The following is an 87718-nucleotide window of genomic DNA, read 5'->3' as shown; positions in this document are numbered from 1 at the left end:
CTAGGAGCCTGAGCAATTAGTCGGGCCGCCACACTGCAGCGGCATTTGCCCCCCAACGGAATGGCCGCCCCCGCGGGGGGCGGCCAGGATCGTCGCCTTCGGCGCCGATCTGAGAAAGGGCTGCTCACCGATTGGGTTCGCACGCCATTTCTCCGTCGGGGACGCGTTTGTCCGTCGACGAGGAATTCCGTAGGCTTTGTTCATGTTCCGACCCTACGACCAGAAGCAAGCGTTCCTGCTGCCGCCTTCGTTGAGCGAGTTCCTGGACCAAGATCATCCGGCGCACGTGATCAACGACATCGTTGATCGGCTGGATTTGTCACGCCTTGAGAACCGCTACGGCAACCTGGGACAGCCCGCGTACCACCCGCGGATGATGGTGAAGGTGATCCTCTATGGATTCACGGCGGGCGTCTTCAGTTCTCGAAAACTGCAGCGCGCCAGCCAGGAGAACCTGGCGTTCAAGTTCCTGGCCGGGATGGAGACGCCCGCGTTCAAGACGTTCATCGAGTTCCGACGGCGGCACCGTTCGGACATGAAGAGCGTGTTCGTACAGACAGTCAAGCTTGCGAAGGAACTGGGACTGGCACGCTTGGGGGCGGTGGCGCTGGACGGCTGCAAGATCGACGCGGATACCTCGAAGCACAAGGCGATGAGTTATGGGCGGATGATCGAGGAGGAACGCAAGCTCAAGGCCGAGATCGAGGGGCTGATCAAGCGGGCGGAGGCGACGGACGCGAGCGAAGACAAGACGCACGGCTCGGACGACGACGGTTACCGTCTGTCGAAGGAGCTGTCGCGGCGGGAGGATCGTCTGGCCAGGATCGAAGAGGCGAAAGCGGCGCTTGAGGAGCGCGAAGGCCGCGATCACCCCGGTGAGGAGATCGACCCGAAGAAGCAGATATCATTCGCGGATCACGACGCGCGCTGCCACGCCAAGCCCGGCGAGGGCGCGCGCTACATCTACAACGCCCAGGCCGCCGTCGACATGGACAGCCAGATCATCGTCGAGAACCACCTTGAGGATTCGGTGCAGGACGCGAGCGCGGTCAAGCCCGCGCTGGAGAATATGGAGCGGGATTTGGGCGCGGCTCCCGAGAAGTTGGTCGCCGACGCGGGCTACGCCAACAAGGGCACGCTTGATAGCTGCCGCGACCACGAAGTCGTGCCCGTATGCGCGACGGGGCGGGAAGGCAAGGAGTCATCGGCGAGCAAGATAAACACGATGACTTATGATAGCGAGCAGGACCGCTTCACCTGCCCGCACGGTCAGGTCTTCGAGTTCCGCCAAGAGAATCCCAAGGATGGACGGCGCAGCTATCACAGCAAGGCGGTGGTGACCTGCGCCTGTGGCCATGAAAAGCTCAAGGACGGCCGGGCGGCCCTAAGAGTTTATCCAAGCCAATTCGCTAAGCGCGAGTTGCAGCGGATCATGACGGAGCCGGGCAATCGAGACGTCTACCGTAGGCGCAAATGCACGGTCGAGCCGGTGTTCGGGCAGATTCAAGTCGGGATGGGATTTCGACGCTTCTTCTACCGGGGCCATGCGAACACCGGAAGCGAATGGAACTTGGTGTGTGCCGCCTTCAACGTCAAGAAGATAGCGGCGACGATGAGGCGCAGGGCGGGGCCCTGGGGACGCTTCTGGGCCCAAGCGGGCCGCTGCGTTCATTTATTGCGGCTTTGGATTGGACGAACGGCGCTTTACGATGCGCCGATGCTGCAGTACATTTAAGATCGGCGCCGAAGGCGACGATCCTGGCCGCCCCCCGCGGGGGCGGCCATTCCGTTGGGGGGCAATGCCGTTGAAGCCTTTAAATCCGACTACTTGCTCACGTTCCTAGGGGAGGCTCAGCGGCCGGCGCGGAGCGCGGCCATCGCCGGCGTGTCGCCGGGGAGCGGACCCGCTTCGGCCACGGTCTTGCGCAGCGAATCGAAGGCCGCAGGCTTCGTCGGACCGGCCAGCAAAGTCTTCGCCTTCCAGAGCGCGTACTCGACGATGAGCGACGGCGCCGTCGCGGGGCCGTACTTGCGCACGGCGTTGAGGAAGACGATCATCGTGCTGAGCACGCGCAGGCGCATGAACGGCTCCGGATGGAGGATCGGGATCAGGAAGAACTTCCGCATCCGGACCAGGCGGAGGATCGAGGGGTAGTCGTCGAGCCGGAACCGCGCGCGGTCCTTGTGCGCGTGCAAGGTGTCGGCCGTCGCGCTGCTCTCGAGGACGGCCTCCTTGTCGGTCTTGCCGCCGCCCTCGACGAGCCGGGCGGGCGCGGCGAAGTAGCCGGAGTCGCCGGGCTTGCCGTCCTGGCGGGGCTCCTCGAACAGGGCGGACTTGGCCAGGATGCGGCGGTAGGCGTCCGGGCCGAACTTCTTGATGAAGGCGAAGCGGCCGACGCTCTGCAGGTCGTAGTGCCAGCGCTCGAGCGTCAGGCGCGGGAAGCCGGTGAAGTTGATCGCCGTCTCGCCGTCGCGCGCGTCGCGATCGGAGATCTTGATCAGGTAGGCCTCCTCGTCGTCGAGCGAGCGGCCGATGAGGCCGCGGCTGCGCCCGGCCTCGTAGAGCGGGGTGCCCGGCAGCGCCTGCGCGAAGTTGACGCTGACGTTGTTCGGGTCCCAATCGGGGGAGAGCGTCGCGGAGTAGGCGAGGAAGTCGGCGGTCTCGGCGATGGTCTCGTGGCATTCGCCGGGCATGCCCACGATGAGCTGGATGGTGGTGCTGACGGACTTCTCGACCATCCACTTCATCGCGTTGCGGTTCTGCTCGGCGGTGGTCTTCTTCTCCATCACGTCGAGCATCTTCTGGCTGCCGCTCTCCATGCCGTAGAAGATCGTCACGCAGCCGGCGTCCTTCATGCGGTCGATCCACTCCGGGTCGATGCAGTTGACGCGCATGCCGCCGACGCGCCACAGGACCCCGCGCTTCTTGACCTCGGCGCAGAACTCCCCGAGCCAGCGCTTGTCGGTGCCGAAGTTCTCGTCGCCCATGCGCACGAAGCCCACGTTGTAGCGGGCGATCAGGTCGTCGAGGCGCTGCATCAGCACCGGCACCGGGATGTAGCGGATGCCCTTGTCCCAGCGGTGGCAGAAGGTGCAGCGCGCGACGCAGCCCTTGCAGGTGTTGAGCATCACCGTGCGCTTGCCCAGGCGCTTGATCTCCATGATGCGCGGGTCCTCGCGGTCGGTGACGGCGAGCTTGCCGGACTTCGCGGCGGGCGTGATGAAGTAGTCGAGCTGGTCGAGCTTCTCCATGATCGTCCAGTCGATCTCGTAGAGCTCCTCGGCCTTGAGGGCCTCGGCGTAGGGCGTGACGACGATCGCACCCTTGGAGTCGAGGTAGGAGAGGCCTTTGACGTAGCCGTACTCGTCCCGGGACGGGTCCTGGACCCAGGCGCGGACGAAGTCGACGGCCGTGCGCTCGCCCTCGCCGGTGCAGATGAAGTCGACGCCGGTGCGGTTGAGGAGGATCTCGGCGGAGGTGCCCATGTTGCCGCCGAGCAGGATGGTGACGCCCGGCAGGCGGCTCTTGACGGCCAAGGTGAGCTTCTTCGTGTACTCGTAGGCCGTGGAGACGACCGCGCTGACGGCGAGGATGTCGGGGCGGCGCTCGACGATGTGCGCGACGGCCTCGTCGAAGGACGGCCGCGTCAGGTCGATGTTGTAGAACTCGACGCCCGTGAAGCCCGCCCTCTGGAGCGCGCTGATCACCGACAGGCTGCCCACGGGCGGGTAGTCGGTCGGGACCGGGCGGATGGGCGTCGTGCAGAAGACGATGCGGGGCTGGGCGGGGCGGGCCATCGTCTCATTATACCAAAATAGGCGGACCCTCCCCCGACGGGAAATACGTATAATCAGCCGTCGTGAAACGCGCCATCGCCGTCGTCACGGGCAGCCGGGCCGAGTACGGCATCCTGCGTCCCCTCCTGCGCCTGCTGGCGAGGGACCGGCGCGTGGAGCTGCGCCTGCTCGTCACCGGCGCCCACCTGCGCCCCGAGTTCGGCTCCACCGTCCGCGAGATCCGGCGCGACGGCTTCCGCCCGGCGGCGCTCGTGCCCATACTGGACGGCGGACGCCTCGACGCGCGCGCCGTGGCCCGCGCCACGGCACGGGCCGTCGACGGCTTCTCCCGCGTCTTCGCGCGCTCCGCGCCCGACCTGCTCGTGCTCATCGGCGACCGCTACGAGACCCTCGGCGCGGCGACGGCGGCGCTGGCCCACCGCGTCCCCGTGGCCCACATCTCCGGCGGCAAGACCACCGTGGGCGTCATCGACGAGTCCATCCGCCACGCGGTGACCAAGCTCAGCCACTACCACTTCACGCACAACGAGGAGTTCCGCCGCCGCCTGCTGCGCATGGGCGAGCTCCCGGCGCGCGTGTTCACCTACGGCTCGCCCCTCGTCGACGAGATCGTCTCGACGAAGGCGTCCTCCCGGGCGGCGACCTTGCGCGCCTGCGGCCTGACGGGGCTCGGCCGCTACCTCGTCGTCGCCGTGCACCCGGAGACGCTGTCCGCGGTCCCCGCGGGCCGCGCCGCCGCCGAGGTCCTGGGCGGCGCCGCGCGCTCCGGCCTCGACCTCGTCCTGACCTACCCCGGCGCCGAGGCCGGCAGCGGGGAGATCGCGGCCGTGCTCAAGTCCTTCGCCGCGAAGCGCGGCGCGCGCCTGCTGCGCTCCCTGCCGCGCGCGCTGTTCCTCGACCTGCTCCGGCATTCGGAGGCCCTCGTCGGGAACTCCTCCGCGGGGATCACCGACGCGCCCTCCCTCGGCCTTCCGGCCGTCAACGCGGGCGGGCGCCAGGACGGCATGCTCAAGGCGGCCAACGTGATCGACTGCGCGGCCACGGCTCCCGCCGTCGCCCGCGCCGTCGCGCGCGCGCTGACCCCGGCCTTCCGGGCCCGCGCGCGCAAGGCCCGCAACCCGTACGGAGACGGGCGCGCCGTGCCGCGCATCGCGCGCGCGCTGGCGACCCTCCCGCTCGGCCCCGGCGTCGTCCGCAAGCCTTTCTACGATCCCCGGGGGACGCGATGAAGATCGACGCCGCCGTCGGCGCCTCGCCGACCTTGGCCTGGGCCGCGAAGGTCGCGGAGCTGCGCCGAGCGGGACGCCCCATCGTCTCGCTCGGCCTCGGCGAGCCCGATTTCCCGACGCCTCCGCACGTCGTCGATGCCGCGGCCAAGGCGCTGCGGGACGGCTTCACCACCTACTCCGCCGGCGCCGGCCTGCCCGAGCTGCGCGAGGCCGTCGCGCGCAAGCTGTCCCGCGACAACGGCGTCGCCGCCGAGGCCGGCGAGGTCGTCATCGTGCCCGGCGCCAAGAACGCGCTCTTCCTCGCCGCCGCCGCCGTGCTCGAGCCCGGCGACGAGGCCGTGCACCTGACGCCCGGCTACGTCAGCAACCTGCCCATCCTCAAGCTCGCCGAGCCGTCCTGCCGCGCCGTCGAGGTCGCCCTGCGCGGTCCCGCCTTCGACCTCGACCTGGAGCGGCTCGAGGCGGCGGTCGGGGAGAAGACGCGCCTGCTCCTGCTCAACTACCCGAACAACCCCACCGGCCGCCGGCCCTCGGCCGCGGAGGCCGCGGGCCTGCTGTCGCTCATCCGGCGCCGGCCCAAGCTCATCGTCGTCTCCGACGAGATCTACGAGCGGCTCCCGCTCGGCGGCGGGACCCCGTTCTCCCCCGCCGCCGCCGCGGACATCCGCGAGCGCGTCGTCACCGTCAACGGCTTCAGCAAGTCGTACGCGATGACCGGCTGGCGGATCGGCTACGCCCACGCCGCCGCGCCGCTGGCGAAGAAGATCTCCCTGATCCATCAGCAGATCAACACGCACACCGCGACCTTCATCCAGAAGGCGGCCGTCGCCGCGCTCGAGGGGCCCCACGACCATCTCGACGCCTTCGTCTCGCGCCTGAAGACGAACAAGGCGCGCTACGAGCGCTTCCTCCGCGAGACGCCGGCCTGCCGCGGCTCCTCGCCCGAGGGAGGCTTCTTCGCCTTCGTCGACGTCTCCGCCGCGCGGCTGGCCTCCGACGCCTTCGCGGCGGCCCTGCTCGAGGAGACCGGCGTCGCGGTCCTGCCCGGCCTGTCCTTCGGCGCGGGCTTCGACGCCTACTGCCGCCTGTCGCTCGCCGTGCCCGAGGACGCGTTCTCGGCGGCCCTCGACCGGCTCGCGGAGTTCGTCGCCCGCAAGGCGGCCGCGTGAGCCGCCCCCTGCGCGTCGTCGCGCTCAAGCCCTTCTTCCCCGCCGACCTCGCCTTCCTGCGCGAGGGCCTCGGCGCGAGCGCCGAGCTCGTCGTCCCGGCCGCCTTCGACCCCGCGACCCTGCGCGGCGCCGTGCGCGGCGCCGACGTGCTGCTCGGCGGCGCCGTGTCCGAGGATATACTCGACGCGGCGAAAGGCTTCCGCCTGCTCCAGGTCCCGTGGACGGGCGTGGACGGCCTCGACCTCCCCCTGCTCGCGCGCCGGGGCGTCGTCGTCTGCAACTCCCACAGCTCCGCGCCCGTCGTCGCCGAGTTCGCCGTCGCCCTGCTGCTCGCCGCGCTGAAGGGCCTCCCGCTGCACGACCGCCGCCTGCGCGAGGGCGACTGGATGCGTCCCGGCCCCGGCGGAGACTTCCGCCCTCCGCGGACCTTGGCCGGCGGCGTCGTCGCCTGCCTCGGCGCCGGCGCGATCGCGCGCGCGACGGCGTCCCTGCTGTCGGGCTTCGGCGCGCGGCTGGTCGCCGTCGCCTCGCGCCGCCGCGCCGAGCCCGCGCCCTGGGCCGAGGTGCGGGGCCCCGAGGGCCTCGACGCCGCGCTCGCCGAGTGCGACGCGCTGATCGTCGCCGCCCCTCTGACGAAGGCGACCGCCGGCCTGCTCGACGCCCGGCGGCTGGCGCTCCTGAAGCCGGCGGCCGTCCTCGTCAACGTCGCCCGCGCCGAGATCATCGAGGAGGGAGCGCTCTTCGAGGCTCTGAAGTCCGGACGGCTCGGCGCCGCGGCGCTGGACCCGTGGCGCGAGCAGCCCAAGGCCGGCGCGAAGGCGTTCCCTTCGCCGCGCTTCCCCTTCCACGAGCTGCCGAACGCCGTGCTCTCGCCGCACCGGGCCGGCTTCGACGCCGGCCGCCTGCCGCACCTCGCCGACGCCGTGGCGAACATCCGCGCCCTCGCCGAGGGGTGCCCGCCGGCCAACCGCGTCGACCCCGAGGCCGGCTACTAGGAGCCCATGACCGCCCCCTTCAACGTCCTGCTCACCTGCGCCGGCCGCCGCAACTACCTCGTCGACTGGTTCCAGGCCGCGCTCGCCGGCGCGGGCGAGGTCCTCGTCGCCGACGCCTCGGAGCACGCGCCGTCGATGATCGAGGCGCGCGGGAAGGGCTCCCTCCTGCCGCCCGTCTCGGAGCCCGGCTACTTCGACCGCCTGCTCGGGCTCTGCCGCGAGCGGGACGCGCGCATGCTCGTCTCGCTCAACGACTTCGAGCTCCCGGGGCTGGCGCGGGAGGCCGCGCGTTTCCGCGACGCGGGCGTGACCCCGGTCGTCTCCGACCCGGAGACCGTCGACCTCTGCTTCGACAAATGGCGCACCTTCGAGCGCCTGCGCGCGCTCGGCGTGCCCGTCCCGGAGACCCGCCTGGGCCTCGCGGCGGCCCGCGAGGCCCTGCGGGCCGGGCTCCTGCGCTTCCCGCTCGTCGTCAAGCCGCGCTGGGGCACCGCCTCCGTCGGCGTCGAGCTCGTCGCCGACGAGGCGGACCTCGAGGCGGCCTACGCCTGGACGGCGCGCAAGATCGGGAGCCTCGGCGTCGGGCGCGTCGGCGGCGCGGGCCCCGACGAGAAGATCGTCGTCCAGCAGGCGCTCCAAGGCCAGGAGTACGGGCTCGACATCGTCAACGACCTCGCCGGCGAGCACCGCACCGTGATCGTCAAGCGCAAGCTGTCGATGCGCGCCGGCGAGACCGACCGGGCCGTCGTCGAGCCGCACGCGGGGCTCTCCGCGCTCGCCGCGACCGTCGCGCGCGCGCTGCGGCCGCGCGGGCTCATGGACGCCGACGCCTTCGTCACCCCCAGCGGCCCCGTGATCCTCGAGCTCAACCCGCGCTTCGGCGGCGGCTACCCCTTCTCCCACGCGGCGGGCGCCGACGTCCCCGCGGCGCTGCTGGCCTGGGCGCGAGGCCTGGAGGCGCGCCCCGAATGGCTGACCGCCCGGGCGGGGACGATCTCCGCCAAGTGCGACCGCCTGGTCACGGCCGAGGCCGCCTCAAATGGTAAAATCCGCTGACATGGGTTCGAGAAAAAAAGGCTCGTCGCTGTCCGAGATCCGCCGCGTCGTCGCCCTGGAGGCGAAGGCGCTGACGCAGGTGCTGGCCTCGCTCGACGCGCGCTGGGACCGGGCCGTGGAGCGCCTGGCGTCCTGCCGCGGCAAGGTGATCCTGACCGGCGTCGGCAAGTCGGGGCTCGTCGCGCAGAAGGTCGCGGCGACCTTCTCCTCCACCGGCACGCCCGCGATCTTCCTCGACCCGGGCGAGGCCATGCACGGCGGCCTCGGCGTCGCGCAGAAGGGAGACCTCGTGCTCGCCATCGCCAAGTCCGGCGAGTCCGACGAGCTCAACGCCCTGCTGCCCGTCCTGCGCGCCCGCAGGATCCCCCTCATCGCCCTGACCGCCAACCCGCGCTCGACCCTGGCCCGCGCCGCGGACATCATCCTCTATTCTCCGGTCGAGGCCGAGGCCTGCCCTCTCGACCTCGCGCCGACGACGAGCACGACGGTCGCGCTGGTGCTGGGCGACGCGCTCGCCGTCGCGCTGATGAAGCGGCGCGGCTTCACCGCGGAGCGCTTCGCCGCCAACCACCCCGCCGGGCGGCTGGGCAAGCGGCTGACCTTGCGGGTGCGCGACGTGATGCGCTCCGGCGCCGACAACCCGGTCGTGCGGCTGACGACGACGCCCGCCGAGCTGCTTTCCACCATCACGCGCCTGCAGGCCGGGGCGGCCTCGGTCGTCGACGGCAAGGGCCGCTTCCTCGGGCTGGTCACCGACTTCGACATCCGCCGCTCCATCGCCGCGGGCGGGGACTTCTTCAAGAAGCCCCTGGCCTCCGTGATGAACCCCCGGCCGACGACGATCGCCCCCGACGCGCTCGCCGCCGAGGCCGTCGAGGTCATGGAGGACCGGCGCACCCCCTTCAACGTCCTGCCCGTCGTCGACCGCAAGGGCCGCTCCGTGGGGCTCATCCAGATCCACGACCTGCGGGCCCGGGGGTTGTAGTGGGCGCGGCGACGAGCCTCCTGCGCCGCGCCGTCGACTCGGGCCGCGAGGTGTGGCGGCTCGACAACGGCCTCGTGCGCGCCGATATCCTGCCCGGCTTCGGCGGCCGCGTCTGGACCTTGACCGACGTGGCCCGCGGGGTCGACTGGGTCTGGAAGAGCCCGAAGGTCGCCCTGGCCGTGCCCGCGCCCGGCGCGTCCTACGACGATTCCTGGGCCGGCGGCTGGGAGGAGCTGTTCCCCAACGACGCCCCCGGCGATTTCGACGGCCGGACCTTGCCCGACCACGGCGAGTGGTGGAGCCGCGCCTGGACGGCCGACGTCCTCGAGGACACCGCGCACCGCGCCGAGGTCCGCCTGCGCCTGGAGACCAGGTCGGCGAAGGCGTCCTGCGAGAAGATCGTCGGCCTCGACGCCGGCGCCAGGAGCCTGCGCGTGCGCTACCGGATCGAGAACCGGGAGAAGACGCCCCTGCGCTTCATGCTCAAGCAGCACCTCGCCGCGGCCGTGCGCCCCGGCGACCGGCTGGAGCTCCCCGGCGGGACGGTGCACCGCGTCGACCCCTCGTTCTCCACCCTCGTCAAGGCCTCCCCCGCGCCCTGGCCCGCGGAGTTCGTCCTGCCGCCCGCCGGCAAGGACAAGGAGTTCGTCTATGTCGCCGACCTGCCCGAGGGCTGGGCGGGGATCCGGCGCCCGGACGGCGCGGCCCTGCGCATGAGCTTCGACCTGAAGGCCTTCCCGCATTGCTGGTTCTTCATGGACCTCGGCGGCTGGCGCGGCCACTACACCGTCGTCGTCGAGCCGTGCACGAACTGGCCAAAGGACCTGGCCGAGGCCGCCGCCGCCGGACGCTGCGCGGTCCTGCCTCCGGGCGGCGTGTTCGAGACCGCGGTGGAGGCCGCGCTGTCATGAAGGCCGTCGCCATCCTCCCCGCCCGCATGGGCTCCTCCCGCTTCCCGGGCAAGCCGCTGGCCCGTCTGCTGGGCAAGCCGATGATCCAGCACGTCTACGAGCGCGTCGCGAGGGCGAAGGGCCTCGCCGAGGTGCTCGTCGCGACCTGCGACGCCGAGATCGCCGGCGTCTGCCGCTCCTTCGGCGCCCGCGCGATCATGACCTCCGACAAGCACGAGCGCGCCTCCGACCGCATCGCCGAGGCCGCGGAGTCCGTGAAGGCGGACGTCTACGTCATGGTGCAGGGCGACGAGCCGATGACCGTCCCCGAGATGATCGACGAGGCGCTGGCGCCTTTCTCCGACCCGTCCGTCGCCTGCGTCAACCTCGCGGGGCGCATCGAGACCGAGGCCGAGTTCGACGACCGCAACTGCATCAAGGTCGTCATGGACCTCCGCGGCGACGCGCTGTGCTTCTCGCGCGAGCCGATCCCGACCCGCCGCATCGGCCCGTGGGGCTCGTTCCCCGCGTGGAAGCAGGTCTGCGTGATCCCCTTCCGCGCCGACGCGCTCGCGCGGTTCGCGGCGCTGGCCCCGACCCCTCTCGAGAAGGCCGAATCGGTGGATATGATGCGGTTCCTCGAGCATGGAGTGAAGGTCCGCATGGTCCCGACCCGGCACGCGTCCCACGCCGTCGACACGCCGGCCGACCTGGCGCGCGTCGAGGCGCTGATGAGGGCGGGCGCGTGAGCAAGCCCAAGGTCCTCGTCTCCGCGCCGTATGCGATGCCCGTGATCGGCCGCTTCAAGGCCGAGCTCGAGGCCGCGGGCTGCGAGGTGGTCGTCGCGACGGTCAAGGAGCGCCTCGAGGAGGATGCCCTGCTCGCCGTCATCGGCGACGTCGACGGCCTGATCTGCGGCGACGACCGCGTGACCGCGAAGGTCCTCGCCGCCGCGCCGAGGCTCAAGGTGATCTCGAAGTGGGGCACCGGCGTCGACTCGATCGACCGGGCCGCCTGCGCCGCGCGCGGCGTCGCGGTGCGCAACACGCCCAACGCTTTCACCGAGCCCGTCGCCGACACCGTGCTCGGCTGGATGCTGTGGTTCGCGCGCCGGCCCGCCGAGCAGACCGCGGACATCCGCGCCGGGCGCTGGGTCAAGCCGCCGCTGTTCGCGCTGGGCGAGAAGACCCTCGGCGTCGTCGGCGTCGGCAACATCGGCCGCGCCGTCGCGCGCCGCGCCAAGGCCTTCGGCACGACCTTGCTCGGCTGCGACCCGGTCCGCCCTCCCGAGGACTTCCTGAAGGAGACCGGGCTCAGGCTCGTCTCGCTCGACGAGCTGCTGGCCTCCTCCGATTTCGTCTCGCTGAACTGCGACCTGAACCCGACCTCCGAAGGCCTGATGAACGCCGGGGCCTTCGCGAAGATGAAGCCGGGCGCGTACCTGCTCAACGCGGCCCGCGGCCCGATGGTCGTCGAGAAGGACCTCGCCGCCGCGCTCGAGGGAGGACGACTGGCCGGCGCCGGCCTCGACGTGTTCGAGCACGAGCCCCTGCCCGAGGCGAGCCCCCTGCGGCGCTTCTCCCAGGTGGTGCTGTCGCCGCACAACTCCAACGGCTCGCCGCGCGCCTACGAGCGCGTGCACGCGAACACGATCAAGAACCTGCTCGAGGGGCTGGGCCCGCGTGGCTGAGGTCTCCGTCGTCGTCCGCGCCAAGAACGAGGCCGCGCACCTGCCCGCGCTGTTCGACGGGATCTCCCGGCAGACCGCGCGCGGCGTCGAGGTCGTCCTCGTCGACTCCGGCTCGACCGACGCGACCGTCGCCATCGCCCGCGAGCGCGGGGCGCGCCTCGTCTCCATCGCTCCCGAGGAGTTCACCTTCGGCCGCTCGCTCAACATCGGCGTGAGGGCGGCCTCCGCCCCTTTCGTGGCGGTCGCCTCCGCGCACACCCGTCCGGCCGACGAGCGCTGGCTCGAGAACCTGATCAAGCCCCTGCGCGAGCGGCCCGAGGTCGCCATGGTCTACGGACGCCAGATCGGCTGGGAGGGCTCCAAGTTCGGCGAAGCCCTCGACTTCGACCGCTTCTTCGGGCCCGAGGCGCGCGAGGTCGACGAGCACTTCTTCGCCAACAACGCGAACTCCGCCCTGCGCAAGGAGCTGTGGGGACTGCACCCGTTCGACGAGGACCTGCCCGGCCTCGAGGACATCGAGTGGGCGCGCTGGTGGCGCGCGCGGGGAAAGCGCGTGGCCTACGCGCACGACGCCGCGATCCACCACATCCACGACGAGACCTGGGAGCAGGTCCGCCGCCGTTACTACCGCGAGGGCGTCGCCGCGCGCCGGATCGGCTGGCTCAAGCGCCGGGATCTGCCGGTCGAGGTCTGGGGCGAGATGAAGTGGCTCGCCGGCGACATCGCGGAGGCCGCGAAGCGGGGCATCCTCCCCTCCAAGCTGGGCGAGATCCTGAGCTTCCGTCTCAACAAGGTCGCGGGCACGATCGCGGGCGTCATGACCGAGGGAGCGAGGAGCGGGCGATGAGCGGGACCTACCGGGCGGTCGTCGTCGAGGGGCCGGGGAAGGCGAGGCTCGTCGAGCGGCCGATCCCCGTGCCCAAGACCGGCGAAGTCCTGGTCAGAACGGCATGGCAGGGGATCTGCGCGACGGACCTGGAGGTCCTCGAAGGGACGCTCGGATACTATAAGAACGGCATGGCGAAGTACCCGATAGTACCCGGCCATGAATTTTCGGGCACCATAACGGCGACGGGACACGGCACCGGCGGCTTCGCCGTCGGTGACCGCGTCGTGCTTGAATGCATCCAAGGCTGCGGCGCCTGCGCGGCGTGCCTTCGCGACGACGCCATCGCCTGCCCTGCCCGCCGCGAGATGGGCGTGATGAACCTCGACGGCGGCTACGCGGAGCTCGTGCTCGCGCCGGCGCGCGCCGTCCACCGCGTCCCGCCCGGCGTGTCCCTGCGCGCGGCGAGCCTGGCCGAGCCGCTCGCCGTCGTCTGCAAGGGCCTGCGGCGGCTGGCGCCCGCGTGGGGCCCTGAGCCGGAGCCGCGCCGCGTCGCCGTCGTCGGCGGCGGCGCGATCGGCACGCTCGCGGCCCTCGTGCTCGAGGCCCGCGGGCACCGGCCCGCGGTGTTCGACCGGGACGCGGGACGCCGCGCGCTTCTCGTCAAGGCCGGCCTCGAGGCGCGCGACGCGCTCACGGGCCTCGGCGAGTTCGACGCCTTCGTCGAGGCGACGGGCAACGCCGACGCCCTGCACGCCGCGCTCGAGGGCTCGCGCCCGGGCGCGGCCTTCCTGCTCCTCGGCTTCCCGTACGACCGGCGCCCGTTCGCCTTCGAGTCGCTCGTCGGCTTCGACCGGACCGTCGTCGGGTCGGTCGGCTCGGGATCGAAGGATTTCGAGGCGGCGCTGAGGCTCCTCGGCCGCCTCGACCTCTCGACCTTGGCCTGCGAGGCCTTCCCGCTCGAGGGCTACGAGAAGGCCTGGGCCGCGGCGCGAGCCAAAGGCTGCCTCAAGGCCGTCCTGCGCGTCGGCCCGGAGGCCGCGTGAGCCGCTATCTCGTCACCGGCGGCGCGGGCTTCATCGGCGCGGCCGTCGCCTCGTCCCTGCTCGCCGACGGCCACGAGGTCGTCGTGCTCGACAACCTCTCGACGGGCTTCCGCGAGGCCGTGCCGAAGGGCGCCGTCTTCTTCGAGGGCGCCTGCCAGGACGCGTCGGTCTACGACCGCCTGCCGGCGGGCCCCTACGAGGCGATCCACCACATCGCGGGCCAGAGCTCGGGCGAGATCAGCTTCGACGACCCGGTCTACGACCTGCAGACGAACACGCAGTCGACCTTGCTGCTCCTGAAGTTCGCGCGGAAGAACGGGTGCCGGCGGTTTCTGTACGCGGGCACGATGTCGGTGTACGGCGACCAGCCCGACGCGCCCGTGAGCGAGGACGCGCCGTGCGTCCCGAAATCGTTCTACGGCGTCGGCAAGCTCGCCAGCGAGCACTATCTGCGCATCCACGAGCAGTACGGCGTGCGCTCGACCGTCCTGCGCCTGTTCAACGTCTACGGCCCGGGCCAGAACCTGGCGAACCTGCGCCAGGGCATGGTCAGCATCTACCTCGCCCAAGCCCTGAAGTCGCGCTCCGTCCTCGTCAAGGGCGGCCCCGACCGCTTCCGCGATTTCGTCGAGATCGGCGACGTCGTCGCCGCCTTCCGCGCCGTCGAGGGCGCGGAGAAGACCCGCGGCGGCGTCTTCAACGTCTGCACGGGCCGGCGCACGACCGTGCGCGAGCTGCTCGACTTGCTGCTCCCGCCGCTTCCGTTCAAGACCGAGGTCCGCTTCGACGGCTCGACGCCCGGCGACATGCACGGCATCACCGGCGACCCGTCGCGCCTGGCCGCCGCCTGCGGCTGGAAGGCGAGGACCTCCCTCGAGGACGGCCTCAAGCGCATGACGGCCTGGGCGCTCGATGCGTCGCGTTGACCTCGCCCGGCTGACGCCGGAGGGGCGCAAGGCGTTCGACGCCGCGGTCCATTCCATGCGCGCGGAGTTCAACGCGCTCGTGTCGGGCCTGTACCCCGAGGACCGCGATCCCGCGCGACTGCTCGCCGGGCCGCTGAGCCGCAGCCCGTTCGTCAGCCGCCTGTTCCTCGACTGCTGCCGCCTCGCCTACGTCGACGCGCTGCTGAAGGAAGGCTCCGTCGACGAGATCGCGGTGGACTCCGCGCCGCTGGCCGCCGTGGTCGCGGAGCGCCTGCGCCGCGAGGGCTCGGCCGTGCGGGTCGTCGACGAGGAGACGGCCGCCGCCGCGCTCAAGCGGACGCTCCGTCCTCTCGCCCGCCTGCTCAAGGCCGCCGGGCGCTTCTTCCTGCGCCGCGCGGCGGGCGTCACGGCGCCGCGGCCCGCGGCGGCCGGGCCGGCGACCTTGCTCGATCTGTTCGTGCTCGAGGGCTCGATCCGGGACGGACGCTTCCACGACCGATACTACCCCGGCCTGCGCGGCGCGCTGACCCCCGAGGAGGACCGGGCGACCTTCTACCTGCCTGAGTTCCCCGACGGCTGCGATCCCGCCGCGCTGCTGCGCGCCGCCGCCGCGACGGGCGAGCGCTTCCTGTTCAAGGAGAGCTTCCTGACCACGGGCGACTACGTCGAGGCCCTGCTCTCGCCGCTGAAGGCGCGAGGAGCCCCCCCGGGCCCGAGACCGTTCCGCGGCTTCGACGCCGCCCCTCTCGTCCGCGCCGACGCCTGGGAGACCGCCTGGAACTCGATGTCGCTGTGCGGCTGGCTCAACTGCCGCTTCATGCGCCGGCTCGCCGAGGCGGGCGTCGAGGTGCGCCTGCTCGTCGACTGGTCGGAGAACCAACTCGTCGACCGCGGCCTCGTCCTCGGCCTGCGCGAGTCGCACCCCGGCGCCGCGTCGGTCGGCTACTGCGGCTACATCATCTCCCCCGACCGCCACGTCTACGCGCGCCCGACGGCGCGCGAGCGCGAGGCGGGGCTGGTCCCCGACCGGCTCGTCGCGCCCGGACCCGGCCTCGCCGCGGGCCTCGCCGAGTTCTGCCCGGGCCTGGACACCGGCGACGCCCCGGCCTACCGCTTCCCCGCCGCGCGGCGCGGGGAGGCGGCGAGCGCTCCGAAGGACCGCGTGCTCCTCGCGCTGCCCATCTCCGCCGACGGCGCGCTCGACGCGCTCGAGGCGGCCGCGGGCGCGGGCGGGCGCTTCGACCTCAAGGCCCATCCGGCTTTGCCCGAGGGCGCGCTGCGCGCGCTCTGGACGGGGCCGTGGCCGGAGGGCTTCTCGTTCGTCGACGGGGACTGGGCGGAGCTCGCCGCCGGCCGCCCCGCGGTCGCGGGCAACACGACGAGCGCCCTCGTCGAGGCGCTCGCGCTCGGCGCGCCCGTCGTCGTCGTCGCCGGAGGCCGGGGCTTCACCGACAACCCAGTCCCCGCCTTGGCCGCTCCCGGCTCCTGGCGGCTCGCCTACGGCGCCGCGGAGTTCGCGTCCGCGCTGGCGGAGCTGAAGAAGGCCGACCGGGCGGTCCTGCTCGAGCACGGGCGCGAGCTGCGCGAGCGCTGCTTCACCCCGGTCACCGCGGAAGGCACGCGGCGCCTGCTTCAGCTGCCGCGTTCGAAGACGTAGTTGTAGAGGCGGCGGAACTCGGAGCGGGCGATCATCTCGGAGTGCTTCTTGTGGCGCACGCTGAAGCCCGCCGCGCGGGCCCGCTCGACGATGGCGAGGTCCTCGGGCAGGTCCTCGTTGATCTCGACGAGCAAGGTCTTCAGGCGCGGGTCGCGCAGGGTCTTCTCCGCGCCTTCGACGATCTTGATCTCGGCGCCGTCGACGTCGATCTTGAGGTGGGCGGGGAACGCCTCCGGGAAGCGCGCGAGGAACGAGTCGAGCGAGAAGGCGACGACGCCTTGGGTGAAGGCGGGGCTGTAGCGCTCCCGCTTCCAATCGAGGCTCTCGCCGAAGTTGTTGAGCGCGGCGCCGGGCATGAAGCGCGGCAGGCTGATGCGCCCGAGGGAGTCCCTGTCGGAGAGGGCGATGTTGAGCGCGGTCACGCGGTCGGTCTGCCCGCTCAGGTAGACGTTCCGGTTGAGCAGGGCGTAGTTCTGGGATTCCGGCTCGAAGGCGTACACGCGCGCGCCGCGCGCCGCCGCGTAGAGGGAGTACAGCCCGACGTTGGCGCCGACGTCGAAGAGGGTCTCGCCGGGCGCGAACCCGTCGATCCATTCCAGGGTCTCCGGCTCCTTCTCGAAAAAGGTGCGCGCGCGGCTCAAGGTCAGCTCGTTGGGGCAATGCAGGCGGAGCACGGACTGGCCGACGCGGACCTCGTGGACCGGGTCGACGAGCTCGGCCAGCGCGCAGGACAGGCGATGGGCGCGCTTGAGACCGAGAAGGGACGACGCCGCCCCGGCGGCCGCGTCGAACAGCGCGCGCTTAAGCCCCATGAGGGATCTCCTTGAGGACGCGGGCGGGCACGCCTCCGGCGACGACGAAGTCGGGGACGTCCTTGGTGACGACGGCGTTGGCGGCGACGACCGCGCCGCGGCCGACCGTCACGCCCGGCAGGATCACCGCGCCCGCCCCGATCCAGCAGCCCGTCTTGAGCCGGACCGGGCCCTTGGAGACGACGCCCTGGTCGATGACCGGGAGCGGCGCCCGGCGGTACTCGTGGTCGATGTCGCTGATGTAGACGCGGTCGGCGATGAGCACGCGGTCCTCGATCGTCACGCCGTGCGCCGCGTTGATGTGGGCGAAGCGCCCGATGTAGCAGCCGTCCCCGATGGCCAGGACCGGCGCGCCGCCTTCCGCCCGGCCGCCGTTGAGCCAGGCGTGCTCGCGCACGACCGTGCCGGCGCCGATGCGGATGACCTTCGGGTTGTAGAGCGTCGCCGGCGCGTGGACGACGCTGCCCTTGCCCAGCGACGCGACGCGCGCGCGCACGAAGGCCGTGTGGGCCTTGAGGCGCGCGGCCGAGAGCTTGCCGAGGATCCGCTCCAACATGGCCGTATCTTACCGCTTCCGGGGGCCCGCGACAACGCCGGGCGTCCCGGGCGCGGACGGAAAAATCGTATAATTCCAGCGGAAAATGCCCGCACAAGACAGCGCGCAGCGCACCATCCTCGTCACCGGCGGCACCGGCCTCCTCGGCAAGGGCATGGAGGAGACCGCCCCCGGCTCCGTGCGGCTGGTCAGCGTCCACCAGCGCGACTACCGCATCGCGGGCTCCCGGGCGGAGCAGCTCGTCCTCGACCTGCGCGACAAGCGCGCGGTGGACGCCCTGTTCGCCGAGCGCCGCTTCGACGCGGTCGTCCACGCGGCCGGCATCGCCAGCGTCGATTTCGTCGAGAAGAACTACGCCGAGAGCCTCGAGTCCAACATCGTCTCGACCCTGAACGTCACCGCCGCCTGCCGCCGCGCCGACATCCACCTCGTCTACGTCTCGACGAACGCCGTCTTCGACGGCACGAAGGCCCCCTACCGCGAGACCGACCCGGTGAACCCGGTCAACAAGTACGGGCGCCTGAAGGTCGAGTGCGAGCGCCTCGTCCAGGAGACGCTGAAGCACTGGACCATCGTGCGGCCCATATTGATGTACGGCTGGAACCACGCCGAGACGCGCGCCAATCCCGCGACCTGGATCCGGGAGAAGCTCGCGAAGAAGGAGCCGGTGTCCCTCGTGACCGACGTGCACGAGAACCCGCTCTTCAACATCCAGTGCGGGCGCGCGCTGTGGGCCGTGCTCGAGAAGCGCCCCGAGGGCATCTTCCACCTCGCCGGCGCCGACCGCGTCGACCGCTTCCAGTTCGGCGTCGCGGTCGCCGAGGCCTTCGGCCTCGACGCCTCCTTGCTCGAGCCGGTGACCAGCGGCGCCTTCCCGGGCATCGCCCGCCGCCCGCCCGACACGACCTTCGTCGTCGAGCGCATGGCGCGCGAGCTCGGCGTGGCCCCGATGACCTTGCGCGAAGGCCTCGCCGCGATGGCCGCGAGGCCTTAATGGCCGCGCCGAGGGTCAGCGTCGTCATCCCGGCCTGGAACGCCGCTTCCTTCATCGAGAAGACGCTCTCCACCGTCGCGGCCCAGACGTTCCCCGACGCCGAGGTCATCGTCGTCGACGACGGCTCGACCGACGCGACCCAGGAGACCGTCGAGCGCTGCCTCGAGAAGCTCAAGCTGCGGGGACGCTGCATCCGGCAGGAGAACAAGAAGATCGCGGGCGCGCGCAACACGGGGATCCGCGCCGCCGAGGCCGACCTCATCTCCTTCCTCGACCACGACGACCTGTGGTTCCCGGAGAAGCTGTCGAGGTGCGTCGCGCAGTTCGAGCTCCATCCGGAGACGGACCTCGTCTGCCATCAGGAGAACGTGGTCAAGGACGGGAAGTTCCTGCATGTCACGCGCAACGGCCCGTGGGTCGAGGACATGTACGAGAGCCTCCTGTTCGACGGGAACGCGCTGTCGCCGTCGGCCGTCACGGTCAGGAAGGCGAAGCTGTTCGAGGCCGGGCTTTTCCGCGAGGACCCCGAGTTCAACACCGTCGAGGACTACGACCTGTGGATGCGCCTGGCCAAGGTCTGCCGCATGCGCTTCCTCGACGAGGTCCTGGGCGAGTACCAGCTCGTCGAGCGCGGCGCATCCAACAAGATCGTCTATCACAACACGAACCTCGAGCACCTCCTGCGCGACCACTTCAAGGGCGTCCCGGACGCCGAGGGCCGCAAGCGCCGGCGCCTCGGCGTCATGTGCCGCTCGGCCGCGCGCCTGCTGATGGCCCAGGGAGACCTCGCGACGGCGGGCGGCTACGCGCGCCGCGCCGTCGCCGAATCGCCCTGGGACTGGAAGAACCCCGCCACCTTGGCGCTGTGGGCGCTCAAGCGCCTGAGGGCCTGAGATGGACCTCGCCTCCACGGTGTACTGCCCGCCGCGCGCCAAGTCGCCCTGGCGCGTCGAGGACCTGTTCGCGCCGGCGGCCGTGCGCTTCTACGGCCACGGCCGCAACGCGCTCGTCGAGGCGCTGAGGCTCGCCGGAGCGGCGGGCGGGCGAGTGCTCCTGCCCTCGTTCGTCTGCCGCGACCTGCTCTCCGCCGTCGCCGCGGCCGGGGCCGAGCCCGCGTTCTACGGCGTGCGTCCCGACCTGTCGCCCGACGAGGACCAGGCGCGCTGGCCCGACGCGCGCGCGGTCCTGGCCGTGGACTTCTTCGGCTGGCCGCAGGACCTCGCGCCGTTTCAGGCCTACGCGCGGCGCTGCGGCGCGGTCCTGATCGAGGACGCCGCCCACGCCCTGTTCTCGCGCGACGCCGCGGGCCGCCTGCTCGGGACCCGCGCGCCGCTCGGCCTGCTCAGCCTGCGCAAGTCCCTGCCCCTGCCCAACGGCGGGGCGCTCGTCGCCTCCGACCCGGCTCTGGCCGCGCGCCTGCCCGCGCAGGTCCCCTTCGAGCCGCTCCCGGGACGCCGGCCCGCGCTCAAGGCCGCGGCGCGCCCGCTTCTCGCCCTCGCCGGCGCCTTGAGCGCGCACATGGGCCTGACCGCGATGAGGACCTTGCGCGGCGACGCCAGCGGACATGTCGCCTCCGACCCGGATTCGGAGCGGATACTGCCCGAGCCAGCGGCGCCCTGCCTCGAGCTGGGACGCCCGCTCGTCTGCGCCGACCCCGCCATCGAGGCGTCGCGCCGCCGCGCCCTCTGGTCCCTGTGCGACGGACTCGCGCGGCGCGCGGGCCTCGCCCCCGTCTTCCCTTCCCTGCCCGACGGCGTCGTGCCGTACGGCTACGCCTTCCGCGCGAATGATTTTCCGGCCGCGCGCGCCGTCTTCGCCGCCGAGGGCCTGACGACCTTGCCCTGGCCCGACCTGCCCGCCGCGGTGCTCGGCTCCGCGCCGGAGGCCGACCGCACCGTCGCCTTGGTCCATTTCCTATGGTGACCTGGCGCGTGTTCGCGGGCTCCGACGCGGAGTGGGACGCCGCCCTGGCGGCGCTGCCCGGAGCCAACGCCTTCCAGTCCTCGGCCTGGGCGCGTCACAAGGCCGACTCCGGCTGGCGGCCCGCTCGCGCTTTGGCCGACGGCGCCGCGGCGCAGGCGCTGTCCAAGGACCTTCCCGGCGGAGGGCGCCTCCTGTGGGCCCGCGGCGGCCCGGTCGGCGAGCCCGCGCTCTGGACGCCGGCCCTGCGCGAAACCTTGGCCGCGGCCGCCGGAGGCTCGTTCACCTACGGCCGCGTCTGCTCCTACCGCGAGGCGGACGACGCCTCGGACCGCGCCCTGCGCGCCGCGGGCTGGCAGCGCCCGGCGACGCCGCTCGACCGCAACATGACCTACCTGCTCGACCTGACGCCCGAGCCCGACGCTTTGCTCGCCGGCCTCTCGACCAACTGGCGCCACAACCTCAAGCGGGGCCAGGCGCGCGCCGAGGCTTCGCCCTGGTCCGAGCCCGATCCGGTCGAGATGGAGAAGGTCTACAAGGCCATGGAGGCCCTGAAGGGCCTGCCGCCCCAGCACCGCGCCGGCGAGCTGGGCTCGATGGCGCGCGCGCTCGGCGGCTCCTTCCTCCTGCGCCGCGCCGTCGTCGACGGGCGGACCGTCGCGCTGCGCGCGTGCGCGGTGTTCGGGACCTCGGCGGTCGACCTTCTCGCCGCCGCGACGGAGGAGGCGCGCAAGGTGTACGCCTCCTACGCCTGCCTCTGGTCGTTGGTGCTCGAGTCGCGCCGCCTCGGCGCGAAGACCTACGACCTCGGCGGCGCCGACCCCGCGGCCGCGCCCGGCGTCGCCGACTTCAAGAAAGGCCTCGGCGCGCGCCTCGTCACGACGCTCGGCGAGTGGGACTTCGCGTCGCCGCCCGTCCTGCGCCGCCCCGCGGGCGCGCTGATCGCCTTGAAGCTCGGGAAGAGCGCGTGAGCTGGACGCACTCGCTGTGGCGGACGGTCGCCCGCGCCGCGGGACGCCCCTCCGGCCGCGCCGGGCTGCGCGTCCTCGGCTATCACGCCGTCGGTACGGTCATCCCCGGTGATCCTTACGGACTGAGCGTCTCCCCGGAGTCGTTCGCGCGGCAGATGGAGGCGGTCGCCTCCGGACGGTTCGGCAAGCCCGTCTCGCTCGGCGGCGCGAGGCTCGACGGGAGCGCCGAGCTCGCCGTGACCTTCGACGACGGCTTCCGGGACGCGCTGACGGCCGCGGCGCCCGTCCTCGCGCGCCTGTCGCTTCCCTTCTCCGTCTGCGTCACGCCCGGCCTGCTCGACGCCGGCCGGCCGCATCTGTCCTGGCCCGAGCTCAAGGAGCTCGCGCTCGCTTCCGGCTGCGAGATCGGCGCCCACGGCCTCACGCACGCGCGCCTCGACGGGCTCGGAGACGCCGACCTCGCGGGCGAACTGTCCGGCTCGCGCCGCCGCCTCGAGGACGCCCTCGGCCGGCCCGTCTCGGTCATGACCTGGCCGCACGGCGCCGCCTCGCGCCGCGCCGCCGCGGCCGCGCGCGCCGCGGGCTTCACGCGCGCGGCCTGCTCGCTGTACGGCCTCAACGAGCCGGAGCGCGAGCCGCTGCTGCTGAAGCGCGTGGAGGTCACGGGCTTCGACGACGAACGCGACTTCGAAGGCAAGGCCTCCGGGGCCTGGGACTGGTTCGCCCTGCGCCAGGGCGACCCCGCGTCCCGATGAGCGAGCGTCCCTTCGACGTCGTCATCCTCTCCAGCGTGGAGTGGGACGCGACGCGGCAGCGCCACCACGCCTTCGCGGAGCAGTGGGCGAAGGCCGGGCACCGCGTCTTCTTCGTCGAGAACACGGGCTTTCGCGAGCCCGGCCTGCGCGACCTCGGACGAGTGACGGGGCGGCTGAGCCGCGCCTGGCACGGAGGCAGCGCGAGGCACGCGCGCGTCCCCAAGGGGATCTCCGTCGTCAGCCCGATGGTCCTTCCGCCCACGAGGAAGCTGTTCCGCGAGGCCAACGCCGCCCTGCTGGCCCCGCGCCTGGCCGACCTCCTCCACGACCGCGGGCTTCGCCGCGGCCCCGTGGTCTTCGCCTACCTGCCGACGGCCACGACCTTGGCCATCCTCGACCGGCTCGGTCCCTCGCTCGTCGTTTACGACTGCGTGGACAACTTCTACGGCCTGCCCTCGCCGCCGCCGAACCTCGCCGAGACCGAGGCCGCGCTGATGGCGCGCGCGGGGCTGGTGCTGACGACCTCGCGCACGCTGTACGAGGACAAGAAGCCGCTGCACCCCAACGTCGTCGAGCTGCACCACGGCGTGAGCCGCGCGTTCTTCCTGCCCCCGCCGCCGGACCGGCCGCGCCGGCGCCTGTGCTACTTCGGGACGGTGTGGCGGGCGCTGGACTACGCGCCGATCCGCGCGCTGGCCGAGGCCGGCTACGAGATCGAGATGATCGGCCCGGTCAAGGAGGCCCCGCCGCCCCTGCCCCCGTCGGTGGTCTTCCGCGGGATCTACCCGCATGAGGAGCTGCCGGCGATGCTGGCCGACCACGACGCCCTGCTCCTGCCCTACGTGAACGACGAGTACAACCGCGGCGTCATCCCGGCGAAGACCTTCGAGTGCCTCGCGACGGGCCGTCCCGTCCTCGCCAGCCCGCTGCCCGCCCTGAAGGGGCTGTCGAAGGTCCTCACGATCTGCCGGACGCCCGGCGACTGGGTCGCGGCGGCCCGCGCGCTCGACCGGGACGCCTCCCGGGACGAGCGGGTCGAGACGGCGCGCGCGCACGCGGAGGAGACCGTCTTCGCGCGCCTGAACGCCCTCGTCGCGGACGCCCGCAAGACCGCCCCCGCCGCGCCGGCCCCGTCCGCGCTCCCCCGCCACCGGGCGCTGCTGTCGGGCCTCGGCTGGATCGGCGTGCTGTACGGGACCGCGCGGGTCTCGACCTTCCTCATGCAGCTGCTGGCCGGACGCCTGCTCGGCCCCGTCGAGTACGGCCGCGCCAACCTCGTCATCGCCGCCGCGGCCTACCTGCAGATCATCCCGATGCTGGGCTTCCCGCTGGCGACGAGCAAGCTCATCGCCGACGAGCACGACGAGGGGCGGCGCGCGCGGCTGGTCAGCACCGCGCTCGCCTCGTTCCTCGCCTGGGCCGTGCTGAGCCTGCCGCTGATGGCCGGGGCGCACTACTGGCTCGAGCGCGCGATGGGCCTGCCCGCCGAGCTGTTCGCGCTGTCCGCCCTCCTGGCGACGGCCACCGCCCTGAGCCAGGTCCTGTCGAGCCCGCTGCTGGGCCTCAAGCGCTTCGCACACCGAGGGCTCGTCGAGACGGTCTACGGCATCGCCGCGCCGATACTCCTCATCGGCCTCGTGGTGTCTTTCGGAGCCGACCATCGCGCGATGGTCCTGGCCTTCATCGGCAGCCTGCTGGCCAGCTCCGTCTACGCGCTGTGGACCCTGCGGCACTATCTGCGCCTCGCTTTCGAATGGGATTTCGTGAAGGCCGTCGGCCGCTACGCCGCGACGGCAGCGCCGACCTTGCTCTCCACGGCGTGCGTGCTCGCTCCCGCGCGCCTGTTCCTGAACCATCACGCCAGCGCCCAGGAGGTCGGGCTGTTCAGCGCCTACTTCACGGCGACCGTGCAGGTCGCGCTCGCCTTCCTCTACATGCTGCAGGCGGTGCTCGTCCCCATGGCGAGCGGGGCCGAGGGCCAGCGCGACATCTGGGCCCTGTTCCGGCGCGCGGCGGCGCCCGGCCTGCTGGCGGCCTGGGCGTTCTTCGGCGCGACCGCGATCGGCGGCATCGCGCTGTTCGGCCGCCGCTACAACCTCGACCTCGGCTGGGCGGCGGCGTTCGCGGGCGCCGCGGCGCTCATCCTCCTGCACGGCGCGATCTCGGCGCTGTACGCCGCGCGCGACTACTCGGGGCTGCGCCTGTCCGTGGCCGGGGCTCTCGCCGCGGGGCTCGGGAACCTGGCCCTGACCTCCCGGCTCGTGCCTTCGTTCGGCGTGCTCGGCGCGGCGCTGGCGCTGATGCTCTCCTTCGCGGGCGGGCTCGTCCTCTACGGCGCCGTCGCCCTCTGGGAGAGGCGTCGCGCGTGAGACGCCTCTGCGCGGCGGCGGCGGCCGCCGCACTCGGGGCCACGGCTTGGCACGTCGCGCGGAACGCCGCGCCCCCGACGTTCGACGACGCATGGTACCTGGAGACGAGCTTCCGTCTCTGGGCCGCGCTCCGATCCGGCCCGCTCGAGTTCGCTCACGCCTACCTGGAAGCCTTCCGGATCAAGGCGCCGCTGATCTCGCTCGCGCCGCTGCCGCTGTACGCCGTCCTCGGTCCCGGCGAGCGCGTCGCGGTGTGGGTCAACCTGCCGCTCGCCGCGCTCGGGGCGTGGGCCTGGTCGCGCGCCGCGGCCGAGTGGTGGCGCGGCCATCCCCGCGCGCGCGACGCGGCCGCGCTCGGCGGAGCGCTGTGCGCGCTGACCCCGCTCGCCTACGGCCTCTCGCGCGTCTTCCTCGTCGAGACCTTGGTGACCGCCCTCCTCGGACTGTGGGCCTGGCGCTGCGCCGCCGCGAAGCCCGGCGACCGGCGCGAGGGCTGGCGGCTCGGCGCGCTCCTCGGGCTCGGGCTCCTGGCCAAGGTCACCTTCCCTCTCGTCGCGGCCGGCTTCGCCTGGCCCGCGCGCGAACGCCTCAAGCCGCACGCGAAGCTCGCTCTGCTCGTCGCCGTCCCGCTCGCGGCGACCTGGTACGCGGTCAACCTCCCGTACGTGCTCGGCTTCGCCTGGAGCGCGGGCTTCGGCCGCGTCGCGGGCGACTACGCCGGGGGCGGCGGCCTCGGCGCGCGGCTCGACTGGGCCGCCGCCATACTCCGCGACGCGCTGTCGTGGCCGCTCGCCGCGGCGATGGCCGCCGTCGGAGCCGCGGCCGCGCTCGCCGTCCGCGAGAGGGCGGGCGCGGGCCTTCGGGCCGCGCTGTGGGGCCTGGCGCCGCTGCTCGTCTACGCCGCCGGCGTCAACCGCGAGCCGCGGCTGATCGCACCTCTGCTGCCCGTCGTCGCCCTCCTCGCCGGCCGCGCCGCCGTCTCCTTCCGCGGCGCGGCGGCCCGCGGGGCCGCGGCCGCCCTGCTGCTGGGCGCCGGGCTCTGCGTCTGCGCGGCCCGGACCTTCCGGACCTCCCCGCCGAGCGCCGACCCGGGCTGGGACCGAGGAGCGCTGGTCGACGCCGTCGCCGCCGCGGGGGGCAGGGTCGCGGCCGTCGCTCTCGAGGATCCCCGGCTCAACGCGAACAACCTCGCCTCTCTCGCCGCGATGCGCGGACTCGAGCTGAAGTTCGTCAGCCTCGGCTACGCGCAGGCCTCGGCGGAGGGCGCACTCATCCGCCTCAAGGACAAGTCCTGCGACACGCTCGTCCTCGTCGACGGCGTGCCCGAGTCCGAACTGCCCGCCTTCCTGAATAAGGCGAACGCGGGAGTCCTCGCGATGACCGTCTCCGGGAAGCTCAAGACCAAGCCCGGGATGAACGTGGCGCTCGCCCCCGGCGTCACGGCGACCGTGCTCCGGCTCATCTGGTAGACTCTCCCTCATGCGTTCCCTGACGCCCGTCGCCGCAGCGGTCCTTCTCGTGGCTGCGGTTCTACCCGTCTCCATCGCGGCGACCAATGCGGCCCTCGCGCTTTTGACCCTCGCCCTGTTCGCTCGTTGGACCACCGGCGGCGCGGCGCCGGTGGTGAACGCCTGGAAGAAGACTCCCGCCGTCTGGGCCATCCTGTTCTATTGTCTCACCGGCCTGGCGGCGACGTGCTTCGGGACCGGGCCCGCCCAAAGCCTTCACGACAACGCCAAGGACTTCCACAAGCTGTGGGTCCTGCTCCTCCTCACCGCCGCGTTCTCCGAGGAAACGGTGCCGGCCGTCTGGGCGGCGCTGGCCGCTGGTTTCACGGTGATCCTGGCGGTCGGAGCCGGTCAAGCCGCGGTCGCGATCATGGAGCGCCAGCCCGGCTTTCCTCTTCCCCGCCCGCATGCCTTCGTCCATCCCGTCGCGTACGGCGAGCAGTTGACCTTCTGCCTCCTCGGCGGACTGTGCGCGTTCGTCCGCCCCAACGAGGTTTTTCGGAGACCGGCGGCCCGGCGACTCGCGGGCGCGCTCATGGCGGCGACCGTCGCGCTCCTCGTGTTCAATCAGACGCGCAGTTCCATCTTCGCCGCGGCGGCAGGCTTCGCCGCGGTCTGCGCCCTCGATCCCGCCTCGCGTCGAGTCGGCGCCTGGATCGCCGCGGTCCTCCTCGCGATCGCGACGGCCTGGGAGTTCCTCCCGACGGGAGATCGCCGCTCCCTGTTCCGCCTGGTCGTGGACTTCAACCCGCGCGACTCTCAAAACGCCCGCTACGTCCTCTGGTCGTCCGCGTGGCGGATGTTCCGCGACCATGTCTGGACCGGGGTCGGCCCCTCGCATTACCGGACCCTGTTCACGACCTACTTCCAGGGCTCCCTCGACAACGAAAACGTATGGGGCTCCGCCCACAATCTCTACCTCCACCAGCTCGCCGAGCGCGGGATCCTCGGCGCGGCGGCCCTGTCGGCGGCGCTCGGGACGCTCCTCACCGGCGCCTGGCGCGCCGCGCGCCTGGAGACCGGATCACGCGCGCTGTGGGCCCTCGCGGCCGTCGCCGCGTTCCTCGTGATGAACCTGACCGAGGTCGCCTTTCAGAACGAACAGGTGACGACTCTCGTGCTGTTCATCTGGGCCTGGGGCACGACGCCCCTTCGCGCGCGAGGCGAAAACCTATAATGTCCCCGGTGAAGAAAACGCTTTCCATCCTCATCCCCGTCTACAACGAGAAGGACACGGTCCTCGAGCTCCTGCGCCGCGTCGAGGCGGCGGAGATCCCCGCGGCGAAGCAGATCGTCATCGTCGACGACGGCTCGACCGACGGCACGCGCGAGCTCCTCAAGGACCTCGGCGGCCGGGCTAAGGTCGTCCTGCACGAGCGCAACCGCGGCAAGGGCGCGGCCCTGCGCACCGCCCTGGCGCACGCGACCGGAGAGCTCGTCATCGTCCAGGACGCCGACCTCGAATACGATCCCGCGGACTATCCCGCCCTGCTCGTCCCCCTGCTCGACGGCCGCGCCGACGCGGTGTACGGCTCGCGCTTCCTCGGCGGCCCGCACCGCGTGCTCTTCTTCTGGCACTACTTCGGGAACATGGTCTTCACCTTGATCACGAACGTGCTCTACAACATCAACCTGACCGACATGGGGACCTGCTACAAGGTCTTCCTGACGGAGAAGATCAAGGCCGTCCCCCTGCGCAGCGAGCGCTTCGGCATCGAGGCCGAGATCACGGCGAAGATCTGCAAGCGGCGCATGCGCATCTACGAGGTCCCCATCTCCTACTCCGGCCGCACCTACGAAGAGGGCAAGAAGATCACCTGGAAGGACGGCTTCTCCTACCTGCTCTGCCTCCTGCGCTACCGTGTCCTGGATTAGAACCCGGCCGCTGACGGCCCTGGCCGCGTTCGCTTTCGCCCTGCGCGTCGCCTGCGCGACCGCGACGGAGTTCCACCCCCTCTTCCCCGCCTACTACTACACGGACGCGTCCCTGGCCCACGAAAACGCCGTCGGCGCGCTCGAGGACATCCGGGCGGGCCGCGCGCCGCGCTTCAACGGCTCGCTGGCCGAACGCCTGCAGACCTCGGTCTCCCTCGGCGTCTACAGGACGTTCGGGGTCCGCCCTTTCCTGCTCAAGCTCCTGAACGCCCTCCTGGGCGCTCTCGCCGTCGCGGCGTTCGCCTGGACGCTGTCCGGGGCCTTCCCCGCGCTTCCGGCGGCGCTCGCCGGACTCGCCTTGGCCGCGTGGCCGTCCCACGTCTTCTTCACGTCGCAGAACCTGAAGGAAGCCCCCATCGCGCTGCTCGTCTATGCCGCCCTCGGCGCCGCCTTCGCCGCGGGGTTCGACGCGGGCGCCCCGAGAGCCCGGACGATTGCGCTCGCCCTGAGCTCCGGCGCCGCGCTGCTCTGCGCCGGCTTTTTGAGGACTTATCTCCCGATCGCCCTGGGAACGGCGCTGCTCCTCGCCCTCGGTCTGTCGGCGCGGCGCCCGCCCCGGACCAACGCGGCGCTGACCGCCGCCGTCCTCATGCTGGCCCTCGCGTTCTTTCCTTACGGCGCGCGGACCATCCTCGCCGCTTTCCATACCCAGGAGCTCGGCGCCGCCGACCAGGATCGGATCGCGCCGCGTTTGATCCCGGTCACGATCGACACGACCGACGCGTACGTGACCCACAGCCCGACCTCCCCGGAGGGGATCAGCCGCTTCCGGGACGTCCGTCAAGCGGCGGACCGGCAATGGGCGGCGACCGAGGCGGGAAGGACTATCGGCACGCAGATCTATCCCGGCGAGGTCTTCAAGACCTGGCTCGACGTCGCGCTCTACGTGCCGAAAGGCGCTCTGACCGTGCTCTTCATGCCCCTTCCCGGCCTTTATCCTTTGGAGGGGAAGCCCGGACGCTGGGCCGCGGCCGCGGAGAACGTCACGCTCCTCGTCCTGGCCTGCCTCGCCTTGGCGGGAGCCGTCCGCGGACGGAGATCCCCCCAGCGCCTCGCCTTGGCCGCGTTCTTCGCGACGATGACCGTCGGCGCCGCCCTGCTCGAATTCGACCTGGGCAGCGCCGGACGCCACAAGCTGCTCTACTGCCCGATGATGTTCCCGTTCGCCGCCGAGGAGGCGCTTCGCCTGCTCGGCCTGGAGCCCGCATGATCAAGGTGTTTCAAGTCGTCGAGTGCGGCGGACCCGGAGGGACGGGCGAGCAGGTCGCCGCGATCTGCAACGGCCTCGATCCCGCGCGTTTCGCGGTGTCCTTGGTCTACGCGGTCCGCGGAGGCTCTCCGGACGCCTACCGGGCCGAATGCGCGGGAGCCAGGGCCGCGTATTTCGTCCCCGAGATGACCCGGGAGATCTCGCCGGTCGACGACCTCGAGGCCCTGCGCAAGCTCCGGGCGCTCTTCGCCGAGCATCGTCCGGACGTGGTCCACGCGCACTCCTCGAAGGCGGGCGTGCTCGCCCGCGCCGCGGCCAGGGCCGCCGGCATCAAGACCGTTTTCTACACGCCTCACGGCTACGGGTTCCTCCAGCAGGACCGCTCCGCGGCCTCACGCCTGCTCTACAAGACCGTCGAGAAGGCCGCCGCCCGCTTCGGCGAGACGATCGCCTGCGCCCCCGGCGAGGCCGCCGCGGCGCGCGCGCTCGGCGGCGGCCCCGTGCACACGGTCTGCGACGCCTATCTCGGCGAGTTCCTCGAGCCGCTGCCTCACGACGGGATCGCCGTCGGCTCCTGCGGGCGCCTGACCTACGCGCGGAACCCCGACGCGTGGATCCTGCTCGCGCAGCGCCTGACCGACTCCCGCAACGGGCTCAAGTGCGTCTGGATCGGCGGAGGCGACGACGAGGCCCGGGCGCGGGTCCTGCTCGAGAACATGAACCTGGCGGGCCGCGCCGAGATCACGGGCTGGAAGCCGGCCGAGGAGGCGCGGGAGCGCCTGCGCGCGCTCGACCTCTTCGTCCACTACTCCCGCTGGGACGCCCTGCCGAACGCCGTCCTCGAGGCCATGGCGGCCGGCCTTCCGGTCGTCGCCTCGGACAACGCCGGCAACCGCGACGCCGTCGAGGACGGGGTCACCGGGTTCATCGTGAAGAGCGAGATGGAGCTGCTCGAGCGCTGCCAGCAGCTCATCGACGACAAGGCCCTGCGCCTCAAGCTCGGCGCGGCGGGCCGCGAACGCGTCCGCGGGGGCTTTTCGCGCGACCGGATGATCGCCGAGCTGTCCCGCCTGTACGGCGCCGGACGGCCGTGATGGACGGACCGAAGGGCGACCGGCGGCTCGCGCTCGCCGCGGCGATCCTCGGCGCCGCGCCGTTCCTCTTCACGGTCCCCTTCTGCGGGCTCTATCTCGACGACTTCTCCTTCCTCGACCTGCTCGCAGGCGCCTCGCCGGAGAGGCTCTGGCTCGAGTTCCTCCACTATGTGCCCGGGCGGAACCTCCACATCCCGTTCTTCTACGGCCTCCTCGAGCTGACGCGCGGCTCCGTCGCCGGGATGCACCTCGTCGGCCTCGCCTTCGACGCCCTGAACGCCGCATTGCTGTTCCTCCTCGTCCGCCGGCTCACCGGCCTGCGCTCGGTCGCGCTCGCCGCGGCCGCGGCGTTCGCCGTGGCGCCGAACCACGGCGAGACCCACTTCTGGATCACCTTGATCCCGCAATGTCAGATCCCCGCCGCCCTGACCTTGTCCGCCTTCCTGCTGGCGGCGGGCGGGCGGCGGCTGCCGGCCTGCGCCGTCTACGCGGTCGCGCTGTTCACCTACGACCAGGTCTTCTTCCTATGGCCGCTGCTCCTGGCCGTCGCGTGGAGCCGGGACGCCGCCCCGCGCCGGACGGCCTACGGCGCCGCCGCCGGGCTGCTGGCGCTGAACGCGACCCACATCGCGCTGCGCTACCTGTCGCCCCACGCCTCGGGCGGGCGCCCGCTGATCCGCTGGGAGGACTTCTTCCACCGCTGCCGCGACGCGGCCGTCGCCGTGGGCAAAGGCGTCCTTCCGTGGCCGACCAGCTCCCACGCGCACTGGGCCTGGAGCCTGCCGCTCGTCGCCCTCTCGCTGGCCGCCGCGTTCTGGCTCGTCCGGGCGGTCCGCGCCGAGGCCCGGGACGAGTCCGCTCCGCTCGCCTCCTGGACGAGCGGCTCCGGCTGGCTCGCCGCCGCGGCGGGGGGCGCGGCCTGGACCCTGCTGGCCTACGCCCCCAACCTCTTCTGGTTCCTGAGCCCGCGGCACAACCTGCTCCCTTCGATCGGATGGTCCCTGACGCTCGCCGCGGCGGGAGCCTTCGCCGCCTCCCGCGGCCGCCGCGCGGCCGCGGCGCTTCCTTGGGCGGCGGGCCTCTTCTTCGCGGCGGCCGCCGTCTCGAACGTCCACGAAGGCACTCAGTGGATCGACTCGCACCGCCTGCGCCGCGAGTTCGCCGCGGCGGTCCGAAGGCTGTCGCCCCCGGTCGACGCGGTGTTCGTGACCGGAGCCCCGCGCTACCTTCGGCGCGCCCCGGCGTTCAATCTCCCCCACGACGTGGTCATGGCCGCGGGACGCGCGCTGGACCGGCCTCCGCTGCTCAACGGGGATTACGAGCTCTCGCCGACGCGACGGGGCGTCGTGTTCCGCAACGACCTCTCGATCGCCCCGGCCGCGAACTTCCGGTGGCTGCCGGCGGGCGAGGCGAATCTCCTGTCCTTCGACCCCGAGACGCGTTCGTTCGCCTGCGTGTCCGGCCTGCGCGTGGAGCGCCCGGACGGAGCGATCGAGGACCTCCCCTTGCGGCCCAACGCGGACTGCGCGACCGTCCGGTCCGCGCCGGCGGACGTCTACTTGGCCGCCTCGGCCGCGGGCCCCGCCCGGCGCGCCGGCCCGGAGGCTCCCCGCGCCGGGAGGCTGGCCCTGCTCGCGGCGTCCGCCTTCGTCCGGGATGGGACGACCGTCCTCGAGCTCGAATGGCGCGTCGACGCCGCGCCGAGGACGACCTTGGCCTACATCCCGCGCCTCAAGGACGCCTCGGGCGCCCTCCTCCTGGATGCCGTGTTCCCCTCGCGCGGGACCCGGAAGCCCTATCCGATGATCTGGCCCCTGGTCGACGACCTCGCCTCGGGGCTCGGGCTCCGGCCGGGAGGAACGCTCCGTCAGACCTTCCTGCTGCGGCGCCCCGCCGCGGGCCTCGCGCCCGGAGCCGTCCTCGAGCTCGACGCCTACGAGATCGCTCCCGACGGCGGCGCCGGCGCCCTCGGCACCGTGAAGGTCCCGCTCGCGCTCAAGCGCTGATTCCTTCGGCGTCCGGAGGAATTGTTATAGTGTCGCGTGACCACTGGGATCCCCGATAGGGAGCGCGTGGATGCTTGCGCTCTTTGCGGCAGCCGCGACCTGGAGGACCTCTTCTCGCAGACGGACTTCGTCCACCGCACGACCGAAGAGTCCTTCCTGCACGCCCGCTGCCGGGGGTGCGGGCTGATGTTCATCCGCGAGCGCCCGACCCCCGCGGCGATCGGACGCTACTACCCTTCCTCTTACAGCTTCTACCGCCCGGGCCGGCTGGAATCCCTCAAGGACTCCGTGAAATCCGTCCTCGGCTCGGCCTTCGCGCCGGGCGGCTCGCCGCTGCTCGCCGCCCTGCTCTGCCCCGTGCTCCCGATCGCCCGCCGCCTCGGCTGGCTCAACGCCATCCGCGGATATCGTTCCCCCGCCCTCGTGCCCGCCCCGGGGACGCGCCTGCTGGACGTCGGGTGCGGCTCCGGGACGACTTTCCATCCGTTCGGACGCCGCTACTCGCTTCGCTGGCTGTCTCGCCGGGGAGTCACGGCGGAGGGCGTCGAGCCCGACCCTCGCGCCTGCGCCGAGGCGCGCGCCGCGGGGCTGAGCGTCACCCAAGGAGACCTCCTCGGCGCGGACCTGCCGTCGGGGGCTTACGACGTCGTGCGCTTCAACCACTCCCTCGAGCACGCTCACGACCCCGCCTCCTACACGGCCCGCGCCCGGGACCTGCTCAAGCCCGGCGGCCTGCTGGTGATCTCGGTGCCCAACTACGACGGCGCGACCTATGAGCGCTTCCCCCGGGCCGTGGAGGCTCCACGCCATCTCTTCTATTTCAACCCCGCCTGTTTGAGGAAGCATCTGGAGTCGCTGGGCTTCGACATCGTCTCGCTCGTCACCCCGCCGACGCCGGAGGTCCTGCTCTACATCATGCGCGCCTTCGCTCCGGAGCAGGCCGCGTCCCTCCCGCCCGGCGAGGAGGTCTTCGCCCTGCTGCCCGAATGCCAGGCCCTCGCCGCCCGTTCCCGGGGCGACGACCTGGATCTCGTCGCGCGCAAACGCTGATTCCTCCGTCTAGGAGGAATTGATACAATCCCTCCCGCATGGCCCTACAGAACCGCACGCGCAAAGCGCAAGCCCCGGCGCTCCGCTCCGCCCCGGCCGTGGGCCTGCCCCCCTGGCTCCGCCACGGCCTGCGCACAGCCGGCCATCTCCTCTTCGACGCGCTCGCGGTGGCCGCGGCCTACCGCGTCGCCTTCTGGGCCCGGTTCGAATGGAGCTGGCTCGTGTCGCGCATCCCCCTCTCGGGCGAGGCCGTCGGCTGGGACCAGTACCAGGGCCTGCTCTACGCCGCGGTGCCGATCTGGCTGCTGCTCCTGCGCTCGAACCGGGTCTATTCCGCGTCCTTCATGAGCGCGGCGGACCGCTTCATCCAGCTCGTCAAGGCCGCGGCCCTCGGGACCTTGGCCACCTTGGCGGCCGCGTTCCTCTACGAGCGCCTCGCCTACTCGCGCGTCATGCTGGCCGTCGTCTTCCCCATCGGCATCGTCCTGCTGAGCCTGTCTCAAACCTTGGCCCTATGGTTCGACGAATGGCTGGCCGGCCTCGAGGCCGCGCGGCCCGTCCTCCTCGTCGGCGGCGGCTCGGTGGCGGCCGTGCTCAAGGACCGCATCCTCGCCCGCCACCCCGGAGCCGAGGTCCGGGAGACGCCCGCGCTCGCCGCCCCGGCCGAGTTCGACCGCCTGCTCGACGAGAAGAACTGGTACGAGGTCATCGTCCTGCGCACGCGCGACGCCCACGAGCGCATCCTCGCCGCGGCCGAGGCCTGCGACGCGCGCGGCATCCGCTTCGCCCTCGTGCCCGACCTGCTCGAGATCCGCATGGGCGAGGTCCAGATGGACCACCATCTCGGCATACCCGCCTACCGCATCAAGCACGCCTCGCTGACGCGCGCCAACTTCCTGGCCAAGCGCGTCTTCGACGTCGTCTTCTCCGCCGTCCTCCTCGCCGCCACCGCCCCGCTGTGGCTCGTCATCTGCGTCCTCATCAAGCTCGATTCCCCGGGCCCGATCCTCTTCACGCAGAAGCGCTACGGCTTCAAGCGACAGGTGTTCGAGGCGTTCAAGTTCCGCACCATGGTCGTCGACGCCGAGCAGAGGATCGACTCCGTGAAGGGCCTCAACGACCAGAAAGGCGCCTTCTTCAAGTCGAAGAGCGACCCGCGCGTGACGCGCGTCGGGAAGTGGCTGCGCCGCTTCTCGCTCGACGAGTTCCCGCAGTTCCTCAACGCGCTGCTCGGCGACATGAGCGTCGTCGGCCCGCGCCCGCTCGCCCTGACGACGGGCGAGGTCGAGGCCCTCGAGCGCGACTTCGGCGCCACTGCCAAGAAGCGCATGAACATCCTTCCCGGCATCACGGGTCTTTGGCAAGTCTCGGGCCGTTCCGACGTGTCGAGCGAGCAGCGCTTCGCCCTCGACCTCTTCTACATCGAGCACTGGTCTCTGGGCTTAGACCTCGAGATCATCATCAAAACGCCGGCCGTGATGCTGTTCGGCAAGGGGGCCTATTGACCGCGATCGCCGTCGACATTCCTCTCATCTCCTTGAAGGGCCAGCAGGCCGAGATCGGCGCCGAAACGAAGGCGGCCGTCGCGCGCGTGCTCGATTCGGGAGTCTTCATCCTGGGTCCTGAAAACAAATCTTTTGACGTCGAGTTCGCGCAGGCCGTCGGCGCGAAATACTGCCTCGGCGTCGATTCCGGCACCTCCGCGCTGGAGCTGGCGCTGGAAGCCGCGGGCGTCGGCCCGGGCGACGAGGTGATCGTGCCGTCGTTCACCTTTATCGCAACGGCGACCGCGGTCTCCGTATTGGGTGCTAAGCCGATCTTCGCGGATATTGATCCGATCACTTTGACGTTGGATTCGAAGTCGGTGGAAGGCGCTTGTACACCGAGAACCAAAGCCGTTGTCGCCGTTCATATCTTCGGCCAGCCTTGTGACATGGATCCGTTGCTGTCGTTGGCTCGTTCACGAAACCTCGCCGTCATCGAAGATTGCGCTCAATCGCATCTCGCGACCTACAAGGGCCGCCCGACCGGCTCCATCGGAGACCTCGGCGCCTTCAGCTTCTACCCGACGAAGAACCTCGGCGCGGCCGGCGACGCCGGGGCCGTCACGATGAACGACGCGAAGCTGCGCGACGCCGTCAACGAATTGAGGAACTGCGGCCGCTCGGCCGCGGCAGGCTACGATCACGTGCGCGTCGGGCACAACTGCCGCCTCGACGAGATACAGGCGGCCATCTTGCGCGTGAAGCTGCTCCGCCTCGAGGCTTGGACGGCGGCGCGGCGACGAGTCGCCGCGATCTACGACGAGGGACTCGCGGGACTTCCCCTCAAGAGACCCCCTCTGGGGTCCGAATCGAGCAAACCGGTGTTTCACCTCTACACCATCCGCACCGACCGGCGCGACGCGCTGGCCGAGGACCTGCGCCGGCACGGCATCGGCTGCGGCGTCTACTACCCGACGCCGGTCCATCTCCAGCCCGCCTACGCCGCGCTCGGCGTGAAGGCGGGGGCCCTGCCCGTCACGGAAGCCGCCTCGCGCGAGGCCCTGTCGTTGCCCATGTTCGCGGAGCTGTCCGCCGCGGACGCCGGGCGCGTCGTCGAAACGGTCCGCCGCTTCTTCAAATAGCTTGGCCCGCATCCTCTTCGTCAGCACGTCGACGACGGTCGGAGGAGCGGAGAAGACGCTGTACACCTTGGCCACGCTCCTGGACCCGAAGCGCCATCATGCCGTCGGCGTGGTCAGCGTCAAGCCGGAAGGCCCTTACGCTCAGAAGCTGAAGCAGCAGGGCCTGCACGTCGAGACCTTGGGCCTGACGGGCACGCCCCGCCCCGCCGACGCCGCCCGCCTGGCCGAGGTCATCACCCGCCTGCGCCCGGACGTCGTGCACGCCGTCATGTTCAAGGCCATCCAGCTCTGCCGCCTGGCCAAGCCCAAGGTCCCGTTCGCCTTCAAGCTCGTCAGCTCGCCGCGCGTGCACTACCGCACCCGCTCGGTCTGGACCTTGCTGCTCGACCGCGCGCTCAAGGGCCGCGACGACCTGCTCATCGCGGAGTGCGACGCGAGCCGGGATTACCTCGTCCGCAGCCTCGGCTACGCCCCGGCCAAGGTCCTCACCATCCGCAACGGCGTGGACCTCGCCGGCTGGCCCGTCTCCAAGGTCGACCGCCAGAAGCGGCGCATGGAGCTCCGGCTGGGCTCCGCCGACGTCCTCGTCGGCGCCGTCGGCCGCCTCGACAAGCAGAAAGGCTTCTCGTTCCTGATCGAGGCCATGGCGCGGCTCAAGAAGACCGACCTGCGCTGCGTGATCCTCGGCGAAGGGCCCGAGCGCCCCCGCCTCGAGGCCCAGATCCGCAAGCACGAGCTCGAGACGCGCGTCTGGCTGTACGGCGAGCGCCCCGACATCGTCACCTGGCTGTCCGCCTTCGACATCGCCTGCCTGCCGTCCTTGTGGGAGGGCCTGCCGAATTCCCTGCTCGAGGGCATGGCGCTCGGCCTGCCCGTCGTCGCCTCCGCCGTCGACGGCGTCCCTGAGGTCGTCGAGAACGGCAAGACCGGCGTGCTGGTCCCCCCGGGCTCTCCCGCCGCCCTGGCCAAGGCGCTGAAGGACCTGGCCGAGAGCCCCGAACGCCGCGCCGCCCTCGGCGCGGCCGCGCACGCCGCCGTCATGGAGAAGTTCACCGTCCGCCGCATGATGGACGAGTACCAGGACGCCTACACCTCCGTCGCCTCCCGCTGATCTTTCCCTATAGCGACCGTTCGTATTGACGGCGTAACATCGTTCCGATATACTGCCCCACATCTCGCGCGCGCGTATTAAGGAACGCCGACCTTAATGCGCCGTCCCGCTTTTTCAGGGGGGCGGGATCACATACCACATCTTGCTCTCCACGCGCATCCGACGGATCATCGGCGCGGCGTCGCTCGCGGTTTTCGCGGGCCTCGCCGCTTTCCCCGCGCTCGCCCAGTTCAGCGCGCCGTACGATCCGGATTTCCCTCCTCCGCCCGCGAAGTCCGAGCCGGTCAAGACCGCGCCCGTCGAGGAGCCCTCCGTCGAAGCGCTCCCGCCGGCCGACGGATTCCGGCTCCTCGACCGCCCCGAGGGAGGCGGCTTCCTGACGCCCGCCCCCGCCGCGTCGACCGAGCCCGCGAAGACGCCCCGCGACCCCGGCGAGGTGCGCGCCGGCATGACGCCGATCCAGTACGACGCCTCGCGCTTCGAGCGCGTGCGCGAGCAGGTCGACCGCGGCGAGGAGCCGGGCGAGGAGCGCACCGGTCCCGACGGCGGCTCCCTGCTCCTCGACTCGGACGTCGCGCTCTCGACCGCCGCCCCCAAGCCGCCGCCTCCCGAGGTCGAGTTGCCGACCTACGGCACCAGCCTGTCCGTGACGGGCCGCAAGGTCATCGGCTTCAACTTCTCCGAGAAGCGCTTCCTCAACTCGCAGAAAACGACGGGCCGGGCTCAAACGACGAATCTCATCGAGATCGACCAGCAGCTGCAGCTGCGCATGCAAGGCAAGGTCGGGCCGAAGATCACCGTCAACGTCGACTACGACGACACGAAGCTCAACCAGCAGGACATCTCCGTCGTCTACCAGGGCGACCCGAACGAGGTCGTCCAGAACGTCTCCTTCGGCGACATCGACCTCTCCCTGCCCGCGACGGAGTTCGTCTCCTACAACAAGCAGCTGTTCGGCATCCGCGCCGACGTGAAGTACAAGGGCTTCCGCTCCACCTTCATCGGCTCGCGCACGAAGGGAACCACGAAGACCAAGCAGTTCACCGGGAACTCCCAGTTCGTGGCGACCGACCTGCAGGACATCTCCTATCTGCGCCGCCAGTACTACGACGTGACCTTCGGCAACGTGTCCCGCCTTCCCGTCCGCGCCGGCACCGAGCGGGTGTTCCTGGCCAAGCAGGAGGTCGGCGTCACGAACCTCAACGAGCAGACCTTGGTCGTCGACGATATCGTCTGCGTGGGCCTCAACTGCGTGGACAGCTCGACCTTCACCGGCAAGTTCCTGCCCCTCGTCGCCGGCCAGGACTACACGATCGACTACGCGAAAGGCATCCTCCAGTTCCGCAACCAGCTTCTGCCCCAGTACGTGGTCGCCATCGACTACGAGGACAACTTCGGCAATCAGCTCCGTTTCCAGAGCTCGAGCAGCACGCTGATTCCAAATCTTGCCCGTCCCGACCGCTTCAAGATCATCAAGACCGCCTCGGACATACCGATCATCTCGACGCAGACCGAGGCGGGCTACAACCGCGAGTTGAAGACGTTCTACTCAGTCGGTCAGAACCAGATCGTACGCGACAACGGCCGCGGGAACTTCATCCTGCGCGTCCTCGACTTGAACCGCGTCGAGGTCGGCCCCGGCCTGGACCCGGTCCAGAAATACCCGGACACCATCGAGGTCGACTTCGAGAACGGCATCTTCCGGCTCAAGCAGCCCTTCTCGGTCGGCAACTCCTCGCCGACCACGCCCGACCCCGACGTCTACGCCCAGACCCCGATCTCCAAGCGTCTGTTCCGCATCGAGTACAACTACCGCTTCAAGACCTTCTTCCTCGAGCCGAACCTCGTCGTCCAGTCCGAGATCGTGATCCTCGACGGGCAGAAGCTGACCCGCAACGTGGACTACTTCATCGACTACGAGGCCGGCTTCATCACCTTCTTCAACCCGGACCGCATAGGGCCCTCCTCGACCATCGACATGAGCTTCGAGGTCGCCCCCTTCGCCAACATCAACAACGACACCTTGCTCGGCTCGCGCGTCTCCCACGAATGGGGCCCCGAGGGCCGGTATTCCGTCGGCTCCACGCTCCTGTATCAAGCCGGCTCGAAGTCGCCGACGGTCCCGCAGATCACCGAGCTCGCGAAAAGCCTGCTCGTCTACGAATTCGACGCCCAGGTCAAGCGCCTCAAGATCGGCGACAAGCTGATCGTGACCTTGGCCGGCGAGTTCGCCCAGAGCCGGCAGAACCTGAACTTGAATCCCTACGCCCTCATCGACAACATGGAGGGCATCAAGCAGGAGGAGCAGGCGCCGACCTTGGCATCACAGTGGCAGATCGCCTCCAACCCTCTCGGGAGCGTCAACGGTCCTGCCGCGCCGAACAAGCTGAACTGGATCTCCGAGGACGTCAACATCCTCGAGATCAATCCGCGCGCCCAGGCCGGCTCCGGCGAGAGCCAGAAAGTACTCCAACTCCAGTACGGCGGCGGCGGTGCGACCCCGCTTGTCGACAATGATGAAGTGTCGATCGTCTTCCCGTTCTCGGTCTCCGGCGTGGACATGTCCCAGAAGACCATCCTCGAGGTCGTCATGTTAGGCGACGGAAGCAACAATCAGTTGAACTTCCGCCTCGGCGGTATCGACGAGGACTCGGACGGCAACGGTGCAATGGGGACGGAGGATGCGAACGGCGACGGCATCCTCCAGCCGACCGAGGACAACGGCTGGCAGTATACCGTCGCTCCAACCCAACCCTATGGCGCGGGCAACGGCATTTTAGACAGCGAAGACCTCAACAAGAACGGCTTCCTCAACCCCGACGATTCCAGCGGAGCGGATTTCGGTTACAAGTGTATTGGCGGCGGCAACTGCACGTCCGGGACCGGCGTGGCGGGGACCCCAGGCGTTCCGGGCGGGAACACTCTGCACGACGTGACGGCCGCGGCGACCGCCGAACGAACATCGATAGACTTCGCTGGTCCGACCTGGCACACCTTCCAGATCCCGCTGAACATCTCGACGGCCACCATCACCCGCTTCACCAACATCAAGCATCTGCGCGTAACCATCCGCAAACCCGCCGGCGGCGGCGCGACGAACGGCATTATTAAGTTCGCGCGCATCGCCGTCGTCGGGAATACCTGGCAGCGCGGCGCCGCCGGCGATCCGGCGGTGGCCGGCTCGGGCGCGACGTTCAACGGCGAGTCGCTGACGGTCACGCCGGTCAACAGCGTGGACAACCCGACCTACACCCCGATCTTCAACGCCGCCGGCGACGCCTCCCAGGTGTTCAACGACCTGTACGGCAGCCTCTCGAGCCTGCAGAAGCAGTCGAACACAAAGAACCTCTCCGAGCAGGCGCTCCAACTGGCCTTCACGAATCTCGCCTCCGGCACTACCGTCTACACCAAGCGCGTGTTCTCGCGCGCGATCGACATCAGCCAGCACCGTGACTTCAACTTCCTGCTGTTCGGCAACGCCGCCGGCGCGGACACGACGGGGAACCAGACCTTCTTCCTCCGGGCGGGCTCCGACCAGGACTACTTCGAGGTCCAGGTCCCCATCACCTTCACCGGCTGGCGGAAGATCCGCGTCAAGCAGACCGACCGGAACAAGGATTCCGTGATGGACGGCTGGGCCCCTGACGTCCCCGGCGCCGTCGTCGTGTCCAGCGGCAACCCCAGCCTCCAGCAGGTCGGACAGCTCGTCGCCGGCGTGATGTCCCGGACCGGCGCGAACCCGGCCGGCGCCGTCTTCCTCAACGAGATCCACGTGGCCGAGCCCGTCACCCGCGTCGGCACCGCGAACAAGATCCAGGCCGACTTCGAGGCGCCCGGCTGGGGCACGTTCGGCCTCAAGCACCGCGCGATCGACCGCAACTTCCAGACGCCGACCTCGGTCGTGTCGAACCAGGACAACACCGAGGACGCGAGCTACCTGAACCTGACGCGCCTCGCGTGGTTCCCGATGAGCTTCAGCATCAACCGCCACATCACCGACACCCCGAGCACCGTGCAGACGGGCAACCTCTCGAACCTCGTCAACCTCCTGCAGCAGGGCAAGGTCACGACCTGGGTCGGCTCGGCGCAGGGCAACATCGCCTACGGCGCCTATCCGCGCCTGAACCTGTCCCACACGCGCAACCGCATCGAGTACGACCTGCTGACCCGCCTCGACGACCGGCAGACCTACAACGGGACGATGCAGTACGGCGTGCCTTCGCAGAGCCGGTTCCTGCCGCGGACCATCGACGCCAACGCCGGCCACACCCGCTTCGACGTGACCTTCGACGACCCGGTCGTCAAGCGAAGTCCCGGAAACTTCGACACCGCGGAGCGGACGAACTCCTACGGCCTGCGCATGACCTTCACGCCGTGGACCGGCTCCTCCTTCAACCCGTCGTGGTCGATGACCAAGGTGACGGAAAGCCGCGTGGACTCGACCGGGGTCGCCCCGGTCTCGACCCGCTACCCGAAGTCGTTCTCGCAGTCGGCCGGCTTCTCGTCGAACTACCGCCTGCTGAGCTGGCTCAACCCGCAGGTCAACTATCAGATCGACACGATCGAGAACAACATCCTGGCGGTCTCCACCTTCGTCCTGGCGGGCTCGACCTACGTCTTCACGCCGGGAGACATCAAGACCGTCAACCGCTCGGCGAACGCGTCGATCAGCCTGCCGATCCAGATCAGCGATATCTTCCCGCGGTCCAAGCTGTTCCGCTCGGTCAACGTCATCTCCGGCTATCAGCTCCAGGACGGCGACGTCTGGAACCAGGTCGAGAAGGGCCTCTCGCCGCAGAAAGCGCTCTGGATCCGGACCCCGCTGCGGCCGTCGAACCCGGTCGCCCAGCGGGTCAACCTGACCTTGCGCGACATCTGGAACTCGACCCAGCGCTGGTCGCCGCTCGACGGCTACGACCTGCGCGGGCGCAAGGCGGCCTGGCGCTCGCTGTCGCTGTCGAACAACTACGTGCTCAGCGTCCAGCGCAACGAGGTGACGGGCACGCCGTCCAAAACGATCTCGCGGACCTTGCCCGACGCCGTCGTGAGCCTCGCGCAGCTCGAACAGCTCCTATACAGCGAACGCTGGATGGCCAACACCCAGATAGACTTCAAGTACTCGATCCGCACGACCGAGAACGTCGGCTCGACCTTGAACACCGAGAACGCCTTCGCCACCTCCTTGCGCACGATCGTCATCAAAAGATACGAGACCTTGGTCAGCTACAACCAGCGCGCGTCTAAGAACAAGGACCTGCGCATCGCCGCGAACACCCAGGAGACGAAGCACGAGGACGTCACGACCCAGGTCACCTTCGACATCCGCAAGTTCCGCATCACCCCGAAGGTCGACTACGCGAAGGACATCACCAAGCTCGGCACCGGCGTGAAGACGCAGGACGTCGAGGTCATCACGCCGAGCGTGCTCGTCCGCGCGGACCTGGCCCTGCCCGCGGGACTGCGCCTGCCCGGCTCGGCCAAGCCCCTCCTGTTCACGAACCGGATCATCTGGACGACGTCGGCATCCCTCGCCCAACGGCGCTCGCCCGTGACGGTCGCCGACAACTCCCGGCTGTTCTCGCTGAACACCAGCGGCGACTACGAGATCGCGAAGAACCTGCGCATGACGCTCAACGGCTCGGCGCAGCGCCTGTGGCACCGCTTCCTCAAGGAAGAGGACTTCGTCGCCTTCGCCTTCGGGACCACCTTGACCTTCCAGTTCTAGACCATGCGAACCCGCGCGATCCTGCTCGCCGCCGTCCTCGCCGCCTGCCGTCCGACGCCTCCGTCGGACGCCGGCGCGTCCTTTCTTCCTCCCGATGGCAAGCGCGCCTTCGCCCTCGCCATCGACAAGAGCCAGACCCAGTTCCTGGCCGCCGGCGACGCCGTCGAGGTCCTGATCATGGTCGAGACCCCGCGCGCCGACGCCACGAGCGACATCCGCTCCGAGCACTTGGCGTCCCGCGCCGAGGTCCTGCGCGTCAAGAACGACTGGTCCGAGGGGACGGGCCTCGTCGCGCTCGCCCTCTCGCCCGAGGAAGCGCAGGTCGCCGCGTTGGCCGTCGAGCGGGAGGACCGCCTGTTCCTGAACAAGCTGTCCGCCGAACCGGGCGGCCTGAAGCGCAAGGATCCCCCCGTCGAGCCCCCGATCCTGGGAAAAGACCAGCGCGGCCTGGCCGTGCTCGTCTACCCCGACCAGCAGGAATTCATCGCCTTCGGCGACCGTCTCGACGTGATCGTCGCGCGTCAGGGCTACAAGGCCGGCGGGAGATCCGAGTTGACGGCGGTGACCGTGATGCAGGACCTCACGGTCCTGCGGGCCGCCCCGCCCGAGGGCGACGAGGAGTGGGCCACCGTCCAGCTGAGGGTGAGCCCGGAGCAGGCGAAGGTCCTCACGCGCGCCGTCGCCGGCGACGACCACCTTTCGTTCGCCGTGCGCGCGCCCTTCGACGCCGGAACGCGCGCGGTCGAGCCGTCGAAGATGAGCCGCCGGATCGGGATCGACGCCGAACGCGCCTCCCCGCGCCTATGAATCCGGCCGCGCTGCTCGTCCTGCTCTCCACCGCCTCCGCCGTCGCGCCGAACGGCCTGCCGGAGCGCTGGGAGCCCCTGGAATTCCCCAAGGTCAAGGCGCACACGGCCTACGAGTGGAGCCCGTCTTCCGGGGCCGTCCACGCCCGCGCCTCGGGCTCGGCCTCGGGCCTCGTCTACCGGCACCGGGGACCCGTCGCGTCCGCGCCCGTCCTGCGCTGGCGCTGGAAGATCGCCGGCACCCTTCCGAAAGGAGACGAGAGCTCGAAGGCCGGAGACGACTACGCCGCGCGGGTGTACATCACCTTCAAGTACGAGCCCTCCCGCGTCGGCCTCGCCGCGCGCCTCAAGTACGGGGCGGTCAAGGCCCTCCGGGGCGAATACCCCCCGCACAACGCGATCGCGTACGTCTGGGCCAACAAGCTCGCCGCCGGGGAGTCCGCGCCGAGCCCGTACACGGACCGCGTGATGATGGTCGCCGTGCGCTCGGGGGATTCCGCCGCCGGGGAGTGGCGCTCCGAGGAGCGCGACGTGCTCGAGGACTACCGGCGGCTGTTCGGCTCGGAGCCGCCTCCCTACGCCGGGATCGCGCTGATGACCGACGCCGACGACACCGGCGGCGACGCCGAGGCCTGGTACGCGGATGTCACGCTCGGCGGCCGATAGACCTTGCTAGAATAGCCGCATGTTCGCCCCGGCCCCCGCTTTGCCCCCGGTCTCGCTCGAGGCGGCCTTCGTCGAGGCCCGCGCCGCCGTCCGGCCCGCCGAGGACCCCATCTCGGTCCTCGCCCGCGCCGCCTCACCCGCGGAGAAGCTCGCCGCGCTCGAGGAGCTCCACGGCTCCCTGCCGACCGCGCCGCAGGCGCGCCGCACGAAGGGCCTCGAGGCGATCCGCGCCGCGGCCGTCTCGCCCGCCGAGGCCCCCGCCGTCCGGGCCAAGGCCCTGCTGTACCTCGGCTACGCCGTGCCCGTCGTCGGCGACGCGGGCGCCCGCGCCGCCGCGGTGCGCGCCCTGCTCGATTCGACGCGCCTGCCGGGCTACCGACTGTTCGCCCTGCGCGGGCTGGCGCCGGCGACGCACGACCTGCCTCCCGCGGTCGAGGCTCCGGTCCAGGAGACCCTCCTGGACCTCCTTGCCGGGCCGCTCGCGGACGAGGAGCGGATCACGGCGCTCGTCGCCCTCGACGCGTTCGTCCGCTCGCGCGAGGACCTCCCGCGCCGCCGCCCCGACCTCGTCGCCGCCCTCGACGCCCGCGCTCTCGTCCCGATGGAGGCCGACCCGGCCGCGTTCGCCGCGAACGGCCCGCCCGCCGCCCGCTCGCTCTGGATCGCCGTCGTCTGGCACTCCGCGCGCAACCGCGCGGCCAACGGCGAGAGCGCGGCGCTCGCGCGGGTCGCCGTCCTTTTCGCCGCGCTCGCCGCGCACGAGACCGACGCCTCGGTCAAGGCTCAGATCGCGGCGTTCCTCGCCGCGCCCGCCCCCTCGCCCCTTCCCTGAGCGCCCGTCAGCGCGCGACGGCCGCCGCCTGCTCGTACGCGGAGCGGAACACCTCCTGGGCGAAGCTCTCGAGGGTCGTCGGCGTCGTGTTCAGCGGGGAACGGACCTCCGTCCCTTCGATCAAGACCTCGTTCATGTGGCGGCTCAGCTCGATCATCGCGTCGGCGTAGCCCTCCGTCAGGCCCAGGTCGAGCATCGATCGGCGCGCCTCGTCGTAGGACTGCTGCGCGTAGCCGAGATCCGGCTTGCCGATCGCCCGGCCCAGTATGCGGGCCGCTTCCGTCATCGTGTACTCGCGCGGGCCCAGCAGCTCCCTGACCCGCGGCTGCAGGAACGGCTCCTCGGCGAGAAGCTCCGCGGCCTTGGCCCCGATGTCCGGAGTGGCGATCATCGGGATCGCGATGTCGGGACGCAGCGCCGCGGCGTAGCGGCCGTGGCGGGAGACGTAGTCCACCCCCCCGAGGAGGTTCTCCATGAAATACGCCGGCCGCAGATGGACCAGCTCGGGGATGTCCAGGGCGTTGAGCCTCTCCTCCATGTCGTGCAGGCCGAGGATGGGCCCCGTGCCGGCGTGAAGATGGGCGTTCAGGCTGCTGAGGAAGACCACGCGGCGCACGCCGGCCGCCTTCACCGCGGCGGCCAGCTTCGCGCCGAGCTCGTCGCTGCGCTTGCGCAGGCTGGGCGCCTTGAAGTCGGGCGGTATCATGAGGAAGACCGCGTCCGCTCCGGTGAACGCGTTCGTCAGGGCGACGAGGTCGTCGTCGGGCACTCCCGAGGTCCGGGAGACCTTCCGCGCCTCGTGACCGGCCTCCTTGAGCTTCGTCACGATCGCCTTTCCGACGTGCCCGGTCGCTCCCGTCACCGCTATCGTTTTCTTGGCCATATAGTCATGATGACTCATCGGCGGGCGCGCGGGAATGGAGAGGCGGTAAACGTCTCGTGACGCCGATGGAGCTCGCGCCGCGGCTGTTCCCGGAAACAGTCCCGGCTAGCGGGTCGGCTTGCGCGCGAGGACGACGAGGCGTCCGCTCGACTTGAGGCGGCCGAGCGCGCCGAGGCCGCTCCAGGAATTGACCGGCTCGAGGCCCGCGCGGCGCAGGGCCGCGTACAGGCGGGGCTTGTCGTAGCCGCGGACGACGAAGCGCGAGCGCAGCTCGGGCTTGCCCGGGCGCAGGATGATCCAGGCGTTGACGATCCTCGGGTCGCGGCCCTCGACCCACACCGCGTCCTGCAGGAGATAGGCGCCGTCGGCGCGCCGGTCCCAGCGGCGGCGCTGGCCGTGCTTCTTCACCCAGGCGAAGTCGATGAGGTCGATGAGGAACAGGCCGCCGGGCTTGAGCGCGCGCGCCACGCCCTTGAGCGCCTTGAGGTCGTCCGAGGGCTTGGCGAAATAGCCGAAGCTCGTCCAGAGGTTCATCGCCGCGTCGAACTCCCCCTTGAAGGGCAGGCGGCGCATGTCGCCGCGCGCGAACAGGCAGTTCTTCATCCCGCGGGCGCTGCCGCGGGCTTCCTTGAGATAGGCCTCGGTCTTGTCCACGCCGACGACGAAGACGCCGCGCCGCGCGAGCAGGACCGCGTGCCTTCCCGTGCCGCAGGCGAGGTCGAGCAGGCGTGCGCCCGGCTTGAGCCCGAGCGCGCGCCAGGCGGCCGCGGCCTCCATCGGCGCGGCCGCCAGCGCCTCGGGGGCGCCGGGCGTGAAGACGGGGGCGCGGAAGAACTGCTTCGCCCAGCCGCTCATCTCTTCTCCAGCCAGCCCTTCAGGCCCTCGAGCGTCTCAGACGGGATCGCGTGGCCGCCCTCGAAGCGGCGCAGTTGGCCCCGCCAGCCCGCCTCGACGAGCGTCTTCTCCAGCGCGCGCGCCTGCGCGAAGCCGAGGATGGGGTCGACGGACCCGTGCGACTGGAAGAAAGGCAGGCCCTTCTTAGCCGGCGCGAGCTCGGCGGTCTTGGCCTTGTCCACCAAAGTCCCGGACAGGATCGCGACGCCCGCGGGGGCCGTCTCGGCCCGCAGGGCGAGGTCCACGGCGAGCATCGCGCCTTGGGAGAACCCCATCAGCACGATCCGTTCCCACGGGATCGCGAGCCCGGCGATGAAGCGCTGCAGCTCCTCGCGCGCCCACTCGAGGCCCGGGGGCTCGCGAAGGGAAAGGTCGCGCGCCGTCCCGGTCCTCTGCGCCTCCTCGAAGGCGGCCACGTCGATGGGAAACCACGCCCGGCCGCCCCAGTCCAGGACCTCGGGCGCGTCGGGGAAGAACCAGGCGATCGGCCGCTTCGTCTCGAGCTCCTGCGCCAGCGGCGCCAGGTCGCGCATGTCGGCGCCGTAGCCGTGAAGGCAGATCACGGCGAGCGCGTTCGGATCGGAACTGGGGACCTCGATCGCGTCGAGGTTCCCGAAACGGACGAGCCGCGGCTTCTGCATCATCGTTTTCCTTCCCTCCGCCCCCAGGTGGAGCGCTGCGGCCGGTAGCCAGTCTTCGGGGCTTTCGGCTTGTCCTTCATGTGGGTATGCTCGTGGAAATCCTTCTCGGAGCGCGCGCGACGGGCGAGCAGGGCCTCCTTGGGCGGGTGCTCCCCGATGAGGCAGTCGCAGCCGGAGCCGATCAGGTCCTTGCGGCCGGCGGCGAGCAGGGCCTCGCGCACCTCGAAGTAGTTCTCCGGCTTGAAGAACTGGAGCAGGGCGCGCTGCAGGCGCCGGTCGCGCATGCCCTTCGCCACGGGCATCGGCAGGCCGGTCACGGGATCGCGTCCCGTGTAGTACATCGCCGTGGCGAGGTCGTGAGGGGCGGGGATGAAGTCCTGCACCTGGTCGGGCTTGTAGCCGTGCTTCTTTAGGAACACGCCGAGCTCGATCATCGCCTTGAGGTCGGAGCCGGGGTGGCTGGAGATGAAGTAGGGGACGAGGAACTGCTTCTTGCCGGCCTTCCTGCTCTCGGCGTCGAACTTCCTCGCGAAGTCCTCGAACGTGTCGTGCCGCGGCTTCTTCATCAGCTCGAGGACCTTCGGGTCGACGTGCTCGGGCGCGACCTTCATGCGGCCGCTGACGTGATGAGTGGTCAGCTCGGTCATGTACTCGGGCGAGAGGCGGGCGAGGTCCATGCGGATGCCGGAGGCGACGAACACCTTCTTGATGCCGGGGATCTCCCGGGACTTCCTCATCAGCCCCACGAGCGGCCCGTGGTCGGTGCCGAGGAACTTGCACACGACGGGGTGCACGCAGGACAGGCGTTTGCAGATCTTCTCGACCTCGGGCTTCGTGCAGCGCATCTTGTACATGTTGGCCGTCGGGCCGCCGATGTCGGAGATGACGCCCTTGAACTCGGGGTCCCGCGCGATCATATTCAGCTCGCCGAGGACGGAGCCCTCGGAGCGGGATTGTATGGTCCGGCCCTGGTGGGCCGTGATCGAGCAGAAGGTGCAGCCGCCGAAGCAGCCGCGCATGATGGTGACCGAGTCCTTGATCATCTCCCACGCGGGGATCGCGGCGCCGGCGTAAGAGGGATGGGCTCGCCGCGTGTAGGGCAGGCCGTAGTAGAAGTCCATCCGCTCCTGCGTGACGGGCAGCTGCGGCGGAGTGATCACCACGGCGCGCGCGCCGTGCTTCTGCGTCATGGTCTTGGCGTTGAAAGGGCTCGTCTCGTGATGGGCGAGGCGCGCCATCGCGAGGAACGAGTCCTTCGACTCCTTCACCGCCTCGAAGCTCGGCAGAGCGACGACCTCCGGGCCCGACGGGACCGTCTCGGAGGCGCCGAGGAAGTACGCCACGCCGCGCAGGTCGCGGCAGTCCTTGACGCTCTTCCCGGCCCGGAGCCGCTCGGCGATCTCGACGATGGACTCTTCGCCCATGCCGTAAGCGACGAGATCGGCCTTCGAATCGAGGAGGACGGACGGGCGCACCGAATCGGACCAGTAGTCGTAGTGGGCCAAACGACGCAGCGAGGCCTCGACGCCTCCCGCGATCACCGGCACGCCGGGGAACGCCTCGCGGGCTCGCTGACAGTACGGAATGGTCGCGCGGTCAGGACGAAGACCGATTTTTCCTCCCGGCGAGTACGCGTCGTCGTTGCGCACCTTCTTGTTCGCCGTGTAGTGGTTGATCATCGAGTCCATGTTCCCCGCGGAGATCGCGAAGAACAGGCGCGGACGGCCGAAGGTCCGCCATGGCTCGGCGCTGCGCCAGTCCGGCTGGGACAGGACGGCCACGCGGAAGCCCGCCTGGTCGAGCACGCGCCCGAGCAGCGCCATCGCGAACGAGTAATGGTCGATGTAGGCGTCGCCGGTGACGAAGACGATGTCGACCTCGTCCCAGCCGCGCGCCTCCATCTCGGCGCGCGTCATGGGCAGGAATCGGGGGTCGGGTCGGAAGGAGGGAGCGGTCACGGCTAGGTATATTATCGCACGGATGGGCGTTTCCTCGACGACAAAGGCCTTGATAATACCGGACCGGGGGCTTATACTCCACCAGGCTCCCCTCCATGACCCGCCTCTTCGTCCTCGTCGTCCTGTCCCTGCTTTCGGCGGAGAACGCGGCCGCGGCGGCCGACGGCGCGGTCGTCTCGGCCCGGGCGCAGGCGGCGCGCGCCTGCGGGGCCGTCCCCGAAAGCTGCGCCGAGGCCGAAGCCGTCCTCGACGGCTACCTCGAGCTGCTGAAGAAGGCGAACGCCTGCGTCCGCAAGCCGTGCTCGGTCGAGACGGTCTCCACGATCTACGACCGGGACTGGGAGCTCGACAAGCGGGAGCACGCCCTGCCCGCGGCGGCGCGCGCGCACGCGGGCGACCGGCCCTTTCTCCGCCTCAGCCTGCTCGTGCTCGGCCGGGGCGCCGCGGCCATGGCGGCCGCCGATCCGGCCGCGAGGACGAAGCGGAAATGGCGCGCCGATCCCGAGATGTCCCGGACCCTCGGCGCGCTCTGCGGCCGGGACGCCGAATACTGTTCGCTCGCGAACAGCGTGCTCTCCCGCGCCCGCGGGGTCCGCGCCGCCGCCCAGCGATGCGAAGCGGACCCGTGCGGCCTCGCCGAGCTCGACCGCCAGGCGGCGGACATGGAGCACGCGGTCGGAGACTATTACTTCAAGCTCGAGGACCGCGTCGCGTTCGACGGCGAGCCGATCTTCGCCATCCTCTCGGAAACGCGGACGCATCTCTCGGAGATGATCGCGCGCGCCGCCGAACTGAAGCTCGGAGAGCTGGAGCAGGGAGAGGCGGCGGCGAGCGCCCGGATGGACGCTCTCGAGAAGACCCCCGCCGGGTCCGACGTCTCCGCGGCGATGGCGGCGCTCGAGGCCGACAGGTCCGCCTTGCTCGAGGTCTACGGCGACGCGGCGGTCGGCGCGGACCGAGCGATCTCGCTCGTCGAGGCCGATTTCACCGCGGACCCCCAGCGCGAACGGCTCAACGCGGCGGTGGCGCGCCTCGCCTCGCTCCGCGCGCGGATGTCCGCCCTGCGCATCGCGCGGGGCTTGGGCGGCGGGGCCGCCGACGAGAGCGGCGGGGTGGCGATCCCCGAGGCGGGCGCGCGGCCCGCGGTCTACACGGGGGCCTACCGGCCCGCCGGCAGGACCGTGGCGATGGACCGGCGCAAAGTCCCGCTCGCCCCTTCCGGGGCCCTCTCCGCCCCCGACATCCTCCCGGACGCGCCGGCGTCGCTGCTCGAGCGCGCCAAGAACATCGCCGGCTCCGACACGATGAAGCGCGCCGACGCGCTCCGGCGCTCCGGCCTGACCCGCACGCTGGGCGACCCCGGAGGGCGGGCCGCGTTCGTTCACGCGCAAGCAGGGCCGATGGCGTGCGCGATCGTGGTGCAGCAGCAGATCCTTCTCGCGCTCGGGCTTCTGCCCAAGGACGATCCGGTCGCCCAGGAGAACGCGCTCGCCGAGGAAGCGGCGCGCCGCGGATTCTTCGACGAAGGCACGCCCGACGCCTACAACGGGGAACTCCTCATCGAACGCGGGCTTCTGGTGTCCAAGCAGTCCGGCGTGGGGCTCGAGGTCCTCGACGCGGCCGTCCGCCGCGGCGGCATGGTCATCGCCAACGTCGACGCCCGGCCGCTGTGGGATCAGAGATCGAACGCGCCGGTCGGCCACACGGTGCTCGTCACCGGCGCGGAGATCGAGCGCTTCGGCGAGGGGAAGACCCTGGGCTACTACATCAACGACAGCGCCCCGCCGGTCGGCGCCGGCCGGTTCGTCCCCGTCGAGACGTTCCGAGCCGCGTGGAACGGCCTCTATCGCACGTTCGCGGAGGTCCGTTGAAGATCCGGGCCCTCGGGCTGCTCCTCGCCGCCCTGTGCGCCTGCGGCCGCAAGGCCGCGGAGAGCGAGGCGAAGCCGTCCGCGCTCGAGAGCGCCGTCCGGATGCTCGCCGCGGCGCCTCCGTGCTCGTCGCGCATCCCCCAGGAGTGGTCGCCGTCCCGGCCGGTCCCCACGCTCGCCGGCGGCTCGCTCCGCTACCGGATATTCTTCTTCGGGCGCGAGGGCGATCCCACCAAGGGCTTCACCTTTCACGCGCCCCAGGGCGAGGCGGCCTTCACGCCCGCCGGGCGCGTGCTCGATTGCCGCCGGCTCGCGGGCCCGCCGCGGACGATCGCGCGCGACGCGCGTTTCGACTCCACGCCGCTCGCCGACATCCTGGCGAGGTCGTCCGAGCTGTACTCCCGGACCGAAGCCGTCGCCGCGCTCTTCGCTTCGGGCCGCGACCCCGGCGGCGAGGGACGTGCCAAGATCGCCGCCTTCTGCCGGGATTTCGCCGGCCTCGCCGACCCGTCCCATGCCGCCGCCTATCGCGCGCTCGCTCCGGACTTCTGGAGCTGGGTCGAGAAGAACGGCGGCTCGGCTCCCGCACCCGCCAAGTAGCGCGCCCCGCGGGCTGTAAGGTTCCGCCCTCCTCCCGCGTATCATCCCCGGACGCAGGCCCGCTCCGCACCAGAGGCCCGAAGCGTCCGGAGAACAAGCTTTATGAACCGCCTCGAAGCCGTCGCCGGAGCCTCTCTCGTCGCCCTCGTCGCCGCCGGTCTCGGTCAGAAGTACCACGAGCTCTCGAAGCTCGCCGGGACTCCCCCGCCCGTGAAGAACGTCCTTCCCAGGATCCAGTTCGAGACCCGCCCGGAGCGCACCGTCGACGCCGCGATCGGCGCCTACCTGTCCGGCGCGGAGGCCGCCGCCGAGTCCGACAAGCGCGTCCATCTCGGCAGCCTCCTCGCCTCGCTCGAGTCCCCCGAGTTCGACGGGGAGGAGCTCGACGCCGTCGCCGCCGAGAGCCTGGCCAAGACCGTCGTCTCCGTGCTCGAGAAGGGCGGCGACCGCGACGAGGAGGATCTCGAGCTCCGCCGGCGCGCGGTCGGCTTCCTCGCCGCCCGCGTCCCGGGCCGCACCAGCCGCGACTTCGTCCTCAAGGCCCTGGAGGAAGGCCCGGTCGAGGTGCGCGTCGAAGCCCTCAAGCGCGTCGGCTCGCCGCTCGGCGTGCGCGGCTCGGTGGTGTACGCGAAGGTCAAGGAGCTCGGCGAGAAGGGCCTCGTGCCCGATGCGCTGCTCCCCGGCGTCCTGCGCCGCACCGGCGGCGTCAAGGCGAAGGACGTCCTCGCGGCGATGATGACTTCGACGGACAGCGCCAAGCTCATCGCCGGCTGCGCGATCTCCCTCCAGGACTATCGCGATCCCGAGCTCATCGGGACGATCCTGGAGCGGCTCGAGGCGGTCGGCATGATCGACAGCGCCGGCAAGCTCCCTTGGCTCAGCCCGGCGCTCCTCGACGAGCACCTGAAGTCCGCGGACAAAGCCTCCTTCCGCCGAGGTATGATGGCGATGGCGGCTCGGCCGGTCCTGGTGAAGACGGGGATGGCGCACGTCGAGAAGGGCCTGCAGAGCCCGGACCCCGACACGCGCCGGCACGCGGCGGTCGCCGTGAAGAAGGCGGTCGTCGCGAAGATCGTCGACGCGAAGCAGGGACAGACCCTGCTGGCGGGCCGGCTGCAGGTGGAGACGGAGCCGGTGCTGAAGGCCGAGCTGACGGGAGGCCTGGAGAGGATCCACACTCTCCTCGAGCAAAAGGAGACGGGCGTCCAGTAAAGGAGAGTCCCGCAAACGTATCGGAGCCTCCCGCTCTCGGCGCGGGGGGCTCCTTCGTTTACGGCCGGGGCTTGGCCGGGGCGCCGCGGGTCGCCGTGGACAAGGACGGGTCGGGAAGGCTGTTGGGGTCCGGTTTCGAGTCCGGATCGGGAAGGAAATCCTCGGGCCTCGTGGGGTCGCCGGGGCCGGTGCTGACGCGCGGCGTCGAGCCGGTCAGGGGCCTTCCCGGGGCGGAGACCAGGACGGAGTCGGGCTGCGTCCGGCGGAAATGGTCGACGATGAAGTAACCGGCGACGAGGAGGGCGAGCACGAACGGCCCCAGCTCCCAGAGCTTCCCTTTCATAGGGGATAGTATAGCGCTTAGCGGCGGGACGAGGCCGCGCCGAAGCGCGCCTTGAGCTGGCCGATGTAGGTGGAGGCGACGATCACGCCGTACTGCATCGCGCGGTTGACCTTGCCCCGCAGGCTGTCCGCGCGGACCATGCGGGGAGCGTATTCGCCGGGCTTGCGCTGGAGCTCGGCCTCGAGCGCGGGGTCGAGGGAGATCACGATGTAGTCGCCGGTGTGGACGAGGTCGATGATGCCGCGCGTCGGCGTGGACGGGAAGTCGTGGACGGTGACCGGGTTGCGCGCGTGGTGCCCCGTGGCGACCCAGCGTCCGGTCAGGCGCCTGATGAAGGCCGCGGAGCGCGCGTTGCTGCCGCCGTCGGTCAGGAGCTCGACGTCGAAATCGCTCTTCGGGCCGGCCGAGCCGGTCGCGAAGCTGCCGAGGAGGATGGCGGCGCGGATGCGGCCCGTCGCGCCCTCCGGCTCCTCCGCGAGCGTGTCCATCATCTCCTTCCTGAACGCGTCGAGGATGCGCTTCTGCGCGCCCTTGTTCTGGAAGTCGGCGGTCTCGCGGGCGGTCTCCTCGACCAGGAGCGAGTCGAAGAACGCGGCGATCTTGGACGGCTCCATCGTCGCGGCTTTGAGCAGGGCGTCGCGGATGTGCTTGCGCATGTTCGACGGCGCGCGGCGCTCGGCGTTATAGGACTTCGCGCGGGCGGTGAAAGCATCGAACGCGGCGAGCTCGCGCGCTCCGATGACGCCCGGGGCGTCGAACCAGCGGAGGAGGTCGGCGCGGAAGGTCGAGATCACGGCGTCGTCCTCGAGCGGCGCCGCGCCGAGGACATAGAAGCGGCCGCTTCCCGCGGCGATGCGCATGTGGGCGAAGAACGCGCGCGGACGGGACACGTTGGCCGCGCCCTTCGCCTTCGCCTCCTCCCAGCGCTGCTGGTAGGCGGGGTACATGTCCACGATGTGCGTGACCGAGTACCAGTAGTAGTTCTGGGCCAGGAGACGGGCGTGATGGAACCGGTCGGCGAGGGTCCGGCGCAGGCCGTAGGTCGGGCGCGAGGGCTCGGGCGCGCGCGGCTCATGCGCCGGCTCGACGCCCCGGTCCGACGACGGCTCGAGCTCGGGAGCGGAGGCCGCGAAGCGGCCGGAGACGGCGTCGGCGGACTCGCCGCGGCCTTCCTCGAGGCCGAGGAGGCGCCCGGACAAGGCTTTCGCGGATTCGCCGGAGATCCTCTCGAGCTTCTCGGGCGCCAGCGCCTCGAGCGTCGCGCGGACGGCCTCGTCCTTGGGCAGCGCGGCCGGGACCGGGGCCGCGGCCTTCACGGCGGCCGCCGGCGAGACCGCGGCGGCCGGAGCGGTCAAAGACGGGTTCAGCGAGGCGGCGGACAGGGACGGAGAGAAAGCGGGCGCCGCGGGGCCGGACAAAGTCGAATTGACCGAGACGCCCGAGGCGCCGTTCGCGCCCGCTTCGCCGAACGCCCCGAGCCGGGTTTGGGCGGATAGAGGACCCGCCGCCAGGAGGGCGGCGACCGCCAGGAAGGACATCCTCATAGGGGACATCTTCATCTCGCCAACATATTAGCCGCTTAAGGAAAGCGCGTCGACCGTCTTTAGACCCAGGCCGCTCAGCCATAGGACCCACTTAGGTTGTTATAATCCATGTCACTGCGGCATGTAAGTTCTCGCCTCGAGCCGCGGTAAGGAAAAACAAGGAAGCCCAGGTGGACGCCGAGATCGACCGCCTCATCGCCCTGCACGCCGACAAGGCCTATGCCGTCGCCTTGCGCATGACGGGCAACTCAACCGACGCGGGCGACGTCGTCCAGGAGGCTTTCTTGAGAGTCATGAAATACTTCGACAAATACGACCCGAGCCTGCCCTTCGAGGCCTGGATGGTGCAGATCCTGAAGAACGTCTACTTCACGAGCCTGCGCAAAGAGGCCTCGCGCCGCTCGGTGTCCCTGTCCCATAAAAAAGACGAGGACTCGGCCTCGCTCGAGGACTTCCTCGCCGAGACCGCCCCGGGGCCGGAGCGCCTGGCCCAGGCCCGGGAGAACACCGACCGGGTCCAAGGGGCGCTGACCTTGATCACGCCCGCGATGCGCATGGCGATCGTCCTCGTCGACCTCGAAGGGGTGCCGCGCGAGGAGGCCGCCTCCACCCTCGGCTGCTCGCTGTCCGCCCTCGACGTGCGCCTGCACCGCGGGCGCGCCAAGCTCAAGGAGCTCCTGTCATGAACTGCCACGCCGCCCGCGCCGTGCTCGACCTCCACGCCGAGGGACGGCTGACGCCCCGCCGCGCCCAGGCCGTCGCCGCGCACCTCGCGTCGTGCGCCGAGTGCAGGGCGCAGTCCCCCGCCGCCGCCTCGCCCCTGGGAGTCCCCGCGGGAGACTTCAAGGCCCGCCTCGCCGCGACGCTGAAGGCCGAGCGGAAAGCGCCCGAGCCGCGCCCCGCGGCGAAGGTCGAGCTCGACCTGTGGCCCCGCGACCTGTCCGGGGTCGCGGTCGCCGCCGCCGCGCTGGCCCTGTTCGCCGTCGCCATCGGCTGGTCCGGCGCGCCCAGCCAGCAGTTCGACAAAGGCGACGAGCTCGCCTCCGGGAGGATGCCATGAGAACCCCTGCCGCCGAATCGTTCCATCGCCTGGGCGAGCTCGCCCTGCTCACGACGGCCTTCGTCCTTCCGCTCGCGTTCTACCTGCGCTCCTACGACTCGACGGCCATCAAGTACACCGTCCTGCAGTGGGGCGCGCTGACCATGCTGTTCGGCTGGCTGTGGCAGGGGATCTCGCGCGGCCGCTTCCAGGCCCCCGCGGCCTCCTGGACCGCGCTCCTGCCGGCCCTGGCCTACGGGACGTGGATGATCGTCCGCTTCGCGGCCGAGCCGCACAAGCTGGGAGCGCTGCCCGACTTCCTGACCCAGCTCACCATGCTCGTCGGCTTCCTGGCCGCGTTCCTCGGCTTCGCCGGGGCGCGCTCCGCCGCGCGGTTCGCCGCGCTCACGGTCGCCGCCGCCTGGATCGTCGCGCTGTACGGCCTGTCCCAGGCCGCCGGCTTCGACCCGTTCATCTGGAAGGGCGCCTTCGGAAGCCGCGTCTTCTCGACCCTGGCCGATCCGTACCTGTGCGCCTCCTTTCTCGCCGTCGCGGCGCCGCTGGCCCTGACGCTCGATCTCGACCCGGAGACGCCGTCGCCGCTGCGAGCCGCCGCGATGCTCCTTCTTCCCGTCGCCGGCGCGGCGGTCGTCCTGACCTCCTCGGCGATGGGCGCCGCCGGCTTCGCCGCCGCGTGCGTTCTCTACGCCCTGATCGTGGCGGCCTCGCTGCGCACGCGCCCGGCCCTCAGGTCGGCGGGCCTCGCCCTGCTCGCCGCGGCCGTCGTCGGCGGCGCCGCCGCGCTCGCTTCCGCGCCGAAGAAGGACAGCTGGTCCTACGCGAACGAATTCCGCCGTCACACCGCCGCCGCGCAATGGCGCATGGTCGCCGAGCGGCCGCTGACGGGGTTCGGGCCCGGGTCCTTCTCCCTCCATTATCCGCGCTTCCGCCCGGTCGAGATCATCCGCATGGAGGGGCCCGGCCACAACACGATGACCCAATACCCCGAGCTCGCCCTGCTCGGCGTCGCCGTCGAGCTCGGCGTCCTCGGCGCGGCTTTGTGGGTGTGGCTGTTCGGAGCCGCTCTCTGGACCGGCGCGCGCGGCGCCTCCTCGCTGCGCCGCGCGGGAGCTCTGCCGGAATCCGTGTATGCCGCGGGATTCACCGCCGCCGCCGCCGGCGCCCTGGCCGCCGCCCACCTCGGCTGGGCGGGGTACTCGCCCGCGACGGGCTGGTACGCCTGGCCCCTCGCCGGCCTCGCCGCCGGACTCGCCCCTCTCGCCGCGCGGCGCGCCGCCGTCAGCGTCTATCCGCTGCCCGTCTCCGAGAGCATCCGCCGCGCGCTGTACGCGCCGAGCCTCCTGGCGTTCGCCGGGCTCGCGGTGATTCCCGGCCTGTGGCTGCGCTCCGACGTGAACCTCAACAGCGCGATCTATTTCGCCAAGAGCAAGGACCTGCCCAGGGCGGTCGAGCTGTTCGCGAAAGTCCTCCCGGGCAGCCCCGGCCACACGATGTCCCTGTACTTCAAGGGCAACGCGCTCAGCGACATGGGCAGACACGAGGAGGCGCTCGCCGCCTACGACCGGCTCCAGGACCAGGCGCCCGATTACGTCCTCGTCCACGCCGCGCGCGCAGCGGCCTACGCCAAGCTCGGCGACTGGCCGGCGGCGGCGGCGGAGCGCGCCCGCCAGGCGGAGCTCGATCCGCTGTACCTCGAGAACCTGGTCGCCTGGTCCGAGGCCGCCCGCGCCGCCGGGAACCTCGAGGAAGCCCGCCTCGCCGCGGGCAAGGCCGAGGCGCTCGACGCGACGGACGAGCGCGTGCGCCTCCAGGTCGCCGCCAACGACCTCATGGAGCGGCGGCTCGCGGAAAAAGCCGGCCGGAGCCGGACGAACGGCCGGGGCACCGCGCGCAAGCCGCGATGATCAGCTGAGGCGCGGCTCGAGCGGGGACGGAAGGGTCTCGGGCAGGACGTCCTTGCGGTGGGCGACGTGCTTGAGCCGCCGCCCGTGCCAGGCCGCGTAGCCCGAGATCAAGGCAGGGACGATGAAGCCGCGGAACTGAAGGCGGGAGAACAGGGTGGCGCCCGCCGCCGAGCCCAGGACGAACGCGAGGATGGTCCCCGCCCGCAGGCTGTTGGCCCGCCATTCCGCCCGCAGGCGCTCGCCCCCGCGGAAGGTGAGCATGCGGGCGAAGCCGAGGCCCAGGTCGGTCGTCAAGCCCGTCAGGTGCGTCGTCCGCACGGAGCTGCCCGAGGACGAGGTGATCGCCCCGTTCTGCAGGCCGCTGGCCAGGCAGAGCAGCGCCAGCAGCAGGTAGGTATGCTTGAGGTGGAAGCTCTCGCCGAAGGCGCCGAAATAGTCGAACCCGCCCGCCAGGGCGGCCAGGAGGAGGCACGCCGCGCACAGCGCCATCACGTAGTCGTAGTGGGGCGCGCTCTTGAGGTGGATCGGGCGGTCGGTCAGCAGGCCTGCGATCATCGCGCCGAGCAGGAAGAACACCGGCACGGACAGGATCTGGAGCGACGCCAGCAGCCCGATCGACTGGAAATCCACGCCGAAGAGCGTGGCGAAGCCGGTGACGTGCGTGACGAAGCGTCCCGTCGCCAGGAAGCCGCCGGTGTTGATGCAGCCGGCGTTGAACCCGAGCAGCAGCCAGTGGAAGATGACGCCGCGGTCGGGGACCTCGTCGAGCTTGTAGCGGAACATCGGGAGGACCTAGGCTTCCGGGGTGGCTTCTTCGGAGGAGGCCCCGCCGAGCCAGACGGCGACGCAGATGCCCATCGCGATGAGCAGGTCGGGGCGCTGGAGCTCGGGGGCGGAATCGCGCAGCTTCGAGACAATCGCGGCGCCGCCGGCGCCGACCAAGGCGACCGCCAGGCAGAGGCCCAGGAGCTTCACGGCCCGCCGGCGCGCCTTCTTTATTACATTTATTCTCATATGTTTATATGAACATATTATCATATATTGAAAGGCGGGGCAAGGGGTTGAAGCAGGGGCGCGGATGGCGTATCATCGCTCCATGGCCCCCAAGAACCTCACCGACAAGCTGGTGTTCAAGATCAAGTCCGACTTCTTGCGGTCGCTGGCGCATCCCGTGCGCCTGGAGATCATCGAGTTCCTGCGCCAGGGCGAGTCCTCGGTCGGCCACATGGTCCAGGAGTTCGGCGTCGAGCAGTCGGCCATCTCCAAGCACCTGGCGATCCTGCGCCAGGCCGGACTCGTCTCCTCCCGGCACGAGAAGGTCACCGTGTACTACTCCATCCGCGACAAGGAGATCTTCCGGGTGCTGCGCCCGATCGCGCACATCCTGAGCAAGCGGCTCCAGGACAGCCGCGCCGTGCTGGACCGGCTCTCCAAAGCCTGACGCCCCGGGGCCCCGGCGCATGAAGCTCGTCATCGTCGAGTCGCCGAACAAGGTCCGCAAGATCAAGGACTTCCTCGGCGCCGACTACCGGGTCGCCGCGTCCTTCGGCCACGTCCGGGACCTCCCCGCGGCCGGCGGCCTGTCGGTCGAGTTCGTCGACGGGAAGATCAAGCCGGTCTACGCGACCATCGAGCGCTCCGCGCGGCACGTTCGCGAGCTCGAGGACCTGGCGAAGAAGGCCGACGAGGTCATCCTCGCCACCGACCCCGACCGCGAGGGCGAGGCGATCGCCTGGCACGTCAGTCAGCTGCTGGGCGAGCGCAAGTACAGCCGCGTCGTCTTCCACGCCGTGACGAAGGCCGAGGTGCAGAAGGCGATGGCCAAGCCCCGTCCGATTGACCAGCGCCTCGTCGACGCCCAGCAGGCCCGCCGGGTGCTCGACCGGGTCGTCGGCTGGGTGGTGAGCCCGACTTTGCGGAAGGTCTCCAAGGACGCGCGCAGCGCGGGCCGGGTCCAGTCCGTGGCGCTGCGCCTGGTCGCCGACCGCGAGAAGGAGATCGGCAAGCACAAGACCGTCGATTATTTCGTCCTGTCGGCTAGGCTCGAGAAGGACGGCTCCCCGCCCCCGTTCGCCGCGAAGCTGATCGCCTGGAAGGACCACCCCCTCGGCCAGCGCCTGCGCGACCCCGCTCTGGCCGAGAAGACGACGGCGTGGGCGAAGACCGTGCCTTGGCGCGTGCTGACCTGCGACCGGCGGGATTCGGCGCGCAACCCCCCTCCGCCGTTCACGACGGCGACCGTCCAGCAGGCCGCGTCGGTGCGCCTGGGCTTCAATCCCGACGCGACGATGAAGCACCTGCAGGCCCTGTTCGAAGACGGGAAGATCACCTATCACCGAACCGACTCGACCGCGCTGTCGCCCGAAGGCCTCGCGGAGGCGCGCGCAGTGATCAAGAAGGACTTCCCCCCCGAGTACCTGCCCAAGTCCCCCATCATCCACGCGACCAAGGCCGCCAACGCCCAGGAGGCCCACGAGGCCATACGCCCCACGCACGCGGAGACCGGCCCGGACGGGATCGGCGGCGACGCGGGCAAGCTCTACCGCCTGATCTGGCAGCGCTTCGTCGCCTGCCAGATGGCTCCCGGGCGCGACCAGATCACGACCATCGACGTCGCCTGCGCCCCGGACTCCTGGAAGACCGAGAAGGGGGACATGGCTCCCATGGGCGTGTTCCAGGCCAAGGGCAAGGTCCTCCTCTTCGACGGCTGGCGCCGGCTCGCCGGCGAGGACGCCACCGAGGAGGCCAAGAAGAAGGGCAAGAAGGACGGCGCGGAGCCCGAGGAGGACGACGAGAGCGACGGGGAGCTGCCGATGCTGGATCCGGGCGACCCGCTGACCTTGCTCGACATCGCCGCCCTCAAGCGCTCGACCAAACCGCCGCCCCGCTACACCCAGGCGTCCTTGATCAAGAAGCTCGAGGCCGAGGGCATCGGCCGCCCGTCCACGTACGCCGCCATCATGCGCGTCATCCTCGAGAGGGGATATGTGAAGGAAGAGAAGCGCAAGCTGCACGCCACGCCGCTCGGCCTGTCGGCCAGCGACTTCCTCGTGCGCAACTACACCGGGAACTTCATCGACATGGACTACACCGCGCGGCTCGAGGACGACCTCGACAGGATCGCCCGCGGCGAGGCCTCCTGGGAGAAGGTCGTCACCGAGGCCAGCTTCGCCGTCATCGCGCTGGCCCGCCGCGCGGGGCTCTGGTACGACCCCCTGGTCCCCCGCCCGCCTCGCTGAGCGGCGCGCACGGCGTCAGTCGCAGGTGCAGGTCCACATCCCGCCGCCGCCCATGCCCTGCGCGCCCTTGTTGGCCGTCGAGCAGGGCGGATTACTGCAGCCCGGGCCGTTGCACGGCCCGATCACCGCGTCGGGGCTGGTCCAGCGGCAGGCCGGAGCCGGCGGGGCGCAGGCCTTCAGCGTCGCGAAGCCGACCTGCTTGACGCTTTTCTTGGAGTCGCTCAGGTACATCGCGTATTTTCCCGCGGGATAGTCCGGCCCGTTGACGACGGTCTGGATCGTGAACGGATCGACCCACTCGTTGGGCAGGAACTCCCGGTGCTTCGCGACGTCGAGGCAGTCCTTGCTGTCGAACGGCGAGGCGCAGCCCTTGGGCGGCTTGGCGCGGTCGACGCCGGTGGTGCGGGAATAGACCTTGCCGGTGTTGCACGCCTCCCCGTTCTGCACCCACGGACCGTTCGACGAGACCGAGACCGACATCTTCGCCTTCTCGAAGGACTTCGACGCCGACGCGGAGGCGCCGCCCGCGGCCCCGCCGCCGCCGCTCGACGAGCCCGCGCCGGGGTTCGGCTTGGCGCGCTTGTCGGCCGCCCCCCTCGAGACGCCGGCTCCCGCGACGGACTCGCCGCCGCTCGAGATGGCCCCGCCCCCCGTCTGGCTCAGGCCCTCTCCGCCCGGGGCGAAGCCGGGCTTCCTGCGCTCGACGCGCGCGCCGGGCTGCGCGGACGGGGACGACCCCGAGGGCTTCGCCCAGCTCTTCTTCTTCGCCGGCGGCGCGTCGGCTGCGCCCGCGGCCGCGGCGAGCGACAGGAACGCCAGGAGAAGCAGAGGGGGTTTCATCGTCCGAGTATATCCCAGGTCCATTTTCGGCGCAAGGGACAACAAAGCCCTTGACGCCCGCCGCGCCATATGTATAATTATTCATCGCTATGAATAAATATACAGACCGCGCCGAAGGCAAGGCCGCCCGCCAGACCGCGATCCTCGAGGCGATCACGCAGGAGCCGGTCGCCACGCAGAACGACCTCGTGCGGTGCCTCAAGAAGCGCGGCATCGCCGCGACCCAGGTCTCCATCTCCCGCGACATCGCCGAGCTCGGCCTGGTGAAGGCGGGCGGCGTCTATCGCCCCGCGACCGGCGAGGCCGCCCACGACGCCGAGATGCCGCTGCGCACCTTCGTGCGGAGCGTCGTCGCGGCCGGCCCGAACCTGACCGTGATCCGCTGCGACACGGGCACCGCCCCGCGCGTCGGCCTCGTGCTCGACGGCTTGGCCCAGCCCGGCCTCGTCGGCACGCTCGCGGGCGACGACACCGTTTTCGTGGCCGGAGACTCCGCGGCAGCGCAAAAGCGCCTCATCGACTTTCTGCAATCAAGGATGACCAACTGACATGAAGAAACCCCTCGTCGTACTCGCGTTCAGCGGCGGCCTCGACACCACGTTCTGCGTGCTGTGGCTCAAGAAGGAGCTCGGCGCGGACGTGATCACCGCCACCGTCGACACCGGCGGGTTCTCCGCCGAGGAGCTGGCGGCCATCAAGGCGCGCTCGAAGGCTCTCGGCGCGCTGAAGCATTACGCGCTCGACGGGCGCGCGGAGGTGTTCTCCCGCTTCGCGGCGCCGCTGATCCAGGGCAACATCCTGCGCGGCCGGGTGTATCCGCTCTCCGTGGCGGCCGAGCGGGTGCTGCAGGCCGAGATGATCGCCCGCGTGGCCAAGGAAGTGAAGGCCGACGGCGTGTGCCACGGGTCGACCGGGGCGGGCAACGACCAGGTGAGGTTCGACGCGGTCTTTCAAGTCTTGCTTCCTAATGTGAAGGTCCACACGCCGATCCGGGACCTCGGCCTTTCCCGCCAGCAGGAGACGGACTATCTCGCCAAGGAAGGCGTCGCGGTGCCGGCCAAGACGACCGCGTACTCGGTGAACGCCGGATTGTGGGGAACGACGGTCGGCGGGGGCGCCACTCACGATCCGTGGACGGAGATTCCCGACTCGGCCTTTCCCTCCCTGTCGGCCGAGCCTCCGACGGAACAAACGGATGTCGTCGTCGGCTTCACGAAGGGCATACCGACGTCTTTGGACGGAAAGGCAACGGAAGGGGTGGACCTTGTGGGGGCCTTACACGCCCTTGGCCGGAGGTACGCTGTTGGGCGGGGAGTGCATATGGGGGACACGATCCTCGGTATTAAGGGACGCATCGGCTTTGAAGCCCCTGCGCCATTAATGCTTATCGCGGCCCACAACGAGCTGGAAAAACTCGTTCTGACCCGCTGGCAGAGCTTCTGGAAGAATCAGGCCGGAGAATTCTACGGCCAAATGCTTCATGAGGGCCTGTATTTTGATCCCGTCATGCGTGACATCGAAGCCATGATCAAGTCGTCGCAGGAGACGGTCACGGGCGAGGCGCGCCTGCGCCTGCGCGCGGGACGTTTCGACGTCACCGGCGTCAAATCTCCTTTCTCGATGATCGCCGGCGCCGCCACTTACGGCGAGACGACCAAGCTGTGGACCGGCGACGAGGCCGCGGGCTTCTCGAAGCTCCACGCGCTTCCCATGACTTTGGCGGCCCGCGCGCGCGCGGAAAAGGTGACGATATGAAGGTAACGCTCGACAAGATCGCGTCCACGACGCGCAACGCCCGGATTCCCCGGGAGGTCCTGCTCTCCGACGAGATCCAGGCCAAGGAAGGGATGGTCCTCGCCGTCCGCGTGCACGGCAAGAAGACGGTGTACAACACCCTCGAGGACGTCTACGGCCGCATGATCGACCTCAACGACGGCGACATCATCGCCGGCGTCCTGGGCACGCGCCGCGCCCTGCGCGGCTACGCGGGCCACGTCCCGGAGTCCATCAAGGTCGGCGACAAGCTCGACATCCTGAACCTCGGTGGAGTCATCGGCCGCTGCACGTCGGTGAACCTCGAGATCGGAAAGCCCCTCCAGGCCGAGGTGCTGGGGCAGATCCTTTCCTTCCCCCATCTCGGCGAACGGCTGGGAGTCCCCGCGTCCATCCGGACCGGCGCCGTGGCCTGGTCGGATAAGCTCGAGAAATCGGCGCCGATCATCTATGTCGCCGGCACCTGCATGAACGCCGGAAAGACCTTCGCCTGCGGCGAGATCATCCGCTACCTGGCGCGCAAAGGCCGCCGCGTCGGCGCGGCCAAGCTCACCGGCGTCTCGCTGCTGCGCGACACGATGAGCATGGTCGACCGCGGCGCGATCAAGGGCCTGTCCTTCACCGACGCGGGCGTGGTCTCCACGACCGGCGCGGTGTCGGTGCCCGTCGCCAAGGGCCTGATCAACGCCCTCAACAAGGAGGAGCCGGACTGCCTCGTCATCGAGCTCGGGGACGGGATATTGGGCGAGTACGGCGTCCAGGAGATTCTTAATGACACGCAACTGATGGGCGCCGCGGCGGCGCACGTCATGTGCGCCAACGACCCCGTCTCCGCGTGGGGCGCCGCCGAGCTGTTCACGAACCGCTTCAAGCTGAAGGTGGACGTCCTCTCCGGTCCCGCGACGGACAACGCGGTCGGCAAGGAGTTCATCGAGGGCCAGGTCGGCGTCAAGGCGATCAACGCCCGCATCGAGCACGAGGCCCTCGGCCAGTTCGTCGAGAACGCGGTGTTCGCGGGGGTGCCCGCGTGAAGAAGATCAAGGTCGGCATCGAAGGCGGCGCGGGCTTCACCGGCGGCGAGCTGATCCGCCTCCTGCTCTCGCACCCGAAGGTCGAGATCGCCGCGGCGACCTCCTCCACCTTCCCGGGGCAGCCCGTGTTCCTCGCGCACCCGAACCTGCGCGGCCGCACGAGCCTCTCGTTCACCCGCAAGCTCGACTACGCGAAGCTCGACTGCCTGTTCCTCGCCGGCGGCCACGGCGACGCGATGGCCGAGGTGCCGGCGATCCTCGCCGCCGCGGGCTCGCGCCTGCGCATCATCGACCTCTCCGGCGACTTCCGCCTGCGCGACGAGGCCCTGTACCCCGTCTGGTACACGCGCAAGCACAAGGCACCCGACCTCCTCAAGAAGTTCGCCTACGGCCTCGTCGAGCTCAACCGCGCGGAGATCGAGAAGACCCGCCTGGTGGCCAACCCCGGCTGCTTCGCCACCGCGACGGCCCTGGCCCTCGGGCCGCTGGCCAAGGGCGGCGTCGGCGGCGTCGTGTCCGTCACGGCGATCACCGGCTCCTCCGGCTCCGGCGCCAACCCGACGCCGATCACGCATCACCCGACGCGCCACAGCAACCTCAAGGCCTACAAGCCCTTCACCCACCAGCACATCCCCGAGGTCGAGCAGATTCTCGAGCGCCTGGCGGGCAAGAAGGCCCTGAAGCTGTCGCTCGTGCCGATCTCGGGGCCGTTCGCCCGCGGCATCTACGCGGTGTGCCAGGTGGACCTGCCCAAGGGCTGGACCTCCGAGCGCGTCAAGGAGCTGTACCAGACCGCCTACAAGGGCAGCTCCTTCGTGCGCCTCGTGCCCGAGCCGCCCTCGCTCAACGCCGTCAACGGCTCCAACCACTGCGACGTGTTCGTCACCGTCCAGGAGGGCCGCATCTGCGTGATCTCCGCCATCGACAACCTCGTCAAGGGGGCGTCGGGCCAGGCCATCCAGAACCTCAACGTGATGATGGGCTGGGACGAGAGCGTGGGGCTCGAGTTCGCGGGGACCTACCCGTGAGCGGCATGAACGAATCGATGGCCCTGGAAGACGGCAGCGTCCTCCCGACGTACGAGAAGTTCCCGTTCGTCCTCGACCGCGGCGAAGGCTGCTGGGTCTGGGACGAGGCGGGAAACAAGTATCTCGACCTGTACGGCGGTCACGCCGTCGCGGCGATCGGGCACTCCCCCGCCGAGGTCACGGCCGCCATCGCGAAGCAGTCGGCCAAGCTGCTGTTCTACTCTAACCTCGTCTACCTCAAGGTCCGCGCCGAGGCCGCCAAGGCCCTCGTGGATTTCTGCGGGGAGAAGGGCTCGCAGGTGTTCTTCTGCAACTCGGGCGCGGAGGCCAACGAGAACGCGATGCGCATCGCGCGCTGCGTGACGGGCAAGGCCAAGATCGTCGTGGCCGAGGGCGGGTTCCACGGCCGGACGGCTGCGGCCATCGCCGCGACGGGTTATAAATACCGGAAGGGCATGACCGGCCTGGGCGGGGACATCGTGCACGTGCCTTTCGGGGATCTCGCCGCGGCCGAGGCGGCCCTCAAGGACGCGGCCGCGTTTCTTCTGGAGCCCATTCAAAGCGTCCAGGGCTGCACCACGGCGACGGGAGAATATCTCCGCGGCCTGCAGGCTCTGTGCGAGAAAAACGGGAGCTTGCTGATCTTCGACGAGGTCCAGACCGGCCTCGGCCGCGTGGGCGCCCCGTCCGCGCGCCACGCCTCCGACGCCCGGCCGCATCTGCAGACCTTCGCCAAGGCCCTCGCCTCCGGCGTTCCGGCCGGCGCGGTGCTCGCGACGCCCGAGGTCTCCGCGAAGGTGAAGCCCGGCGCGCTGGGCTCGACCTTCGGCGGCGGGCCGCTCGCCAGCGTGGCGATCAGCGCGACGATCAAGGCGATCGTCGACAAGAATCTCGTCGAGAATGCCGCGGAGATGGAGGAGCTCATCCGAGCCACGTTCCGTTTCCCGCAGATCAAAGAGATCCGCGGGAAGGGACTTCTACTCGGGCTCGTCCTCGACCGGCCGTCGAAGGCCGTTCGCGACGCTCTATTGAAGAAGAAGATCATCGTCGGCGGGGCCGACGATGTTCACGTCATCCGCCTGCTCCCCCCGCTCACCGTCGGCCCGGCCGAGATCGGCCTGCTGCGGGCCGCGTTGGAGGAGATCTTCGCGGCCGAGGCGGTGGCGGCATGAGGCATTTCACCCACCTGAAGGACTTCACCATCGACGAGCTCAACGCGATCGTCGACTCGGCGCTCGCGCTCAAGAAGTCGGCGCCGGAGGGCATGCCGCTGGCGGGCAAGTCCCTGGCGTTCTGTTTCATGAACCCGTCCCTGCGCACGCAGGTCTCGTTCTCCGTCGCGACCGCCACTTTGGGCGGCCACCCCGTGACTTTGAGCCTCGGCTCGGGCGGCACCTGGGGCATGGAGTCCGTCGAAGGCGTCGTCATGGACGGCTCCGCCGCGGAGCATTTGAAAGAAGCCGTGCCGGTCCTGGGGCGCATGTGCCAGGCGCTCGGCCTGCGCTCCTTCCCCGCCGGGAAGTCCTGGGCCGAGGACAAGGCCGAGCCCGCGCTCGCGGCCTTCCTCAAGTACTCGACCGTGCCGGTCATCAACATGGAGTCGGCGTCGGGGCACCCGTGCCAAGCGCTGGCCGACCTGATGACGATCCGGGAGCGGATGGACCCGGTGAAGAAGAATTTCCTCCTGTCCTGGGCGCCCCACGTGAAGCCTCTGCCCATGGCCGTGCCCAACTCTTCCGTCGAGATGGCCTCCATGGCGGGCATGAACGTCACGATCGCACGTCCGGAAGGATATGACCTCGATGCCGAGGTGATGGCGCGCGTGAAGAAGAATTGCGCCGCCAACGGGACGAAGCTGACGGTCACCGACGACGCGACGGGGGCTTTCGAAGGCCAGCACGTCGTGTACGGGAAATCGTGGGGATCTCTGGCGAATTACGGCCAGGCGCCGTCCGCCGATCCCGCGTTCCGCAAGAAGTGGACGATCTCGTCGGCGAAGATGAAGAAGACCGATGACGGGATCTTCATGCACTGCCTGCCCGTCCGCAGGAACCTCGTCGTCAACGACGACGTTTTGGACGGGAAGTGGGCGGTGCACATCGACGAAGCCGAGAACCGCCTCCACACCGCCAAAGCCGTTCTTCTTCATTTACTCGCCTCGCCCAAACCCATCGCCGCCGCCAGGAGACACCGCAAATGACCGACTCGCCTTTGATGCTCAAGCAGGCCATCCCCTACATCCGCATGTACAAGGGCAAGATCTTCGTCGTGAAGGTCGGGGGCCGCGTGGTCGGCCGCAAAGAGATGCTCGACGCCCTCGTCGAGGACGTCTGCCTGCTCCAGCAGGTGGGCATCCGAGTGGTGCTCGTGCACGGCGGCGGCAACCAGGCCACCGAGCTCGCCAAGAAGCTCGGCCTCGAGCCCGAGATCATCGCCGGCCGCCGCGTCACCGATGCGGAGACGCTCGAGGTCGCCAAGATGGTCTACGGCGGCACCCTCAACATCGACATCCTCTCCTCGTTCCGCGCCCACCACACGCCCGCCGTCGGCGTATCGGGCGTGGACGCCGGCCTCGTCACCGCGCACCGGCGCCCCAAGCGCATGGTCGAGCCCGCCCCGGGCCAGGCCCCGATCGAGGTGGACTTCGGCTTCGTCGGCGACATCGACGGCGTCGACCCCAAGGTCCTGCTGACCTTGCTCGACGCGGGCATGACGCCCGTCGTCTCCTGCCTCGGCGCCGACACCATGGGAAACATCTTCAACATCAACGCCGACTCGATCGCCGAGTCGATCGCCCGCTCGCTCAAGGCCGAGAAGCTCGTCATCGTGACCGACACCGAGGGGCTGCTCAAGGACGTGGGCAACCCCTCGAGCCTCGTCTCATATACCGACGTCGACGAGGTCGAGAGCTTCAAGAAGGCCGGGCGCCTGACGGGCGGCATGCTGCCCAAGATCGAGGCCTGCGTGCGCGCGCTCAAGGGCGGCGTGCGCCGGACCCACATCATCAACGGCCTCAAACCCGGCGCCCTGCTGCGCGAGACCTTCACCAACGCCGGCTGCGGCACGATGATCGTCGAGAAGCGCGAGCGCCAGGAATACCAGGCCGTCGAGCTCGCCCCCGAGCCGCTCATCGCATGAACGCCGTCGAGCTCCTGCGCGAGGTCGTCCGCATCCCGTCCGAGTCGAGACAGGAGGACGCCGTCGTCGCGCGGCTGCATTCGGCCATGCTCGAGCTCGGCCTCTCTCCCAAAGCGAGCGGCCGCAATCTCACCGCGATGCTGGACGGAGGAGACGGCCCCCTTCTGCTTCTGAACTCCCACACCGACACCGTTCCCGTCGGCCAAGGCTGGACGAGGGACCCCCTCAAGGCGGACATCGAGGACGGCAAGATCTACGGCCGGGGAAGCAACGACGCGAAGGGCTGCCTCGTGGCCATGATGATCGGCACTCAGCGGGCGTTCGCCTCGAACGCGCCCAAGGGCAAGGTGCTCATCGCGGCGACCTGCGAGGAAGAGGTCCTCGGCCAGGGCCTCGAAGTCCTTCTCCCGACCTTGCCCCGTCCCGACGCGGCCGTCGTGGGCGAACCGACCGGCCTGAAAGCCGCCGTCGCTCAGAAGGGACTGCTCCTTCTCGAGATCATCGCCAAAGGGCGCTCGGCGCACGCCGCTCACGGCGGCGGCGTCAACGCGGTCGAGGCCGCGGCGAGAGACGTCCTGGCCCTGTCGAAGATCGGATTCGACCGAGAGCATCCTGCTTTGGGCGCCACGACTTTGCATGTCACCCAGATCTCCGGCGGCGAGCGCCACAACGTGATCCCCGACCGCTGCAAATTGGTCGTCGATATCCGCACCACTCCCTCCGTTTCCCCGGACGAGATCATCGCGCTGGTGAAGAAGACCGTCGAGGGCGAGGTGACGATCCGCTCCAACCGCCTCGGCTCGGTCGAGACCGACCCCGCCCATCCCGTCGTCCAGGCCGCGCTCGCCGCCAATCCCTCCGGCCGCGCCTACGGCTCGCCGACCTTGTCCGACTGGGTGTTCCTCAAGGGCATCCCCACGGTGAAGGCCGGCCCCGGCGACTCGAAGCGGTCGCACACCCCGGACGAGTACCTCGAGGTCTCCGAGCTCGAGGCCGGCGTCGCTTTCTACGAGAACCTGATCCGATCCTACTTCGACAAGGCGGCCGCATGAAAAAGCTCTGGCAGACCAAGACCGACCTCGACGCCGCCGTCGAGGCCTACACCGTCGGCGCCGACCCCGAGCTCGACGCGCGCCTTCTTCCCTACGAGGTCTACGGAAGCCTGGCGCACGCCTCCGGCCTCGTCGCGATCGGCGTGCTCACCAAGGCCGAATACGCTCGCATCCGCAAGGTCCTGAGCGGGCTCAAGACTATTAAGATCACGCGCGCTCAAGAGGACATCCACACCGCCGTCGAGCAGGCGCTGACCGCGAAGCTCGGCGAGACCGGGGCCAAGGTCCACGCCGGACGCTCGCGCAACGACCAGGTCCAAGTGAACCTGCGCCTGTACCTCAAGGACCGCCTCCTGGCCCTCGACGCCGCCGCCGGCGCCGCCGCCGCCGCCTGGGCCGCGTTCGGCGCGAAGTGGGACGAGCGCCCCATCCCCGGCTACTCGCACCTGCAGCGCGCGATGCCGACCACGATCGGCCACTGGGCCGCGTCCCACGTCGAGGCCCTGCTCGACGCGCGCCGCGCCCTGCGCTTCGCCTTCGACGAGGCCGACGCCTGCCCGCTCGGCTCCGCCGCCGGCTACGGCGTCATGCTCCCGCTCCCGCGCGAGCGCGTGGCCCAGCTCCTCGGATTCTCGCGCGTGCAGCGCAACACCTTACGAGTCCAGTCGAGCCGCCCGCGTCTCGAGGCGGCCGTGCTCTCGTCCTTGTGCCTCGTCGCCCGCGACCTCGGGACCCTGGCCTGGGACCTGTCGCTGTACTCGACCGCCGAGTTCGGCTTTCTCAAGCTCTCCGACTCGTTCACGACCGGCTCGAGCATCATGCCCCAGAAGAAGAACCCGGACGTCGTCGAGCTCACCCGCGCCCGCGCCGCCCTGTTCCCGGGCTGGCTCAACCAGGTCCTCATGATCGGCCAGCTGCCCTCGGGCTACCACCGCGACTACCAGCTGACCAAGGGCCCGCTGTTCGCCGCGCTCGACACGATGGGCCAGATACTCGGGATCGCCGCCCGCCTGCCGGAGTCGCTTTCGGTCAACGAGGACCGCTGCGCCGCCGCCGTCACCTCGGACCTGTTCGCCACCCACGAGGCCATCGCCCTCGTCCGCGACGGCATGCCCTTCCGCACCGCCTACCGCCAGGTCGCCGACCGCGCCCGCGCCGTCGCCGTCCCCCTCCCCGTCGGCCAGGTGGAGCTCCCCTCGCACACCGGCGCCCCCGGCAACCCCGACTGGTCTTGGTTGGCCGCCGAAATCAAGAAATCCGACCGACGACATCTAAAAACGAGCTCCGAGTTGAACAAGCGCTGGTCCGTCTTGGTGTCAGGCTCGCAAATTCGTTGAATTCTTTCTGAGATAGTAACCGACGCTGCCCGGCGCGGTATGGAGCCACGCCGCTATCTCGCCGATTCGATGGCCGTTTCGTATTCCCTCCCGCGCGAGCAACCCCTTAGCGCGAACAACCTGACTATTCTTCGTGCCCGAGCGGAGCTCTGCGGGGCCGACTCCCGTAGCGGTGCCGACTTTTTCGCCGATCTCATCGAGCGTCAAATTGGTCGCGCGCGAGCGCATAAGGATCGGTCGCCCGTCCATCCTAGGCCAGGGTTCAAAATCATCCATTCCGAGGTCAGGCAATTCGACCGGAACGCGACTCGACCAAGGCCAATCTTCGGCACGCGAAACCAAGACTGCCCGAACCGGATTCATCTGGATATAGTGAATCAGGGCGAGCAAGTATCGGTCGTCCGAACATAAATAGGCTCTATGGCGCGCCTCGAACAAATGTCCCGTGCGATCGTACCGACGGTTGAAAGTTGTTGCGTACGAGGCGAGTATCCTCTGCATGATGGAGGAGAGCAGCACCGGGCCGACCTTGATCGCCAAATGGAAATGGTTGGGCATGAGGCAATAGGCGAGCACCGTCGCTCCCGACTCTTCTATTATCCGATTCAGACAATTCAGGAATGACTCATAATCGCGTTTATCGATGAAGATAGCGCGCCTATCGACTCCACGCGCCATGACATGATAGACCGCGCCGGGATAATGTATTCTTGGTCGTCGCCCCATACTATCTTACGATCGAACCCCCCAAAATGTTCCCTCGCCGCCGAGAATTCAACGAATTTGCGAGCCTGACACTTATGTTGGGCGCCGCCGTATTTTCAGCTTGCGGCCCCGCTAAAGAGGCGGAGCCGAATGATTCGTATCAGCAGGCGAGCGCGCTCAAGGCGGGCGGGAAGGCGACGGGGACGATCGGCAACCAGAAGGATCAGGACTGGTATCGCATCGACGTCGAGGCGGCCGGGGCGCTCTCGGTCAAGATCGGGGGCATCAAGGACGTCGATTTCGCCCTCTCTTTCTTCGACAAGGACCGGCGCGAGCTCAAGCGGGTCGACGAGACGACCGTCGGCGGCGACGAGCAGCTGCTCGACCTCGGCCTCTCGGCGGGCGCGTATTACCTCGTGGTCACGAACAGGAACGAGAAGGCGAACAATCCGGCGCAGGTCTACGACCTCCAGACGAAGCTCGACGCGGCCGCCGGGCGCGAGCGCGAGCCCAACGACACCGCGCTGACCGCTCAGACCATCGAGGCGGGCGGCCTGGCGAAAGGCCACTACTGGCCGGCGAAGCAGCTGCTGTCCGAGGAGCCCGAGGCGGCTGAAGAGGACTGGTACTCGATCGAGGTGGCCAAGACCGGCCTGTTCCTGCTCAACATCGACGTGAGCGAGGTCCCGAAGGTCGATTCTATCCTCGAGGTCTACGACACCAACGGCTACAAGCTCAAGGAGCTCGACGCGGGCGGCATCGGCGAGGGCGAGAGCCTGCGCAATTTCGGCGTGCGCGGCCCGGGGAAGTTCTCTCTGCGCCTGCGCTCGAAGTACAAGAGCGCGGGCAACCCCGACGTGCCTTACGATCTGCTCACCGAGCTGCTGCCCTACCAGGGCGCCACGGAATTCGAGCCGAACGACCAACGCGCCGACGCGACGCCTCTCGAGCTCGAGTCGATCTCCGGGACCATCGCGCCCGCCGGCGACCAGGACTGGTACAAGGTCGCGGCCGACAGCGGGACGAAGCAGCTCCTGCGCGCGGAGCTCTCCGGCCTCACCGGCATGGACCTGACTTTGTCCCTGCGCGACGCGCTCGGCAACGAGCTCTCCTTTGTCGACAACATGGGCAAGGAGCAGCCGGAGATCATGACGGGCTGGGGCCTGACCGGCGGAGACTACCACCTGGTCGTCACGGAGAAGAGCGGGAAGAAGGCCGACAGCCGCCAGTCCTACTCGCTCGGCCGCAAGCTGATCCCCTTCCAGCCCGGCCTCGAATGGGAGCCGAACAACTCGAGCGGGACCGTCCAGTCGCTCAAGGTCGGCGACTCGGTCGACGGCTATTTCGCGCCGAAGGGCGACGAGGACTGGTATGAGTTCAACCTCTACCAGAAGGGCGTCGTGGTCATCGAGCTGACCGGCGTGATCAACGCCGCGCCCGCTTTGACCTTGTTCGACCAGGAGTACAAGGAGCTGGGGACGGCCGCCTCGCCCAAGCCCGGCGACCCCGTGTCGCTCGAGCGCGAGCTCGACCGCGGCACCTACGCGGTGCGCCTGAAGCCGGCCGACGCGGCGCAGAACAACGTGCGCGACAAATACTCGTTCCGCGTCCGCGCGAAATGAGAATCCTTCCGCTCCTGGCCGCCGCGATCTTCGCCGCGTGCGTCGGGCCGCGCCAGGCCGAGTTCCCGTCGCCCCTGCCTCCGCCCCCGCCCGTCGCGGTCGTCGAGGTCAAGGACCCCAATTTCGAGGCCGTCGTCATCGAGGCCGTGCCGAACGCCGACGACGAGGGCGTTTCCTTCACGAAGATCTTCATCGACGGCAAGGAGACGGGCAAGACCGCCGTCGGCCCGCGCTCGCAGGAGAAGCACGTGCGGCTCAAGGTCCCCGCGGGCAACCAGCCCGTGCGCCTCGAGCATTGGTTCCTGCCGCCGATCGGCGAGTGGACCGTCCTGCCCGACGCCCGGCAGCCGCGGGAGCGCTTCGTGCGCATCGAGGACGGCACCATCGCCCGCCTCACGCTTCGCTACGGCCCCGACGGGGCTCCTTCCCTCGCGATCACCCGCGAACCCGCGCCGAAGCCCTGATTAGTCCCCGGCCGGGAATTCAACGAATTTGCGAGCCTGACACCGGCTTTAGAAGTCGCGGGTGGGCTTGGACATGTAGATGTCCTTGACGAAGGACATCCAGGCGGGGGCGGCGATGGAGCCGCCGGCCTTGCCGGGGGACATGGCGACGCGCATGTCGTCGTGGCCGATCCAGACGGCGGCGGAGAGGTCGGGGGTGACGCCGGCGAACCAGGCGTCGCGGTAGTCGTTGGTGGTGCCGGTCTTGCCGGCGGCGGGGACGTTGAAGCCGATGCGGCGCGCGGAGGCGTAGGCGGAGCCCTCGGGACCCAGGACGCCGCGCATCGTGTCGACCATCGCGCGGGCGGTCGTCGAGGAGAAGACGACGGAGCCCTCGGTCTTCGGAGCGTCGCCTTCGCTCAGCACCTTGCCCTCCCGGTCCGTGAGGCCGCGCAGCCACCAGGGGCGCACCGCGCGGCCGCCGTTGGCGAACGGGGCGTAGGCCGCGGCCATCTGCACGGGCGAGACGTCCGCGGTCCCCAGGGCCAGCGAGAGGTTGCGCGGCAGGCGCTCCACGGGGACGCCGGAGGCGACGGACAGGATCTCGAGGACCTTGTCGATGTCGACTTCCTTGAGAAGCTTGATCGCGACCGAGTTCAGCGACTTCCACAGGGCGAAGTCGAGGCGCACCTCGCCGTAGTACTTGTTGCCGTAGTTGTGCGGCGACCACTTGCGGCCGTTGCCGATCTTGAAGGTGATCGGGGCGTCGAGCATCGTGTCCGAGGCCTTGAACCTCCCGCTCTCGTACGCCTCGGCCCAGACGAAGGGCTTGACCGACGAGCCCATCAGGCGGCGGCCGTCCGTCGCGCGGTCGAGCTGGTTCTGGAAGCTGAAGCCGGTGCCGCCGACGAGGGCGAGGAGGGCGCCGTCCTTCGGGTCGAGCGCCGCGAGCGCGCCCTCGACGGGAGCCTCCTTGCCGGCGGGCTCGCCGTCCTCGTCGGGCTTGGCCGCGGGGTCGTTCTCCTTGGCCAGGCGCTCGCGCAGGGCGCGCTGGGCGGCCTTCTGCGCGTCGAGGTCGAAGGTGGTGCGGATGGTCAGGCCGCCGCGCAGGAGACGCTCCTTGGTGTAGGCCCGGAGCATCTGCCGGCGCACGAACTCGACGACGTAGGGCGCCTCGTTGACGCGCGTGCGCCAGAAGGAGACCTCGGGGACGCGCGCGCGGCGCTCGAAGCGGTCCCAGAACTCGGCCTCGATGCGCTCGACGGACGACTCCGGGATGAAGCCGTTCCTGGCCATGCGCCGGAGCACGGTGCGCTGGCGCGGGCGCGCGAGCTCCGGGGAGTCGAGCGGCGAATACTTGTTGGGGCTGGGGATGATGCCGACGATTATCGCCGACTCGCCGACGTCGAGGGCGGAGGCCGGCTTGTTGAAATAGTAGCGCGACGCGGACTCGACGCCGAAGGCGCCGTGGCCGAAGTAGGCGAAGTTGAGGTACATCATGAGGATCTGGTCCTTCGTGAACTTCTGCTCGAGCTTCCTGACGCAAAAATACTCGAAGATCTTGCGGCCGGGGGTGCGCTTGCGCGTCGTGAACATCTGCTTGGCGAGCTGCTGGGTCAAGGTCGAGCCGCCCTGGCTGCGCCGCGCGCCGGTGAGCGTGACGAAGACCGCGCGCGCGGTCGCCTTCCAGTCGACGCCGCCGTGCTCGTAGAAATGGGCGTCCTCGCTGGCCACCAGCGCCTTCTTGAGGAAGGCGGGAAGGTCGTCGGGAGAGCGGACGTACTGTCCCTTCTCCACGGAGAACTCGGCGATGAGGCGGTCTTTCGCGTCGAGGATGCGCGTCGGGGCGGCCGCGACAGACAGCTTCGAGGCCATGTAGGGGACCTCGAAGGCCTCGTCCTCGGCGAGGAGGTACTCCTCGCGCCCGGGAACGGTGAGGTTGAGGTAATACGCGTCCATCTTCTCGATGATGGCCGGCTCGAGCTGATGATAGCGCCGCCAGGCGGACAGGGTCATGCCGCCGACGACGGCGCCGGCGGCGAGGGCCGCCGCGGCCGCGGCCAGAAGCGCGCGTCGAAACCAGGTCCGGAGCATCGCCCTCATGATACCATTCGAGCCCCGGACCGGCTTACGCCCGGCCGCCGCAAAAGCCTTACATTTCGTCGATAGCCGGCGCCGGGCCGCGGTGCTACCATCGCAACGGAGCACGGAGGGGCGCCATGAAGGCGGGATTCGTCCTGTTCGTCGCGTTGAGCGCCGGGCTTGGGGCCGGCCTCGTCGCGGGCTGCCGGACGGCCGCCCCCTTCGATGCCGCGCGGCGAGGGTCCTTGGCCGAGGACATCATCGCGGCTTGGCCTGCGCCCTCGCGGCTCGCCGCCGCCGCGATGATCGAGAAATACGGCCCCCCCGACGCGCTCGCGCCGGACGGGATGGGCTGGAAGGACAAGGGCCGCTGGAAGAAGATCATCGTCCGCGAGCGGCCCGGGGAGAGCGGCGGGACGGCCGGCATCCTGGAGCAGACCGCGGCCTACCGGGTGCCGACGAGCGCGCGCCGCGAGCTCGCGGCCTTCGGAGACAAGGTCCGGATCTCCCCGGACGGGACCGCGATCTCGGCCCGGTCGGACGACGAGGCGCTCAACTTCCTCGCGCTCAACCTGGCCGTCGCGATCGGCCGCGGCGACCTCGACGCGGCGGGGGCGCGGGATTCCTACCGGAGGGCCGTCGATCTGTCGAACGCGGGGAAGTCCTCGGCCCTGATGAAGGAGCTCCTGTTCCCTCCGATCCCCTGACGCGCGGGCGCGGAGGCGATTCAGCGGTCCGGGATCGAGACGAAGAAGCTCGCCCACCGCCCCGGCTTTCCCTCGGCCCACACCCTCCCTCCATGCCGCGCCGCGATCCGCGCCACGATGGCCAGGCCGATGCCGCTGCCCGGGAACGAGCGGGCCGACTCGAGCCGCTGGAACGGCTCGAACAGCCGCCCGGATTCCTGCGCATCGAAGCCGATGCCGTTGTCGTGCACGGAGACGATGACGCCCTTGTCGCCGCGACGGGCGCGGATGCGCACCCGGGCCTCGGGCCTGCCGCTCGTGTATTTGATCGCGTTGGAGAGGAGGTTGACGAACACCTGCCGGAGCAGGGCCCGGTCGCCCTGGACGACCGGCAGGTGACGCACGTCCCAGACGATCCTCCGTTCCCCGCAGTCGGCGCGCAGCTCCTCGCGCACCTCGCCGACGAGCCCGCCCAGGTCGACCGGCTCGCGGCGCAGCTCCGCGCGGCCGGCGTAAGCGAAGCTCGCCAGGCCGTCGAGCAGGCTCGTCATCCGGTCGGCCGCGGAGACGATGCGCGAAGCGTAGTCGCGGGCGCGCGCGTCGGCCGCCGCGGCGGGAGAATCCTGCAGCAGGCGGGAGAACTCCCGCATGTGCCGCAGCGGGGCGCGGAGGTCGTGGGACACCATGGAGTTGAAGGACTCCAGCCCCTGGGTGACGGCCTCGAGGGCATGGAACTGCTTGCGCAGCGCGGTCTCCCCGCGCAGGCGCTCGGACAAGTTCGCGTCCGAGATCTTGAGATAGACGAGCGTCTGATTGAGCAGCTGGTAGGCGATCTCGCCGAAGGTCGTGGGCCCCGTGAAGCCCGGCGTGCGGCGGCCCTCGAGCCTCGCGTAGAGGTAGTTCAGGATGCAGTTGCACGAGTAATCGACGCCGCCCGCGAGCTCCTTCGGCAGCTGGGACGAGAAGGCCGAGATATAGTCCCCGATCGGGCGGGCGTGGCGATAGCGCACGCCCTTGAAGACCGGCGCGTAGAAGCGGACCTCCTGGGACGCCTCGTCGACGCGCTGGAACGAGGTGTTCACCATCGCGCCGTTGTAATCGGCGACCAGGGGAAGACGGATGTCGAGCCGCCGCTCCTTGATGTACTGGACGAAGGGAACGAGCTTGCCGTCGACGAACACGTCCTTGGCGGTGAAGCCGTCGGCCGCGAAGGTCAGAACGTCGCCGTCGCCCGGCTCGAAGATGTTGATGAGGCCGACCTCGGCGGTCTTGGACTTGGGCAGCGACACGTGGAGCACGACCGCGGCGTCGTCGTAGGCGGCGCCGGTCCGCCCGTCGAAGACCCGCGGCGCGGCCTTCCCGAGGTCGACGAGGTCCACCCCCGAGACCCAGCCGACCAGGGGCCGGCAGGCGAAGTTCGCGTAACGGGGGCCCTCGAGCGCGAACGCCCGCAGGGTGTTGCTCGCGGCCGGGATGACGACGAGGCTGTAGCCGTTGTCGGGGGCGTCCGTATAGACGTCCGCGATGGAGACGGCGTCGTAGACCTTGATCGTGAAGCCGGTCGCGAACTCGGGGGCGACGACCGAGCTCAGCCGGTCGCGCGAATGGAGGCCGCCTTCCTCGCCGATGAAGTAGGCGCTGGTGCCTCCCACCCAGTCGCCCTTCGGCAGGCGCCGCAGCAGGTCCTCGTCGCCGGCGACGAACAGCGGGCGCCCGGCGGCGAGCTGGGAGGCGAACTCGTCGACGCTCACCATGAGCCGCCCGTGGAGCATGTCGATGGTCATGAACGGATTGTAAGCCTCCGCGAGGGCGAGGGAAATAGACGGAGTGTACAGCCGATATTGAGGATTGGTCTATGAAACCGTCCTCGTCTTTGGTAGGGTGCACCCGATGAGAGCCCTGATGGCGCTGGCGCTGTTCTTGGCGGCGGCCGCTCCCGCCTCCGCGGCCCTGCTCGCCGGCATCGACGCGCTCGAGCGCGCGGACTTCGAGCTCCTGCGCGGCAAGCGCGTGGGCGTCATCACCAACCACACCGGCGCCGACTACGCGGGACGCAGCACGGTGGACCTCCTCTTCGCCTCGAAGAAGCTCCGGCTCGTCGCCATCTTCAGCCCCGAGCACGGCTTCCGGGGCGACCGCCGCGACGGCGACCCCGTCGGCGACACGAAGGACCCGGTGACGGGGCTTCCCGTCTACAGCCTGTACGGCAAGACGCGGCGTCCGACCGCGGAGATGCTGAAGGGGATCGACGTCCTCGTCTTCGACATCCAGGACGTCGGCGCCCGCGCCTACACCTACCTGAGCACGATGGGGATGTGCATGGAGGAGGCGGCCAAGCACGGCCTCGAGTTCGTGGTCCTCGACCGCCCCAACCCGCTGGGCGGAGAGGTCCTCGAAGGGCCGGTGCTGGAAGCGCCGTTCGATTTCACCGGCTACTTCCCGGTGCCGGTCCGCCACGGCATGACGCCGGGCGAGATGGCGCGCCTGCACGCCGCCGTGAAGGGGCTCGCGCTCCGGCTCAGCGTCGTGCCGCTGCAAGGCTGGACGCGCTCCACGCTCTACGACGAGACCGCGTATCCGTGGATCAACCCCTCGCCGAACATACGGGGGCTGGACGCGGCCATCCTGTACGCCGGCTTCGTGGGCTTCGAGTCGAGCCCGTACTCCGTCGGCCGCGGCACGGACGAGCCTTTCCTCTGGTTCGGCGCGCCGGACCTCGACGCCGCCGCCATGGTCCGCGCCCTGGACGCGGCGGGGCTGGAAGGAGCGCGGTTCCAGGTCGAGGATCGGACCCCGGCCCAGGACATCTACGCGGGCAAGCCCTGCCGCGGCGTGCGCGTGGACGTCGTGGACCGCAAGAAGGTCCGCAGCCTCGACATCTTCGTCCACGCCGTCGGCGCGCTGCGCCGGTCGCGGATCGTCGCGGTGTCCTGGGCCGGCGCCGGCGGCGCCGCGATGAAGGCCGACCGGAACATCTTCCGTTCCGTCCTCGAGTCCTCCGAGCACCCCGGCGCGATCCTCGCGGCCTACGAGGCGAGCTGGCGCGCCTTCGACGCCGGGCGCGCCAAATACCTGCTGTACTGAAATTCCCGGCCGTTTTGTTGCTAGGGGATGAGTGGAGGAACCCCTATGCCCACCCTAGAGAAGCACCTGTACGTCATCGTCCACCCCGTCAACGCGCTCGTCGCGTCCCAGCTCCCGCCGGAGAAATTCGCGGAGCACTACACCATCGGGAGCTCGAAGCACTACGAAGGCAAGGTGATCTTCGCCGAGCTCGACCCGGGCTTCCGCGACGGATATTTCGACATCGACCATTACCTGAAGGAGACCGTCCCGCATCCGGACGGCTCGCCGAAGAAGACGAAGTTCATCTCGTCCTACGCCGTGCTCGAGCACATCGACCTGAAGGCGCTGAAGAGCCTGTATCTCGTCACGACCGACGGCAAGGCCCTCGAGCTGAAGGCGAAGCCCTACACCGCGGTCAACGAGCCCGGCCTCGTGCGGGTGTATCAGGAGATCTGCCCGCTCAGCAACATGGTCGCCTCGACGCTCGACCAGCGCGCGTTCGCCAAGTACATCACCTCCGAGACGCGGTCGAAGGGCGCGCCGAAGATCCTGTTCACGCAGTACGAGTTCGACGTGGAGACCTTCCTCCACATGAACCAGAACCGGGACATGCTGACCTGCCCGATCCCGGACACCTACCCGAACCGCCTCCACGACTACCTGCTCGAGCTCAAGGAGAACTCGGACAAAAAGACGAAGACGGTCAGCCTCAACTCGACCTTGACCGCGGCGTCGTGGCGGCTGATCCGCCACGGCTTCTGGTTCGCCGGCGCCAGCGAGCTCGTGTTCTTCCCGATGCCTTCCCCCAAGGAGCTCGAGAAGGACCACTACGAGTGGTGGCGCTCCGCCTTCTAGACCGGCACAGGTTCGTTACAGCCGCGCACTGTGCCTCGCGGGCCGTTCCATGGTCAGCTTTCCCCGAGGCGAACCATGAACGAGCCCGCGGAGTCGCGCGACCTTAAGGAGCTGCACCGGCCCTCGGCGATCCGGCGCCGCCTCGGCGAACGGCGCCGCCACAGCCATCTCGGCGACGCGGTGCTCGGCGGCGTCGACGGCTGCGTCACCACCTTCGCCGTCGTCGCGGGCGCGGCGGGCGGCGGTCTGCCCGACGCGGCGATCGTCGTGCTCGGCTGCGCCAACCTCCTCGCCGACGGGTTCAGCATGGCCGCCGGCAACTACCTGAGCGTGAAGAGCCGGCGCGAGGAGCTGCTCAAGGCCCGGCGCGAGGAGGAGTCCCACATCGCCCGGATCCCGCGGGGAGAGCGGGAGGAGATCCGTCAGATCTTCCGGCGGAAAGGCTTCAACGGAGCCGTCCTCGAGAAGATCGTCGCCGTGATCACCCGGGACGAGGCGCTGTGGGTCGAGACGATGCTGACGGAGGAGCGCGGCCTTCAGACCGAGGAGCGCCGCCCACTGCTCGCCGGCCTCGCGACGTTCGGCGCGTTCGCGGCCGCCGGCTCGATGCCGCTCCTGCCGTTCCTTCTTCCCGCCTTCCCCGCGGACGCGGAGCTCGCCGCCAGCGCCGCGATCACGGCCGTCGCGTTCCTCGCGATCGGGCTGATGAAAGGCCTCGTGCTGCGCGCGCCCCTGCTCCGCTCGGGGCTCGAGACCCTGGGCGTCGGCGGCGCCGCGGCGGGGCTGGCCTTCGCCGCGGGGCGCGTCATCCGCGGCCTGTACGGCGGCTAGCGGCGCCTGAACACGTAGAGGCGGTTCTGGGCGCTCCAGTCCGGGGCCCGCGCGCCGACGAACGAGAACGGCTTCGGCTCGCGGGGTACGGGGACGTAGCCCTCGAGGCGGTAGTCGGCCGCGAGCCACTCGCGGATCGCGTCGCGGAACGCCAGGCCGAGGCGAGAGCCGATCAAGGTCGAGATCGGCTGATTGACGTAGACGACGAAGGCCGGCTTCGCCGCCCGCAGGGCGGCGAGCTCGGCCTCGAGCGGCTCCGGGCTCTTGGGGAACATGGTCAAGGGGTAGACGAAGTCGTGCCGCGTCGCGGCGCGGCGCCCGGCGTAGACGTACAGCGCGGGCTCGGAGCCGAACACCCAGATGGGATCGCCGGGGGCCGTGCGCTCGCGCAGCCAAGCGCCGAGGGCCTCGGTCTCGAGCAGGGGGCTCGGGTACAGCAGATCCTTGGCGACGGCCTCGCGGCCCTTGGCGAAGTAGAAATCCCCGCCGGCCGCGGCGGGGACCAGCGCCAGCGCGGCCACCGCCGCCCAGCGCGTCTTCTCCCCGCGCAGGCGCTCGACGCCGTACGCCGCGGCGAGGCATAGCGGCGGCGCCGCCTGCAGGAAGTAATGCGGGAACAGGAGAAGCCCCGTGGCGGCGGCGAGCAACCCCCCGGCCAGCCACAGCGCCGCGGCCAGCTCGCCGCGGTTCTCCCACCGGACCTCGAGCCCCCTCAGCCCGAAAGCCGCGAGCGCCCACGCCGGCCAGCTCCCCTTCAGGAACGCCGGGCCCAGGTCGACGGCGAAGAACCGGGCCTGCTCCGCCGCCGCGGCCCAATCGGCCTGCGCGGCGTAGCGCATGTTGCCGGCGACGACGCAGTCCCAGAAGGGCTCCAGGCCGCCGCGCGCCGCGAAATAGCCGAGCCAGAACGCCGGGATCGCGGCCGCGCCGAGGGCGAACGCGGCCGCCGCCTTCGGGTCCCAGCGCCGCTCCCCCCGCCACGCGGCGAGGATCCCCGCGGCCAGGACCGGCCACAGCGCGGTCTGCTTCGTCATCAGCGCCGCGCCCGCCAGCACCCCGCCCAGCGCGGCGAAGCGCCGGTCCGCGCGGCTCGCGGCCCAGACGGCCCAGGCCGCGAAGGCCGCCGCGAACACCTCGGTGTTGGCGGGAAAGCCGAAATCGCCGACGGGCATGGTGCTCAGCACGAAATACGCGGCCGGCGCCGCAAGCCGCGCGGCGGGGCTCCAGCGCTTCGGCGCGAGCAGCAGCAGGGCGAGCCCCGTCAGGAGCACCGCCGCCATCGCGGCGAACCGGGGCGCCGCCGGAGAATCGGAGAGCGCCGCGGTCGCCCGGTAGACGGCGATGGTCATCGGCGGCTTCTGGTTGAAGACGTCGCGGTAGGGAAGCCCGCCCTCGGACCAGACGCGGGCCGCGTAGGCGTACTCGCCCTCGTCGGAGAGCAGCGGCAGGCCGACGCCGTGCCGGCGCAGCGCCAGATGCCAGCCGAAGGCCAGGACCATGCCGAGGGGGATGACCCAGCGCCGATTCATGTCCTTGACTTTACTTTTTTGGGGTCAGCGGTACAGCGGCGCGAGTAGGCGCTCGGCGCGGGCGCGCACCTTGGGGTTCTCCCACGGCGAATACGTCCGGCCCGCGCAGGTCCGCCGCAAGGGCCGGCGGAGGTCCTCCGTCAGATGCCGCAGGACGAACAGCTCGGCCAGGTCCTCGGCCCACGAGCGGCTGCCGTAGAACGAGGCGAAAGGAGTCCGCGCCCACTGCGAGCACAGCTCGGCCGCCTGCGCCGGCGCGAGCTCGGGATCGCCGAAGCCGTAGAAATGCAGCTTCGCGCGCAACGGGTAGTCCGCCGCGGGCTTCGGCTCGGCATAGTCCGACCACGCGTCCCAGGGCTTCTTTCCCTTGAACCCGGGATTTAGGACGCGATGCAAGCCCGGCTCGGTAAAAGGGGTGACGTATCTCACGTAGTCGAAGGCATGAGCGGACTCATGAGCCACGCTGTACAGGATGCCCGGCCCGTCTCCCGCCTCCACGCTCAGATCGGCCTTGCCCCGGAACAACGTGAGGTCGCGCTCGGTCATCAGCTCGGACAAGGTCTGACGGAACCCGGCCGGATTGAGGATCATGTAGACGTAGGTCCGGCTCGACGGATCCAGGACCCAATTGGTGATGCCGTTGCCCTTGAGGTTCTTGACGAGGTAGACCGCGATCACGCGTTCGGACAGGACCTTCTTCATCGGCGGGGGCAGGCCGTCGAAGGCGGAGGCCAGCACCGCGGCCTCCGGCGCGGTCGGCGAGTACGCCTCGTACGGCATCTCGTCGGTGTCCGCCCAGGCCTTGAGGAGCCAGGGCGGGATGGTCTTCACCCGCGGCAGCGGCACGGACGGGTCGAAGCCGTAGGACTCCAGCGCGGAGGGATCGGGCGGCGCCGCGGCGCGCGCGGCGAAGGGCCACGCGAGGAGCAGGAGAAGGGCGTAGGTCACGTCGTCCCTTATTCCTGCGGCTGTTCTTCCTCTTCCTGGGGGGGTTCGGGCGCGGGCGGCGCCTCCATGGCCTCGTCCGGGCCCTCGACGAGAGGGGCTTTGCCGCCGCGATTGCCGATGAGCCCGTGAGGCTCGTCGCTCCTCGCAGCCGGCCGCGCGTTCGATCCCGAAGCCGGCGCCGCCGAGCCCCCGGAGCCGCCGAGCGGAGCGACCGACGTCGTCGGCGTCGGGCTGTTCTTCGGGCAGTCGACGACGACGTTCTGGCGGGGGCCGCCCTTGAACCGGCCCGTGCTCGTCCAGCCCGCGCCGGAGGCGAACTCGAGCGGCAGCCACCCGGGACGGGCGTCATGGGCGCACGACGACGCGATCATGTCGACGAGCATCACCTGGGGCGCCCCTTCGTACGGCTCGCCCTGCCCGAAATAGTAGGCGACGACGTCGTGCGAGGGGTTATTGCAGTCGCCGCGCTTGCAGTTGTAGCCCCAGCGCCGGTCCTCACGGCGCAGGGCGTCGACCGCCAGGTCCAGGTAGCGGGAGTCGGCCCGGCATTCGTCTTCCTTCGGATTGAGCTTGCCGCTCCACTCGTCGGGATTCTCCCGCGCGACCCGCTCCAGGAGCGCGAGCCGGTTGGGGACCTTCACCCCCGAGCAGTTGGTCGCGGCGCCGCCGTAGCCCGAGCCGGCCTGGCCGACGCCGGCTCCGGTGCCGGCCGCGGCGCCGGCCCCGGGCCCTTCGGAGCCTCCGCATTTCGTCGACTTCGACACCTGGTCGCAGCGGTTGGGGCTGCATTTGCCGCACTCGTTGCGCTTATCGTCGGCGCCCCACCACCAGCCTTTCCCGCCCTCGCCGGCGGCGACGACGAGGTCGACGACGCCGACGCAGGGGATACGGACCTTGTCCCCTTTCCCGGGGAGGATCTCGGTGCCCGGATACACCGCGTTGATGACGGGAAGCGCTTGCTTCAGGCCCGCGGGCGTATGGGGGAAGGCGTAGAGGATGCGCCCGACGACGTATTTCGGCGTCTGGTGCTTCTCGTCGTTCCACTTGCAGCAGTCCCAGCCCGGAAGGCAGGCCCTCGCCGTCCCGGCCGCCGCCGTGAGGATCGCCGCCGCCAGCGCCAAGCGTTTCATGATCATGATATCCCCTCCGCCCAGGACGAAGTGTAACCCCGCGAATTTCCGGGGTCAAGGGGGGTCGGGACGCCTTCCGCCATGGAACTTTTAGGGGGCCTCGATCGTATGAAAGGATGGGACTTTGCTGGGAGCTCGCGCTCGACATCCTCCTCCCCCGGGCCTGCGCGCATTGCCGCGAGGACCTGCGCCGCTCCGACGGGCCGCTGTGCCGGGCCTGCGCCGGCGCGCTGCCGCCGCCTCCGGAGCCGGCCTGCGTCCGCTGCGCCGGGCGCCGCGGCGGCCCCTCGCCCTTCTGCCCGGACTGCGCGGGACGCCGCTTCGCCTGCCGGCTGATCCGGGCCGCGGCCGCGCACCGCGGACCGGCGGCCTCGCTCGTGCACGCCTTCAAGTTCCGGGGCTCCCGTCCGGCGGCGAAGGCGGCGGGCCGTCTCATGGCCGCCGCGCTGACCTTGCACCCGGAGCTCTCGGGCTTCGACGCGCTCCTCGCGGTTCCCATCCATCCCGGGCGCGAGCGGGAGCGCGGCTACAACCAGGCCGAACTGCTCGCGCGGGAGCTCGCCGCCGCGACGGGCTGGCCGCTCCTCGACGCGCTGGAGCGCGCCCGCGCGGCCCCGCCGTCATGGAGGCTGAGGAAGACCGAGCGGCGCGCCGAGCTGGCCGGCGCCTACGCGCTCCGCGACGGAGCCGCCCCGCTCGTCGCCGGCAGGCGCGTGCTCGTCATCGACGACGTGGCCGCGACCGGCACCACCCTCGAGGAGTGCGCGGCGGCGCTGCGCGCGGCGGGGGCGGCGGACGCGGCGGGCTACGCCTTCGCGCGGGCCGGGGACTTCACTTGAGGCCGAGGAGCTTCTTCCACCACGACAGGCGCGCCGGCGGCGGGGCCTTCGTGCGAACGTAGGACGCCTCGACCGACTCCGCGACGTGGACGGGCAAGGTGAACAGGAAATCGGCGCCCTGGCCGGCCTCGCTCTCGATCCACATCTTGCCCTTCTGCAGGTGGACGAGCGCCTTCGCGATGGACAACCCCAGGCCCGTGCCGCCGACGTGGGTCTCGCCGGAGGCGATCTGGACGAACTTCTCGAAGACCTTCGCCTGCTCGGCTTTGGCGATCCCGGGGCCGGTGTCCTTGACCGAGTACTCGACGAAGCCCTGGTTGCCCTCGGCGCGCTTCGCCAACGCGACCTTGATGCTGCCGCCGGCCGGCGTGAACTTGATCGCGTTGGAGAGCAGATTGACGATGACCTGGACCGTGCGCGGCGCGTCGGACTGGACGAGCGGCAGGCCGTCCGGCGCGGACAAGGTCAGCCCGATGCGCTTCTTCTGGGCCCACGGCTGGAGGCTGTCGACCGCGTCCTGGGCGATCTTCACGGCATCCGTCGGCTTCGTGAACACCTCCATCTGGCCGGACTCGATCTTGGAGAAATCGAGGATGCTGTTGATCATCTCGGCCAGGCGGTCGGAGTTCTTGAGGGCGGTGTTGAGCATCCGAGTCTCGTCCTCCTCGATCTTACCGGCGAACTGGCCCTGCAGGATCTCGAGCGCGGCGCGGATCGACGACAGCGGCGCCCGCAGCTCGTGGGTGACGTGGGCGACGAAATCGCGCTGCATCCGCTGCAGTTCCTTGTGCTTCGTCGCGTCGGGCAAAGCGGAGACCATGCCGACGACCTTGCCTTCCTCGGTCTTGACGACGGCGCTGGAGGCGCGCAAGGTCCGCTGCGTGTCGGCCGCGCCCTGGAGCTTGACGTCGGCGGCGATGTCCCGGTCGGCCGGGGTCGAGAGCTCGTTGGCCATCGTCACGATGAACTGCTCGCTCGGCTTGTCGGTGATCGGCTTGCCGGCGCTCTGCGCCAGCGTCTGGCCGTAGATCTGCTCGGCGGCCGGGTTCATCATCAGGATCTTGCCCTGGTCGTCGACGACGACGACGCCCTCGACCATGTTGCTCAGCACGCTGTCGGTGCGCTTCGCCTCGTTCTCGAGGGTCTTCTTCTCGCGCTTGAGCGGGACCGTGACCTCCTCGACGCGCTTGGCGATGTCGCTCTCGAGCAGCTTCATGACCTGCTCGATGACCTTCTTGCGCAGGACGGGGTCGGGCACGGCCTTCTCGACGAGGGCCATCATCGTGCGCTCGAGCGACCCGCCCGCGATCGCGTCGCTGATCCCCTGGATCGCGGCCTGCGCCGCGGCCGCGCCGCCGGCGCCGGGGCCGTTCCCCGCGCCGGCGCCGGCGCCCGGGGCGGCGCCCTCGGCGGCAGGTCCCG

At 70.3% G+C, this 87718-nt stretch carries 76 protein-coding genes; 57 read left to right on the top strand and 19 right to left on the bottom strand.

Going from position 1 to position 87718, the window contains the following annotated elements:
* Positions 1–202 precede the first annotated feature (202 nt).
* Positions 203–1735: an IS1182 family transposase gene (locus tag HYV14_06440; GenBank protein MBI2385635.1), complete on the top strand. Its 1533-nt coding sequence runs from the start codon at positions 203–205 to the stop codon at positions 1733–1735.
* A gap of 116 nt (positions 1736–1851) precedes the next feature.
* Here the strand turns inward: HYV14_06440 and HYV14_06435 are convergent, their stop codons facing one another.
* Entirely contained in the window at positions 1852–3798 is a 1947-nt protein-coding gene (locus HYV14_06435) for a cobalamin B12-binding domain-containing protein (GenBank protein ID MBI2385634.1), read from the bottom strand.
* A gap of 62 nt (positions 3799–3860) precedes the next feature.
* On the opposite strand from HYV14_06435, the gene neuC reads away from it, so the two are divergent.
* The 12 genes from neuC to HYV14_06375 are packed head-to-tail and all read left to right on the top strand — an operon-like array spanning position 3861 to position 16267.
* Positions 3861–5027, top strand: coding sequence for a UDP-N-acetylglucosamine 2-epimerase (hydrolyzing) (gene neuC, locus HYV14_06430; GenBank protein MBI2385633.1), 1167 nt, complete (start codon positions 3861–3863; stop codon positions 5025–5027).
* Complete coding sequence (locus tag HYV14_06425; GenBank protein MBI2385632.1) at positions 5024–6196, top strand: aminotransferase class I/II-fold pyridoxal phosphate-dependent enzyme; 1173 nt, start codon at positions 5024–5026, stop codon at positions 6194–6196. The genes neuC and HYV14_06425 overlap by 4 nt, the downstream gene beginning before the upstream one ends.
* The gene (locus HYV14_06420) at positions 6193–7191 is read left to right on the top strand and encodes a hypothetical protein (GenBank protein MBI2385631.1); all 999 of its coding nucleotides are present in this window, start codon (positions 6193–6195) and stop codon (positions 7189–7191) included. The genes HYV14_06425 and HYV14_06420 overlap by 4 nt, the downstream gene beginning before the upstream one ends.
* 6 nt (positions 7192–7197) lie before the next feature.
* Complete coding sequence (locus tag HYV14_06415; GenBank protein ID MBI2385630.1) at positions 7198–8247, top strand: ATP-grasp domain-containing protein; 1050 nt, start codon at positions 7198–7200, stop codon at positions 8245–8247.
* A gap of 1 nt (position 8248) precedes the next feature.
* Entirely contained in the window at positions 8249–9232 is a 984-nt protein-coding gene (locus tag HYV14_06410; GenBank protein MBI2385629.1) for a KpsF/GutQ family sugar-phosphate isomerase, read from the top strand.
* Positions 9232–10143, top strand: coding sequence for a hypothetical protein (locus HYV14_06405; protein ID MBI2385628.1), 912 nt, complete (start codon positions 9232–9234; stop codon positions 10141–10143). Before HYV14_06410 ends, HYV14_06405 begins: the two co-directional genes overlap by 1 nt.
* Positions 10140–10871 carry a 3-deoxy-manno-octulosonate cytidylyltransferase gene (locus tag HYV14_06400; protein ID MBI2385627.1) on the top strand — a complete coding sequence of 244 codons (732 nt, stop codon included), beginning with the start codon at positions 10140–10142 and terminating at the stop codon, positions 10869–10871. Before HYV14_06405 ends, HYV14_06400 begins: the two co-directional genes overlap by 4 nt.
* Positions 10868–11812 carry a phosphoglycerate dehydrogenase gene (locus tag HYV14_06395; protein MBI2385626.1) on the top strand — a complete coding sequence of 315 codons (945 nt, stop codon included), beginning with the start codon at positions 10868–10870 and terminating at the stop codon, positions 11810–11812. Before HYV14_06400 ends, HYV14_06395 begins: the two co-directional genes overlap by 4 nt.
* On the top strand, positions 11805–12659 hold the full coding sequence (locus tag HYV14_06390) for a glycosyltransferase family 2 protein (protein ID MBI2385625.1): 855 nt from the start codon (positions 11805–11807) through the stop codon (positions 12657–12659). The genes HYV14_06395 and HYV14_06390 overlap by 8 nt, the downstream gene beginning before the upstream one ends.
* Positions 12656–13684, top strand: a complete 1029-nt coding sequence (locus HYV14_06385) for an alcohol dehydrogenase catalytic domain-containing protein (GenBank protein MBI2385624.1) — start codon at positions 12656–12658, stop codon at positions 13682–13684. Before HYV14_06390 ends, HYV14_06385 begins: the two co-directional genes overlap by 4 nt.
* Complete coding sequence (locus tag HYV14_06380; protein ID MBI2385623.1) at positions 13681–14610, top strand: NAD-dependent epimerase/dehydratase family protein; 930 nt, start codon at positions 13681–13683, stop codon at positions 14608–14610. The genes HYV14_06385 and HYV14_06380 overlap by 4 nt, the downstream gene beginning before the upstream one ends.
* Positions 14597–16267, top strand: coding sequence for a hypothetical protein (locus HYV14_06375; protein MBI2385622.1), 1671 nt, complete (start codon positions 14597–14599; stop codon positions 16265–16267). Before HYV14_06380 ends, HYV14_06375 begins: the two co-directional genes overlap by 14 nt.
* On the opposite strand, the gene HYV14_06370 is transcribed toward HYV14_06375, so the two are convergent.
* Both HYV14_06370 and HYV14_06365 read right to left on the bottom strand, forming a co-directional pair.
* A complete protein-coding gene (locus HYV14_06370; GenBank protein MBI2385621.1) occupies positions 16243–17079 on the bottom strand; it encodes an FkbM family methyltransferase in 837 nt (278 codons plus the stop codon). The two genes, HYV14_06375 and HYV14_06370, sit on opposite strands and share 25 nt — an antisense overlap.
* A complete protein-coding gene (locus tag HYV14_06365) occupies positions 17069–17416 on the bottom strand; it encodes an acyltransferase (protein MBI2385620.1) in 348 nt (115 codons plus the stop codon). Before HYV14_06365 ends, HYV14_06370 begins: the two co-directional genes overlap by 11 nt.
* Positions 17417–17720: 304 nt before the next feature.
* Between HYV14_06365 and HYV14_06360 the strand changes: the two genes are divergently transcribed.
* From HYV14_06360 to HYV14_06265, 20 genes are all read left to right on the top strand, one after another.
* Positions 17721–18629 (top strand): SDR family oxidoreductase, encoded by a 909-nt coding sequence (locus tag HYV14_06360; GenBank protein ID MBI2385619.1) that lies wholly within the window; start codon positions 17721–17723, stop codon positions 18627–18629.
* Positions 18629–19522, top strand: a complete 894-nt coding sequence (locus HYV14_06355; GenBank protein MBI2385618.1) for a glycosyltransferase family 2 protein — start codon at positions 18629–18631, stop codon at positions 19520–19522. Before HYV14_06360 ends, HYV14_06355 begins: the two co-directional genes overlap by 1 nt.
* A gap of 1 nt (position 19523) precedes the next feature.
* On the top strand, positions 19524–20552 hold the full coding sequence (locus HYV14_06350; protein MBI2385617.1) for a DegT/DnrJ/EryC1/StrS aminotransferase family protein: 1029 nt from the start codon (positions 19524–19526) through the stop codon (positions 20550–20552).
* On the top strand, positions 20546–21520 hold the full coding sequence (locus tag HYV14_06345) for a peptidoglycan bridge formation glycyltransferase FemA/FemB family protein (GenBank protein ID MBI2385616.1): 975 nt from the start codon (positions 20546–20548) through the stop codon (positions 21518–21520). The genes HYV14_06350 and HYV14_06345 overlap by 7 nt, the downstream gene beginning before the upstream one ends.
* A complete protein-coding gene (locus HYV14_06340; GenBank protein MBI2385615.1) occupies positions 21517–22275 on the top strand; it encodes a polysaccharide deacetylase family protein in 759 nt (252 codons plus the stop codon). Before HYV14_06345 ends, HYV14_06340 begins: the two co-directional genes overlap by 4 nt.
* Positions 22272–24644 carry an oligosaccharide flippase family protein gene (locus tag HYV14_06335; GenBank protein ID MBI2385614.1) on the top strand — a complete coding sequence of 791 codons (2373 nt, stop codon included), beginning with the start codon at positions 22272–22274 and terminating at the stop codon, positions 24642–24644. Before HYV14_06340 ends, HYV14_06335 begins: the two co-directional genes overlap by 4 nt.
* Positions 24641–26113: a hypothetical protein gene (locus tag HYV14_06330; GenBank protein ID MBI2385613.1), complete on the top strand. Its 1473-nt coding sequence runs from the start codon at positions 24641–24643 to the stop codon at positions 26111–26113. Before HYV14_06335 ends, HYV14_06330 begins: the two co-directional genes overlap by 4 nt.
* Before the next feature lie 10 nt (positions 26114–26123).
* On the top strand, positions 26124–27329 hold the full coding sequence (locus HYV14_06325; GenBank protein ID MBI2385612.1) for an O-antigen ligase family protein: 1206 nt from the start codon (positions 26124–26126) through the stop codon (positions 27327–27329).
* Positions 27329–28027: a glycosyltransferase family 2 protein gene (locus tag HYV14_06320; GenBank protein MBI2385611.1), complete on the top strand. Its 699-nt coding sequence runs from the start codon at positions 27329–27331 to the stop codon at positions 28025–28027. Before HYV14_06325 ends, HYV14_06320 begins: the two co-directional genes overlap by 1 nt.
* Entirely contained in the window at positions 28014–29297 is a 1284-nt protein-coding gene (locus tag HYV14_06315; protein MBI2385610.1) for a hypothetical protein, read from the top strand. The genes HYV14_06320 and HYV14_06315 overlap by 14 nt, the downstream gene beginning before the upstream one ends.
* Positions 29294–30391, top strand: a complete 1098-nt coding sequence (locus HYV14_06310; protein ID MBI2385609.1) for a glycosyltransferase — start codon at positions 29294–29296, stop codon at positions 30389–30391. Before HYV14_06315 ends, HYV14_06310 begins: the two co-directional genes overlap by 4 nt.
* A complete protein-coding gene (locus tag HYV14_06305) occupies positions 30391–32397 on the top strand; it encodes a hypothetical protein (GenBank protein MBI2385608.1) in 2007 nt (668 codons plus the stop codon). The genes HYV14_06310 and HYV14_06305 overlap by 1 nt, the downstream gene beginning before the upstream one ends.
* A gap of 36 nt (positions 32398–32433) precedes the next feature.
* On the top strand, positions 32434–33447 hold the full coding sequence (locus tag HYV14_06300) for a class I SAM-dependent methyltransferase (GenBank protein ID MBI2385607.1): 1014 nt from the start codon (positions 32434–32436) through the stop codon (positions 33445–33447).
* Between the two features lie 38 nt (positions 33448–33485).
* Positions 33486–34952, top strand: coding sequence for a sugar transferase (locus tag HYV14_06295; protein ID MBI2385606.1), 1467 nt, complete (start codon positions 33486–33488; stop codon positions 34950–34952).
* 17 nt (positions 34953–34969) lie between these two features.
* Entirely contained in the window at positions 34970–36073 is a 1104-nt protein-coding gene (locus HYV14_06290; protein ID MBI2385605.1) for a DegT/DnrJ/EryC1/StrS family aminotransferase, read from the top strand.
* 1 nt (position 36074) lies between these two features.
* Positions 36075–37184 carry a glycosyltransferase gene (locus HYV14_06285; protein MBI2385604.1) on the top strand — a complete coding sequence of 370 codons (1110 nt, stop codon included), beginning with the start codon at positions 36075–36077 and terminating at the stop codon, positions 37182–37184.
* A gap of 142 nt (positions 37185–37326) precedes the next feature.
* Positions 37327–42909, top strand: coding sequence for a hypothetical protein (locus HYV14_06280; protein ID MBI2385603.1), 5583 nt, complete (start codon positions 37327–37329; stop codon positions 42907–42909).
* Between the two features lie 3 nt (positions 42910–42912).
* Positions 42913–43716, top strand: a complete 804-nt coding sequence (locus HYV14_06275; protein MBI2385602.1) for a hypothetical protein — start codon at positions 42913–42915, stop codon at positions 43714–43716.
* On the top strand, positions 43713–44381 hold the full coding sequence (locus HYV14_06270) for a DUF3047 domain-containing protein (GenBank protein ID MBI2385601.1): 669 nt from the start codon (positions 43713–43715) through the stop codon (positions 44379–44381). The genes HYV14_06275 and HYV14_06270 overlap by 4 nt, the downstream gene beginning before the upstream one ends.
* A gap of 19 nt (positions 44382–44400) precedes the next feature.
* A complete protein-coding gene (locus HYV14_06265) occupies positions 44401–45213 on the top strand; it encodes a hypothetical protein (GenBank protein ID MBI2385600.1) in 813 nt (270 codons plus the stop codon).
* Between the two features lie 7 nt (positions 45214–45220).
* On the opposite strand, the gene HYV14_06260 is transcribed toward HYV14_06265, so the two are convergent.
* From HYV14_06260 to HYV14_06245, 4 genes are all read right to left on the bottom strand, one after another.
* On the bottom strand, positions 45221–46096 hold the full coding sequence (locus HYV14_06260) for an NmrA family NAD(P)-binding protein (protein MBI2385599.1): 876 nt from the start codon (positions 46094–46096) through the stop codon (positions 45221–45223).
* Between the two features lie 105 nt (positions 46097–46201).
* Positions 46202–46951: a class I SAM-dependent methyltransferase gene (locus HYV14_06255; protein ID MBI2385598.1), complete on the bottom strand. Its 750-nt coding sequence runs from the start codon at positions 46949–46951 to the stop codon at positions 46202–46204.
* Positions 46948–47631: a dienelactone hydrolase family protein gene (locus tag HYV14_06250; protein MBI2385597.1), complete on the bottom strand. Its 684-nt coding sequence runs from the start codon at positions 47629–47631 to the stop codon at positions 46948–46950. The genes HYV14_06255 and HYV14_06250 overlap by 4 nt, the downstream gene beginning before the upstream one ends.
* Positions 47631–49547, bottom strand: coding sequence for a YgiQ family radical SAM protein (locus tag HYV14_06245; GenBank protein ID MBI2385596.1), 1917 nt, complete (start codon positions 49545–49547; stop codon positions 47631–47633). The genes HYV14_06250 and HYV14_06245 overlap by 1 nt, the downstream gene beginning before the upstream one ends.
* Positions 49548–49684: 137 nt before the next feature.
* Between HYV14_06245 and HYV14_06240 the strand changes: the two genes are divergently transcribed.
* From HYV14_06240 to HYV14_06230, 3 genes are all read left to right on the top strand, one after another.
* Positions 49685–51460 carry a hypothetical protein gene (locus HYV14_06240; protein ID MBI2385595.1) on the top strand — a complete coding sequence of 592 codons (1776 nt, stop codon included), beginning with the start codon at positions 49685–49687 and terminating at the stop codon, positions 51458–51460.
* On the top strand, positions 51457–52059 hold the full coding sequence (locus HYV14_06235; protein ID MBI2385594.1) for a hypothetical protein: 603 nt from the start codon (positions 51457–51459) through the stop codon (positions 52057–52059). The genes HYV14_06240 and HYV14_06235 overlap by 4 nt, the downstream gene beginning before the upstream one ends.
* Before the next feature lie 102 nt (positions 52060–52161).
* Positions 52162–53271 carry a hypothetical protein gene (locus HYV14_06230; protein MBI2385593.1) on the top strand — a complete coding sequence of 370 codons (1110 nt, stop codon included), beginning with the start codon at positions 52162–52164 and terminating at the stop codon, positions 53269–53271.
* 58 nt (positions 53272–53329) lie between these two features.
* Here HYV14_06230 and HYV14_06225 read toward each other — a convergent pair whose 3' ends face one another.
* Positions 53330–53614 (bottom strand): hypothetical protein, encoded by a 285-nt coding sequence (locus tag HYV14_06225; GenBank protein MBI2385592.1) that lies wholly within the window; start codon positions 53612–53614, stop codon positions 53330–53332.
* Positions 53615–53631: 17 nt separating this feature from the next.
* Entirely contained in the window at positions 53632–55173 is a 1542-nt protein-coding gene (locus HYV14_06220; protein ID MBI2385591.1) for a nucleotidyltransferase domain-containing protein, read from the bottom strand.
* Positions 55174–55328: 155 nt separating this feature from the next.
* On the opposite strand from HYV14_06220, the gene HYV14_06215 reads away from it, so the two are divergent.
* The 3 genes from HYV14_06215 to HYV14_06205 are packed head-to-tail and all read left to right on the top strand — an operon-like array spanning position 55329 to position 58122.
* Positions 55329–55844 carry an RNA polymerase sigma factor gene (locus HYV14_06215; GenBank protein ID MBI2385590.1) on the top strand — a complete coding sequence of 172 codons (516 nt, stop codon included), beginning with the start codon at positions 55329–55331 and terminating at the stop codon, positions 55842–55844.
* Positions 55841–56218 carry a zf-HC2 domain-containing protein gene (locus HYV14_06210; GenBank protein MBI2385589.1) on the top strand — a complete coding sequence of 126 codons (378 nt, stop codon included), beginning with the start codon at positions 55841–55843 and terminating at the stop codon, positions 56216–56218. Before HYV14_06215 ends, HYV14_06210 begins: the two co-directional genes overlap by 4 nt.
* Positions 56215–58122: a tetratricopeptide repeat protein gene (locus tag HYV14_06205; protein ID MBI2385588.1), complete on the top strand. Its 1908-nt coding sequence runs from the start codon at positions 56215–56217 to the stop codon at positions 58120–58122. Before HYV14_06210 ends, HYV14_06205 begins: the two co-directional genes overlap by 4 nt.
* Here HYV14_06205 and HYV14_06200 read toward each other — a convergent pair whose 3' ends face one another.
* Entirely contained in the window at positions 58123–58905 is a 783-nt protein-coding gene (locus HYV14_06200; protein MBI2385587.1) for a DUF1275 domain-containing protein, read from the bottom strand.
* Positions 58906–58914: 9 nt separating this feature from the next.
* Positions 58915–59097 carry a hypothetical protein gene (locus HYV14_06195; GenBank protein ID MBI2385586.1) on the bottom strand — a complete coding sequence of 61 codons (183 nt, stop codon included), beginning with the start codon at positions 59095–59097 and terminating at the stop codon, positions 58915–58917.
* Positions 59098–59218: 121 nt separating this feature from the next.
* Here HYV14_06195 and HYV14_06190 point away from each other — a divergent pair, with 121 nt between their 5' ends.
* Positions 59219–59563, top strand: coding sequence for a winged helix-turn-helix transcriptional regulator (locus HYV14_06190; GenBank protein ID MBI2385585.1), 345 nt, complete (start codon positions 59219–59221; stop codon positions 59561–59563).
* Positions 59564–59582: 19 nt separating this feature from the next.
* Positions 59583–61361: a type I DNA topoisomerase gene (gene topA, locus HYV14_06185; protein MBI2385584.1), complete on the top strand. Its 1779-nt coding sequence runs from the start codon at positions 59583–59585 to the stop codon at positions 61359–61361.
* Positions 61362–61376: 15 nt separating this feature from the next.
* On the opposite strand, the gene HYV14_06180 is transcribed toward topA, so the two are convergent.
* Positions 61377–62201 (bottom strand): hypothetical protein, encoded by an 825-nt coding sequence (locus HYV14_06180; protein ID MBI2385583.1) that lies wholly within the window; start codon positions 62199–62201, stop codon positions 61377–61379.
* A gap of 89 nt (positions 62202–62290) precedes the next feature.
* Here HYV14_06180 and HYV14_06175 point away from each other — a divergent pair, with 89 nt between their 5' ends.
* The 9 genes from HYV14_06175 to argH are packed head-to-tail and all read left to right on the top strand — an operon-like array spanning position 62291 to position 71560.
* Positions 62291–62749, top strand: coding sequence for a hypothetical protein (locus tag HYV14_06175; GenBank protein ID MBI2385582.1), 459 nt, complete (start codon positions 62291–62293; stop codon positions 62747–62749).
* Position 62750: 1 nt separating this feature from the next.
* Positions 62751–63956 (top strand): argininosuccinate synthase, encoded by a 1206-nt coding sequence (argG, locus tag HYV14_06170; protein ID MBI2385581.1) that lies wholly within the window; start codon positions 62751–62753, stop codon positions 63954–63956.
* On the top strand, positions 63953–65005 hold the full coding sequence (locus HYV14_06165; protein MBI2385580.1) for a hypothetical protein: 1053 nt from the start codon (positions 63953–63955) through the stop codon (positions 65003–65005). Before argG ends, HYV14_06165 begins: the two co-directional genes overlap by 4 nt.
* Positions 65002–66033, top strand: a complete 1032-nt coding sequence (argC, locus tag HYV14_06160; protein MBI2385579.1) for an N-acetyl-gamma-glutamyl-phosphate reductase — start codon at positions 65002–65004, stop codon at positions 66031–66033. The genes HYV14_06165 and argC overlap by 4 nt, the downstream gene beginning before the upstream one ends.
* On the top strand, positions 66030–67205 hold the full coding sequence (locus tag HYV14_06155; protein MBI2385578.1) for an aminotransferase class III-fold pyridoxal phosphate-dependent enzyme: 1176 nt from the start codon (positions 66030–66032) through the stop codon (positions 67203–67205). The genes argC and HYV14_06155 overlap by 4 nt, the downstream gene beginning before the upstream one ends.
* Positions 67202–68233 carry an N-acetylornithine carbamoyltransferase gene (locus HYV14_06150; protein ID MBI2385577.1) on the top strand — a complete coding sequence of 344 codons (1032 nt, stop codon included), beginning with the start codon at positions 67202–67204 and terminating at the stop codon, positions 68231–68233. Before HYV14_06155 ends, HYV14_06150 begins: the two co-directional genes overlap by 4 nt.
* Positions 68230–69171, top strand: coding sequence for an acetylglutamate kinase (gene argB / locus HYV14_06145; GenBank protein MBI2385576.1), 942 nt, complete (start codon positions 68230–68232; stop codon positions 69169–69171). The genes HYV14_06150 and argB overlap by 4 nt, the downstream gene beginning before the upstream one ends.
* Positions 69168–70223 carry a M20/M25/M40 family metallo-hydrolase gene (locus tag HYV14_06140; GenBank protein MBI2385575.1) on the top strand — a complete coding sequence of 352 codons (1056 nt, stop codon included), beginning with the start codon at positions 69168–69170 and terminating at the stop codon, positions 70221–70223. The genes argB and HYV14_06140 overlap by 4 nt, the downstream gene beginning before the upstream one ends.
* Entirely contained in the window at positions 70220–71560 is a 1341-nt protein-coding gene (gene argH, locus HYV14_06135; protein ID MBI2385574.1) for an argininosuccinate lyase, read from the top strand. The genes HYV14_06140 and argH overlap by 4 nt, the downstream gene beginning before the upstream one ends.
* Here argH and HYV14_06130 read toward each other — a convergent pair.
* A complete protein-coding gene (locus tag HYV14_06130; GenBank protein ID MBI2385573.1) occupies positions 71540–72238 on the bottom strand; it encodes a transposase in 699 nt (232 codons plus the stop codon). The genes argH and HYV14_06130 overlap by 21 nt on opposite strands.
* Positions 72239–72360: 122 nt before the next feature.
* Here HYV14_06130 and HYV14_06125 point away from each other — a divergent pair, with 122 nt between their 5' ends.
* Positions 72361–73887 (top strand): hypothetical protein, encoded by a 1527-nt coding sequence (locus HYV14_06125; protein MBI2385572.1) that lies wholly within the window; start codon positions 72361–72363, stop codon positions 73885–73887.
* Positions 73884–74351: a hypothetical protein gene (locus tag HYV14_06120; GenBank protein ID MBI2385571.1), complete on the top strand. Its 468-nt coding sequence runs from the start codon at positions 73884–73886 to the stop codon at positions 74349–74351. Before HYV14_06125 ends, HYV14_06120 begins: the two co-directional genes overlap by 4 nt.
* 48 nt (positions 74352–74399) lie before the next feature.
* Here HYV14_06120 and HYV14_06115 read toward each other — a convergent pair whose 3' ends face one another.
* Complete coding sequence (locus HYV14_06115; GenBank protein MBI2385570.1) at positions 74400–76433, bottom strand: PBP1A family penicillin-binding protein; 2034 nt, start codon at positions 76431–76433, stop codon at positions 74400–74402.
* A 116-nt stretch (positions 76434–76549) separates the two neighbouring features.
* On the opposite strand from HYV14_06115, the gene HYV14_06110 reads away from it, so the two are divergent.
* On the top strand, positions 76550–77119 hold the full coding sequence (locus HYV14_06110; protein MBI2385569.1) for a hypothetical protein: 570 nt from the start codon (positions 76550–76552) through the stop codon (positions 77117–77119).
* Between the two features lie 20 nt (positions 77120–77139).
* Here the strand turns inward: HYV14_06110 and HYV14_06105 are convergent, their stop codons facing one another.
* Positions 77140–78882, bottom strand: a complete 1743-nt coding sequence (locus HYV14_06105; GenBank protein MBI2385568.1) for a hypothetical protein — start codon at positions 78880–78882, stop codon at positions 77140–77142.
* Positions 78883–78988: 106 nt separating this feature from the next.
* On the opposite strand from HYV14_06105, the gene HYV14_06100 reads away from it, so the two are divergent.
* The 3 genes from HYV14_06100 (at position 78989) to HYV14_06090 (ending at position 81850) form a co-directional block, all read left to right on the top strand.
* On the top strand, positions 78989–80182 hold the full coding sequence (locus HYV14_06100; protein ID MBI2385567.1) for a DUF1343 domain-containing protein: 1194 nt from the start codon (positions 78989–78991) through the stop codon (positions 80180–80182).
* Positions 80183–80227: 45 nt separating this feature from the next.
* Entirely contained in the window at positions 80228–81019 is a 792-nt protein-coding gene (locus HYV14_06095) for a hypothetical protein (protein ID MBI2385566.1), read from the top strand.
* A 75-nt stretch (positions 81020–81094) separates the two neighbouring features.
* Positions 81095–81850, top strand: a complete 756-nt coding sequence (locus HYV14_06090) for a VIT1/CCC1 transporter family protein (GenBank protein ID MBI2385565.1) — start codon at positions 81095–81097, stop codon at positions 81848–81850.
* Here HYV14_06090 and HYV14_06085 read toward each other — a convergent pair.
* Genes HYV14_06085 through HYV14_06075 form a run of 3 tightly spaced genes read right to left on the bottom strand, consistent with a single transcriptional unit; the run spans position 81847 to position 85463 of the window.
* Entirely contained in the window at positions 81847–83379 is a 1533-nt protein-coding gene (locus HYV14_06085) for a glycosyltransferase family 39 protein (GenBank protein MBI2385564.1), read from the bottom strand. The two genes, HYV14_06090 and HYV14_06085, sit on opposite strands and share 4 nt — an antisense overlap.
* A 24-nt stretch (positions 83380–83403) precedes the next feature.
* Complete coding sequence (locus HYV14_06080) at positions 83404–84327, bottom strand: hypothetical protein (protein MBI2385563.1); 924 nt, start codon at positions 84325–84327, stop codon at positions 83404–83406.
* 8 nt (positions 84328–84335) lie between these two features.
* Positions 84336–85463 (bottom strand): hypothetical protein, encoded by a 1128-nt coding sequence (locus HYV14_06075; protein MBI2385562.1) that lies wholly within the window; start codon positions 85461–85463, stop codon positions 84336–84338.
* Positions 85464–85573: 110 nt separating this feature from the next.
* On the opposite strand from HYV14_06075, the gene HYV14_06070 reads away from it, so the two are divergent.
* Positions 85574–86296 carry a ComF family protein gene (locus HYV14_06070; GenBank protein MBI2385561.1) on the top strand — a complete coding sequence of 241 codons (723 nt, stop codon included), beginning with the start codon at positions 85574–85576 and terminating at the stop codon, positions 86294–86296.
* On the opposite strand, the gene HYV14_06065 is transcribed toward HYV14_06070, so the two are convergent.
* Positions 86289–87718 (bottom strand): PAS domain S-box protein (locus tag HYV14_06065; protein ID MBI2385560.1); only part of this gene is annotated, 1430 nt, incomplete at its 5' end. The two genes, HYV14_06070 and HYV14_06065, sit on opposite strands and share 8 nt — an antisense overlap.

The organism is Elusimicrobiota bacterium (genome assembly GCA_016182905.1).
Classification (GTDB): Bacteria; Elusimicrobiota; Elusimicrobia; order UBA1565; family UBA9628; genus GWA2-66-18.
The sequence above is the reverse complement of the archived record's forward strand: the minus strand, read 5'-3'. Positions and strand labels throughout refer to the sequence as shown.

Bases quoted from the DNA above. Each gene is read 5' to 3' on its own strand.
- topA (MBI2385584.1), top strand. From the start codon at position 59,583: ATGAAGCTCGTCATCGTCGAGTCGCCGAACAAGGTCCGCAAGATCAAG.
- argB (MBI2385576.1), top strand. From the start codon at position 68,230: ATGACCGACTCGCCTTTGATGCTCAAGCAGGCCATCCCCTACATCCGC.
- HYV14_06320 (MBI2385611.1), top strand. From the start codon at position 27,329: ATGTCCCCGGTGAAGAAAACGCTTTCCATCCTCATCCCCGTCTACAAC.
- HYV14_06270 (MBI2385601.1), top strand. From the start codon at position 43,713: ATGAATCCGGCCGCGCTGCTCGTCCTGCTCTCCACCGCCTCCGCCGTC.
- HYV14_06090 (MBI2385565.1), top strand. From the start codon at position 81,095: ATGAACGAGCCCGCGGAGTCGCGCGACCTTAAGGAGCTGCACCGGCCC.
- HYV14_06305 (MBI2385608.1), top strand. From the start codon at position 30,391: ATGGACGGACCGAAGGGCGACCGGCGGCTCGCGCTCGCCGCGGCGATC.
- HYV14_06310 (MBI2385609.1), top strand. From the start codon at position 29,294: ATGATCAAGGTGTTTCAAGTCGTCGAGTGCGGCGGACCCGGAGGGACG.
- argG (MBI2385581.1), top strand. From the start codon at position 62,751: ATGAAGAAACCCCTCGTCGTACTCGCGTTCAGCGGCGGCCTCGACACC.
- HYV14_06370 (MBI2385621.1), bottom strand. From the start codon at position 17,079: ATGGGGCTTAAGCGCGCGCTGTTCGACGCGGCCGCCGGGGCGGCGTCG.
- HYV14_06350 (MBI2385617.1), top strand. From the start codon at position 19,524: ATGGACCTCGCCTCCACGGTGTACTGCCCGCCGCGCGCCAAGTCGCCC.
- HYV14_06255 (MBI2385598.1), bottom strand. From the start codon at position 46,951: ATGAGCGGCTGGGCGAAGCAGTTCTTCCGCGCCCCCGTCTTCACGCCC.
- HYV14_06210 (MBI2385589.1), top strand. From the start codon at position 55,841: ATGAACTGCCACGCCGCCCGCGCCGTGCTCGACCTCCACGCCGAGGGA.
- HYV14_06115 (MBI2385570.1), bottom strand. From the start codon at position 76,433: ATGAGGGCGATGCTCCGGACCTGGTTTCGACGCGCGCTTCTGGCCGCG.
- HYV14_06200 (MBI2385587.1), bottom strand. From the start codon at position 58,905: ATGTTCCGCTACAAGCTCGACGAGGTCCCCGACCGCGGCGTCATCTTC.
- HYV14_06125 (MBI2385572.1), top strand. From the start codon at position 72,361: ATGTTGGGCGCCGCCGTATTTTCAGCTTGCGGCCCCGCTAAAGAGGCG.
- HYV14_06355 (MBI2385618.1), top strand. From the start codon at position 18,629: ATGGCCGCGCCGAGGGTCAGCGTCGTCATCCCGGCCTGGAACGCCGCT.
- HYV14_06220 (MBI2385591.1), bottom strand. From the start codon at position 55,173: ATGAAGATGTCCCCTATGAGGATGTCCTTCCTGGCGGTCGCCGCCCTC.
- HYV14_06130 (MBI2385573.1), bottom strand. From the start codon at position 72,238: ATGGCGCGTGGAGTCGATAGGCGCGCTATCTTCATCGATAAACGCGAT.
- HYV14_06180 (MBI2385583.1), bottom strand. From the start codon at position 62,201: ATGAAACCCCCTCTGCTTCTCCTGGCGTTCCTGTCGCTCGCCGCGGCC.
- HYV14_06105 (MBI2385568.1), bottom strand. From the start codon at position 78,882: ATGACCATCGACATGCTCCACGGGCGGCTCATGGTGAGCGTCGACGAG.
- HYV14_06165 (MBI2385580.1), top strand. From the start codon at position 63,953: ATGAAGGTAACGCTCGACAAGATCGCGTCCACGACGCGCAACGCCCGG.
- HYV14_06120 (MBI2385571.1), top strand. From the start codon at position 73,884: ATGAGAATCCTTCCGCTCCTGGCCGCCGCGATCTTCGCCGCGTGCGTC.
- HYV14_06360 (MBI2385619.1), top strand. From the start codon at position 17,721: ATGCCCGCACAAGACAGCGCGCAGCGCACCATCCTCGTCACCGGCGGC.
- HYV14_06435 (MBI2385634.1), bottom strand. From the start codon at position 3,798: ATGGCCCGCCCCGCCCAGCCCCGCATCGTCTTCTGCACGACGCCCATC.
- HYV14_06240 (MBI2385595.1), top strand. From the start codon at position 49,685: ATGACCCGCCTCTTCGTCCTCGTCGTCCTGTCCCTGCTTTCGGCGGAG.
- HYV14_06175 (MBI2385582.1), top strand. From the start codon at position 62,291: ATGAATAAATATACAGACCGCGCCGAAGGCAAGGCCGCCCGCCAGACC.
- HYV14_06110 (MBI2385569.1), top strand. From the start codon at position 76,550: ATGAAGGCGGGATTCGTCCTGTTCGTCGCGTTGAGCGCCGGGCTTGGG.
- HYV14_06245 (MBI2385596.1), bottom strand. From the start codon at position 49,547: ATGACGCGCGCCGAGATGGAGGCGCGCGGCTGGGACGAGGTCGACATC.
- HYV14_06400 (MBI2385627.1), top strand. From the start codon at position 10,140: ATGAAGGCCGTCGCCATCCTCCCCGCCCGCATGGGCTCCTCCCGCTTC.
- HYV14_06345 (MBI2385616.1), top strand. From the start codon at position 20,546: ATGGTGACCTGGCGCGTGTTCGCGGGCTCCGACGCGGAGTGGGACGCC.
- HYV14_06205 (MBI2385588.1), top strand. From the start codon at position 56,215: ATGAGAACCCCTGCCGCCGAATCGTTCCATCGCCTGGGCGAGCTCGCC.
- HYV14_06225 (MBI2385592.1), bottom strand. From the start codon at position 53,614: ATGAAAGGGAAGCTCTGGGAGCTGGGGCCGTTCGTGCTCGCCCTCCTC.
- HYV14_06275 (MBI2385602.1), top strand. From the start codon at position 42,913: ATGCGAACCCGCGCGATCCTGCTCGCCGCCGTCCTCGCCGCCTGCCGT.
- HYV14_06410 (MBI2385629.1), top strand. From the start codon at position 8,249: ATGGGTTCGAGAAAAAAAGGCTCGTCGCTGTCCGAGATCCGCCGCGTC.
- argH (MBI2385574.1), top strand. From the start codon at position 70,220: ATGAAAAAGCTCTGGCAGACCAAGACCGACCTCGACGCCGCCGTCGAG.
- HYV14_06100 (MBI2385567.1), top strand. From the start codon at position 78,989: ATGAGAGCCCTGATGGCGCTGGCGCTGTTCTTGGCGGCGGCCGCTCCC.
- HYV14_06070 (MBI2385561.1), top strand. From the start codon at position 85,574: ATGGGACTTTGCTGGGAGCTCGCGCTCGACATCCTCCTCCCCCGGGCC.
- HYV14_06415 (MBI2385630.1), top strand. From the start codon at position 7,198: ATGACCGCCCCCTTCAACGTCCTGCTCACCTGCGCCGGCCGCCGCAAC.
- HYV14_06265 (MBI2385600.1), top strand. From the start codon at position 44,401: ATGTTCGCCCCGGCCCCCGCTTTGCCCCCGGTCTCGCTCGAGGCGGCC.
- HYV14_06190 (MBI2385585.1), top strand. From the start codon at position 59,219: ATGGCCCCCAAGAACCTCACCGACAAGCTGGTGTTCAAGATCAAGTCC.
- HYV14_06095 (MBI2385566.1), top strand. From the start codon at position 80,228: ATGCCCACCCTAGAGAAGCACCTGTACGTCATCGTCCACCCCGTCAAC.
- HYV14_06375 (MBI2385622.1), top strand. From the start codon at position 14,597: ATGCGTCGCGTTGACCTCGCCCGGCTGACGCCGGAGGGGCGCAAGGCG.
- HYV14_06325 (MBI2385612.1), top strand. From the start codon at position 26,124: ATGCGTTCCCTGACGCCCGTCGCCGCAGCGGTCCTTCTCGTGGCTGCG.
- HYV14_06150 (MBI2385577.1), top strand. From the start codon at position 67,202: ATGAGGCATTTCACCCACCTGAAGGACTTCACCATCGACGAGCTCAAC.
- HYV14_06230 (MBI2385593.1), top strand. From the start codon at position 52,162: ATGAACCGCCTCGAAGCCGTCGCCGGAGCCTCTCTCGTCGCCCTCGTC.
- HYV14_06260 (MBI2385599.1), bottom strand. From the start codon at position 46,096: ATGGCCAAGAAAACGATAGCGGTGACGGGAGCGACCGGGCACGTCGGA.
- HYV14_06250 (MBI2385597.1), bottom strand. From the start codon at position 47,631: ATGCAGAAGCCGCGGCTCGTCCGTTTCGGGAACCTCGACGCGATCGAG.
- HYV14_06440 (MBI2385635.1), top strand. From the start codon at position 203: ATGTTCCGACCCTACGACCAGAAGCAAGCGTTCCTGCTGCCGCCTTCG.
- HYV14_06385 (MBI2385624.1), top strand. From the start codon at position 12,656: ATGAGCGGGACCTACCGGGCGGTCGTCGTCGAGGGGCCGGGGAAGGCG.
- HYV14_06335 (MBI2385614.1), top strand. From the start codon at position 22,272: ATGAGCGAGCGTCCCTTCGACGTCGTCATCCTCTCCAGCGTGGAGTGG.
- HYV14_06140 (MBI2385575.1), top strand. From the start codon at position 69,168: ATGAACGCCGTCGAGCTCCTGCGCGAGGTCGTCCGCATCCCGTCCGAG.
- HYV14_06085 (MBI2385564.1), bottom strand. From the start codon at position 83,379: ATGAATCGGCGCTGGGTCATCCCCCTCGGCATGGTCCTGGCCTTCGGC.
- HYV14_06075 (MBI2385562.1), bottom strand. From the start codon at position 85,463: ATGATCATGAAACGCTTGGCGCTGGCGGCGGCGATCCTCACGGCGGCG.
- HYV14_06295 (MBI2385606.1), top strand. From the start codon at position 33,486: ATGGCCCTACAGAACCGCACGCGCAAAGCGCAAGCCCCGGCGCTCCGC.
- HYV14_06425 (MBI2385632.1), top strand. From the start codon at position 5,024: ATGAAGATCGACGCCGCCGTCGGCGCCTCGCCGACCTTGGCCTGGGCC.